Here is a 112,416-nt window from a genome sequence, read left to right as displayed (position 1 = left end):
GGTCGACCATATCGCCGACCGCAGCGCGGTAATCGTCCCACTTGTCGCGGTTACGCCAGTCGTCTTCAGTGATCTTGAAACGCTTGAAGGGGATCTCTTCGCGCTCCTGGAAGCGCTCCATCTGAGTCTGTTTGTCGATGGTCAGCCAGAACTTGACCACGATCACCCCGGCATCGGCGAGCTGCTCTTCGAAGTCGTTGATCTCGCTGTAGGCACGCAACCAGTCCGCCTCGCTGCAAAAACCCTCGATGCGCTCCACCAGCACCCGGCCATACCAGGAACGATCGAACACAGTGAATTTTCCCCGCGCCGGAATATGCCGCCAGAACCGCCAGAGATACGGCTGCGCCCGTTCTTCTTCGGTAGGCGCGGCGATTGGCACGATGTTGTACTGACGTGGGTCGAGTGCCGCGGCCACCCGACGGATCGCCCCGCCCTTGCCTGCCGCGTCGTTGCCCTCGAACACCGCGATCAACGCGTGACGACGCATGCGTTTGTCGCGCATCAACCCGGAAAGCCGTGCCTGCTCGGTAATCAGTTGCTCTTCGTAATCGTCCTTGTCCAGGTTCAGGGTCAGGTCCAGGCTGTCGAGCAGATTCACCTGATCGACGCTGGGAGACAAGGGCGCGGCACTGACTTTGTGCGGGTGAATCCTGGGCCTCTTGAGCGCGCTCTGGAGGCCTTCGAGCAGAATCCTGCCGACCGCCAGGCTGCGATAACGCGCATCCAGGCCAGCAATCACGTGCCACGGCGCATAGTCGCGGCTGGTACGGCGCAGCACCCGTTCGCCGTACTTCACAAACTTGTCGTAGGTCTCGGATTGCTGCCAGTCCAGCGGGCTGATGCGCCAGCTGTGCAGCGGATCGTCGTTCAGCGCCTTGAGCCGCGCTTTCATTTGTTTCTTGGAGAGGTGAAACCAGAACTTGAAGATCAGCGCGCCTTCGTCGCACAACATCTTCTCCAGCCGTTCGGCGCCGTTGATGGCTTGATCGAGTCGCGGATCCTTGAACACGCCATGAACCCGTCCTTGCAGCATCTGGCTGTACCAGTTACCGAAGAAAATCCCCATGCGCCCCTTGGCCGGGAACATCCGCCAGTAGCGCCAGGCAGGCGGTCGCGCCAGCTCTTCGTCGGTCTGCTGGTCGAACGTGCGAACCTCGATCGAGCGCGGGTCCATCCATTCGTTGAGCAACTTGACCGTCTCGCCCTTGCCGGCCCCTTCGATGCCGTTAATCAAAATGATCACTGGAAAACGGTGTTGCTGCCGAAGTTCGAACTGCGCTTCGAGCAAGGCCTCACGCAGGGCCGGCACCTCGGCTTCATAGGTTTCTTTGTCAATGACATGACCGATTTCGGCGGATTCGAACATGGAGACGCTCCTTCCAGGATTGAGCAAGACTAGCAGGTGTGCGGTGACGCAAAAATGGTCAAAAGATCGCAGCCTTCGGCAGCTCCTACATAAGATCGACGTACACCTGCAGGAGCTGTCGAAGGCTGCGATCTTTTGCGGTAACCACCCTTTTGAGCAGGCGGGCTAGAATGGCGGTCTTGCCGTTGCCGAGCCTGCCATGAAACCTGTATTGCCCCACGCCCAGCTCGACTGGGACGACCAAGGTCGCCCGCGTTCGCGGGTGTTCGATGATGTGTACTTTTCCGACCAGTCGGGCCTTGAAGAAACCCGCTACGTGTTTCTGGAGCAAAACGATTTGCGCGACCGCTTCGCCGCATTGCCGGCGGGTGGGCGACTGGTGATTGGCGAAACAGGCTTCGGCACCGGACTGAATTTTCTCTGTGCCTGGCAGTTGTTCGAACAGCACGCAGTGGCCGGTGCGCGGCTGCATTTTGTCAGTGTCGAAAAGTACCCGCTGAGCACCGCCGATCTGCGACGGGCCCTGGCGTTGTGGCCGGATCTCAAGCCGTTCGCCGATCAATTGCTGGCGCAATACGTGGCGATTCATCAAGGTTTCCAGCGCCTGGTGCTGGGCAATGGCCGCGTCACCCTGACCCTGCTGATTGGCGATGCACTGGAGCAGTTGCCGCAACTGGACGCGCAGATCGACGCCTGGTTTCTCGACGGTTTCGCCCCGGCGAAAAACCCCGACATGTGGACCGCCGAACTGTTTGCCGAACTGGCCCGTCTGGCGGCACCCGGCTCGACCATCAGCACGTTTACCAGCACCGGCTGGGTACGCCGCCTGTTGAACGCGGCGGGCTTCAAGATGAAACGCACGCCAGGCATCGGCCACAAATGGGAGATCCTGCGGGGCACCTTTCTTGGCTGGCCTGAAGAGACCGCACCACCTGCCGCGACTAAACCCTGGTTCGCTCGCCCAACCCCGCCGACCGGTGAACGCCGCGCCCTGGTGATCGGCGCCGGGCTGGCCGGTTGCGCCAGCGCCGCCAGTCTCGCCGCGCGGGGTTGGCAAGTAAGTTTGCTGGAGCGTCACGAAGCACTGGCGCAGGAARCCTCGGGCAACCCTCAGGGTGTGCTGTACCTCAAGCTTTCGGCCCACGGCACCGCGCTGTCGCAATTGATCGTCAGCGGTTTTGGCTACACTCGGCGCCTGCTGGAACAGCTACAGCGCGGCGTCGACTGGGACGATTGCGGGGTCTTGCAACTGGCCTTCAATACCAAGGAAGCCGAGCGTCAGGCGCAATTGGCCGCGGCCTTTCCACCAGACCTGGTACACCTGCTCGATCAACCGCAAGCACAAGCCCGGGCCGGCATCGAACTGGAGCACGGCGGCTTGTTCTTCCCTGAAGGCGGCTGGGTTCATCCGCCTGCGTTGTGCCAGTGGCAGGCGTCTTCAACGAACATCCAGTGGCTGCCCCATCGCGAGGTACTGGAACTGCGCAAGGTCGATGATCAATGGCAGGCCTGGGATGGCGAAGCACTTCTAGCCAGTGCCTCCGTGGTGATTCTGGCCGGTGCCGCCGAGATCAAGCGTTTTCCCCAGAGCGCCGAGCTGCCGCTCAAACGCATTCGCGGCCAGATCACCCGACTGGCGCAAACCCCTGAAAGCCAGAGCCTGGCGACCGTCGTCTGCGCCGAAGGCTATGTGGCGCCCGCACGTCTGGGTGAACACACCCTCGGCGCCAGCTTCGATTTCAAGAGTGACGATCTGGCCCCGACCGTCGCTGAGCACCTTGGCAACCTGGCGTTGCTCGAAGAAATCTCCACCGACCTGGTCACCCGCCTGCATGTTCAAGACCTGGACCCGCAGCAGCTTGAAGGGCGCGCGGCGTTCCGCTGCACCAGTCCCGATTACCTGCCGATCGTCGGACCACTGGCCGATCAGGCCAGCTTCGCCAATGCCTATGCCGCGCTGAGCAAAGATGCCCGGCAAGTGCCCGATGTACCCTGCCCGTGGTTTAATGGGTTTTACGTCAACAGCGGTCATGGTTCTCGCGGTTTGATCACCGCGCCATTGTCCGGCGAACTGTTGGCGGCATGGCTTGAGAACGAGCCTTTGCCCTTGCCCAAAACCGTGGCCGAAGCCTGCCATCCCAACCGTTTTGCCTTGCGCCAGTTGATCCGCGGAAAAGTCTGACACACAGACTTATAACTTATCGGTCTAAAACTCCAGGGATTCAGCCAGGTCAGTTTCCGAGTACCCGCCGTTTTTGGCGGGTATCGATTGACCCTCCCCAACGGAAAAACCGGTAAGGACTTATGTGCGGATTAGCTGGAGAATTACGTTTCGACCATCAACCTGCGGACCTCGCAGCCATTGAACGAATCACCCATCACCTGGCCCCTCGCGGCCCTGATGCGTGGGGCTTCCACAGCCAAGGCCCGATTGCCCTGGGCCATCGGCGGCTGAAGATCATGGACCTGTCGGACGGCTCGGCGCAGCCGATGATCGATAACCAACTGGGCCTGTCCCTGGCCTTCAACGGCGCCATCTACAACTTCCCGGAACTGCGCACCGAGCTGGAAAGCCTCGGTTATGCCTTCTACTCCGGTGGCGACACCGAAGTGCTGCTCAAGGGCTATCACGCCTGGGGTGAAGCGCTGTTGCCCAAGCTCAACGGCATGTTCGCCTTCGCCATTTGGGAACGTGACGCCCAGCGTCTGTTCATCGCCCGCGACCGTCTCGGTGTGAAGCCGCTGTACCTGTCGCGCACCGGCCAGCGCCTGCGCTTTGCCTCGGCATTGCCGGCATTGCTCAAAGGTGGCGACATCAACCCGATCCTCGATCCGGTGGCGCTCAATCATTACTTGAATTTCCACGCGGTGGTCCCGGCCCCGCGCACCTTGCTGTCGGGCATCGAAAAACTGCCCCCGGCGAGCTGGATGCGCATCGAAGCCGATGGCACCACCGAGCAGAAAACCTGGTGGACCCTGCCCTACGGCCCCCATGCCGACGAACTGAATCTGACCCTCGAAGACTGGCGCGATCGCGTGCTCGAAAGCACCCGTGAAGCGGTGGCGATCCGTCAACGGGCGGCGGTGGATGTCGGTGTGTTACTTTCCGGTGGCGTCGATTCCAGTCTGTTGGTGGGGCTGTTGCGCGAAGTCGGGGTCGAAGATTTGTCGACCTTTTCCATCGGTTTCCAGGATGCCGGCGGCGAGCGCGGTGACGAATTTCAGTACTCGGACCTGATCGCCAAGCACTACGGCACCCGGCACCATCAACTGCGCATCGACGAAAAAGAAATCATCGAGCAACTGCCCGCGGCGTTCCGCGCCATGAGCGAGCCGATGGTGAGCCATGACTGCATCGCCTTCTACCTGCTGTCCCGGGAAGTGGCCAAGCATTGCAAAGTGGTGCAGAGCGGCCAGGGTGCGGACGAGTTGTTCGCCGGGTATCACTGGTATCCGCAGGTGAACGGCGCCAGCGATCCGTATGCGGCGTATCGCGAGGTGTTTTTCGACCGCAGCTATGCCGACTATGCCGCCACAGTGCAGCCGAAATGGCTGACAGCCAACGATGCCGCCGGTGATTTCGTCAAAGAACATTTCGCCCAACCCGGTGCCGACGCTGCCGTGGACAAAGCCCTGCGCCTGGACAGCACCGTGATGCTGGTGGACGACCCGGTCAAACGGGTCGACAACATGACCATGGCCTGGGGCCTGGAAGCGCGCACGCCGTTTCTCGACTATCGCCTGGTGGAATTGTCGGCGCGGGTGCCGGGCAAATTCAAACTGCCGGATGGCGGCAAGCAAGTCCTGAAAGAAGCGGCGCGACTGGTCATTCCAAGCGAAGTGATCGACCGAAAAAAGGGCTACTTCCCGGTGCCTGGCCTCAAGCATTTGCAGGGCGATACGCTGAATTGGGTGCGTGAACTGCTGCTCGACCCGAGCCAGGATCGCGGCTTGTTCAACCCCGCCATGCTCGACCGCCTGCTAACCGATCCGCAAGGCCAGTTGACCCCGTTGCGCGGCTCCAAGCTGTGGCAATTGGCGGCCCTGAACCTGTGGCTCAGTGAACAAGGAATCTGATCGATGAAACCCCACGCCACGGTTTACAGCCAACGCCTGTTGCGCGGTCAGGCACCCTCCTACGAACGCTTGCAGGCACGCCTGGCCGAAGACGGCAGTGCATTGAGCGCCGCGCCCATCGCCGTGCATTGCGGTTGGGGCCGGTTGCTGATCGGCCATACCTTTCCCGATGCGGAGAGCCTCGCCCAAGAGTTGCTCAATGAGCAGCCCGGTGAGCGGGACATTGCCTTGTACGTCGCAGCGCCCCAGCAAGTGCTGGGGCTGGAACCGGCGCAACTGTTCCTCGACCCGTCCGATACTTTGCGCCTGTGGTTCAGCGATTACCGTCAGGCCACCCGGGTGTTTCGCGGTTTTCGCATTCGTCGGGCGCAAAGCGAGGCGGACTGGCAGGCAATCAATCAGCTGTATCAGGCTCGCGGCATGCTACCGATCGATGCGAGCTTACTGACGCCCCATCACCGGGGCGGCCCGGTTTACTGGCTGGCCGAAGATGAGGACAGCGGCGCGATTATCGGCAGCGTCATGGGCCTCAATCACCACAAGGCATTCAACGATCCGGAAAACGGCAGCAGCCTGTGGTGCCTGGCGGTGGATCCGCAATGTTCCCGCCCGGGCGTCGGTGAAGTGCTGGTGCGGCACTTGATCGAACACTTCATGAGCCGTGGGCTGAGTTACCTGGACCTGTCGGTGCTGCACAACAACCGTCAGGCGAAGAGTCTTTACGCCAAACTCGGTTTTCGCAACTTGTCGACCTTTGCGATCAAGCGCAAGAACGGTATCAACCAGCCGTTGTTTCTCGGCCCCGGCCCCGAAGGCGAGTTCAATCCGTATGCGCGGATCATCGTCGAAGAGGCTCATCGGCGCGGTATTGAGGTGCAGGTGGATGACGCGCAAGCCGGTCTGTTTACCTTGATCCACGGCAGTCGTCGGGTGCGTTGCCGCGAATCCCTGAGCGATCTGACCAGCGCCATCAGCATGACCTTGTGCCAGGACAAAAGCCTGACTCACAAGGTGCTGAAAAACGCCGGCCTCAAGCTGCCCGCACAACAACTGGCGGGAAGCGCGGACGACAATCTGGCGTTTCTCGACGAGCACGAACGGGTGGTGGTCAAACCGCTGGACGGTGAACAGGGTCAAGGGGTGGCGGTGGATTTGCGCAGCATTGAGGAGGTCCAGCAAGCCATCGAAAACGCCCGTGCATTCGACAGTCGAGTGCTGCTGGAAAGTTTTCACGACGGCCTCGATTTGCGGATTCTGGTGATCGGCTTCGAGGTGGTCGCGGCTGCCATTCGCCGGCCGGCGGAAGTGGTGGGCGATGGTCAGCATTCCGTTGGTGCGCTGATCGAGGCCCAGAGCCGTCGCCGTCAGGCGGCGACCAGCGGTGAAAGCAAAATCCCGCGGGATCAGGAGACCCAACGCACCTTGCAGGCGGCCGGTTATGACTACGCCAGCATTCTGCCGGCCGGCGAGCACTTGTTCGTACGGCGCACGGCGAATCTTCATACCGGCGGCATCCTCGAAGACGTCACGGCGATTCTGCATCCAGCCTTGGTGGACGCGGCGGTGCGCGCGGCGCGAGCACTGGATATTCCGATGGTCGGGCTCGACCTGATGGTGCCGGCCGCCGACCAGCCGCAGTACGTGTTTATCGAAGCCAATGAACGCGCCGGCCTGGCCAACCATGAACCGCAGCCGACGGCCGAGCGGTTTGTGGATTTGTTGTTTGCGCATAGTCAGCCGGCAGTCTCTTAGTGATGTACTGCCCGGCCCCATGATCGTTCCCACGCTCTGCGTGGGAATGCAGCCAGGGACGCTCTGCGTCCCAAACGATTGCTGCGCGTCCGAGGAGTCATTCCCACGCAGAGCGTGGGAACGATCAGCTCTCACCCCATCAGGAGTTTCCATGACCAGCAAAATTCCCGAACCGGATCTCGATTACCTGCAAAAAGTCCTGCTGGAAATGCTCGCCATTCCCAGCCCCACCGGGTTCACCGACACCATCGTGCGGTACGTGGCCGAGCGCCTCGAAGAGCTGGGCATTCCCTTTGAAATGACCCGTCGCGGCACCATCCGCGCGACTCTCAAGGGCAAGAAGAACAGTCCGGACCGAGCAGTCTCCGCTCACCTGGATACCATTGGCGCGGCGGTTCGCGCGATCAAGGACAACGGACGCCTGACCCTGGCGCCCGTCGGCTGCTGGTCCAGCCGTTTTGCCGAGGGCAGCCGCGTCAGCCTGTTCACCGACAACGGCGTGATCCGCGGCAGCGTGTTGCCGCTGATGGCTTCCGGGCACGCGTTCAACACCGCCGTGGATGAAATGCCGATCAGCTGGGATCACATCGAATTGCGCCTGGACGCCTATTGCGCCACCCGCGCCGATTGCGATTCGCTGGGGATCAGCGTCGGCGATTTCGTCGCCTTCGACCCGTTGCCGGAGTTCACCGAAAGCGGCCATATCAGCGCCCGTCACCTCGACGACAAGGCCGGCGTTGCCGCACTGCTGGCGGCACTGAAAGCGATCGTCGACAGCGGCGAAGAATTGATGATCGACTGCCATCCGCTGTTCACCATCACCGAGGAAACCGGCAGCGGTGCGGCGGCTGCCCTGCCCTGGGATGTCAGCGAATTCGTCGGCATCGACATCGCGCCGGTCGCGCCCGGCCAGCACTCCAGCGAACACGCGGTGAGCGTAGCGATGCAGGATTCCGGCGGGCCTTATGACTATCATCTGTCGCGGCACCTGCTGCGCCTGGCCGCTGACAACGAACTGCCGGCGCGTCGGGACCTGTTCCGCTATTACTTCAGCGATGCTCACTCGGCCGTCACCGCCGGCCACGACATTCGCACCGCGCTGCTGGCCTTCGGTTGCGACGCCACCCACGGCTACGAACGCACCCACATCGACAGCCTCGCCGCCCTCAGCCGCCTGCTCGGCGCCTACATCCTCAGCCCACCGGTATTCGCCAGCGATGCACAACCGGCCACAGGATCACTGGAGCGGTTCAGTCACCAAATCGAGCACGAGACGCAGATGGAAAGCGATACCCGGGTACCATCGGTGGATAGTCTGCTGGGGCAGCGCACAGAAAGCTGAGGCGAACACTGGTGATGTGTTCATATCCGCCGTAGCATCGCGCCAATGTTTAACCGAGGTGCCTTATGCTGATCCCCCACGACCAACTTGAAGTCGACACCCTGACCCGCCTGATCGAGGATTTCGTGACCCGTGACGGCACGGACAACGGCGATGACACGCCGCTGGAAACCCGTGTGTTGCGTGTGCGTCAGGCATTGACCAAGGGCCAGGCGCTGATCGTCTTCGATCCGGAAAGCGAGCAATGCCAGTTGATGCTCAAGCACGACGTGCCCAAGCACCTGTTCGACTGAAGCCCTTAACGAGCCTTGGCTTTTGCCTGTTTGATCTGGATGCGCTCGTAGACTTCGGCGCGGTGTACGTTGACCTGCTGTGGCGCTTCAACACCGAAGCGCACACTGCTTCCGTTGACGGCGAGCACCCGCACGGAAATGTTGTCACCAATGGATATCAATTCGCCCACAACGCGACTGAGTACAAGCATGGCATTCATCCTTCAGGGTTACCGGTCCCTGAAGATGCCCGGCGCAGAGCGGGTCTTCAATGCAACGACCGCAAAACAGTCCCGCCCTACAATGCAAGCTGCATCGCCCTGACGGACGTGTCTGACAAACCGCTTGAATGAAGGACCGATCCGTCAGGAAGCGGTAAGGCGCGGACCAAACAGAATGACACTCGCCCCAAGCACACACAGCGCCACGCCGATCCAGTCCGAGCCCAGTGGTCGAATCCGCTCGACCACCGCCAGCCAACCAACCGACGCAATAATGTAGATGCCACCGTAGGCGGCATAGGCGCGACCGGCGTAGCTCGCTTCGACACGGGTCAGCAGTAGCGCGAACAACGTCAGGCTGAGCAAGGCCGGGATGACCCACCACACGCTTTTACCCTGGCGCAGCCACATCCAGAAAGCGAAGCAGCCGGCGATTTCGAACAGCGCGGCGAGGAAAAACCACAGGTAATTGAGCATGCAGACGTCTCGTTGGGATGGCCGGTTGGCGGCCACCCTAACGACGGTGTTGCGCACAGGCAAGTTCAGCCTGCGTTTTGTTTGGCCTTGGCGCGCATTTTGTCGGCCATCACCGTCATTTCGTTGTAGAGCAATTGCGGGTCTTTCTGTTTGATCGCCCAGGCCACACGGCCCTGCTCGTGAGGCAGGATCAAGAATTCGCCGGCGGCGACCTGCTGATAGATGTAGTCGGCAATGTCAGCAGCGGTGATCGGTGAGCTTTCCAGCAATTTGCCGACCTGGGCTTTCATGGCCGGGGTCGGGCCACGGAAGGAGTCCAGCAGATTGGTCTGGAAGAACGACGGGCAAACTACATGCACGCTGACTTCCTCATGGGCCAGTTCAATCAGCAAACTTTCGGACAACGCCACCACACCCGCCTTGGCCACGTTGTAGTTGCTCATGGCCGGGCCTTGCATCAGCGCCGCCATCGAGGCGATGTTGATGATTTTGCCTTTGCTTTTCTCCAGCAGCGGCAGGAAGGCCTTGCAGCCCTTGACCACGCCCATCAGGTTGATCGCGATTTGCCAATCCCAGTCCTCCAGCGACAGTTCACTGAAGAACCCGCCCGAGGCCACACCGGCATTGTTGACGATGACATCGATACCGCCGAACTTCTCTTCACAGGCTTGGGCGAACGCCGTCAGCTGGCTGTAGTCGCGTACATCGCAACGCTGGATGAAGCCGTCACCGCCGGCTTCGCGCACCAGCTTGAGGGTTTCCTGCAGGCCGGGCTCACTGACATCCGACAAGGCCAGCTGCCAGCCTTCACGCGCCCAGCGCAGCGCGATTTCGCGACCCAGGCCTGAGCCCGCGCCAGTGATCATCATGCGATTTTGCATAGCAAACAGCCTTGTTGTTCCGGGGAAGATGCACCGAGTGTAGCGAAGGATAATGCGCGACCCACGCTCCATCAGAGTGCTGAATGGCCAGCGATGAATCACGGCGCGGTGCGGTTGTTTCAACTTCGAGACAGAGCAAAAGAAATAAACATACTTTCCAAAAACATTAAAAAAACTTGGAATTTTTCTTCATAGCCATGAGTCGGATTTTTTAAGCAGCTAAGATTAATACAAGTCCAGCTGATGGCTAAAACGCCAGGTCAAACCCACAACGCTTCCAACAAGGAAATAGACATGGGCACAATTCTTATCGTTATTCTTATCCTGTTGCTGATAGGCGGCCTGCCGGTCTTCCCGCACTCCAGAAGTTGGGGTTACGGCCCGTCCGGCATCATCGGCGTGGTGTTGGTGGTGCTGTTGATCCTATTGCTGCTTGGCAAGATATAGAGATTCTACCGGCAAAAAAAAAGAGGCCCTGCGAAGGGCCTCTTTTCCATGTCCGGAGAACTTAGTCCGGCTTGCCGTCAACCACACCGGCGGTGTTGTCCAACAGGCTCTTGGTAGCCGTCTGGATGAACGACTCGAGTTTCTGCTTGAGCGCCGCTTCGTCAGCCGATGCCGGGATCACTTCACCTTTCGGGTTAGCGCCCAGTTCGTATTGATACAACTTCGGCGGCATCTCTTTAGGCAGTACCAGCACGCGGTCCGCGGTGAGCAAGGCGACCGTCTGATCGCTGCCCGACGGCTTGATCATGCCGAAACCCTTGTCACCTTCCGGCAGGTTCAGCAAGTCGCGCCCCCAGCATTGATGAACCACGTCGCCACCCACGCGGCCCATGATGGTCGGCACGATGTCGATCTGGGTGCCCACTGTGTGGTCGACCTGACCGAATTTTTCCTGTATGCCCGGCCCGATCATCAGCATCGGCACGTTGAAGCGGCCCAGGTCCATTTCGGTGATCTGTTGTTCATTACCAAAACCGTGGTCGCCGACGATCACGAACAGGGTTTCCTTGAAGTACGGCTCTTTGCGGGCCTTTTCAAAGAACTGACCCAATGCCCAGTCGGAGTAGCGCATGGCGGTCAAGTGTTCGTTGAGGCTGCCACGATCGGTCACGCGCTCCACCGGCAATGGCGTCGGCAACGCGTATGGCGTGTGGTTGGACAGGGTTTGCAGCAAGGCATAGAACGGTTTCTTGTCCTTGCCGTCGCGGGCTTTCAATTCTTCCAGGCCACGGTTGAACATGTCTTGGTCAGACACGCCCCAGGTCGGATCGGAGAACACCGGGTTGACAAAGTCATTGCGCCCGATGAAGTTGGTCATGCCCTGATTGCTGAAGAAGCCCGACTGGTTGTCCCAGGCGAAGTCGCCGTTATAAACATACACATCGTCGTAGCCACGACTGCTGAGCAACTGCGGCAGGCCAGACAGTTTGTGGCTGCCTTCCGGCGTCTGCATCAGGTATTCGAAACCCGGCAGGTTCGGGAAGCAGGCCATGGTGGCGAACATACCCTGGTGGGTATGGGTGCCGTTGGAGAAGAAACGGTCGAACAACAGGCCTTCTTTCGACAGTTTGTCGAAGTACGGCGTGATCTCGCCCGGACGTCCCAGAGCGCCCACCGAGTGACCGGCGAAGCTTTCCATCAGGATCACCACGACGTTCTTGATCGGCAGTGTCTTGTCGGTGGCGGGGGTGTAATTGCGGCGCACCGCGGCGGTCTCCGGGTTCACCAGTTTGTCGCTCGGAGTCAGCAACATATCGCGCACAGTCTGCTGGGCCAGAGGTTGTTCCAGTGTGGCTTTCCAGATGTTGTCGCGCTCTTCGGACATCCGGCTCTTGGCCGCGGCGATCAGCGACAGCGTGCCGTTGAGGCCCAACTGGTTGGCGAAGTTCGAGTCGGTGGTGTAGACGTCACCCCAACGCAGCGGCGGGCCCTGGCGCAGGGTGCCACGCGCCGCGACCACGCAGACCATCAGGCAGACCACGAACACCACGCCGCGCGCATACCACGGAGCGACCTGGCGCGTGCCGATGCTGCCACCGCTGAACGGCCCGCGAGGACGAGTGGCGCGGTCGGCGCCCTTGAACGCGAGGGTCAGAATCAACGTGCCCACACCCCAGGCCAACAGGTAGCGAACTACCGGAAAACCGTACCAGAGCATGCTCATCACGGTTTTCGGGTCTTCTTTCACGTACTGGAAGACCAGGCCGTTGAGGCGCTGGTGGAACTCGCGGTAAAAGTCCATCTCCATCAGGCCGAGGAACAGCGCGATACTCGAGGCAATGGTCAACCAGAGCCGGAAGAACCCGCGGGCCGCCATGGCCCGGGCGCTGAACAGGGCCAGCAGCAGCGGAACGCTGAGGTAAACCACCAGGCGCAAGTCGAAACGCAGGCCATTGGCGAACGCTTCCAGGAAGGTCGAAGCCGGTGTGTCGAGGATCATCGAGCGGTTGTAGACCAGCAGCGCGACGCGCAGCAGGCTGAACATGACCATCATGATCAGGGCGCACAACAGCGTGTAGGCCAGATGCGATTTGACGGTCGGTTGCAGCAGGCGACTAGTAGCTCGCTGCTGATTCAGGGCGTCCGGGTTTGCCATGTCGTTTTAGGACCCATTGGAAGTTGAAGTTACAAAAATACAGTGGCGCCTTGCCCTCTGTTGGCCATCCTCGGCCCCGGGGCGTGCGCGGTGCGCAAATGTTGCACGATCAACCGCGGCATTGCCATTGATTACTGTCCGGCAGCCCAACTGTCGCTTGTAGCGCTCTGGGACAAGAGGCGTTGCGCAAAGTTGCGGGGTTGATTCGTTGAGGCGAATTGTCTTGGAGAGATTGTGAAAATTTCGTTCAACGCATATCCGGAAACAAAATAACTCCCCTCCCTTGGTAAAAATGAAACGCCCCGATTTGATCGGGGCGTTGTTGAACAGGCCGTATGAACAGAATACGCGGTTACTTCTCGGCGCGTTCTTTCAGGGCTTTGAGAGTATTGAACGGCGCATCGACCACGAACTTGTTGGCCAACCACGACGGCACGCTGCCGCCTGGATCGGTGTGGACCTGATACGTCACTTCGACTTGATCGCCTTTGGGCACGAACTTCCAGAAACCCTTGATCTGGGCAACCCGTACAAAACCTTTTTCTTCCGGAAGGTACTTCGGCTGCCCTTCCAGCTCGCGGGTCAGGCTGCCATCGGCGCCGTCAACGGTGGTGACATGCAATATCGAATCGCGAGGAGTCACCGGCCACGGTGTATTGAACTGAGTGTAGGTCCAGCTCTGGTTGCCTTCATGCTTGAGCAGCTTCTGGACCTTGCACTCGTGAATCCAAGCGCAGGCTCCCGGAACGTCTTCCTGCAGTGCACGCAGTTTGGCCATGGTGGTCTTCATGATGGTTACACCACGGTAAGCCTTGTATTGGGAACCGGCCACCTCACTCAAGGACACCTTGATGCCGTCTTCGTCCTTGGCGGTTTTCCAGTCTTCGGCCTGGGCCGTGGAGGCCAGCAAAACCGTCAAACCACACAGCACAGCGATACGATGCAGCGAACCCATAGTCTTATTCCTTATTGTTGAAGTTCCGTTCGTTGAACACATCACGCGGCCGTCATTTGCTCCCACCAGCCCAGCAATTTGATCGCTTCGTCGCGGCTGCTTCCGCAAACCTCGACATCGGCCTCAAATGCCGAACACACCGCGGGACGTTCCGGCTTGCCGAAAATGCTGCACAGGTTATCGGCGGACAGTTGTACGCATCGTTCTCCGGCGGCTTTGCCATTGGGCATGCCGGGAATCGGCGAACTGATGGAAGGGGCAATGCAACAGGCGCCACAGCCTTCACGGCATCTCATGACGACAAGCTCCTCGCGACGAGCAATGTGTTAAAGGGACGTGGCACAGAGTAACGGCTAAAACAGTTGTTTTAAATTACCCGGGCCCGGGTTTTTACGCTCAAACGAACGTGACTGACCAGTCTCCGACAAAGCGTCTGTTTCGCGGGTCACGAACAGGGGGAAATTTACTGCTTGAACTCGAATTCCAGCGCCGCGCCTTCAACTTCCCGGCGCTCTTCATTGCGCAACTGCAGCTTCATTTCGTTACTGATCAGGCGACCGTTGAGCTGAAACGGACTGCTCTTGCCACCGAACATTTGTGGCAACACCGCATCGTGTCGGGGCAACGGGACCGTGCCGACCGGTTTCAATTCTTCGACCTTGTCCTTGGGCAAACTCAAGTCGAGAGTGGCCGGAGGGAGTTGGGTTTTCACCACTTCACTGGCCGGTTTCGACTTGGAAGCAATGGGGGAGCGTTTTTTTACCGGTGCAGCCTTCTTTTTGACCGGAGTGGCTTTTTTGACCGGCGCTGTTTTATCAGTGGTTGTGCTGGCTGTCGGTTTTTCCTGAACGGAAGCCGCCATGACACCTTCCGCGTGACAAGTCATCAACAGGCAGATCAATAACCAGGCAGCAGGAAAAATCGGCTTCATGGACCCAACGGCGCGAACGGCAGAAGGTTATATGCTCGCCTGTTGGAGGCGACAAGACAAGCGGGCAGTTCATAACTGCCCGGCAGGTTAAAAACCGCTCGTCGTCTCTTGGCAAAGTTGCGTTGCCAGCAACCCCAGCGTCATCAATGCACGCTCGGCCTCGCGGTTCCAGGGGATGCCACAGTTCAGGCGAATGCAGTGATTGAACTGTTCGGTGTTACTGAAAATCAGCCCCGGCGCAATGCTGATGCCCTGCTGCAGCGCACGCACATGCAACTCTTGCGTATTGACCCGCCCCGGCAGACTGACCCACAGAATGAAACCGCCGGTAGGTCGGGTCATCTGTGTACCTTCCGGGAAGTATTGCTGCACTGCCAGTTGGAAAGCGCTGAGGTTCTTGCGGTACTCCTGACGGATGTAACGCAAATGCCGGTCGTACCCGCCGTTCTCCAGATAGGCCGCAATGCCCATTTGCGTGACACTGCAGGCCGAATGCGTGCTGAACGTCTGCAAGCGCTGAATTTCCTGCTGGTACTTGCCGGCAATCATCCAGCCGATCCGCACGCCGGGCGACAGGGTTTTGGAGAAGCTGGAGCAATAAATCACCCGATCCAGCCGGTCATAGGCCTTGAGCGATTTGGTGCGGCCCTGCTCGAACATCAGCTCGCCGTATATATCGTCTTCGACAACCTGAATATCGAAATCCGAAGCCAGACGCAGCAGTTGTTTCTGCCGCTCTTCGGGCATGGTGCCGCCCAAGGGATTGCTCAGGCGCGTGGTCAGCACCAGGGCCTTGATCGACCACTGGTTGGCCGCCAATTGCAAGGCTTCGAGGCTCATGCCGGTGGCCGGATCGCTGGGGATCTCGATGACTTTCAGCCCCAGCAGGTCGGCCAGTTGCAGCAAACCGTAATAGGTCGGCGACTCGGCGGCGATCAGATCGCCCGGCCGGGTCAATACGCGCAGAGACATCTGCAACGCATCGACGCAGCCGTGGGTGATTACCACTTCCGACGGATCAACCACCACGCCGGCGTCGCGCATGCGGATCGCCACTTGCCGACGCAACGGCTCGAAACCAGGGCTGAACATATAGCTGAACGCCCGCGGACTATGGAAACGGGTGACTTTGGCCAGTTGCTGATGCAGTGCCCGCACCGGCAGATAATCGACGCTCGGTACGGCTGCGCCCAACGGGAACACGCCTTCGCGGCGGGATTCGACCAGGACTTGCTGAATGATGCTGCTGCGGGTGACCAGGCCTGGACGCTCGACCCGGGCGATGTCCGGGGTCGGTGCCGTCAGGGCGGGTGTCTGGTGCACGTAGTAACCGGATTGCGGCCGGGCACGGATCAGCCCTTGATCTTCAAGGTTCGCGTAGGCCTGCAACACCGTCGCATGGCTGACGTTGAGCTGCGAGCTCATCTTGCGCACTGAAGGCACGCGCTCTCCCGGCTGATAGACGCCGCGGCGGATGTCTTCGGCCAGTTGCTGAGCAATACGTTGATAGAGCAAGAGATTGGTCATGACGCAGCACTCGATTTCACGGGCATTTTATTCTTGTGTGAAACAATACCGGAACAGTTTAGAAGTGTACTGGGACAGTTAATACAATAGTCGACCATACAGTGCGGTGTCAGCAAAAACTGTACTGTTTAACGACGCATTTGACGGGCGCAAAAAAACCCGGCGCTGCTGAGCAGGCCGGGCTTTTCCAGTAACGCAGCCCTTAACGAGCCGCGCCGAGCTGGCCTTTTTCGTCGGAGAACACAATTTCCACCCGACGGTTCTGTGCACGACCGCGCTCGGAAGCGTTGGCGTCCACCGGGTACTCATCGCCGTACCCTTCAACCTGGATGCGTTTGTCGTCGATGCCCAGGTCCGTCAATACGTCAGCTACCGATTGCGCCCGGTCGCGGGACAGCTTGAGGTTTTCCTGTTTGCCGCCAGTGCTGTCGGTGTAGCCCTCGATCCGCACCACACGCTTGGGGTTGAGCTGCAGGAACTGGACGATCTTCAACACCACGCGGTTCGCCGAGCTCTTCAGCTCCGCCTCACCGGTATCGAACAGTACATCACCCAGGGTCATCACCAGACCACGGTCAGTCTGGGTGGTCGCCAGCGCCACGATCTGCTCTTCGAGCCACTTGCCCTGTTGCTGCACGCTAAGCAACTTGGACTCACGCAGCGCCAATTGCAGGCGCTGACGCTCGAGTTCGAGCTTCGCTGCGCGCTCTTCGTTGAGCACTTGATTGGTGTGTTCCCGGGCAATTTCACTGTAGCGCTGGCTCAGGTAGGCGTAATGCGCCACGTCCGAACCGCTGCCCCAGTAGCTGGACAGTCGATCGGCGCGGGCCAGGGACTCGCCGGCACGGATCACGTCCTTGGGCGCGATACGCAACACGTTGGAGTCTTCCTTGACCTTCTGGAAGTCGGCACCGGCCTGCTGCAACGCAGCTTCGCTGTGTTGACCGGCGCAGCCATAAAGGCTTGCGCAGCCGACCAGGATCAAGCCGCCGAGTGCTTTGGTCTTCAGGTTCATTGGGCATCTCCCAGTTGCTTGCGCAGGCGGGTGATGCGGGTATTGAGCACGTTCAACTGCTCCTCGCTCTTGTGGGTCAGGACCCGGGCTTCGGCCAGGCGCGCGTCCAGCTCGGCCTGCTCGGCCCGCATGCGCGCATTCTTGAAGGACTGGTCGGCCATGTTGCCCTTGGCACGGTTGAACTTGTCCTGGGCCAGTTTCAGCTCCGGCACTTCCTCGGCGGTAGCGCCCACGGCCTTGGCTTGTTCGAGGGCCTGTTCGGTCAGGCGTATTTGTTCATTCGGCGCCGGATCGGCTGCACAACCCGCCAGAGCCAGAACGGCCAGGGCAGCGAAAAGAGGTCGAATACTCACTAAAAATCCCTACTGTTTTGGGGTACTGACAGGTTGTGGCTGCGGTTGTGAGCCTTGCGCTTTCCAACGCTCGATATTGCGCAGCAACGCAGCTTCCGTCAGTCCGGACGCGGGCAATTCTGTCATCTTTTTGGCCAGCTGTCCGCGCAACCAAGGATCGTTACAGGCGGAGTTATGGGAAACCGCGAGGTACAGGCCGGGTTTGTCGATGGGTTGTGGGTGGGCCATCAAGTCATTGGCCATCCCCAGCGTCTGCACCATGGCCATGCCCGAGTAGCGACCGGCGAGGACAAACTCCACCTCGCCCAGCAGTAATTTCTGAAAGGCCTGAGTCAGATTGGGTGTGCGCACGAGGGTCAATTGCTGCTCGGCGAAAGTTCCGAATGAAGGGCTCACTCGAGCCTTTTCCGACAACGCGCCGGGATGACCGTGAAGGTCCTGCGCCTCGTTGTAGACCAGTAGTGAATCGTTGCGGGTCCAGACCAGGTAATCGTTTTCCAGCAGCGGTGGATGGATGTAATCCAGATTTTCCAGCTCAGTGACCGTCAACGGCGCATCGGCCAGCATGTCCATGCGCCCGCTGCGCACTTCGTCCAGGGCCTGGGAACGTTTGCCGGCATAAAGCAGCTCAACCTTGATGCCCAACTCCCCCGCCACTTGCTGCAACAAATCAGCACTGGCGCCGATCAGATGCTTGGGGTTTTGCGGGTCTTGCCACAGGTACGGAGGTGCGTCGGGGCTGCCGGTCACGATCAAGCGTTCGCATTTGCCCGCAGCGCTGGACAGCCCCGGTATCAGCGCCAGACTTAAACACAGCCCTGGCAAAAAAGAGCAGCCAAACCAGTGGCGCAGATCCATGGCAACACTCTCCCCACTCAAATCCGGAACAAAAAAAAAGCCCGACCAAAAGGCCGGGCTCTTTATAAGTCAAGCCGCCGGATTAGACCAGCTTCTCGAACTCAGGGATGGCTTCGAACAGGTCTGCCACCAGGCCGTAATCGGCCACCTGGAAGATCGGCGCTTCTTCGTCCTTGTTGATCGCCACGATTACTTTGGAGTCTTTCATGCCGGCCAGGTGCTGGATCGCGCCGGAGATACCAACGGCGATGTACAGCTGTGGCGCAACGATCTTGCCGGTCTGACCGACTTGCATATCGTTGGGTACGAAACCTGCGTCAACCGCAGCACGCGAAGCACCGACGGCAGCGCCCAGCTTGTCGGCCAGGGCGTACAGGTGTTTGAAGTTGTCGCCGTTCTGCATGCCACGACCACCGGAAACGACGATCTTGGCAGCGGTCAGTTCCGGACGATCGGACTTGGCCAGTTCTTCGTTGACGAAGCTGGAAGTGCCGGCGTTGTGAACAGCGGCAACAGCTTCAACGGCGGCCGAACCACCTTCGGCCGCCGCCGGGTCGAAACCGGTAGCCCGCACGGTGATCACTTTGACCGCCGCGTTGGACTGCACAGTGGCGATGGCGTTACCGGCGTAGATCGGGCGCTTGAAAGTATCGGCGCTTTCTACCGAGATGATCTCGGAGATCTGGTCAACGTCCAGCTGAGCGGCGACGCGCGGCAGGATGTTTTTGCCGTTGGAAGTGGCGGCAGCCAGGATGTGGCTGTAGCCCTTGCCCAACTCGGCTACCAGTGGGGCAACGTTCTCCGGCAGCTGATGCGCGTACGCGGCATTGTCAGCGTTCAGGACTTTGCTCACGCCAGCGATTTTCGCAGCGGCTTCAGCCACCGCCCCGGCGCCCTGGCCTGCAACCAGAACGTGGATGTCGCCACCGATCTTGGCGGCAGCAGCAACGGTGTTCAGCGTGGCCGGGGCCAGCACTTTGTTGTCGTGTTCGGCGATTACCAAGATAGTCATGATTAGATTACCTTCGCTTCGTTTTTCAGTTTCTCGACCAGTTCAGCCACCGACTTGACCTTGATACCCGCGCTGCGTGCAGCTGGCGCTTCGACTTTCAGGGTCTTGTTGGTGGAGGCGGTGGAAACGCCCAAAGCGTCCGGAGTCAGCACTTCGAGAGGCTTCTTCTTGGCTTTCATGATGTTTGGCAGGGACGCGTAGCGCGGCTCGTTCAAACGCAGGTCGGTGGTGACGATGGCCGGCAGTTTCAGGGAAACCGTCTGCGCACCGCCGTCGATTTCGCGGGTCACGGCAACTGTATCGCCGGACACTTCGACTTTCGACGCGAACGTGCCCTGACCGTAGCCGCTCAATGCTGCGAGCATTTGGCCAGTCTGGTTGTTATCGCTGTCGATGGCTTGTTTGCCGAGGATCACCAGCTGTGGCTGCTCCTTGTCGACAACAGCCTTGAGCAGCTTGGCCACGGCCAGGGAAGTCAGATCTTCAGCGGATTCGACGAGGATGGCGCGGTCGGCACCCAGAGCCAGCGCGGTGCGCAGTTGTTCTTGGGCGGTGGATGGGCCGATGGAGACGACGACGATTTCAGTCGCCACGCCTTTCTCTTTCAGACGTACGGCTTCTTCCACGGCGATTTCGCAGAACGGGTTCATCGACATCTTGACGTTGGCGAGGTCGACGCCGGAATTGTCCGCCTTGACGCGAACCTTGACGTTGTAATCCACAACGCGTTTGACAGCTACAAGAACCTTCATGGATTCCTCGTTACTCTCCGGTGAAAAGAAAGTCGCCTAGGCGAACCTGGCGGTTGATGCTCATCGGCGCAAGGGCACCTCTAAAAACGCTGGCAGGTGTATCGGGTGAACCTTGCTCACGAGGCTGATGACCGTTCGTCAGTGGTGACCGACAAGTCATTCATTACCGTGGCGTGTAAACTGCACGCGATACCTGCGCGGCGCTTCACCTTGTACTGCCATCGCCCTGTCTTTAGAGGTGCTCTTGAAACCTACATTCAGCCTACGGCGAGCGCAAAACCGCCCGTATCTTGACCGGAACACCTATTCCGGTCAATACGGCAAAATGGCCAGTCATAAGCCGCGTGACTTTGATTTATCTGGCTTTGAGCCGATTCAAACAAACGTTTGTATTGGACGCTAAGAGTGGTGTAGATATAATGCGCCACCCAGAGAGAAAGGTGGTTCATCGATTGTCCTCTGTGCCGCACTGTGGGGAATTCATGAATGCGACACCCAACCTCCAATTAGAAAAAAAACTGTTGAGCCTTGAGTAGGAGATAGCCTGTGGAACGCGAATACATGGAATTCGACGTGGTCATCGTCGGTGCCGGCCCCGCTGGCCTGTCCGCCGCCTGCCGTTTGAAGCAGAAGGCCGCCGAAGCCGGTAAGGAAATCAGCGTCTGCGTGGTCGAAAAAGGCTCCGAAGTCGGCGCTCATATCCTGTCCGGTGCCGTGTTCGAACCACGGGCCCTGAACGAACTGTTCCCGGACTGGAAAGAACTCGGCGCGCCGCTGAACACGCCAGTCACCCGCGATGACATCTTCGTTCTGAAAAACGCTGACAGCGCGCAGAAGATTCCAGACTTCTTTGTGCCCAAGACCATGCACAACGAAGGCAACTACATCATCTCCCTGGGCAACCTGTGCCGCTGGCTGGCCCAGCAGGCCGAGAACCTGGGCGTGGAAATCTACCCGGGCTTCGCCGCCCAGGAAGCGCTGTTCGACGAGAACGGCGTAGTCCGCGGGATCATCACCGGCGATTTGGGCGTTGACCGCGAAGGCAAACCGAAGGAAGGCCTGTACACCCCAGGCATGGAACTGCGTGCCAAGTACACGCTGTTCGCCGAAGGTTGCCGCGGCCACATCGGCAAGCAGCTGCTCAAGCGTTTCAACCTCGACAGCGAAGCCGACGCCCAGCATTACGGCATCGGCCTGAAAGAAATCTGGGAAATCGACCCGGCCAAGCACCAGCCAGGCCTGGTGGTCCACACCGCGGGCTGGCCGCTGGACATCATGGGCACCGAGAACACCGGGGGCTCGTTCCTCTATCACCTGGAAAACAACCAGGTGGTGGTCGGTCTGATCGTCGATCTTTCCTACAGCAACACCTTCCTGTCGCCGTTCGATGAGTTCCAGCGCCTCAAGCATCACCCGGTGCTCAAGCAATACCTGGAAGGCGGCAAGCGCGTCAGCTACGGCGCTCGCGCCATCTGCAAAGGCGGCCTGAACTCGCTGCCGAAAATGGTCTTCAAGGGCGGCGCGCTGATCGGTTGCGACCTCGGCACCCTGAACTTCGCCAAGATCAAGGGCAGCCACACGGCGATGAAGTCCGGCATGCTCGCCGCTGACGCCGTGGCCGACGCGCTGTTTGCCGATCTGGACGGCACGCAAGAGCTGACCACTTATGTCGAAGCGTTCAAGAAGAGCTGGCTCTACGACGAACTGTTCGCCAGCCGCAACTTCGGCCCGGCGATGCACAAGTTCGGCCCGATCCTCGGCGCTGGCTTCAACTGGATCGACCAGAACATCTTCGGCGGCAAACTGCCGTTCACCCTGCGCGACACCAAGCCGGATTACGCGTGCCTGAAACTGGCGGCCGACTGCAAGAAGATCGACTACCCGAAACCGGACGGCAAGATCAGCTTCGACAAACTCAGCTCGGTGTTCATCTCCGGTACCAACCACGAAGAAGAGCAGCCGTGCCACTTGAAGCTGGCCGACGCGAGCATCCCGATCAGCAAGAACCTGCCGCTGTACGATGAACCTGCCCAGCGTTACTGCCCGGCCGGCGTGTACGAAGTGGTCACCCAGGAAGACGGCGAGAAGCGCTTCCAGATCAACGCCCAGAACTGCGTTCACTGCAAGACCTGCGACATCAAGGATCCTGCACAGAACATCACCTGGGTGGCGCCGGAAGGCTCTGGCGGCCCGACTTACCCGAACATGTAAGTCGACCGTCTGAACAACAAGGCTCCCTGAACGGGGGCCTTTTTGTTGCCCGCAATTCAAGCGTCACCACAAGAACCTGTGGATCAGGCTGCGCGCTCATCCCCCGGATTACGCTCGAAGTAGCGCTTGTACTCTCGGCTGAACTGCGACGTACTCTGATACCCCACCCGATGCGCCACCTGGGCCACGCCCAATCCTTCGCCCTGCAGCAAGCGCTGGGCCTTGAGCAAACGCAAACGCTTCAAATACTGCACTGGCGACAACAAGGTGCAGCGTTTGAAATGCTCGTGAAACGTCGATGCGCTCATGTTCGCGCAACTGGCCAGGGCTTCGACGTTCAGCGGCTCGGTGTAATGCGCATGCAGATGGCTCAGGGAGGCCGCGATCCGGGCGAACTGCCCCTGTTGCTCCACCAGCGCCCGCAATACATCGGCTTGCGGCCCACGCAAGGCGACGAACAACAACTCACGCAATCGCGCCTGTCCCATAACCTGGCTTTCCAGCGGGTCGTGCAGGCAGCGCAACAGCCGCTCAACACAACCACGCATCGCATCATCGAGCACCGCCGACGTCATGGACTCTGGCGTCTGCGCCGCGATACAGCGCCCCGACGCCAGCCCCATGGCCAGCACCAACTCACCGAGCAACACCCGGTCAATGGCGATGGAAATGCCCAGCATCGGGCCATCGGGCGCGGAAAACGTCTCGCACTCGAACGGCACCGGCAACGCCTGAATCAAATAATGCCCGGCGCCGTACTCCAGAGTACGCGACCCCAGATACGCCAACTTGCTGCCCTGGGCGATGATGACCAGGCTTGGCTCGTAGATTTGCGGGCCACGGGCCAAATCACAACTGGCCCGCAAAATCTGCACGCCCGGCAACGTGGTAGGCGTGAAACCATCGCGGGTGGTCAGCGGCTGGATCAGCGAAACCAGCGTGGCATTGGCATCGAGATGACGGGTCAACAACATGGAGAGCTCTTCACAAAAAAGTCGCGAAAAAAGGGATGAAAACATCATCGCAGGTCTGAACGCCAATGCGGCCAATCAACGGCGCATACCGGAGGATTAGGCATGACACCCGGAGGAATCGCCATGGCCGGTCACCCGTGCGGCGCCCAGAATGGCTCGCCTCACCTGTCACTGCTTTGCGAGGTTCACCATGTACACCGCCATCGGATACGCCGCTCAGTCGTCCACCACTCCCCTCGCCCCGATGAAATTCGAACGCCGCAGCCCACGGGCCGACGATGTGGCGATCGAGATTCTCTACTGCGGCGTCTGCCATTCCGACATCCACCAGGCGCGCAACGAGTGGGGCATTGCTGTTTACCCGTTGATGCCCGGCCATGAGATCGTCGGCAAAGTGACCGCCGTCGGTGCGAACGTTACCCAACACAAAGTCGGCGATCTGGTCGGTGTCGGCTGCATGGTCGACTCGTGCCGCCATTGCGAAGCCTGCCAGGCGGATCTGGAGCAATACTGCCTCGAAGGTCCGACCATGACCTACGCCACCCCGGACCGGGTTGATGGCAGCAACACCATGGGTGGTTACTCCGACAGCATCGTGGTCAGCGAACACTTTGTCGTGCGCATCCCGGAGAAACTCGACCCGGCCAGCGCCGCGCCGATTCTGTGTGCCGGCATCACCACCTACTCACCGCTCAAACACTATGGCGTCAAGGCCGGTGACAAGGTCGGGATTCTCGGCATGGGTGGCCTCGGTCACATGGGCATCAAGTTCGCCAAGGCGATGGGCGCAGAAGTGACCTTGTTCACCCGCTCGGCGAGCAAGGCTGAAGAAGGTCGTCGCCAAGGCGCGGACCACGTGATCGTGTCCACCGATGCCGAACAGATGAAGGCCGCCGCCGGACAATTCGATTTCCTGCTGGACACCATTCCGGTGCAGCACGACCTCAATCCCTACCTCGATACCCTGCGTTTCGACGGCGTACACATTCTGGTGGGCTTGATCGAGCCGATCGATCCGCCGGTGCATGCTGCCAAACTGGTATTGGGTCGTCGCGTGCTGGCCGGCTCCCTGATCGGCGGCATCGCCGAAACCCAGGAAGTGCTGGATTTCTGCGCCGAGCACGGCATCACCTGCGACATCGAAATGCTCGACATCCGTCAGATCAACGAGGCTTACACCCGCATGATCGCCGGTGACGTGAAGTACCGCTTCGTGATCGACATGGCGACGCTGAAGGTCTAAATCTTCGCGGCTTACACCTTCAAACCAAGCTCCGCCGAAAGCCGGGCTGTGACCCCTTTGATCAGGGGAATCAGCTCGGCCATTTTTTCCAGCGGCATGTACGGCACGGTGCTGGCGATGCTGATGCCGGCGACAATGCGCTTGCTGGCATCGCGAATCGGTGCCGCCACGCAGCGGATCGACGGTTCGTTGTCTTCCAGGTCGAAAGCGTAGCCACCAGCCACGTACTCGATCATGCGCTGCTGAAACTGTTCCCAGGATTGCTCCGGGTGCTGCGGCCAGAACTGATTTTTCCCACCCACCGGCAAGCTGATTTCATACAGCCGTTGCCATTCTTCCTGCGAGTCATCAAGCATCAGCGCCTTACCAATCCCGGTACGCGCCAACGGCATGCGATGGCCGACCCGCGAACGCATTTCCGGGCCGTTGCGCCCCGGATTCTTGAGCAGGTACAGCACCTCGTCGCCTTCACGAATCGCCAGGTGAATGGTGTCGCCGGTCAACGCCGACAACTCATCCAGATACGGCCCGGCCAGCGTCACCAACGGCAGCTCTTCACGTGCCTGGAAACCCAGTTCGATCAGTTTCGGCCCCAGCAGATAACCGACTTGCGGTACCACCCGCAGATAACGCTCATCCACCAGGCAGCTGGCCAGGCGATGGGTGGTGCTGCGCGTCGTGCCGATCAGCCGGGCGATTTCCTTGAGATCGCGGGCGCCACTGGCCACCGCCTGCACCACACCCAGGCCACGAAGCAGTGTCTGGGTGCCGGTCGGCGCGGTGTCCTTGGCGATTTTTGGGGCGTCTTCCTGCATATCCAGCCTTTACCGTTGAGCGAGGGAACGGGCGGCATTATGGTCGCCCGACGGCTGCGACTACAACTTGATACGCTCGACCTTGCCCACCAGCAATACGTAGGACAGCGCGCCCAGCAACGCGAGAACCGAGATATAGGTGATCGCCGGGGCAAACGAATCACCGGAAGCAAGGAAACCGATGACGATCGGCGTGGTAATCGCCGCCAGGTTGCCGATGAAATTGAACACCCCACCGGTCAGTCCGAGCAAGCGGGCCGGGGCCAGGGTCGACACCAGCGACCAGGTGATCGAGGCCAGACCGTTACCGAAGAAGGCCAGCGCGAGGAAGGCGATCACCAGCGGCGTCGACTCGACGAAATTGGCGCCGATGATCGAGGTGGAAATCAGCAAACCACCGATGATCGGTAACTTGCGCGCGAAGCCCACCGTGCAGCCGCGACGGATCAAAAAGTCCGAGAAGAACCCCGAACACAGCACGCCGACAAACGCTGCGAGAAACGGCAGCGACGCCAGCAAGCCAGACTTGATGAAGTCCATGCCGCGATATTTCACCAGATAGGTCGGGAACCACGTCAGGAAAAACCACAAGGTCGAGTTGAGGCAGAACTGGCCGAGGTAAATGCCCCACAACTTGCGTTTGCTCAAGACGATCCCGAGGTCGATCCAGCTGAACTTCACCTTGGCCTTTGCGGCTTCGGCCTGGATATCCACCAGAGCGCCGCCCTCGCGGATCAGCTCGATTTCCGCGTCATTGGCGCCCTTGAAATCCCGTGGTTCGCGATACACCGCGTACCAGATCACTGCCCAAAGGATGCCCACCACACCGGTGCTGACGAACACCATGTGCCAGCCATATTGGTGTTGCAGCCAGGCAAGCACCGGCGTCAGGAACGCCAGGCCGACGAACTGCCCGGAGGTGTAGAAACCGATGGCGGTGGCGCGTTCGCGCTCGGGGAACCAGGTTGTCACTACGCGGCTGTTGATCGGGTACGCCGGCGCTTCCAGGGCACCGACCGCCATGCGCAGCACGAACAATGCAATAAAACTGGCGGCGAAGCCGAGCATCACCGTGGCCAGCGACCACAGCAGCAATGCGACGCTATAGAGAATGCGCGGTGGCACCCGGTCCACCAGCCAGCCGCCGGGGATCTGCATGGCGGCGTAGGTCCAGCCGAAGGCGGAAAAAATCAGCCCGACATGAATCGGATCGATGCCCAGATCGCTGGTCAGCGCCGGGGCGGCAATCGACAGGTTGCTGCGGTCCAGGTAGTTGATCACCACCGTGATGAACAACAGGACCATGATGAAAAAACGCTTGCGACTGGGCGTCACCAACGACGCCTGCCCGGTGAGGGTTTGCGGTTGCATGGGGGTGCCTCTTCTTATGTTTATTGAGGTCATGGTGGTTGATCGTTCCTACGCTCTGCGTGGGAACGATCACCGCGTGAGGATCACCACTCGGCAAAGCTGCCATCGGCATGGCGCCAGATCGGGTTGCGCCAGCGGTGGCCGACGGCGGCGCGTTCGATCACGTACTCCTCGTTGATCTCGATCCCCAGGCCCGGCCCATTGGGGATCTTCACGAAGCCTTTGTCGTAGTCGAACACCCGCGGATCTTTCACATAATCGAGCAAGTCGTTGCTTTCGTTGTAATGGATGCCCAGGCTCTGTTCCTGAATGAACGCGTTGTAGCAAACCGCGTCCAGTTGCAGGCACGCCGCCAAGGCAATCGGGCCCAGCGGGCAATGCAGCGCCAGCGCCACGTCGTAGGCTTCGGCCATGTTGGCGATCTTGCGGGTTTCGGTGATACCGCCCGCGTGGGACGCATCGGGCTGGATGATGTCGACATAGCCTTCGCTGAGCACACGCTTGAAATCCCAGCGCGAGAACAACCGCTCGCCAAGGGCAATCGGAGTGCTGGTCAGCGGCGCCAGTTCTTTCAGCGCTTCGTAGTTTTCACTGAGCACCGGCTCTTCGATGAACATCAGTTTGTACGGGTCAAGTTCCTTCATCAGCACCTTGGCCATCGGCTTGTGTACCCGACCATGGAAATCCACGCCGATGCCGACATTCGGACCGACCGCATCGCGCACAGCGGCAACGTTGGCCAGCGCCAGGTCGACTTTCTCGAAGGAGTCGAGGAACTGCAGCTCTTCGGTGCCGTTCATTTTCACCGCGGTGAAACCACGGCTGACGGCTTCTTTCGCAGCACGCGCGGTGTCCGCCGGACGATCACCACCGATCCACGAATAAACCCGGATCTTGTCCCGAACCTGGCCACCCAGCAAATCGCTGACCGACACACCCAGCGCCTTGCCCTTGATGTCCCACAACGCCTGGTCGATACCGGCCAGGGCGCTCATGTGGATCGCCCCGCCCCGGTAGAAACCGCCACGGTAGAGCACGGTCCAGATGTCTTCGATATTGCGGGGGTCTTTACCGATCAGGTAGTCGGACAATTCCTCGACCGCAGCAGCGACGGTGTGTGCGCGGCCTTCAACCACGGGCTCGCCCCAACCGGTCACGCCCTCGTCGGTTTCGACCTTGAGGAAGCACCAGCGCGGCGGAACGATGAAAGTGGTGAGTTTGGTGATTTTCATCTCTATTGTCTCTCTTGTAGATGCAGCGCTCACAGCGCCAGAAAGTCTTAACGCAGAGCGTTCCATGCAGCGACATACGCCTTGGCGCGCACCGCCACTTCGTCAGCCGTCATGCCCGGTTTGAACAACCCGGAGCCGAGACCGAAACCTTTGACGCCGGCCTCGACAAACACCTGCATGTTGTCCGGCGTAATCCCGCCCACCGGCACCAGCACCGTCCCTGCCGGCAACACCGCCAGCCAGGCTTTCACTACGGCTGGGCCCATCTGCTCGGCCGGGAACATCTTCAGCACATCCGCCCCTTCGGCCAGCGCGGCAAAGGCTTCGGTCGGCGTCGCCACGCCCGGCGACAGCAACAGCCCTGCTGCCTTCGCCGCGCGCAACACCTTGGCATCGCTGTGGGGCATGACGATCACCTGGCCGCCCGCCGCTTTCACTTGCTCGACCTGTTCTGGCGTCAACACCGTGCCCGCGCCGATCAGGCAATCGGCGGGTAATGTGTTGCGCAGGATGCGGATACTTTCGTACGGCTCAGGGGAATTAAGCGGCACTTCGATGACGCGAAATCCGGCCGAGTACAAGACTTCGCCGACGGCTGCCGCCTCTTGCGGACGCAGGCCACGCAAGATCGCGATCAGACCGTTTTGTGCCAATGCTTGCTTGAGCATGTCAGACCTCCAGTCAGGTTTAACGGGATAGGTTTGCAGTGATAAGTCCGGCGGCGACCGCCAACTGCCACAAGCCGCGTTCGGTGGCCTGCTCGGCCAGGGTTACCCGGGTAAAACCGCAGGCGTCGAGCGCCCGGCTGTAGCGAGTGCAGAGTTGGGCATTGCCGATAAGGATGATCGAGGGCAGGTGCACGCTATTGCGTCGACGCCGCTGAACATTGGCCAGGGCCGACAGTTCATGGCCGATCAACAGGCCGGACAGATAGTCCGGCTGAGCGGTAGCGCTCAGCTCGCCGGTCAGCCCCAGGCTGCGGGCACTGAACAACGTCGACAGCGGCCCGATCTCGCCATCCGCCGACAGCGCCACTTGCACGCCACGGTCAAAAGCATCGCCATCAAAAGCCCCGCCGCGCTGCTGAGTGCGCCCCAGAATGCTGTGTTCGCTGAGCACGGCGAAGACTTCGCCGGTCATGAAGGTATCGAAATGCACGATGCAGCCGTCGGCCACTTGCACCCATTTCGAATGACTGCCCGGCAGGCCGATCAACAGATCGCTACCCGCCTCGCCCGGCAGATTCTGCAATACGCCGAGAACCTGGGTTTCCTCGCCACGCATGACGTTGGGCAAGTGCGAACGCTGAATAACACCCGGCACGATGTGCACATCGACACCGCGAAGACTGCGAACGGTTTGTAGGGAAGTTCCGAGATTGGCGACGTTCGCCGGCGTGTCGCAGTAAGCCGCTTCGCGCCAGCCCTGAGCACTGCCGACCATGCCACAGGCAATCACTGGCACATCGGGCTGCGCGTCGAGCCAGTCACCGCAAGCCTCATCGAAGGCCAGTTCAAAACCGTCGGCGCATGCCTGACCGGCGATGGTTCGCGGCGTCTTGGGCAGTTGCATGATCCCGGACGACAGCGCCCGCTGTTCCAGCACCTGGCCACCGAAGCCGAGTTTGTAAGCACGTAATGAGGTTGTCCCCCAATCGAGCGCGATCAATTGCGCCAGCATCGCTTCACCTGTTTTGTTTTTTGGCAGTGAGTGAGCTGGACTATAAACCTGCACGCAGGAAAATCTCAATATATAAATATCATTCCCATATTGTGGGATTTACAAATATAGCTAGATTTTCTTCGCCAAAGCTCTGCAACGCGGCCTCACCCACCGCGTGGGTGAGACCGCCGAGATTGCTGATTTCAGTCAGGGGTATACGTACTGAAAATCGGCCTTCGTTGGAGGGAAGACCGGGATTTTCAAGAGTTTGATGAGCGGTACCTGGGAAGCAACGGAGTGACAAGGCCGCTTGCCCTTTTAAAACAGCGAGCCTTATTGGGAGGGAGTTTTCTACTTTTACTTTTTAGTGGCAGCCTTCAACAACTCTCCGACCGGTACATACATGAGGTTTGAGAAATACGTCTTGTATGTGGTGGTATGAACTCTAAACACACAAGAAATATAATCACGCCCTCTCAACAACGGGACTAATGCTTCACCCTGCAAATACTTCTCCCCTCCCTTACCACTTTCAGACTCACTGAAAATAACGTCAGCCTTATAGATTTCTTGTGGACTGTCCACAACCCTTTCTACAAAGCCAAAACCGGAACGTCTAATGCGATGCGCTTGAGAGAAATCCATGTCATCTTCCAACGAACATACAAGCCCTTCACCAATTCGTGACTTGAACAATCCGAGAATCGCCACATCAGACGTAAAATAAACTTGATAGATACCTGTATCTCGAAGCTGTTCAACTTTTGAATAATGGAGCGTAGCGATAGGTTTTCCATGATTTAAAGAACAGGCCGAGCACATTAAAATTACAAAAAAAAGACAGAGCTTACGCATACAGATATCACTCCCTGAAATAGCTTAAAATCGACTCATTGAATATCTGACGAGCCGACTTTCCGGTTGGCAATACTTGCATAAACATCAGGTTGGCATCCGCATGATTGATATCGACCCTGCCCATGACATTCGGACCTTGCGTGACTTCCCATTGCTCACCAAAGTCTGCCACCAGATCCGAAAAATTCCAGTTGACAGCAGCTGCTCGAATATTCACCCAGTATTCGGCTTTCGGCTTTGGCTCTCGCCTGTAAATGTTTGATATACCGTAAACAACTTTACCCTCACCGACAGGATCTAAAGTCATCAACATCTTTACTTTAAACCCCCTATCGGTCAAAACACTGGATAGATGAGCACCATTCCATCCACCGAGACTATGGCCCACAATGTAAACCGCTGTTGAGCAATTAGGTATTCGACTGATTACATTCCTCTCTAAGTCTTCATCACTAATAAATGCATTATAGCTGAGAGCCCACGAAGGACAGCGATTAAATATATTCAACTTTTTTGCATCTGCAATAGCTATATCACGAACATAACCAATGTTATTATTCGGCCCAGTAAGATAATAACTTTCTTGATCCCCCGCGCCACCGATAAAAAATATAACCAAATCTCGCAACCCAACAGAAATTTGTTTGACAGACTGATCTGTCTTGCACGTAAGCGTATGAGTTTTTACCTCTCTTTTTGCCAAGGGTGTTTCTACCGTGGCGTTTTCACCGGCCATCCTTGGTCACTCCACAAACAATTTAATGGTTTCAGCCAAATGCGAACTGACGGTATGGGTAAACCCAGATGCATCCGTGATGCCATGCTCTTCGCTGCCGTCCCCACGCTGAATGGTGTAGGGGTGATAGGGAACCGGCTTTCCAGTCGCCTCATTGACCACTTGCAACCTGTCCGTGAAGTGCACCGGCATCGGCAGCAATCCACTAAATGCAGCGCCTCCTCCACTTTGCCCAATAATCACAGTTCCGGAGCCACCAACCACCACGTTGCCGTGACCACCAGTACTATCGAGCGTTGCAGCGTTGAGGCCATTGATAAATACCGTGCTGGAGACGGCGCCGGTGATCGGGCTGCCGCAGGCGGATTTATCGGTCATGCGTGCAGCGCCGAGGCCGTCGAAGAACACATCCGGGGAACCGGACACGATCGGGTTGGTGCCATGGCCCGGCAACGGGCACGCGGTCGGGTCGGTGACGCGCGCAGCGGGTTTTCCACTCAAGTCAAAGCTCCTTGCTTCTGAGATTCCGGGTGAGGCTGATAGACATCAATTTCGGCCGCGGCGAAGCGCCAGCGGTTATCGACCGGGTCGAATAGCGCGTGACAATCGTCATGGCTGGGAGATGAAACGTTGTGAAGGGTTTGCCAGGCCTCGGCGACTTGCCATTCCAGATCCGCATCCGAGACGCTGTCGAAGTCGTTGAGCCAGGCGTTGTAGTCGCGCAAGCCGATCCGGTCATAGGATGTTTGCAGCAGGCTGGTCATCTGCGGGCCGAAGTCGATGTAATGCTCTGCGGTCCATTGACCGATGTCGGAATAGACGTACCAGCCCACGGGAAGCAATGTGCCATCATTCAATAACGATTGATCCGCCAGGACAACGAAGCCACAGCAGACGTGTAGCGTCAGCCAGCCCTGATGATCCTGGATCAACTGATTTGGATCGAACGTGCGAAGCGGGACAACGCGATACTCCTCAAGACCGCGACTACGCGTCATCAACTCGGCATCCAGACGCGAGACGAACGCCCGGATCGCCTTACCGCCCGTGCGGTTGAGAGTGCAAAGGATGTCCACCGGCTGGCGATGGCGGTCGTCCGTGGAGCCAAGGTTTTTCACCAGGCCATACAAACGCATCGTCGCCCGAAGTCCGCTCATCGCCAGTCACTCATTGACGTAGCAAAGGCGCCACGGGCGTGGAGAAAGAGTGCCAAGGGCATTGCAAGTGTCGTCCGTGAGCGCGCAAAAGGCGCACAGAATGCCGGACTAGAGCGGTGTAGACAACCGATGCGTATCAGATCGCCATCAATCGATCAGCCGCCCTCGGCAAAATCCCTTAACACCGCCCCATCCATCCGATACCGCACCCACTCTTCCTGCGGTTGTGCGCCGAGGGATTTGTAGAATTCAATCGCCGGTTTGTTCCAGTCCAGCACGCTCCATTCGAAACGGCCGCAGTCATTGGCACAGGCGATTTTCGCCAGGTGGCGCAGCAAGGTTTTACCGGCACCGCCGCCACGTTGTTCGGGAGTGATGTAGAGGTCTTCGAGGTACAGGCAGTTGCTGCCCAGCCAGGTGGAATAGCTGAAAAAGAACACCGCAAAGCCGATCGGCGAGCCATCGCGCAGGCAGATCAGGCCATGGGCGGTGGCGCCTTCGCTGAACAGGCTGCGCTCGATGTCGGCGACGCTGGCGATGACTTCGTGGCGGGCACGTTCGAAGTCGGCCAGTTCAGTGATGAACGCGAGGATTTGCGGAGCATCGCTGGGGGTTGCCGGGCGGATTTCGATCGTCATGGACGTGCCTTGTCAAAAGTTGAAAACGCCATACTAAGTCCGCGCGCGGCGCTCGTCACATTTGAAAGCAATGTGGCGAGGGAGCTTGCTCCCGTCGGCCGGTCCGCGTTCGGGCAAAGCAGTCGCAAAAACTGGCGACGCGGGTCTAATTGAAATACCGTGCCTTCTGGGGTCGGGGCTGCTGCGCAGCCCAACGGGAGCAGGCTCCCTCGCCACAAAAGCGTTTTCATACTTAGGACATTTATGAGCACCGCTGCTTTCGCACCTCTGCAGAATCTGGCTTCTGAACTGCTACCCCACGCGCTGGAACCTGGCGAGGACGGCGCCCACGATCTGTCGCACTTGCAACGGGTATGGCACAACGTGCGCACGCTTCATGCTGAAGAAAGCGGTGATCTTGAGGTGCTGCTGGCCGCCGTGCTGTTGCACGATTGCGTGGCGGTGGAGAAGAACTCGCCGCTGCGTTCCCAGGCGTCACGGCTGGCGGCGCAGAAAGCGTCGACAGTGCTGACAGCCATGGATTGGCCCGACGCAAAAATCACCGCGGTCGTCCATGCCATTGAGGCCCATAGCTTCAGCGCCAACATCACACCTACGACCCTCGAAGCCCGAATCATCCAGGACGCCGACCGCCTCGACTCCCTTGGCATGCTCGGCGTGGCGCGTACCTTCTACATTGCCGGGCGCATGGGCAGCGCGCTGTACGACCCTGTAGACCCGGAGGCAAACGAGCGGGACTACGACGACAAACGCTTTTGCCTCGATCATTTCCAGACCAAGCTGCTGCACCTGGCGGATGGCTTCCAAACGACCACCGGCCAGCGTCTGGCACAGGTTCGCCATCAACGCTTGAAGGGATTCATGGAACTGTTCAAGGAAGAAATCGGCGTCGGCTGAGGAGCCTGGGCCACACCGCTCGTCGTTCATCAGGCACCAATCCCGGTCGGGGACGGACCAATATCGAGTGAGGGCTCGCCGATGCGAGCGAGGAGCAACACTCGTCCACCCCAACCAAGAGGTCACCATGAACGTCGATAAAAACCTGGAAAAAGAAGTCCTGACCCGCCTGCTGCATGCCCACCCAAGCGGTTTGGGCAAGGAGGTCCTGGACAATTACCGGGGGGAGAAAGTCGTGGCCAGCACCCTTGCCACTCTGCAGGAGCGTGGGCTGATCCAGCACGGTCATGTGATCTGCAACGAAGCCGGCGAGCACTCGCTGAACCTGCCGATCAAACTCAGCGCCGCTGGGGTTGAAGCAGCACGAAAACTGGATAACTAACCGCGTAGGAGCTGCCGCAGGCTGCGATCTTTTGCCTGTGAATGTTTGAAGATCAAAAGATCGCAGGCTTCGCCAGCTCCTATGGATACATCCTGAAGCAGGAGAAACCCCATGCCTCGTGGAAGCAAAGACAAGTACACCGCCGAGCAGAAACGCAAGGCCGAACACATCGAAGAAAGCTACGAGCACAAAGGCGTATCGAAAGATGAAGCCGAAGCTCGCGCCTGGGCGACGGTGAACAAGCAGTCAGGTGGCGGTGAGCGCGCCGGCGGCTCGGGACGCAAGAAACCGGCCGCTGCCAAGTCTGCCGATCGCAAGGAATCAGCCCGCCGTGCCGTCGCCACCCGTGAGGGCAAACCGCGCAACAGCAAGGCTTCGCGCGATACCCAGACGGTGGACAGCCTGATGAAAGAAGCCCGGGCGAAGAAGATTCCGGGGCGTTCGAGCATGCGCAAGCAAGAGTTGATCGAGGCGTTGCGCAAGGCGGGTTGAAAGTCAGGATTAAGGGTGAATTTTGAGGGCCGATGGCGGCTGATCAGGCGCTAAAAGTCTCGCGGATCAACGCATCCACCTCCGCCGCCCCCGGCGAAGTCGCCGGCCCCCAACGAGTGACCGCCAACGCCGCTGCCGCATTCGCCCGCCGTGCCGCTTCAGCCGCCGACAAACCCTGCGCCAACCCGGCCACAAACACCCCGGCATGGGCATCCCCCGCACCGTTGCTGTCGACGGCCGTGACCTTGAATCCCGGCACCTGCTGACGGTCGCCATGCTGGCTGAGCCAGCAGCCCTGCGGCCCATCGCGAACCACCATCAGGGCGTCCGTCGGCAACTGATCCGCCAAAATATTCAACGCCTCGGCAATGTCCGACGCCCCGGTAAACCGCAGCGCCTCGACCCGGTTGCTGGTCCACAGATCGATGCGCGGCAGCAAGGCCTTCATCAGCGGTGCGTCCGGCGAATCCACCAACGGTCCCGGATCGAATACCACTTTGATCCCGTCCGGTAACTCCAGCACCCAATCCACCAGCACCTGAGCCTTGCCGTCATGCAGCAGGCTGTAGCCGCTGACATAGACAAAGTCGCCCGCCTCGGCCGGCACACTCGCCAGGTCTTCGGCGGTCAATTCGCCTTCGGCACCGACATAGGAAATGAACGTGCGTTCGGCCGAGGCTTCAGTCAGTGCGACACACAACCCGGTGTCGCGCTCAGCACTGTGAGCGATGCCGATCCGAATGCCTTCTGCCGTCATCGCCTCCCGGGCCAGATCACCAAAACGGCCGTTGCCATGGCGCCCGAGGTAGACCACCGACAAGCCGTTCCGTCGGGCCGCGGCCATCACATTGAAACCGCCACCCGCCTCGAAACGGGCGGATTGCGCCAGAACGTCACCGCCCGAATGAGGCAATTTATCCACGGCCATGACCAGATCGATGATGACCTGGCCGGTGTGTAGCATTTTAGGCATGAGCGGGCTCGATCAATGCGGTACGGCGGTCCTTGGCACCGCCGAGCCCCCAGTAAATTCCGCCAGCCACCACGAACGTCACGATCCAGCCCAGACCGTTGTGGCCCAGCCAGGAGTCGGACAGAAAGCCCCGGAACCAGACATCTTGTTCAGTGGTGCCAATGGTGGTGAAGCTGAAACCCAACACAATCGCTACCGCCCACGCACCGAATGCACGCCACTCGACGCCGCCGCGATACCAGTAGGCGCTGCTCGGGCTGACATCCAGCAGGTCCTTGGGGCTGTAGTAATGACGATGGATCAGGTCGACCACGAAGATCCCGACCCACGCCGTGATCGGCACCGCCAGCAAGGAAATGAAGGTGATGAACGGACCGTAGAAGCTCTCAGCGATCAGCATGAAGTAGATCGAGCCGGCGGAGATCGCAACAATATCGACCACCACCGCATACACGCGCTTGACCTTCAGGCCGAGGGTCAAGGTGGTCAAACCGGCGGAGTACACCGACAGGTTGTTCGACAGCAGCAACCCGCCGAACGCGGTGATCAGGTACGGCACCGCCATCCAGGTCGGCAGCATGTCGCGGATCGCGACAATCGGGTCAGTGGCCGAGGCCAGATCGTTGTTACCCACCGACAGCAGACCGCCGAGGGTGATCAGCAGCACCAGCGGAATCCCCGCACCGAACGCCGCCGACGCCACCAGGCGCACGGCTTTGACGCTGCGGTGCTGGTAGCGCGACATGTCCGCGCCGGCGTTGGCCCAGCCGATCCCGGTGCCGGCGGCCATGGTGCCGATGCCGATGATCATCGCGCTCAAGGGCGCTGGCGTGGCGTTGAATACGGCGCTCCAATCGATGGTCGCGCAGAGGAAACCGCCGACCAGGATGTTCAGCGCACCGAACACGTAGGTCGCCCATTTCTGGATCACCAGCAATGTGGCGTGGCCGAGACCGGACACCGACAACGTCAGCAGCACGAACATCGCGATGAACACCAGGGTCAGCAGCGGCGCGCTTTTGGCTTCCACCGGCGAGCCGAACACTATCGAGCACAGCGACAGCAGGACGAACGCTGCGGTGGTGGTGTTGACCGTTTCCCAGCCCAGCCGCGACATCAGCGAAACCAGCGTCGGGCCGATATTGCCGCGCACGCCGAAGATCGCCCGCGACAGCGTCAGGCTCGGTGCGCGGCCACGACGACCGGCAATGGAGATGATCCCGACCACCGCGAAAGAACCGGCGGCACCGAGGATCGCGACGATGATCGCTTGCCAGATCGCCAGGCCGCGAAAGGCCACCAGCGTGGCGCCCAACGGCAAGCCGAGGATGGAAATGTTGGCCGCAAACCACACCCAGAACAGTTGCAGCGGATGACCGTTGCACTCCCCTTCCGGCACCGGTTCGATACCACGGGTTTCCAGTTGTCCGGCGCTTTGCCCGGTGTTCGATGAACTCATGAAAATGCTCCTTGCAATTGTTGTGGTGTGGGCAATTTCGGAGGACAAAACAACAGCCGGCCGTCCTGCCCGTGTTTGTGCGTTCCATTGCGGGTGAAAAATCCAAGCATGCGGCGTGTTCATCGCGGGCAAGCCCAGTCAACGTAAAGCCAACAGTCCTTTTACCAACGGTTCCAGCTCCAACGAGTTAACCGCTTTAACCTGCTCGATCATCGCCACCGGCCAACTCTCCAGCCCCAGACAGGCCCCGAGCATGGCGCCGAGCATCGCCGCGATGGTGTCGGTGTCACCGCCCAGGCTCGCGGCCATGCACAGCGCTTCGAAGGCCGACATCTCACCGATGGCCACTTGCTGGGCCAGCGCAAACGACACCACCACCGATTCCTGTGAGGCCACCGAAGTGCCGATCACGTCGTACAGCAAATCCGCCAGCAACGCCTTGTCGCTGTCGATACCGATGCTACGTGCCCAACTGATGCGCGAGGCGATGCGCCCGCCGGCGACCCAGTGGCCGTGACTTTCTGCCTGCTGCGCGAATTGCTGGCCGAGGTTCAACGCCTCGCCCAGGTCCATGCCGTTGATCCCGGCGGAAACCACTGCCGCCACCGCCGCCGCACTGGCAATCCCCAGCGTGGTGTTGTGGGTCACCTGACAGGCTTGCACCACAGCGCGGATGAAACGCTCGGGATCGGCGACATCGGCCGCAATCCCCACCGGAGTGATGCGCATCGCCGCGCCATTGGTGGTGCCGTAGCGCCCGGCCTCTTCCAGCGAGTGGCCGGCGAGGATCATTTCGATCGCGCGTTTGGTCGAAGGGCCGAGCAAGTCTTGCGAGCCCTTGGCCCGCATCCCGGCTTCCCATTCGATCAATCGTTGGGCCAGTACCGCCGGTTCGATCCGGCCCTCGCCTTCGATCAACAACCGAGCGACCAGAATCGCCTGCTCGGTATCGTCGGTGATCGAACCTTTGGGCAGGTTCGCGGCAATCGGTTGATCGGGGCCGGCGTCTTGCAGATCGGTGATTTCAACGAAGCGCGCCTTGATTTCGGCGCGGCTCAGGGATTGGGTCGGCATGCCCAGCGCATCGCCCAGGGCCAGTCCATAGAACGCGCCGAGGGCACGGTTGAGCGCGGTCATTTTGGAGCTCCAAACTGTAAATGCAGACGAAAGTGCACCGGATCGAGCAGGCTTTCGACCTGCTCCATAAAACGGTTCTGACGGTCATAGGTGGTGCGCAGGGCCTTGAGGAACACCGTGCCGACCGGACGCCCGAGCAGTTCGGCGTCTTCGGCGTTCAAGGGTTCGGCACCGATCCATTGATCGCCGTGCTCACCGACATAGCCGTAGGCAGCCAACGTGATGGTCAGGGAGTTATCAATCAGTCCCACTCGCGGCAGGCCTTCCAGGCCTCCGGTCGCGGGCATCAACGCGCGTTCCAGAGACACCAGCGTGCCGTCGGTGGCGCGCCGGCGACGGTCGAGGGTAATGAATTGATCGGTGCCGAACCGCGACAGCAGGTCAGGTCGAGTCACCGCCTCCAGCCGCAGCACTTCGGTATTGATCAACGCCCCACTGTCCGCCAGCGCCTGGGCCCAGCCGCTGCTCTGATCGAGCACTACGCCGTCGTAAGTAACGATGGAACCGACTCCGCTTTGCGTGGCGATGTAGTGACGCCGTTTCAGTTCGGCCAGGGCTTCACGCAGCGTGCCGCGGCTGACCTTGAATTCTTGAGCCAACTGATGTTCACCCGGCAATAGCAAGCCGTCCTCCATGAGGCCGCTTTCGATGCGCCGGACAAGCTCATCGATAATCCGTTGTTTCTTGTCAAATCGTACCTGTCTAACCATGTACAAAGTGATAACCGAAAGGGATTAGGGCGAGCAAGGGATATTTTGTGGCTGGATTGTGTGACAGACAGACCGCTTTCGCGGGCAAGCCTCGCTCAGGGGGATCTGCACGGTACTGTAGGAGCGAGGCTTGCCCGCGAAGGCGTCGGCACATCCAGTATCCATGTGCCGGACATCCCGCTCCCCCGGGGAAAATCAGCGTTGTTTCAGTCGGTCGATCACAACTGCCAGCAACAGGATCGAACCGCGAATCACGTACTGATAGAAGGTATCGATGTTCTTCAGGTTCATCGCATTCTCGATGATCGCCAGAATCAGCACCCCGGCGATCACATGCCGAATCATCCCGATCCCACCACTCAGCGACACCCCGCCCAGCACGCAAGCCGAGATCACTGTCAGCTCGAAACCCTGGCCAATCATCGGCTGACCCGAGGTCATGCGCGACGCCAGAATCACCCCGGCCAATGCACCAATCACCCCGTGCACGGCGAAGATGATGATCTTGGTTCGGTCAACGTTTACCCCAGCCAGCAACGCCGCTTCCTGGTTGCCACCGATGGCCATGGTGTTGCGCCCGTAGGTGGTGTAATTCAACAGCCAGCCGAAAAACAGGAAGCAAACGATGGTGATCAGAATCGGCACCGGCACACCGAACAACTGGCCGTTACCGAAGACGAAAAACGACTCCTGGGACACGCCCACCGCTTTGCCGTTGGCAAAAATGTAAGCCAGCCCGCGAACGATCTGCATCGTCGCCAGTGTGGTAATCAATGCATTGACCCGCAGCTTGGCGATCACGATCCCGTTGATCAGCCCGACAATCAGCCCCATCACCAGCGCCGCACTGACGCCGAGGAACACGCTGTTGGTGTCGCGCATCACCACCGCCGCGACCACGCCGGCGCAGGCAATCACCGAGCCCACCGACAAGTCGAAGTGCCCCGACGCCAGGCAATACAACATGGTGCAGGCGGCAATCCCGGTGGTGGAAATCGCCAGGCCCAGACCGCGCATGTTCAGCGGCGACAGGAAGTTGTCGATCAGCAAGGTGCAGAGCACGAAGATCCCGACCGCCGCCAGCAGCATTACCCAATCATCGAGAAAGCGTCGCAGGTCCAGCGGTTTGCGCGGGGTTGGCAGAGCGTTGTTTTGGATGGTCATAGTCACCTCTCAGTTCGCCACGTCGGCAGCGCGTTGGCGTGGCAAAGCCAGTTGCAGCAGGTTGGATTCATTGGCGTGTTCGCGGGTCAGTTCGCCGCGCATCGTGCCTTCGCAGAGCACCAGGATGCGGTCGGAAATACCCATGACTTCCATCAGGTCGCTGGACACCACAATCACCGCAATACCGCTGGCGGCCAGGTTATGAATGATCTGGTAGATCTCGGCTTTGGCGCCGATGTCGATGCCGCGGGTGGGCTCATCGAGCAGCAGGATTTTCATCGGCATCGACAGCCAGCGCCCTAGAATCGCCTTCTGCTGATTGCCGCCGGACAGGTACATGATTTTCTGCGCCGCGTTGGGTGTCTTCACCTTCAGCGCCTTGATCTGCTTGTCAGCGTTGCCCTTTTCCCACAGCCCGCGCAACAGGCAACCGAAGGTGGAATGAGCACCACGAGCACTGATGTTGATGTTCTCGGCGACGCTGGCCAGCGGCAGGATGCCCTCCTTCTTGCGGTCCTCGGGGCACAGCAGAATCCCCGCCGCAATGGCATCACGCGGTGAACGCAGTTTCAGTTCATGTCCACGCAATTCCAGGCGCCCCGCCGTGTTGCGGGTAAGCCCGCTGAGCATGCGGAACAACTCAGTACGACCCGCGCCAACCAAGCCGAACAGACCCAGAATTTCGCCCTTGTGCACCTCGAAACTCACCGGTTCACGCAAACCCGGCCCCAGCAAACCGTCAACCTTGAGCGCCACCGCGCCACGCGGGCGGCTGCGATAATCGTAGATGTCCTGAATGTCGCGACCGACCATGCACGTCACCAACTGGTCATGGGTCAGCGCGCTCATGTCCTCGAAGGTGCGCACGAAGCGACCGTCCTTGAACACCGTTACCGCGTTGCAGATACGGAAGACCTCTTCCATGCGATGGGAGACGTAGAGCACCACTTTGCCTTCGTCGCGCAGGCGCCCGATGATCGCCATCAAGCGGTCGATCTCCCGCGCCGACAGGCTGCTGGTGGGTTCGTCGAACGCAATCACATGCGCGCCACGGGACAGCGCCTTGGCGATTTCCACCAGTTGCCGCTGACCGAGGGACAAGCGTCCGACTTTCTCTTGCGGATCGATTTCATCGGCCAGGCCTTTGAGGCAGCCCAGTGCCTGTTGGCGCAAAACGCTGCGATTGATCAGGCCGAAACTTGCCGGCAGATGCCCAAGAAACAGGTTCTCGGCCACGGTCATTTCCGGCACCAGGTGCAGCTCCTGATGGATCACCGCGACCCCGCTGCCAATGCTGTCGGCAGTGGATTTGAAGACCCTCGTCTGCTCGCCGATCCGCAGGTCGCCGCTGCTCGGCGTATAAGCACCGCCGAGGATCTTCAGCAGCGTGGATTTACCGGCGCCGTTCTCGCCCATCAAGGCGTGAACCTGTCCCGGATGCGCGACGAAGCTGATGCCGTCCAGCGCCTTCACCCCGGGAAAGGTTTTGCCGATCCCGTTGAAGCGCAGGCTGCCGCCAATGCGCTGTTCATCTGTTTGTACGTGTGCGTGCATAACCCACCTCATCACACCGATCAGGCGGCCCCGTCGCCGGGGCCGCCAATGAAATCAACCGACCCTCAATTCCACAGGCCGATCTTTTCCAGTTCCTGCTTGAAGTTGTCGCGCGTGATCAGCGTCACGTCGTCCATGGCGGTGTATTTCGGCGGTTCTTTGCCGGTGGTGACCCACTCGTGCATCATGCTGGCGGTGTTGTAGCCCTCGATGTGCGGGCTCGGCAGCATCGAGCCGAAGAAGCCGCTGTTGGCTTTCTTCAATTCGCCGATGGCATCGGTGCCGTTGATGCCGATACCGATTACGTTGGCGGCGGCAAAACCGGCGCTTTCGGTGGCGCGCACGCCGCCCAGCACGGTGTTGTCGTTCATCCCGCCGATGATCAGGTTTTTCGCCGCACCCGGCAGTTTCACCAATGCCGAGTTGGTGGCGTCCATGCTGCCCGGTACGTCGAGGGTTTTCAGGGCCGAGAACAGAATGTGGTCTTTCGGCATCCCGGCGTCTTCCAGGGCTTTAACCGAACCGTCGGTGCGTTTCTTGCCGGTGTCGAGTTCGTTGAAGGTGTTGATCACCGCATAGGTTTGTTTCCAGTCCCAGCCGCGTTTCTTCGCTTCGGCAGCCATGGCGGCGCCCTGCTTCTGGCCAACTTCGAAGGCCGCCATGCCGAGGTACGGCACGTCCTCCATGAACTTGCCGCCGGCATCGACGAAACGGTCATCGACAGCGATCACTTTCAAACCGTTGAGCTTGGCCTTGGCCATGATCGCCGGGCCCAGGGAGACGTCCGGCGGGCAGATCACGAAGCCCTTGGCGCCGTTCGCCGCCAGGCTGTCGATGGCCGAAAGGGTTTTCTCGCCATCAGGCACAGCGATCTTGATGACGGTGAAGCCCTTGTCCTTGGCGGCCTTTTCAGCGAAGGCCCACTCGGTCTGGAACCAGGGCTCTTCAGCTTGCTTGACCAGAAAACCGATCTTCACTTCCTCGGCCGCCAGCAACGTACTGCTCAGGCTGACCGCGGTGACCGCCAAAGCGGCACAGCACAGGGAACGGATCCCACGACGACGTTTCATAAGCTGACTCCTTGTTATTTTTTTTGAGCGTTAGTTGAAAGCCAATACAGCGGTCGAAGCATGTAGCCAATAGTCATATCGTATGATGATTGTGTTTCAGGCGTAGTTTTGCGCCTGAAACACAAGTCATTCAGTCGTGGTACATGACCGAACGACCACCATCGATGGTGATGCACGAAGCGTTGATGAATGGCGCCTCATCGCTGGCCAGGAACACGGCAGTCATCGCCACTTCGATGGGCTGACCGATGCGGCGCGGTGGATGCAAGTCGAAGGCCCGTTGACGTTCGGCATGAGGGTCGGCAAAGCCGTTCCAGTAATCGACGTTCAGTTGGGTTTCGATATAGCCCGGCGCGATGGCGTTGACGCGAATGCCCTTGGGTGCGTATTCGATGCCCAAGGCGCGGGTCAGCCCGAGCAGGCCATGCTTGGCCACCGGGTACGGGAAGCAGCCGGGAATGATGTGAGTGGAATGGGTCGAGGCGATGTTGATGATGCTGCCGATGCCCTGCTCGATCATCTGCGGCAGCACGGCCTTGCAGCCATACCAGGCGCCGTCCAGGTCGATGGCGAAGCAACGATGCCAGTCGTCCTCGGTCATTTGCAGCGGATCACGGAACACGTTGACCCCGGCGCAGTTGACCAGCACGTCGATGCGGCCGTGAAGCTCAATGGCCAACTTGGCCATGGCGTGCAGGTCTTGCTGGCGCGATACGTCGGCCTTGATCGCCACCACATCCGCGCCTTGTTCACGCCAATGCGCCGCGACTTTTTCGACTTTCTCGGCCTGGATATCGCTGATGACCAGCTTGGCTTGCTGGGACGCAAAGGTCGCGACAATCGCTTCGCCGATCCCCTGAGCGGCGCCGGTCAACAGCACGACCTTGTTTTTCAGGCGCTCACCCTTCGGCGGTTCGGGCACCGGTGGCAAGGAAAGGGGTTCAGCCATGGATCAACACTCCTGTTCGAAGACACGACGAAAACCGGACATCTGTCGATGTCCGGTCAAAAGGCTTTTTGGAATAGGCAGGCAGGCGTGCAAACGCCCGGGCGCCGGGGCGGCCTGAAGCACTGTCACCCCAAGGGAGGACGGTGGAATATCGCTGCATCACTTCACCTGTTTTGTTTTTTTAAGTGTGAGTGCGTGTAACTGATGGGGCCGACTATAAACCCGGCCACCAACAAATCTCAATATATAATTTTACATCCCATATTTTGGGATTTATCCCGCAAATCTCTGACAGGGCTTTCCGGGCACATCGACTCGAACCGCCAGCAAAGCACCATCCAACGGGTGGTTGAGCGGGCTCGCCGCACTGGTGATGTACAAGGTTTTGAAGTCCTCGCCACCAAACACGCAACTGGTGGGGCGACTGACAGGCAGTTCGATTACCCGATCGACATGACCGTCCGGGGTCAGCCTGAGCAAGCAACTGCCGTCCCAGCGGGCGTTCCAGATATAGCCCTCGGCATCCATCGCCGAGCCGTCGGGGCCACCCCGTTCGTGGGGGCCAAACCAGACGTAGGCGGTGTCGAGGTTGCCGTCGGTATGGATGAAATGTTGGTACAACGTGCCGTCGAGGCTGTCGGCGAAATACAGGGTCGTGCCGTCGTCGCTCCACAGCAACGTGTTAGGAATGCCCAGCCCTCGCAGCAACGGCGTGACCCGTGCATCGCGGTCGATGCGAAACAGGCCACCGGAGCGGCGCACGATAGGCAAATCTTCGCCCTGCTCACCAATGTTGTTTTGCATGGTACCCAACCAGAGCCGGCCCTGGGCATCACAGCGGGCTTCGTTGGCGCGGTTACCGGGTTGCGGATCTGCCACACAGAGCAAGGTCAGCCGAGGTTCCAGGCCGGGAGAGTTCAGGTCCAGCCGATAAACCCCACTGCTCAATGTCACCAGGGCATCGCCGCTTTCGCAGGGAATGAACGCGGACACGTGTTCCGGCATCTGCCAGATTTCCACATTCGCGCCGATCAGTCGAAGCGCTTGTTTGCCGGCGATGTCTACCCAGTACAGCGCTTGGGTCGGTGCATCCCAGAACGGGCCTTCACCGAGTCGCGCACGGTGTTCGGTAACCGCAGTCCACGTCATGAAACCTCCTTTTTATTGCTTTTATGTGGGAGCGAACCTGGTCAGCTTGCCTTCTTGTCGGCCATGACTTGGGGGTAAAACCGTTTGATCGCCAGGTCGGCGTTATCGATCAGGGTCATGCAGGCCCACACACCCCGCGCGGCATCCCGAGCAGCGATGGCGTCGGCCATGTCTTTGTGAATCGGCAAGGTTCGGCGCAGTTCGTCCGGGTCGGCGGCAGACACTTCGAACGACACCGCCAGCAGCGCGCCGAGGGCCGGGACCATTTGTTCGATGAATTGATTGTGGCTGGCGGCGAGGATGCACTCGTGGAAGAACTGGTCGGCGCGGTTGTAATCGATGCCGCTGTCTACGGCTCGTTCCAGCGCGTTATAGGCCTGAAGCACCGCTTGCACTTGTTCCACCGTCGCGCGCTCGCAGGCCCAGCGCACCGCCATCGGTTCGATGGTGCGGCGCAGGTCGAGCAGGTCATCGACGAAGTTCTCCGGCAAACCGCTGCGCGACAACCAGCCGACGACTTGCGGATCGAAGAGGTTCCAGCGGCGTACCGGCAACACCCGCGTGCCGACCTTCGGCCCGACTTCGAGCATGCCTTTGGCGACCAGGGTTTTGATCGCTTCACGGATGACCGTACGGCTGACCCCGAGCTGCTCACCCAAGTCAGCTTCAACCTTGATGGTTTGACCGGGCTTCACCTGGCCAGCGGCAATCCAGCACCCCAGCCAATCAACCGTCGACGCGTGAAAACTGCTGGACATGGGTACCTCACCGCCCGGTGAAAAAAAATGAAACGACACGAAAGCCGTTCGCGATGGATGCCCACGCTAATCATCATATGATTGGGTGTCAATTGGATTTTTCTGGAGTCCTTGCCAACACAGGCATGACTGTTCGTCCGATTACTCCCCCCGGCGCTTTGAACCCACCCACTTTGTAAACTACGGTTAGCCCGCAACAGATCAGGCTGTTTCACTAAAATCCGCTATCGCCAGGTACGAACATGGACATGGATGCGTCTACGAAATACCCCATTGTGTTGGTTCACGGTCTTTTCGGCTTCGACAGAATCGCCGGTTATCCGTACTTCTTCGAAATCGAGGAAGCCCTGGAACGCGCTGGCGCCCAGGTGTTTGCCGTGAATATTCCAACCGTCAACGGCAATGAGGAACGCGGTGAAAAACTGCTCGAACACGTCGACCGTATTTTGCGGGAAACGGGTGCCGCCAAAGTCAATCTGATCGGCCATAGCCAAGGTCCGCTGGCCGCACGCTACGTCGCAGCTCTGTACCCGGAAAAGGTTGCGTCGGTCACCTCGGTCAGTTGCCCTAACCACGGCTCCGAGATTGCCGACCAACTGCACAAGGCACTGACACCCGGAGAATTACCCGAAGCCTTGGTATTAGCCCTGTTAGGCGCAGTCGGCACCTTCATTTCGTTGATCAGTGGCCATCCGGAAAACCCCATCGACCCTCAAGCGGCGTTCGAATCGCTGACCAGCGCAGGCCTGGCCGCCTTCAATCGCAAGTACCCGCAAGGGCTGCCAAAGGTTTGGGGCGGGGAAGGCAACGAAGTCGAGAACGGCGTGTATTACTACTCCTGGAGCGGGATCGTGCAGAACTTTCAAAGCCTGCAACTCCTCGACCCGACCCATTTGAACTGTAAAGTGCTGTCGCAGCTATTTTATAAAGAGAAGCACGCCAATGATGGGCTGGTCGGCCGCTACAGCTCTCATTTGGGCAAAGTGATCCGCTCGGATTACCCCATGGACCACTTTGATGCAGTCAACCAGATGGCCGGGATCAACAGTTGGAACGTGAGCCCGGTGATGCTCTACCTAGAACATGCCGCCCGGCTCAAGAGCAAGGGTTTGTAAGCCCATAAAAAAGGCCCGTTGCAATAACGGGCCGTTTCGTTTCCAGCGCTCAGCCCGTTACGGCTCAAGTCCGATCGGGAAAAACTCGCCACCGCTCCAGACACCGAGCCAGTTCTGCCCGTCAATCTCACGGCTCACGGCCAGCTCTACCAATTGGTAGAACACATTGCGGTGAATCAGCGCTTCAAGGTTGCTGCGCACATGCACGTACGGGGCGGGTTCCTGAGTCACCGGGTCGATCACCACGCGCATTGGGTGCTCGACACCGGCGTCGGTGGTTTCATCGACGTTGGTGGTAAAGCGCAAGACCTGAGCCTCACCCTCGCCTTCGACTTCCACGGCTATCGCCACGAACGGTGCGTCGTCGACCTTGATGCCGACCTTTTCGACTGGAGTAATCAGAAAGTAATCATCGCCGTCGCGGCGAATGATGGTGGAGAACAGCTTGACCATCGGCTTGCGCCCGATCGGCGTGCCGAGGTAATACCAGGTGCCGTCGCGGGCGATGCGCATGTCGATGTCGCCACAGAAGTCGGGGTTCCACAAGTGGACCGGTGGCAAGCCTTTGGTTTTGGGGATTTGTCCCAACAGGTCATTGGCTTTTTGCGGGCCACTCATGGCGTTCTCCTTTGAATTACTGGTCGCTGATCCCCAGCAGGCTACGAGCATATTGCTCCAGCGGCGGGCCCAGCAGATCTTCTGGCTTGTTATCGTGGAACGTCAGTAAACCGCCACGACTCTTGATACGTGCAGTATCGATCAAATACTGGGTGCTGGTCTCGATCAACATGATCTGAATGACGCCACTGTCGATCCCGAGGCGATCCGAGCGTTCCTGATCGATCAATTCGTCCGTGTTGCCGATGCGGTCGTCGGCCTTGGCAAAACGTGTATAGAGCAGGTAGTGGGCACCGGCGGCACGGGCTTCGCCCATGGCGGTGTCGAGGCCTTCCGGCGCGCGGGCACGACGGACCATCGGGAAATATTCGATAAAGCCGTTGAAGGCTTCTTCGGCCACCACGTTAGGTCGCGGATAGGCAGTGCCGGGCGGCGCGAAGGCGCCCTGGGCGATGTAGATGAAGGAGTCCGGCTGAATGCGGATGTTATTCACGCGACGGCTGTCGCTGTGGTCCAGCAGCCCCGCGTCGCTCATGTGGTAGCGAGTTCCTTCGGCCATATCGCTGACATTCATGCAGCCACCAAGCGCCAAAACGGCCAGCAGCAAAACCAGGCTACGCATCCTACCCTCCAGAAGCCGGTGACGGAAAACCGGCGAATGGCCGAGGGATGCAGCTTCCGCGCCAGCTCAGGTCATGTGCATTTTCAGTCTGAAAATACAGACCTGTGGCGAGGGAGCTTGCTCCCGTTCGGCTGCGCAGCAGTCGTAAGTTCCAGGGAATGCGGGGCGTTTGATAATTTTAGGGCCGCTTCGCGCCCCAGCGGGAGCAAGCTCCCTCGCCACAGGGTCGGCTCAGCCGCCGATGATTTTCATGATGGTTGCGCCACCGGAGAACGCCACTTCCTGCTTGTCCCCCAGAGCCTTCACCAGCAGTCGCTGCAACGCCGGCAGTGCCTGGTGACGAGGTTTGTCGAGCAGATCGCCGACATAGTGGCGATTGCTCGATGACAGGCAACCATGCAGCCAGCCAGTGGACGACAAGCGCAACCGCGAGCAGGTGCGGCAGAACGGCACGCTTTCGTTGGCGATCACGCCGAAGTGGCCCTGCCCCGGAATCTCGTAGCGCACCGCCGTGGCATCGACCGGCGCGTCGGCCTGCAGGTATTCGTAGTGTTCGCCGATCAGGCTCAGCAATTGCTGAAGGCTGACGAACTGTTGCAGGAAGGCGTTGGAATCGCTGGCCAGGTGGCCCATGCGCATCAACTCGATGAAGCGCAGCTCGTAGCCGCGCTCCAGGCAGTAATCGAGCAGTGGCATCACCTGATCGAGGTTTTGCCCACGCAGCGGCACCATATTGACCTTGATCTTCATGCCGGCTGCCGCGGCCTGGGCCATGCCGTCGAGGACGGTCGCCAGATCGCCGCCGCGGGCAATGCTGCGGAAAGCCCCGGCGTCCAAGGTATCGAGGGAAACGTTGATGCGCCGAATGCCGGCATCCACCAGCAGTGGCAGCTTCTTCGCCAGCAACTGGCCATTGGTGGTCAGGCTGATGTCCTCCAGGCCCATCTGCCCGACGGCGGTCATGAAGGCTTCGAGTTTGGGGCTGACCAGTGGCTCGCCACCGGTAATGCGCAGGCGCTCGATGCCGGCTGCTTCGATCAGATAGGCCACGCCGCGTGCCATCGCCTCGGCCGACAACTCATCCTGCGCAGCCACCAGCCGTTTGCCGTTGGGCACGCAGTAGGTACAGGCGTAGTTGCAGGCGGAGGTCAGACTGATCCGCAAATTGCGAAAACGCCTGCCTTGACGGTCAACGATCATGGATCACTCCGGCGAAAGAAGATTCGAACGCGCAAAACTTGACTCACAAATCAAGTTTTAGCAAGCCCTATGCCTGAGTATATTCCTGCGGTACTGCGCCACGTAGCTAAATCATGGCTCATGGCGCAATTAGACAACTGGATGGCTCAGCTGCTCGGAGTGTCGGTATCGCGCTTGCGCTTGTTGCCCATGCGCACGCCGATGTCCATCAGGAACTGGAAGAAACCTTCCTGATCTTCCAGCACATTGCTCCAGAACGGCGAGTGATACAGCGCCACGGCGCCATGCACCAGCGCCCAGGCTGCGCAGTAATGGAAGTAAGGCGGCACGTCTTCGAGCTTGCCTTCGCTGATCCGGCCCTTGATCAGCAGGGTCAGGCGTTCGAAGTTCGAGGCGCGGATCTTGTGCAGTTCCTCGACCATCTCCGGTACCTGGTTGCCCTTGACCACCTTTTCTTCCAGGCGATCGAACAACCGATAGCGTTGCGGATCGCGCATGCGGAATTCGAAGTAGGCCCGGGACAGGGCTTCCTTGTCCTTATCGACATCGGCGGAATGCAACAGCTCGTTCAAATCACGCTCGTAGTCGAGCATCAGGCGCAGGTAGATCTCCGCCTTGGATTTGAAGTGCTTGTAGATCGTGCCTTTGCCGATACCTACGGCATCAGCAATCATCTCGACGGTGACACTGTCTTCACCTTGTTCGAGGAACAGCTTGAGCGCGGTATCGAGAATTTCTTGCTCGCGGCGACGAAACTCACGGACCTTACGAGGTTCTTTATGCATAAGAAAAGGTCTGTAGGGGTCAAAATTCGAAGCCGCGTATTATGCCTAACTTGCGCAAAAATGCACGGATCATCCGACCATATATGTGTTTCTTGATGAATTCACGCGACCTCGCCGGTCGATGAGAACTCAACCGAAGCGCACGTATTCCAAATTTGTTTAAAAACCCGACCAACCAAACTGGACTCGGCGCGATACTGATCAATACTTCAACTGTCGGCGAGGCATCTCCCCCAAGTGTCGCGCCGATGAAGGTACCAAAGGATTGCGTGCCTTTGTTTTACTCCTAATGGTCTTAACCCGGATTCACCCCCCAGAACCCGGGTTTTTTTTGCCTGCAATTTGAGGGCAAAGCCCGCCACAGGTTGCGACCTTTTCCAACGTTACGCCGATGCCCTGACGTGCGCCAACGGAAATAACCGCTTGAAATTCTCGGTAGTCTGCTCGGCAAATCGCTCGTAGGGCTCGCCTCGCAACATTGCCAGAAATTCCGCTACCTCACGCACGTACTGCGGCAGGTTCGGTTTGCCGCGATACGGGATCGGCGCCAGGTACGGCGAATCGGTTTCCACCAGCAAGCGGTCGGCCGGCACTTTGCTGGCCACATCGCGCAAGGCATCGGCATTGCGAAAAGTGACAATACCGGACAAGGAAATGTAATAACCCATATCCAGCGCGGCCTTGGCCATCTCCCAGTCTTCGGTGAAGCAATGCAGAACGCCTGCTTGAGGCAGCGCCGCCTCACGCAGCAGTTCAAGGGTGTCGGCCCGGGCGCCACGGGTGTGGATGATTACCGGCTTGCCGGTCTGTTGCGCCGCTTGCAGGTGCAGGCGGAACGACTCCTGCTGCAACTCTGCCGCTTCAGGTTCGTAGTGGTAATCCAGGCCGGTTTCCCCGATCGCCACCACCCGCGGATGATTGAGTTCGCGCAACAGCCAATCCAGCGCCGGAGCGGCACCCGGCTGCACGTCCAGCGGATGCACGCCGACCGAACAATCGACGTCGTCGTAACGTTCGGCCAACGCCTTGACGTCGGCGGCGTTATCGGCGCTGACGCCAATGCACAGAAAGTGCCCTACTCCCCTCTGACGAGCCGCGTCGAGCGCGGCATCCAGGGAGCCGTTGTGGGCGGTGAGATCGAGGCGATCAAGGTGGCAATGGGAATCTACAAGCATAAAAGGGCTGCAACTTACATCGTATGAGTGGGACGGTCGGACTTCAGGGCTCCGGCCAGATGGGTTTCGATTCGACTGCGCGCGGTGTCGTCGCCTTCGTTGAATTGCACGCCGACTCCTGCGGCGCGGTTGCCCTGGGCACCTTTGGGGGTAATCCAGGTGACCTTGCCGGCGACCGGGATCTTTTCCGGTTCGTCCATCAGGTGCAGCAGCATGAAGACCTCATCGCCCAACCTGTAGCTCTTGTTGGTCGGGATAAACAGGCCACCGTTCTTGATGAATGGCATGTAGGCCGCGTAGAGCACGGACCTGTCCTTGATGGTCAAGGACAAAATGCCATTGCGCGGGCCCGGACTGATGGGTTCGTTCATGCTGACCTCCATTTCTGATGATCAGAGTCTAGTCACCTCTGGGCAGGCAAGGATACCCATTGCACCAACAGCGCCTCCAGCAACAGCGCCGGATTGAGGTTGGCCTTGCTCATCACTTTCTGCCGCTGGGCGAGAATCCAGTCCTGAATATTCAGGACTTTATCCTGAGCGGCTTTCTGCGCCAGGTATTGAATCACCTTGCGCATGTCCGCCAGCCCCAGCCCCGCTTCATCCTGAGTCAACTGATAACGCAGGATCAGGCTCGACCAGTCGCAGAACCAGTCGAACAGCAGCAACATGGGAATGGTTTTCCATTCCTCGGCCAGTTGCGTCGGCGATTGCTGCTGCTTGAGCAACTTCTTCACACCCTCGACCACCAGCGCCCGCTGCTCGCGCACGCCCTGAGCCTGCAATTTGACCGCGGCCAATGGCGAACCGGCAGCAAGGGTCAACAGTTCAATGCGCTCGTCTTCCGAGCAGTCCGGCAACGTCTTGGCCAGCCACGCCAGGCTCATGGCTTCGCTCGGCAATGGACAGGCCTGCTGTACGCAACGGCTCTTGATAGTCGGCAGCAGACGGCTGGTCTGGTGGCTGACCAGCAGCAATACGGTGTCGCCGGACGGCTCTTCAAGGCTTTTGAGCAAGGCGTTGGCGGCGTTGATGTTCATCGACTCGACCGGCTCGATCAGCACCACCTTGCGACCGCCCATCTGCGAGGTCTGAACCACGAAGCTGACCAGGTCACGCACCTGATCGACCTTGATCGCCTTGTCTGCCTCTTCCGGTTCCAGGACGTAGTTGTCGGGATGACTACCGGCCTTGAGCAGCAGGCAGGATTTGCACTCACCGCAGGCGCCTTGGGCGGTCGGATGCTGGCACAACAAACTGGCCATCAACCGCTCGGCCAGCGCACGCTTGCCGATCCCGGCCGGGCCATGCAGCAAATAGGCATGGGCGTGCTGGGCACGACCGGCCAATTGCTGCCAGAGACTGTCCTGCCACGGATAAGCTTCAGCCACGGGTCAACTCCAGCAGACGTGGCAGCAAGGCATCCAGAAACTGCTGAACCTGCGCCAGCGGTTGAGCGGCATCCACCAGGACATAACGCGCAGGATCCGCTTTGGCGCGCTCGAGGAAGGCACTGCGCACGGCATCGAAGAACGTACGGCCTTCAAGCTCGAAGCGGTCCAGGCGACCGCGGGCGCTGGCGCGGGCCAGGCCCACTTCCACCGGCAGATCGAAGATCAGCGTCAAGTCCGGGCGCAGATCGCCCTGGACGAACGTTTCGAGGGTCGCGATGCGCTCCAGCGACAAACCGCGACCACCGCCCTGGTAGGCATAGGTCGAATCGGTAAAACGATCACACAGAACCACCGCGCCACGGGCCAGCGCCGGGCGGATCACCTCGGCCAGGTGCTGGGCTCGCGCGGCGAACACCAACAGCAGCTCGGTGTCAGGGTTCATGACCTCATCGACCGGCGCCAACAATACGTCGCGAATCCGCTCGGCCAAGGGCGTGCCGCCCGGCTCCCGGGTCAACACCACCTCGATCCCGGCGGCGCGCAGACGCTCGGCCAGGTATTCGCGATTGGTGCTCTTGCCGGCACCTTCCGGGCCTTCCAGGGTAATAAACAAGCCAGTCACAGGCAGTCCTTAATCAGAGTCATTGCGGGCTTTGCGGCGCCGGAGCATCCCGCTCGGGTGCTGGCGCAGGCTCTTGTGCAGAGTCTTGCGGCGCTACTTGTGGCACGTCTTCGGCCGCCGTATCAGGCGAAGCCGCCGGGGTCGGCGCCTGGGCACCTTCCGTCAGCGGCGTGGTAGTCGGTGCCGGGCTGGAGCGGTAATCGGCACGGCGATTGAGCTGGAACTCCCGCACCGCATTGTTATGGGCGTCCAGATCATCGGAGAACACGTGGCTGCCATCACCGCGCGCAACAAAATACAGGCTGTTGCCGTCCGCCGGATTCAACGCCGCATGGATCGCCTCGCGGCCGACCATCGCGATCGGAGTCGGCGGCAGGCCAGCGATCAGGTAAGTGTTATACGGCGTCGGCTCCTTGAGATGGGCGCGGGTCAACTTGCCGTTATAGCGATCGCCCAAGCCGTAGATCACCGTCGGATCGGTCTGCAGCAACATGCCCATCTCCATGCGCCGCACGAACACGCCGGCGATTTGCCTGCGCTCCTGCGGCACACCGGTTTCCTTTTCCACCAGCGAGGCCATGATCAGCGCCTGATAGGGTTCGGTGTAGGGCACGTCGGCAGCACGCTGACTCCATTCCATGGCGAGGACTTCGTCAAGGCGGTCGTAAGCTTTCTTGAGCAGATCGACGTCAGTCATGCCACGCACGAAACGGTACGTGTCGGGGAAGAAGCGCCCTTCCGGGAAAATCCCGCCGTGCCCGAGCTTGTCCATCACCTGACTGTCACTCAAACCATTGAGGGTCTGTTCGAGCTTTTCATCCTTGGCCAGGGCGGCGCGGACCTGATGGAAATTCCAGCCTTCGACCAGCGTCAGGCTGTACTGAACCATTTCCCCGCGCTTCCACAGGTCGATCAGCCCTTCGACTGTCATGCCGGGAACCATGCGGTATTCGCCGCTGTGCAGCGGTTGGCCCGCCAGGTTGAAGCGCCAGTACACACGCAGCCAGAAAGCGTCCTTGATGACGCCATCGGCTTCAAGTCGAATGAAAGTGCGGTTCGGCGTAGTGCCTTTGGGCACTTCCAAGAGTTTTTCCTGGGCGATGTTCAGCGGCTGTTCCAGCGCCGAATGGATTTTCCAGGCGCAAGCGCCCGCCAACAGCCCCGCCAGAACCAGTCCGGTTTCCAGCAGCAGCAATAATTTACGTCTCACGAATCAAGCATCCAGTAGCGCACGGGCAATGGTTTGGAGTTTACGGGTGAGCGGCCCAACCGGCCAGCTCAGTGCGGCATAGGCGCGCACCGGCCAAACGCCATAAACGCTGTTGCAGACAAAGACCTCATCAGCCCATTGCAGCTGTTCGAGGGTAATGTCGGTGATTTGTGTGGGGATCCCCAATGACTCGGCTTGAAACAATAATTCGGCACGCATTACGCCTGCCACGCCACAACGTTTGAGATCGGCGGTCACCAGCACGCCATCGCGCACCAGGAACAGATTACTGAACACACCTTCGATCACCCTCCCGACCTGATCCAGCATCAAGCCTTCGGCATGCTCGGTGTCCTGCCATTCGGAACGGGCGATAACCTGCTCCAGACGATTCAGGTGCTTGAGGCCGGCAAGCAATGGCTGCCTGGAAAGCCGTGTTGTACAAGGGAACAGGCGCACACCTTGCTTCGCATACACAGTCGGATAGGCAGCGGGAGGATTGCCTTGCAGAATGCGCCGGGCCTGGGCCGAAGGATCGGGGGCGTAACCGCGCAGGCTGTCGCCGCGGGTGAGAATGAGTTTGAGCACGCCCTCGCCCAGCGCGGCGGCATAGGCCAGCAGCTCCGCGCGGATCAGCTCATGATCGGCGGCAATCGCCAGGCGCGAACAGCCTTCGGCCAGACGCGACAAATGTCGATCCAGCAATAACGGCTGCCCGCCCTTGACGGCGATGGTCTCGAACAGGCCATCGCCGTAAGCCAGGCCGCGATCTTTCAGCGACAAAGCGTCAGCCGGTTGACCGTCGACCCAGCTGTCCATCAGTCAGCGAACCGGCGGAACACCAGCGAGCCATTGGTACCGCCAAATCCGAAGGAGTTGGACAGCACCACGTCGATATCCATGCCGCGCGCGGTGTGGGGAACGAAGTCAAGGTCGCAGCCTTCGTCCGGCTCATCGAGGTTGATGGTCGGCGGGGCTACCTGACTGTTGATTGCCAGTACGCTGAAAATCGCCTCGACCGCCCCTGCGGCACCCAGCAGGTGACCGGTCATGGACTTGGTCGAACTGACGGCCAGTTTGTAGGCGTGATCGCCGAACACCGATTTGATCGCACAGGCTTCGGCGAGATCGCCAGCCGAGGTTGAGGTGCCGTGGGCATTGATGTACTGCACCTGATCGCCATTGATCTTCGCATCGCGCAAGGCATTGGTGATGCAACGCGCAGCACCCGCGCCATCGGCCGGTGGCGAGGTCATGTGGTAGGCATCGCCACTGGTGCCGAAACCGATCAGCTCGGCGTAAATGGTCGCACCACGGGCCTTGGCGTGCTCCAGCTCTTCGAGAACCAGTGCGCCGGCACCGTCGGACAGCACGAAGCCATCACGACCCTTGTCCCATGGACGGCTGGCACGGGTCGGCTCGTCGTTGCGGGTCGACAGTGCGCGGGAGGCACCAAAGCCGCCCATGCCCAGACCACACGCGGCCATCTCGGCGCCACCGGCGATCATTACGTCGGCTTCGTCGTACATGATGTTACGTGCCGCCATGCCGATGCAGTGCGTACCGGTGGTACACGCCGTGGCGATGGCGTAGTTAGGTCCCTGTGCACCCAAGTGAATGGACAGGAAACCGGAAATCATATTGATGATCGAGCCAGGCACGAAAAACGGAGAAATCCGCCGTGGGCCGGAATCATGCAGTGTGCGGCTGGTGTCTTCGATATTGGTCAGACCGCCAATACCCGACCCCATGGCCACGCCGATACGCTCGCGATTGGCGTCGGTAACCTCAAGACCTGCGTTACGCACGGCTTGAAAACCTGCAGCCAGACCGTATTGAATGAACAGGTCGAGTTTGCGGGCTTCCTTGACCGACAAGTATTCCTCGACATTGAAGCCCTTTACCGAACCGCCAAAGCGGGTGGAATAGGCAGAAAGGTCGGTGTGTTCGATCAGACCAATGCCACTGCGGCCAGCCAGAATGCCCTGCCAGCTGCTCGGCACATCCGTGCCCAGTGGCGACAACATACCCATACCGGTGACTACGACGCGTCTACGCGACACAGCACTCTCCTTTTTTCAAATGACGACTTCGCACAAGGCCTAAAGAAAAAACCGCACGCCATGATGGCAGTGCGGTTTTTCCATGACAGCGAGCGACGACTAAAAACTATTACGCCTGATGGCTGGTAACGTAGTCGATTGCTGCTTGTACAGTAGTGATCTTCTCAGCTTCTTCGTCAGGGATTTCGGTCTCGAATTCCTCTTCCAGAGCCATCACCAGCTCAACGGTGTCAAGGGAGTCGGCACCCAGGTCTTCAACGAAGGAAGCGGTGTTGGTCACTTCTTCTTCTTTAACGCCCAGTTGCTCAGCAACGATTTTCTTGACGCGCTCTTCGATGGTGCTCATACCTTGTTTTCACTCCTAATGGACAAATTCAGGCAGCTGGCCAGTGGGTAAGTGTATAGAAAGACTTTTCAGTTTTTCAACTGAAAGCTTCACTCCTCAAACCCTGCGGCCCTCTGCCGATAAAATAGATTGCAGCTTTATAACGGATTTTAGACAGCTCGTATGACATTTTTTTGAAGCAATCCGTCACATTTAACTCATGTACATCCCGCCGTTCACCGGGATTGTAGCCCCAGTAACGTAAGCCGCACCGTCGGACGCAAGAAAAGCGACCACAGACGCGATCTCTTGAGCTTGCCCCAGACGACCCAGCGGAATTTGCGTCTGCAAGGCTTCACGCTGCGCCTCGGGCAGTTCGCGGGTCATATCGGTGTCGATGAACCCTGGGGCCACCGAGTTTACCGTAATCGAACGCGAACCGACTTCACGCGCCAGCGCACGGCTGAAACCTTCCAGACCAGCCTTCGCGGCTGCGTAGTTTACTTGGCCTGCGTTGCCCATGGCACCCACAACCGAGCCAATACTGATAATTCGTCCCCAACGGGCTTTGGTCATACCGCGCAAAACGCCCTTGGACAGGCGGAACAGACTGTTCAAGTTGGTGTCGACAACGTCATGCCATTCGTCATCTTTCATGCGCATCATCAGGTTATCGCGGGTGATACCGGCATTATTGACCAGGATCGCCGGCGCACCGAACTGCTCCTGAATGCTCGCCAGCACGGCCGCTACGGACTCGTCGCTGGTGACATTGAGTTCCAGACCAGTGCCCTGAATACCGTTTTCTTTCAGAGTGGCGGCGATACGCTCGGCACCCGATGCGGAGGTCGCAGTGCCGACAACGATGGCACCCTGACGACCCAGCTCCAGAGCGATAGCCTGGCCGATACCACGGCTGGCACCGGTGACCAGTGCAACTTTACCTTGCAGACTCATGCAAGCTTCTCCTTGATCAGACCAGCGCTGCACGGGCGGCAGCGAAAGCATCTGGGGTATTGAGGTTAGAGGTCGACACGCCTTCAGCGCAACGTTTGTTCAGACCGGCCAGGACCTTGCCCGGACCGCACTCGACCAGTTGGGTCGCACCCTTGGCAGCCAGTGCCTGGACCGATTCGACCCAGCGCACAGGCTTGTAAAGCTGCTCAAGCAGATCGCGCTTGAGGGTTTCCAGATCGGCTGGTACGTCGGCACTGACGTTCTGCACTACCGGAATCTGCGGCGCCTGCCAGTCGATCGCCGCGATCGACTCGGCGAATCGCTCGGCCGCCGGACGCATCAACTCGCAGTGGGACGGCACGCTGACCGGCAACGGCATGGCGCGCTTGGCACCACGCGCCTTGCAGCCTTCGATGGCGCGTTCGACCGCAGCCTTGGCGCCGGCAATCACTACCTGGCCCGGCGAGTTGAAGTTGACTGCGCTGACCACTTCACCTTGCGCCGCTTCGGCGCAGGCTGCCAGCACGTCAGCATCGTCCAGACCGAGGATAGCGGCCATGCCGCCCTGCCCGGCCGGAACGGCTTCCTGCATCAATTGACCGCGACGCTCTACCAGCTTCACCGCGGCGCCCAAGCTCAGGCTGCCCGCAGCCACCAGAGCGCTGTATTCACCCAGGCTGTGACCGGCAACGTAAGCCGGACGCGCGCCGCCTTCAGCCAGCCACAGACGCCACAAGGCGATCGAGGCGGTCAGAATGGCCGGTTGGGTTTTATCGGTTTGATTGAGTAGTTCTTCCGGCCCTTGCTGGGTCAGCGCCCACAGGTCGTAACCCAGAGCATCGGAAGCTTCTTTGAATGTTTCAAGGACCACCGGGTGTTGCGCGCCCAACTCGGCCAGCATGCCGAGGGACTGCGAACCCTGTCCTGGAAAGACGAATGCGAGGGAAGCAGACATGTAACAAGCCCCTAATGATCTTGTCGTCGGAGAATTGACGTCCCGCCAGGGGAACGCAAGAAACTGACAGTTGGATGACTCATTGAACTGAGCGGTCACATTTAAGCATTGTCTGACGAAAACGCCTAAGGCAACAAATCTTCCAGGCGCCCATGAAGACGTTCCGGCAAGTTTTCCTGGATCTCGATCAAGGCGCGCTGAATCGCACTCTGGAAGCCCTGAACCCCCGCCGAACCATGACTTTTCACGACAATTCCCTGCAAACCGAGGAAACTTGCGCCGTTATGGCGTGCCGGCGCCAACTCGGCCTGCAAGCGTTTCATCAGCGGCAGCGCCAGTGCGCCTACCAGTTTCGACGCGAAATTTTTCTTGAACTGGGCCTCGATGCGCCCGGCGATCATGGTCGCCAGGCCTTCGCTGGACTTGAGCAGGATATTGCCGACAAAGCCGTCACACACCACCACATCCGCCTCGCCACGGTACAAACCGTCGCCCTCGACAAACCCGATGTAGTTCAGGCCACGCGCATTTTGCAGCAGGGTCGCCGCCAGCTTGACTTGCTGATTGCCCTTGATGTCTTCAGTGCCGATATTCAGCAACGCGACCCGTGGACGCACGACGCCCAGGGCTTGCGCCGCCACAGACCCCATCACCGCAAACTGCAACAGATGCTCGGCACTGCAATCGACATTGGCGCCCAGATCGAGCAACTGACAGAAACCTTTCTCGGTCGGAATGGCGGCGACCATGGCTGGCCGGTCGATCCCCGGCAAGGTTTTGAGCACAAACCGCGACAACGCCATCAGCGCACCGGTATTGCCGGCACTGACGCACGCCTGGACCTTGCCATCACGCAACAACTCCAACGCCACGCGCATCGACGAATCAGGCTTGCCGCGCAGGGCCTGGGCAGGCTTTTCGTCCATGGTGATGACTTCGGACGCCGGCACAATCGACAGGCGCGAGCGATCCACAGCCGATTGGCCAGCGATCAATTCTTCAAGTAGGGAGGGTTGACCGACAAGGGTCAGGTGCAGCGAGGGCGTAGCTGACAGACAAGCAAGGCTGGCCTGAACAATGCTGCGGGGACCGAAGTCCCCGCCCATTGCGTCAATCGCGATGACTTGAGCGGACAAGGATTACTCGTCAGCGCCCTTGTCGATCACTTTACGGCCACGGTATACGCCTTCTGGCGATACGTGGTGACGCAGGTGAACTTCACCGGTGGTTTTTTCTACAGACAGGGTGCTAGCCTCGAGAGCATCGTGCGAACGACGCATGTCACGGGCAGAGCGGGATTTTTTGTTCTGCTGAACAGCCATAATTGATTAACTCCTAAACGTTTGGGTCACGCTTTAACTGCGCCAATACACTGAACGGGTTGGACCGCGTTACCTCGTCCTCGCTCGGTTCGGGCTCATCTGCTCCCGCCGGCTGCTGGCATTCTTCCGGATGATGAGCAGGCACAATGGGCAAGGCGAGCAGAAGCTCCTCCTCGATCAGTGACTGCAGATCCAATGGATCTTCGCCCAGTTCCAGCACGTCATAACCTTTCGGCAACGACTGGGTATTCGCACCCTCCTTCACCACAGCATAACTGCATTCGCTATGGATCGGCAGGGTGACCAGCTCAAGACAACGCTGGCAAACCATTTTGACTTCGGTGTCGATAAAGCTGTGGATTACCACAGACTTACGTTCATCTCGTTCAAAAACGAATTTAGCCTGCACCGTACCGACATTGTCGGAAAGCGGGTCGCAGAGTCTCTCCAAATCGGCCAGCAGCATTTCACCTTGAAGGGTGGTGCCACGGTCAGCCAATTTGCGCGGGTCAACGTGAGGTGGAATCGGGTCATTCAACATAGGCGCAGCATTATAGGGATGCCCCCAGCCATGTCAAAGGAAATTCAGCCCTGCCCGTCACTTGAGCCTGCGCTAGAATTCGCCCCTTGCCCTTTGGAGATGCGCATGCTGCCTTTATTACTCGCTTCAAGCTCGGTTTATCGCCGGGAATTGCTGGCTCGCCTGCAGTTGCCGTTTACTTGCCGCTCGCCGGATATCGACGAAAGCCATCGCCCGGACGAGTCAGCCATAGAACTGGTAAAGCGCCTCGCCGAAGAAAAAGCCCGGGCACTTGCAGCCAGCCATCCCGCCCACCTGATCATCGGCTCGGACCAGGTCGCGGTACTGGGTGAACGGATTATCGGCAAGCCTCACACCTTCGAAAAGGCCCGCGAACAACTACTGGCGTCCAGCGGTGCCAGCGTGACATTCCTCACCGGCCTGGCATTGCTCAACAGTCAGACCGGCCACTGCCAGGTCGACTGCGTGCCGTTTACCGTGCACATGCGCGCACTCGACGCAGCACGCATCGAACGCTACCTGCACGCCGAACAGCCCTACGACTGCGCTGGCAGCTTCAAGGCTGAAGGATTGGGTGTGAGCCTGTTTCAAAGCACCGAAGGCCCTGACGCCACCAGCCTGATCGGCCTGCCACTGATTCGCCTGGTGGACATGTTGCTGGCTGAAGGCGTGCAAATACCCTGAACCGACTGCGCGCGCACAAAAAACCGGCCACGCAGGCCGGCTTCTTATGCAGCCAACGATCAGCGCAACGCCGGCCCCTGGAAGCCCATCCACATCGCCAAATGCTCAGCCACGCTGGCACCGAGCTTTTTCGAGAAGCGATCAAACGGCGACTCCTCGATAGTGAAGTCCACCAGCTCTTTCTCGCCAATCACGTCACGAGCCACCGAACTGGCACTGCCCAGACCATCAATCAAGCCCAGCGGCAGCGCCTGCTCACCTGACCAGACCAGCCCGGAGAACAGCTCCGGATGATCTTTGTCCTTGAGACGATCGCCACGCCCCTTCTTGACGCTACTGATGAACTGCTGATGAGTGGTGTCGAGCACACCCTGCCAGAACTGAGTTTCTTCAGGCTTCTGCGGCTGGAACGGATCGAGGAATGATTTGTGCTCGCCAGAGGTGTAGGTACGACGCTCGACACCCAGTTTTTCCATGGTGCCGACAAAACCATAACCGGCCGCGGTCACACCAATGGAACCCACAAGGCTCGCCTTGTCGGCATAGATCTGATCTGCCGCACTGGCAATGTAATAGGCACCGGAAGCCCCCAGATCCGAGATCACCGCGTAAACCTTGATATCCGGATGCAGGCCGCGCAAACGACGGATCTCGTCGTAAACATAACCCGACTGCACCGGACTGCCGCCCGGACTGTTGATTCGCAGGATCACACCCTTGACCTTGGTATCCTCGAAGGCTTTACGCAGACTGCTGACGATATTATCTGCACTCGCCGGCTCTTTGTCGGCGATCATGCCGGTTATATCGATCAGCGCCGTGTAACCGGAACCACGAGTGGCGCTTTTTTCCATATCCATCAGCGGCGAGAACAAGAACAACGCAAGCAACAGATATGCAAAGGTCAGCAGCTTGAAGAAAATCCCCCAGCGACGGGACCGGCGATGCTCCTGCACACTGGCGAGCAGGGTCGTTTCCAGCAGCTTCCAGCTTTTCTCGTCACCGCTCTCTACACTCGCCTTGGCGGGCGCTTTCCATTCGTCGGTCATGACATTTACCCCTGCAAAAAACCGTTAAGCCGGCTGATTCAGCCAGGCGCGCAATTCTGAAAAACGATCAATGGACAGCCGTGGTTCGAACCGCTGCAACGCCTCAATCGATTGAGCGCCATAACTGACTGCCACCGAATCCATGCCGGCATTGCGCGCCATCTGCAGATCGAAGGACGAATCCCCGACCATCAGCGCTTGCTCCGGACGAACCTCACAATGGGCGAGGATCTGCTCGAGCATCAGCGGATGGGGCTTGCTGGCGGTTTCATCGGCTGCGCGAGTGACATCAAAATAATCTTCCCAGCCGTGAGCTTTCAGCACCCGGTCCAGCCCGCGCCGAGCCTTGCCAGTGGCGACCGCCAGGTGATAGCCGTCAGCACGAAACGCTTCCATCGACTCGAGCACGCCCTCGAACAACGGCGAAGGAACAGCCTCCGCCGCGATGTAGTGCTCCGCATAATAGTCACGGAAAGCCATCAGCTCGCCATCGCCGATCTCGGGATACAAGGTCCGAATCGCTTCCGGCAACCCGAGACCGATGATGCCTTTGACCGCAAAATCATCGCGCAACGGGAAGCCGGAGCGCCTGGACGCCACGTGCATCGCCTCGACAATCCGACCAATGGAGTCTGCGAGCGTACCGTCCCAATCGAAAATCAGCAGCTTGTAATCAGATGGGCGCACTCAATCGCTCCACGGTTTTGGCCCACATTTCGTCGACCGGCGCCTGCAACTTCAGCTCACCGCCATCAGGCAGCGGCACGGTCAGCATGTAGGCATGCAGGAATAGACGCTTGCCGCCCAGGTCACGAATTTCCTTGCTGAAATCTTCATCGCCGTACTTGGTGTCGCCGGCGATGCAATGCCCGGCATGCAAAGTATGGACGCGAATCTGGTGAGTGCGACCGGTGATCGGCTTGGCTTCGACCATGGTGGCAAAGTCACCGAAGCGGCGCAGCACCTTGAACACGGTCAGCGCCTCCTTGCCCTCTTCGTCGACTTCGACCATGCGCTCGCCGGAGCGCAGATTGCTCTTTTGCAACGGCGCACGGACTTGCTTGATCGAGGTCGCCCAGTTGCCGCGCACCAGCGCCATATAGCGCTTGTCGACGCCATCACCACGCAATGCGGCGTGCAAGTGACGCAACATGCTGCGCTTTTTGGCGATCATCAGCAGGCCGGACGTGTCCCGGTCGAGGCGGTGAACCAACTCGAGCTCTTTTGCATCAGGGCGTAACTGACGAAAGGCTTCGATGACGCCGTAATTCAAGCCGCTGCCGCCGTGAACCGCAATGCCAGCGGGCTTGTTGATCACGATCAGCGCCTTGTCTTCGTAGACAATCGAGGCCTCGAGCCGCTGCAGCAGCCCCTGCGCCAGCGGCACGGGCTCGTCGCGTTCGGGCACGCGAACCGGCGGCACGCGCACGATGTCGCCCGCCTGCAGCTTGTATTCGGGCTTGATCCGACCTTTGTTCACCCGCACTTCGCCTTTACGCAAAATGCGGTAAATCAAGGTCTTGGGCACGCCTTTGAGCCGAGCGAGAAGGAAGTTATCAATACGTTGGCCGGCATATTCCGGCGAGACCTCAAGCAGTTGTACGCCTGGGGTCGAAGGGGCAGTAGTCGTCATGGTGCGGATGATAACAATTTTTTATGGAATTGAAGCACTTAATCATTGCTGCTATAGTCGCGAACGCCGCCAAAAGTGGCCTGGACAGCGGACTAACGGTCAAAAACCGGCCCTGACCAACGCAATTCACGAGGACGAGAGGCCGTCCTACGGGGCTTTCGCTACGTAACGGCAGAGTTTGCAGTTGTAACAAGCGCAGGTGACATAAGGCCTGAATCATGCCGCAAAGCAGAGTTTTCACTCGCCTTCCGAGCAAATATTCACGGCCAGTTCACAAAGTGCAGTCAGCTGCAAACGACCCCGAGCGAACGCTTCGGAAACAACGCCTAAATTAGCCATGATGCGTGACCTCCCCTTTCGGAGCTCACGGTAAATGCCAACCCGCTGCGGATTCTGCGCGCGGCAGCACCCGAATTATCAGGGATACGTGTAGGGTGGAGATGCACAACCGCTGGACTGTGTAGCAATAGGCTTTATCAAGACGCTTCATCTCGTCCACAGCCGCCGGTTGATTCCTCCTCCTGACTGAGTGCTTAAGTAGCCACAGCAAGCAGGACGCGTACGTCGCGATACCGGCCCAATTGGTCGGACATCGCTGGACACGGGAATGGCCAACCACTCCCGACGCACCTGACACCGACCGTGAGAAGTCGTGTGTGCCGAACGCCGTTTCCGGCAGCCCGGAAACCGACGGTACTACATGAAAAGAATGCTGATTAACGCGACTCAACCTGAAGAGTTGCGTGTTGCACTGGTAGATGGCCAACGCCTCTACGACCTGGACATCGAATCCGGTGCACGCGAGCAGAAGAAGGCCAACATCTATAAAGGCCGGATTACTCGCATCGAACCAAGCCTTGAGGCTGCCTTTGTCGATTTCGGCTCTGAGCGCCACGGCTTCCTGCCCCTCAAAGAAATCTCCCGCGAATACTTCAAGAAAGCCCCCGAAGGCCGCGTCAACATCAAGGACGTCCTGAGCGAAGGCCAGGAAGTCATCGTTCAAGTCGAAAAAGAAGAACGTGGCAACAAGGGCGCCGCCCTGACCACCTTCATCAGCCTGGCCGGTCGTTACCTGGTCCTGATGCCGAACAACCCGCGTGCCGGCGGTATCTCCCGTCGCATCGAGGGTGAAGAGCGCAACGAACTGCGTGAAGCCCTCAACGGCCTGGTTGCCCCGGCCGACATGGGCCTGATCGTTCGCACTGCCGGCCTTGGCCGCAGCAGCGAAGAAATGCAGTGGGACCTCGACTACCTGCTGCAACTCTGGACCGCCATCAAAGAAGCCTCGCTGGACCGCGCCGCGCCGTTCCTGATCTACCAGGAAAGCAACGTGATCATCCGCGCCATCCGCGATTACCTGCGCCAGGACATCGGCGAAGTGCTGATCGACAGCGTTGAAGCCCAGGACGAAGCCCTGACCTTCATTCGCCAGGTGATGCCGCAGTACGCCAGCAAGATCAAGCTGTACGAAGACAGCGTTCCGCTGTTCAACCGCTTCCAGATCGAAAGCCAGATCGAAACCGCCTTCCAGCGCGTCGTCGAACTGCCTTCCGGCGGCTCCATCGTCATCGATCCGACCGAAGCCCTGGTGTCCATCGACATCAACTCGGCACGCGCCACCAAAGGCAGCGACATCGAAGAAACCGCTCTGCAGACCAACCTTGAAGCCGCCGAAGAAATCGCCCGTCAGTTGCGCTTGCGCGACATCGGCGGCCTGATCGTCATCGACTTCATCGACATGACCCCTGCCAAGAACCAGCGCGCCGTGGAAGAGAAAGTCCGCGAATGCCTGGAAGCCGACCGCGCCCGCGTGCAAGTCGGTCGCATCTCGCGCTTCGGCCTGCTGGAAATGTCCCGTCAGCGCCTGCGTCCATCGCTGGGCGAAAGCAGCGGCATCGTTTGCCCGCGTTGCAACGGCACCGGCATCATCCGTGACGTTGAATCGCTGTCGCTGGCGATCCTGCGCCTGATCGAAGAAGAAGCCCTGAAAGACCGCACCGCCGAAGTTCGCGCACAAGTGCCGATCCCGGTGGCGGCGTTCCTGCTCAACGAAAAACGCAACTCGATCACCAAGATCGAACTGCGCACCCGCGCCCGCATCGTCATTCTGCCGAACGATCACCTCGAAACGCCGCACTTCGAAGTTCAGCGTCTGCGCGATGACAGCCCGGAAGCCAGCATCAATCAGTCCAGCTACGAAATCGCTGCTGCCGCTGCCGAAGTCGAAGAAGTCCAGCCAGCCGCTGCGACCCGCACCCTGGTTCGCCAGGAAGCCGCGGTCAAGACTGCACCAGCCCGCGCCAACGCTCCGGTTCCGACCGAAGTCGTCGCCGCTCCAGTGGCTGCGCCAGTTGCCGCGCCTGAGCCAAGCCTGTTCAAGGGCCTGGTGAAGTCGCTGATCAGTCTGTTCGCGACCAAGGAAGAGCCTGCTGCTCCGGTTGTGGTTGAAAAACCAGCGACCACCGAGCGCCCTGCCCGCAACGAAGAGCGTCGCAACGGTCGTCAGCAGAGCCGCAACCGTAACGGTCGCCGCGATGAAGAGCGCAAGCCTCGTGAGGAACGTGCACCGCGTGAAGAGCGCGCACCACGTGAGCCACGCGAAGAGCGTCAACCACGCGAAGTTCGCGAAGAAACGCCGGTAGTCGCTCGCGAAGAACGCGCTCCACGTGCCCCTCGTGAAGAACGCGCACCGCGCGCACCGCGTGAAGATCGCAAGCCACGTGGCGAGCGTGAAGAACGTCCGGTTCGTGAACTGCGTGAGCCTCTGGATGCCGCTCCGGCCGCCGCTGCCACCGCTGAAGAGCGTCCGGCCCGTCAGCCACGCGAAGAACGCGCTCCACGCCCACCGCGTGAAGAACGTCAACCACGCACCGAGCAAGCCGCTGCCGCCGTTGCCGAAGAAGAGCTGCCAACCAACGAAGAGCAACTGCAGGAAGACGGTCAGGAAGTCGCCGAAGGTGATCGTCCACGCCGCCGTTCCCGTGGCCAGCGTCGTCGCAGCAACCGTCGTGAGCGTCAGCGCGATGCCAATGGCAATGTGATCGAAGGTTCGGAAGAATCCGAATCGGCTGAAAACGCCGAAGCGCCAAGCGCTGCCGATCTGGCCGCCGGCCTGGCGGTTACCGCTGCCGTTGCCAGCACCGTGATCAGCGCGCCTGCCGAAGCACAAGCCAACGAGCAAGCCGAACGTGCTACCGCCGCCACCCTGGAAACCGCTCCGGTTGAAGCACCAGTGGTTGAAGCGACCACGCCGGTAGCCGTCACCGCCGCTCCGGAAATCGAAGTGGCGCCGGTTCGTGAAACACAGCCTGAAGTACAGGCTGCCGCCGAACCAGTGGTTGCCGCAGAACCTGTCGTTGAAGCACCAGTGGCTGAACCGGCACGTGAAGTTCGCGAAGTTCGTGAAGAACAAACCACGTTCAACTGGGTTGCCGAGCCACCTGTAGCCGTCGAAGCTCCAGCGCCAGTCGCCGAGGCTCCGGTTGCTGAAGCCCCAGCGGCTGAAACCATGGCCTCCGAGCCAGTGGTTGCGGCTGCCGAGCCTGCTCCGCTGCTTGAAGCGCCGGTGGTTGCCGAAGCTGCACCTGTGGTCGAAGCCGCTCCTGTCAGCGCTCTGACCCCAAGTGGCCGCGCACCGAACGACCCGCGTGAAGTACGTCGTCGCAAGCGTGAAGCCGAGCGTCTGCAGAAGGAAGCCGAACTGGCTGCCGCTGCTGCTCCAGCCGCTGCCGAGCCAGCACCGGTTGTTGCTGAAGTCGTCGAGGCAGCCCCTGCCCCGGCCGCTGAAGTCCCTGCCGAGCCGGTTGAATCCGCGATCGACGAAGCACCGCGTTCCGTACAGGAAGCGGTAGAGCAACACGAGCAAGCCCTGGAAAAAGAGCACGAGCCTAAACCCCTCGCCTGATTCCATCGGCCACTAAAAAGCCCCGCCTGGTGATCCAGGCGGGGCTTTTTTATGTCCGTTGCAATGCAGGATAACCGCGACGGCGGTGTATCAGGCGAAGACCAACCCCTCTGGGGTATCCACATCCCACAACACCCCGGGATCCTCCACCGCCACCTCGACCACCCTCGCCTGCGCAAACAGTGACTTGGCGCCCTGATCGCCGGTCAACGCCATCAATCCCGGACCGAAGCTTCGCCCGAACCCCACCGGGTGCCCGTATTGCCCCTCATGCACCGGCACGCTGACGGCGTCATCGGCAATAGCCGCGACGACCTGTTCAATACTCGCCGGCAGGATAAACGGCATATCCCCCAGCATGATCAGCCAGCCATCGAGGTGCGAACACGCCGCCACACCCGCCGCAATGCTGTCGCCCAGGCCGGTCGACTCGATCCGCACAATCTCGCAACCATAGGCCTGCGCCATGCGAATCACTTGCGGGCGGTCCGCCGTGGTCACCAGCACGCGCTTCTCAAGCGCGGCCGGCAGATTCACCAGCACCTGCTCGATCATTGAGTGCACGGTGATGCCATCACGGGCGGTGCAGTCCACCAGCAACTTGTCCTTATCGTCTCCCGCTACCTGTCGAAACCGGCTGCCCTGCCCCGCGGCCAGAACGATAACGCCAATGGAGTCACTCATACGCCCTCCTGCAACGGCCTCTTCTGCTTGAGCTCGATGCCGTTCTTGATCGCCACAATCTCGGCCAGCAGCGACAAGGCGATTTCCGCCGGAGTATGGCTGCCGATGTGCAAACCGATCGGGCCGTGCAAACGCTCGATGGCCTGTTGGGACAAGCCTAGCTGAGCCAGGTTATCCCGACGTTTCTGGCTGTTGACTCGCGAGCCCAGCGCACCGACATAAAACGCCCTGGAATCCAGGGCCGTGAGCAGCGCCATGTCATCCAGGCGCGGATCATGGGTTAGTGCGACGATGGCGGTGCGTTCGTCGCTCTGGATGGTCAGCACCGCTTCGTCGGGCATGCCCGGAACGAAGCGACCGTGTTGCTCTTCCCAACCGTAGACGAACTCGGTGCGCGGATCGCAGATCAGCACTTCGAAATCCAGCAGCCGCGCCATCTCGGCAACATACCGCGATAGCTGCCCCGCGCCGATCAACAACAATCGCCAACGCGGGCCGTAAATGGCGCGCAGTATGTTGCCATCAAAACTCAGCACATCGTGCTTGTTCGCCGGCTGCAAAACCACTTCACCGGTCGCAATATCCAGCGAGCGCGCAACAATTTCATGCGCCTCGCAGCGCGCCAGCAACTGGGCGACCCACGCCGGATCGCCGACGCGCTCCTCGGTCAGGCGCAACGTGCCGCCGCAGGGCAAACCAAACCGCGCGGCCTCCTCACGAGTGACGCCATAAGTAATCAACTGCACCGGCGGCCCATCGGCCGGGATACGGCCATCGTGCAGCCGGGCAATCAGGTCATCCTCGACACACCCACCGGACACCGAGCCAATCACTACGCCATCGCCACGCAAGGCCAGCATGGCGCCAGGTGCCCGGGGCGCAGTGCCCCAGGTCTGGACCACGCTGTACAACATCACCCGCTGACCGGCGCGGCGCCATTCCAGCACGCTGCGCAGGACGTTCAGATCGACGCTGTCCATCAGGCGTCAGCCTTCTGCCAGCCTTGCAGCTGATAGCGCACCGGCAAGCTGCGGATGCGCTTGCCGGTGGCGGCGAAGATCGCGTTGCACAGCGCTGGCGCAATCGGCGGCACGCCCGGCTCACCGACCCCGCCCAACGGTACATTGCCCGGTGGCGTGACCAGGTGCACGGCGACTTCCTTCGGTGCCAGGGACATGCGCGCCACCTCGTACATATGGAAGTTGTCCTGCTGAACCTTGCCGTCCTTGAAACTGATTTCCCCCAGTACTGCATTGCCCAGGCCCATGACACAGGCGCCTTCGAACTGCGAGCGAATCCGCTCGGGGTTGATCTGCGGGCCGCAGTCCACGGCGATGTCGGCCTTGTGCACGATCAGCGTGCCATCGTCTTTGACTTCGACTTCGATCACGGCTGCCACATAAGTGACAAAGCTGTAATGCACCGCCAGGCCCAGGCCACGACCCTTGGGCAATTCACGCCCCCAACCGGCGGCTTTGGCGGCGGTTTCCAGCACCGTGCGCATCCGCGCGGTATCGATAGGATAGCGCTCAGGGGATTCGCCGTAGTTCCACTCTTCACTCAAGGTGCTCGGATCGATCTGACGGTCCGGGCCGAGCAGCTTGATCTGGTACTTGAGCGGATCCTGGCCGGCCTTATGGGCCAGTTCATCGACAAAGCTCTGAATCGCAAAGCCGTGGGGAATGTTCGACACCGAGCGATACCAGCCGACCCGCGTGTGAACCGTCGCTTCAGGGTTTTCCAGGCGCACGTTGGGGATCGCGTACGCCATGTTGGTAAAGCCCATGCCCAGTTCGAAAGCCGCCTCATGGTTCATGCCCGGCGCGAACAACGCGGTAATGCTCGGCGCCACCGTGCGGTGCAGCCAGCCGGACGGCAGGCCGTCCTTGTTCAGGCTCGCCTTCAGGTATTCGGCGGACACGGTATGGAAATATGAGTTGTGGATGTCGTCTTCACGGGTCCACTGCACCCGCACCGCTTTGCCCGGAAACTCCTTGGCCAGGATCGCCGCTTCAATGACGAAGTCCGGCTTGGACTTGCGACCGAAACCGCCGCCGAGCAAGGTGACGTTGAATGTGACGTTATCGAATGGAATGCCCAAGCGCTCGCCGATCCGTTCGCGAGTGACTTGCGGCGCCTGGCTTGGCGCCCAGGCCTCGCACACACCGTCCTTGAAACGGGCGATGGCGACCATCGGCTCCATCGGCGATTGCGTCAGGTGCGGCAGATAGTAGGAGGCTTCGAGGGTGCTGTCGGCAGCGCTCATGGCCTGGTCGATGCTGCCGGTATTGCGCACCACTTTGCCGGGCCTGAGCGACGCGGCTTCGAGTTCCTTGCGGTAGGCGATCGAGTCGTAACTGGCGTTGGGGCCGTCATCCCACTCGATCTTCAGCGCTTCGCGGCCCTTGATCGCCGCCCAGGTGTTGCTGGCCACCACGGCCACACCGCCAAGCGGCTGGAACTCGGACGGCAATGGACGGCTTTCGATTGGCAGGACTTTGATCACCCCCGGCACTTTCATCGCAGCGGCGGCATCGAAGGATTTGACCTTGCCGCCGTAGACCGCCGGACGCGCGATGGTGGCGAAGAGCATGCCATCGAAATGCACATCGGCGCCGTAGACCGCGCGACCGTTGACGATGTCCGCACCGTCGATGGCCTTGGTGCCTTCCTTGCCAATGTAGCGAAACTCCGACGGTTGCTTGAGCCGCAGGCTGTCGCGGGCCGGCACCGTAAGCGCGCTGGCTGCTGCGGCCAACGCGCCGTAGCCCAGTTCACGGCCGCTCGGTTTATGGATGACCTTGTGCAGTTGCGCATGGCATTCGCCGATCGGCACTTTCCATTGCTCGGCAGCGGCTTGCTCAAGCATGGTCCGCGCAGCAGCACCGCAACGGCGCATCGGCTCGTACCAGTGACGCATGCTGCGCGAACCGTCGGTGTCCTGATTGCCGAAGCGAACTTCGTCACCCGGCGCCTGCTGCACTTTGACCTGTGCCCAGTCGGCGTCCAGTTCATCGGCCACCACCATGGTCAGGCTGGTGCGCACGCCCTGGCCCATTTCCGAACGGTTGCAAATCACCGTCACGCTGCCATCGGCGGCGATGCTGATGTAAACCTTCGGGTCATCGATCCAGCCGTTGGGCATGCCATCGGCGCCGAACTTCTTGTCTTTCTCCGCGGCCAGCGCATCCTGCCAGCCCCAACTGGCCGCCAGCACCAACGCGCTGGTGGCACCCACGCCTTTGAGGAAACCACGGCGGCTGAGATTACTCAGCGCAAAATCATTCGGTAGCTGGCTCATGCCTTGGCCTCCTTCAGGTGAGTGGATGCCTGGCGGATGGCGGTCTTGATCCGGTTGTAGGTGCCGCAACGGCAGATGTTGCCGACCATTGCCTCCTCAATCTGCTCGTCGCTGGGGTTCGGGTTGGTTTTCAGCAGCGCGGTGGCCGACATGATCTGTCCGCCCTGGCAGTAACCGCACTGAGCCACGGCGCTGTCGAGCCAGGCTTGCTGGACGATCTTGCCCACCGGGTCGGCATGCAGGTCGTCGATGGTGCTGACGTTCTGGCCGACCACCGAGCCGATCGGCGTGATGCAACTGCGCGCGGGCGCGCCGTCAATATGAATGGTGCAAGCGCCACACAAGCCCATGCCGCAGCCGAATTTGGTGCCGTTGTAGCCAACAACGTCACGGATCGCCCAGAGCAGCGGCATGTCCTCGGTGACATCGAGTTGATGGTCTTTTCCATTGAGTTTCAGGGTAATCATGGGCACGCCCGCCATTTTTTTCTCATTAAAGAGGTCGAGGTTATGGGGTCGAGCAATCTGCCGCTTGGGGTTCGCGGTTCACTACACGCAGATCGACTCAGGCTAATCGGCTCTCTTATGTAGACGCGACGTCTGCACCGGGCCTTTGATGGAGCAAATGCTTGCATCGTTAGCTGGCTAAGTTAACTGAGCATTAACAAAAAAGCCCTGCACATTTGAAAATGTGCAGGGCTTTTTGATCAGCCTGAAAGCGTAGCCTCAATATTGGTTGGGTTCCATTTCCAGGTCGACCTTGAAACGCTCTGCAATGTCTTTCTGAATGCGCTGCGCCAGATTCAGCAATTGCAGGCCCGTGGCGGCGCCGTAGTTGACCAGCACCAGCGCCTGTAATTTATGCACACCGGCATCGCCGTCGCGAAAGCCTTTCCAGCCGGCGCGTTCGATCAGCCAGCCCGCCGCCAGCTTCATTTGCCCATCGGGCTGCACATACGCCACCAGATCCGGGTATTCACCCTTGAGTTGTGCCACAAGTGCGGCTGGCACCAACGGATTCTTGAAGAAGCTGCCGGCATTGCCGAGTACGGCCGGGTCCGGGAGTTTTTCGCTGCGGATGCTGCAAATGGCCTTGCTGACATCGGTCGGCGTCGGGTGATCAATACCCTGCTCGGTCAGGCGCTGACGCACCGGGCCGTATTCCAGGTGCAGATGCGCGATGCGCGAGAGGGTGAAACGCACCCGCAGGATCAACCAGCGCCCAGGTTCCTGTTTGAACAGGCTGTCGCGGTAGGCAAAGTTGCACTCGGCCAGCGTGAACTCCCGCAGCTCGCCGGTCTGGCGATCAAGGGCCGTCAGGCCGGCGAATACGTCCTTTATCTCGACACCGTAAGCGCCGATGTTCTGCATCGGTGCCGCGCCGACGGTGCCGGGGATCAGGCTGAGGTTTTCCAGCCCCGACCACCCTTGCGCCAGGGTGTGTTGCACAAACGGATGCCACGGCTCGCCCGCCTCGGCTTCGATCACCACCTGGTTGCCGTCATCGCTCAACAGGCGAATCCCCCGTGTGGCCATGCGCAGCACCAGTGCCGGCACATCGGCGGTCAGCAGCAAATTGCTGCCGCCACCGATCACCAGCACCGGCACTTCGTGTGCCAGCGCGTAGGCCAGGGCTTCGCGCACGTCGGCATCGCTATGGGCTTCGGCAAACAGCCGCGCCTGAACGTCCACGCCAAAGCTGTTGTACGGTTTGAGCGAAACCCGGGGTTGAACCTGCAAACTCATAGCCGTCCCTTCAATTCGATCACCAGCAGATCGCTGGCGCGCTCGATCAAGTCCARTACCTGTTCGAAGCCTTGGTCGCCGTCGTAATAAGGATCCGGCACTTCATCGACTTCCGACTGGTAGCGACGCAGGAACAAATCCAGCTCGGCCTTGCCCTTGGCCGGTTGCATGGCCTTGAGGTGGCGCAGGTTGCTGTTGTCCATCGCCAGGATCAGGTCGTAGGAGGCGAAATCGGCGCGGGTCACTTGCTGAGCGCGCTGGGCGGACAGGTCATAACCGCGCAGTTTCGCCGCAGCCTGACTGCGCTTGTCCGGGGCCTTGCCGACGTGCCAGTCGCCGGTGCCGGCGGAAGCCACCTCGACTTGGTCGGCCAGCCCAGCCTCACGCAGCTTGTGCCGCAATACGCCCTCAGCCGTGGGGGAACGGCAGATGTTGCCCAGGCAGACGAACAGGACCCGCATCAGGCCTCCAGCAGGCGACGAACGCGCTCGAGATCTTCAACGGTGTCGACACCGGTGGGCGGTGCGATCAGCGCATCGGCGACGTGAATCCGCACGCCGTGCCAGAGGGCACGCAGCTGCTCCAGAGACTCGGTGTTTTCCAGCCAGCACGGGCCCCAGGTGACGAAGTCCTGAAGGAAACCGGCACGGTAAGCATAAATGCCGATGTGGCGGCGATACGGCACGCCTTCCGGCAATTGCTCGCGGCTTTTGGCAAACGCGTCCCGAGCCCACGGCAAGGTGGCACGGCTGAAGGTCAGCGCCAGGCCATTGAGGTCGCTGACCACTTTGACCACATTGGGGTTGAACAGGGTTTCGACGTCTTCGATCGGCTCGGCCAGGGTGGCCATGCGTGCTTCGGTGTGAGCGGCCAGGTTGGTGGCGACCTGATCGATCACGCTTGGCGGGATCAACGGCTCGTCGCCCTGAACATTGACCACGATCGCGTCCGGGGCCAGGCCCAGTTTCGCCGCAACTTCGGCCAGGCGGTCAGTGCCGGAGTTGTGATCTTCGCGAGTCAGCACCACTTCGGCGCCAAAGCCCTTGCAGACCTCGACGATGCGCGCATCGTCGGTGGCAACCACCACACGCTGGGCGCTGCTTTTGCTCGCCTGTTCCCAGACATGCTGGATCATCGGCTTGCCGGCGATCAGCAGCAGCGGCTTGCCCGGCAAGCGGGTGGAGGCGTAACGCGATGGAATGACAACGGTAAAGGCTGTAGTCATTTATCCAGACGCTCATCGGTGGTCAGGGTGCGCGCTTCACTTTCGAGCATCACCGGGATGCCGTCGCGAATCGGGTACGCGAGGCCGGCGCCCTTGCTGATCAGCTCGGTTTTATCGGCGCTGAGCTTGAGCGGGCCTTTGCAGACCGGGCAAGCGAGGATGTCGAGCAATTTGGTGTCCATGTACATTCCCTGGATAGAAACGGAGTTAAGGCAAAAGACGAGCCGGCAACAGGCGCATCAGCTGCGTATCGAACCAGGCCACGAAGGCCGGCGATGGCGCAGCATCGACCGCCAGGTACCACCAATCGGCGGCGGCGAAGGCACGGCACTTCACCGCGTCCTTTTCTGTCATCACCACTGGCAATGACGGTGTGAAATTCAAGGCCTGCACGCTGTACTCGGCGTGGTCGGCAAATGCATGGGGCACTGGCCGCCAGTGTAGCGTTTCGAGGGTCGTGAAGAAACGCCGGGGATTGCCGATCCCGGCCACGGCATGCAAAGCCTGGCCAGCGGGAAAGTGGTCCAGAGGCCGCCGTTCGCCGCTGTGCAGGTTGACCAGCTCGGTGGGTTGCAACTGGAAGGCAAAACCGTCTTCGCGATCATTGGCAGCGCCGTTGTACAGCACCGCATCGACGCTTTGCAGGCGCTCGACCGGTTCGCGCAATGGTCCGGCGGGCAGACAACGGCGGTTGCCCAAGCCGCGAGCGGCGTCGATCAGCACCAGTTCCAGGTCACGAGCCAGCCGGTAATGCTGCATACCGTCGTCGGAGAGGATCAGGTCCAGCGGCTCACTCGCCAGCAAGGCTTTGACCGCACGGCTGCGGTCCGGGTCGATCATCAGCGGCACGCCGGTGCGCTGGACGATCAACAGCGGCTCATCGCCCGCCACGTCCGCGCCTTGATCCGCCGCGACCCGCCACGGCAATTGCGGCGGTTTGGCGCCGTAACCACGGCTGACCACACCGACCCGCAAACCGCTGCGCTGGCAGTGCCGGATCATCCACAGAATCAGTGGCGTCTTGCCGGTGCCGCCCACCGTGATATTGCCGACCACGATCAGCGGCACCGGCGACTGATAGATCTCGCCCTCGCCCGCCAAAAAGCGCTCGCGCTTGCCAGTGACCACGCGTCGATACAGCCATTCAAGAGGCTGCAACAGCTTCAACGCCGGATGACCTTCGTACCACGCGGCGAGCAATCGATCGGACATGGCCATCAGGACGCTGGCGCCGCCTCGACAGTGGTCATGCGCAAATGGCTGAAACCGAGCTTGCCGGCAGCGTCCATGGCAGTAATGACGGACTGATGAGGCGTCTTGCCATCGGCGCTGATGGACAGCGGCAGATTGGTGTCGCCATTGGATTCTTTCTGCAGCGCTTCCATCAGGCTGGTCAGGTCGTTCTTCGGCAACAACTGGTTGTTGACCGAATATGCCCCGTCGGCGCTGATGGCGATGTCCAGTTGCTTGAGCTGCTGGTCTTCGGCCGGGGAGCCACTGACCGCTTCCGGCAGGTCGACGCGCAACTGGGTTTCACGGGTGAACGTGGTGGTCACGACGAAAAACAACAGCAGGATAAACACCACGTCGATCAACGACGCGAGGTTGATGTCTACCGTTTCCCGCGGTTTACGACGGAATTTCACGCTTTACCCTCGGCCAGGTCCACGTCGCGATCACCCTGTACAACCTCGACCAGTTTGATCGCCTCTTGCTCCATGCCCACCACCAGCTCATCGATCCGACGTTGCAGGAAGCGGTGGAAGAACACGGCCGGAATGCCGACCATCAGGCCTGCGGCGGTGGTGATCAGTGCCTTGGAAATACCCCCGGCCAGCACCGCTGCGTTGGTGCCCATGCCCGTGCCCATGAACGCACTGAAAATATCGATCATGCCCAGCACCGTACCCAGCAGCCCCAGCAACGGAGCCATGGCGGCGATGGTGCCCAGGGCGTTGATGTAACGTTCGAGCTCATGAATCACCCGCGCGGCGGCCTCTTCGATGCACTCTTTCATGATCTCGCGACCATGCTTGGAGTTCGCCAGACCGGCAGCCAGGATCTCGCCCAGCGGAGAGTTGGCGCGCAATTCCTTGAGTTTTTCTTTATTGAGTTGCTTGTCCTTGATCCAGACCCAGACCTGCCCGAGCAAGTGCTCCGGGGTCACGCGGCTGGCGCGCAGGGTCCAGAGACGCTCGGCGACGATCGCCATGGCCGCGATGGAACTCAGAATGATCGGCAGCATCATCCAGCCGCCGGATTTGACCAATTCCCACACAGTGACAGTCCCCTCGAAAAAGTGCGCCACTCTAACATAGGGGGTGGGCGCACCGAAGACCGCGATGTCGCATCCGGTCGGGCTTTAGTGATGCGGGTTACTGGCGCAATGCTGGCGGATCGCGCCAGAAACGCCGTTCCTGAAGCATCGTCCAAGGTGGTTTGAAGCGCCCCAGTTGTAGACGAATGGCACCCTGCTCGGCGCTGTCGTAGATCGCCATGCCACGCTTTTGATAGCGCGCCACGACTGTGGGATGGGGATGGCCGAAAGAATTACCGTTGCCACGGGAAATCAGCACCGCTTTGGGCTGCAGAGCGCTGAGCAACGCCATCGAAGATGAACTGCGACTGCCGTGGTGCGGGGCCTGCAACCAGTCCGTCGGCACCACCAATGGACCGTCGAGCAGCACCCGCTCGGCCGCGGTATCGATATCGCCGGTCAGCAGCAACCGCTCGCCGTTGGCTTCGATCTGCAGCACGCAGGATTTCTGATTGCTGTCGCTGGCCGATGACCACTGCCAGAGCTGGAACCGCACGCCGTCCCAAGCCCACTGTTGACCGCTCTCGCAGCCCTCGGCGTGCAACTCGTCTGCGAGGGCCATTGGATCGCCGCTCAGCACCCGCGTCACCGGCAATCCCCTGGCAATTGTTCGCGCCCCACCAGCATGGTCGGCGTCGGCGTGGCTGATCAGCATCAGATCAAGTCCATTCACCCCCAGTTTGCGCAATGTTGGCAACACCACCCGCTCACCCAGGTCGATATCGCCGAACCGTGGCCCGGCGTCATACAGCAGCGTGTGATGGCGGGTGCGCACCAGAATGGCCAACCCCTGGCCGACATCCAGTTGCCAGATTTCGGCGACGCCTTCAGGCAGCGAGTGCCGGGGCGCAAAAACCAGCAACAGCAACATCGGCCAGCCCAACGGGCGCAACGGCACGCCCGGTGGCAGTAACAGCAGAAATGCGCCCAACGTGCCGAATGCCCAAACCCACAACGGAACCGCCACCGGCACCCACGCGGGCAATTGCCCGGCCATCAACGCCAGCCCCTTGAACAAAAGGTCGATCAGACCGCCAGCCAACCACAGCAGCCCCTCGCCCACATAAGGAACGGGCAACAACAGCGTTCCGAGCAAGGCCGGCGGCAAGACCAGCAGACTGATCCAGGGCACCGCCAGAAGATTGGCCAGCGGCCCGCTGAGACTGATCGGCAACCCCAGCACCAACAGCAGCGGGCACAGACCGATCGCGATCAGCCATTGGGCACGGGTCCAGGTTTGCCACCAACGCCACGGGCCCAATCGCCCGCCAAAGGTGAAAATCAGCACCGCTACTGCCGCAAAGGACAACCAGAAACCCGGTTGCAGGCTCGCCAGCGGATCCAGCAGCAAAACACCGTCAAGCGCCAGCAACAGCGGCCACCAGGCGCCGAGATGACGAAACCGTAGCCGCCACAACAACAGCAGACCAATCATCAGGCAGGCCCGACGCACCGGCACCTCGAAACCGGCCAGCAGCCCATAACCGAGCGCTGCCGCGAACGCCAGCCCACATGCCCATGGCAGCCACGGCAAGCGCCTGGGCCATAAGCCATAGCGCGCCAGCCCGGCGATCAGCAGATACACCAGCCCCGCCAGCAAACCAATGTGCTGCCCGGAAATCACCAACAGATGCACGGTGCCGGTGTCTTGCAGCACCTGCCAGTCTTCACGGCTCAGCCCGGCGCCGTCCCCCAGCACCAACGCCGTCAGCGCCCCCGTTCGCCCCTGCGCATCCACGGCCTGCAAACGCTGACGAATGCCGTCGCGCCAGGCCCACTGTGCTTCCCCCAGTCGCTGACCGTCCTTGACGGTCCCGGTGGCGCCAATACGTTGGGCCAGCAACCAGGCGTCGTAATCAAAACCATGGGGGTTGAGCAACCCGGCAGGACGCTTCAATTTGACTGCCAGCCGCCACCGCTCGCCACTGTTGACGGGCGGCCCGCCATACCAGGCCAGACGCAGGTGCCGAGGCAGTTGGGTGCGACGCGACTGACTGTCGGTCAGTTCGAAACGCACCACACCCTCGGCCTGTTGCGGCAAGCCGGTAACCCGACCTTCGACCCAGCGAGTCTCGCCATCGAGCTTCAGCGCCAGACGATCATCCAGCGCCCACTGCGCATTCGCACACGCCCAACTGAAGCCGAACAACCAAAATGCCAGTGGAAAGGTTCGAAACGGCAGCAACATCAAACCCACTACCGGCAACAACAGCCACAACCCTGCCGGCGGCAGTGCCGGCAAAAAACGCAGGGCCAGCAGACCCAACGCCAGCGCCATCATCCCTGTGCGCATAAGCCCGTCCTTGAGAGTCCCCTCCCTAGGCTTAGCCGTCGCGCCGCACAGGCGTCGTTAACAATTGTCACAAAGTCTGAATGGGCGGTTCGTAGAATCCAGACATACTTGCCGCCTTAACCGACCGAGAAGCCTTATGCCCCGGCGCTTATTCAAACGTTACATGCCAGACCCGACCAGCATCAGGGAACACAAATCCTTACGCTTTCTTGGCACCCTGTTGCATGACCCGAACCTCTGGCACCTCAATCGTCACTCCGTCGCGCGGGCCATGGCCGTCGGCCTGTTCGCGGCGTTCCTGCCCATCCCGTTGCAAATGCTGTTGGCTGCCATCCTCGCCATCGTAGTGCGCGGCAACATGCCGATAGCGGTCAGCCTGGTCTGGCTGACCAACCCGATCACCATGCCGGCGGTGTTCTTCTGCACCTACCAGACCGGCGCCTGGCTGATGGACGTCCCTGCCAGGAGCTTGCCGGACGAGTTGACCTGGGCATGGATCAGCGGCGAGCTCTCGACTTTGTGGCAACCGTTTTTACTGGGCTCGGTGGTAACAGGGCTGGTGCTTGGGGTGTTGGCTTATTGTCTGGTGATGATGTATTGGCGCTGGTGGGTGAGTCGGCAGTGGGCACGGCGTAAGCGCAGCCGGATGCAGGAATGAAAAACGGCCTCCACTTGGGAGGCCGTTTCTTTTTGCGGTGCTTGCCCGCGAAGGCCGCGACACGGTCTTGATCAGGTACGCATCCCGCGCCCACTCACCAGCAGCCGCGCACAACCGATGTACAGCACAACAGTCGCTACCAGCATGAAAGCGATCGCCACGCTGATCTTGATGTCCGACACGCCGAGGATGCCGTAACGGAAGGCGTTGACCATGTGCAGCACCGGGTTGGCCAGCGATACGGTCTGCCAGAACGGTGGCAACAGGCTGATCGAGTAGAACACCCCGCCCAGGTACGTCAGCGGTGTCAGCACGAAGGTCGGGATGATCGAGATGTCATCGAAATTGCGCGCAAATACCGCGTTGATGAAGCCCAGCAGCGAGAAGATCGTCGCCGTCAGCAGCACCACCAGAACGGTTACGCCCAGGTGATGCACCTGTAGCGTGGTGAAAAACAGCGACAGCAGCGTCACGATGAGCCCGACCATCAACCCGCGCAGCACGCCGCCCAGGGTGTAGCCAATCAGAATGGTATGCGGCGACACCGGCGACACCATCAATTCCTCGATGGAGCGCTGGAACTTGCTGCCAAAGAAACTCGACACCACGTTGCCGTAGGAGTTGGTGATCACCGACATCATGATCAGCCCCGGCACGATGTACTCCATGTACGTGAAGCCACCCATGCCGCCGATCTGCCGACCGATCAGATTGCCGAAGATCACAAAGTACAGAACCATGGTGATGGCCGGCGGCAGCAGAGTCTGCGGCCAGATCCGGGTGAAGCGCTTGACCTCACGGTAAACGATGGTATTGAGGGCGACGAGGTTGGGTTGCAGCTCGGAACTCATACCGCCACCTTCGACAGATTTTTCTCCACCAGGGACACGAACAACTCCTCGAGGCGATTGGTTTTGTTACGCAGGCTCAACACTTCGATGTTCTGCTGCGCCAATTGGGTGAACAGCGCGGTAATGCCCATGGCCTTGTCGACCTGGACTTCCAGGGTATGACTGTCGATCAGTTTGGCCGGGTAGCCGAGCAACTGCGGCGCCACTTGCAAGGTGTTCTTCAGGTCCAGCAGGAACGTCTCGACATGCAGTTGGCTGAGCAACTGCTTCATGCTGGTGTTCTCGACAATGGTGCCGTGGTCGATGATGCCGATGTTGCGGCACAACTGCTCAGCCTCTTCCAGGTAGTGGGTGGTGAGGATGATGGTGATGCCTTTCTTGTTCAGTTCAGTGAGGAAGGTCCACATCGAGCGACGCAATTCGATGTCCACCCCCGCCGTCGGTTCGTCGAGGATCAGCAGGCGTGGCTCGTGGACCAGCGCCCGGGCGATCATCAGTCGGCGCTTCATGCCGCCAGATAAGGAGCGTGACGGCACATCGCGCTTGTCCCACAAACCCAGTTGGGTCAGGTACTGCTCGGCGCGTTCCTTGGCGATTTTCGCCGGAATGCCGTAGTAACCGGCCTGGGTCACGACGATGTCGAAGGTCTTTTCGAACTGGTTGAAGTTGAATTCCTGGGGTACCACACCAATGCAGCGCTTGAGCGCCGCAGGATTTTTGTCCAGGTCGTGACCGAAGATATTCACCGTGCCGCTGGTCTTGTTCACCAGGGTCGAGAGAATGCCGATGGTCGTGGATTTGCCGGCGCCGTTAGGGCCGAGCAAGGCGAAAAAGTCACCTTCGGCGACGTCCAGATCGATACCACTCAAGGCCTGGAAACCGTTGCCGTAGGTTTTGGTTAGCTGCCGGATGGACAGAGCGGAACTCATATCGGATTTACGCACCAAGAAGGGAAGAAAGGAATAAATAAGGGCGGGCGGCGAGCAATGCAACCACGGCGCACGAGCGCAATGGTGCGTGTCGCCGCCACACAAGTACAGTCACGCGTGTCGATAGTGAGTATTAAGTCAACGCGGTCATGACGGCTTTGCGATAGGCCGGACGCTGTTTCAACCGTGCGTACCAGGCTTCTAGATGTGGCAGCGGCGCGCGCTCGATCGGCATCTCGAACCAGGCATAAATGAAGCTGCCCAAGGGAATGTCGCCCATGCCGATCTCATCGCCCGACAGGTAGGGTTTAGCCGCCAGCGCTTGATCGGCCATCGCCAGCAGATCGTCGCACTCCTTGATCGCAGCCTTGATGGCCGGCCAGTCCTGCTGCTCTGGCGGGGTGCGCAACACGCCCCAGAACACCGTGCGAAACGGCGCGGCAAAACTTGAGGTGGTCCAGTCCATCCACTTTTCGGCCGAGGCACGGGCTTGCAGGTCCGTCGGATACCAGGCAGTGCCGCTGGCATGGCGAGCCATCAGGTAACGCACGATGGCGTTGGATTCCCACAGCACGAAGCCGTCGTCTTCGATCACCGGCACGCGACCGTTGGGATTCATCGCCCGGTACTCAGGCGTGTCGACCACGCCAAAGGCACCGCCGGCATCGATGGCTTCATAGGCCAGGCCCAGCTCTTCGGCGGCCCACAACGGTTTTCTGACATTCGACGAATTTTTCCGACCCCAGATCTTCAGCATGACCGCCTCCTTGTTGGATAAATGCGCAGGCAGCATACGCCGGATCAGGCGCGACTCAAATCGCTCTGCATGTCACCCAGTTGCAGCGGCAGCCACTCGCCGAACAAATGCGGATAGCATTTTTCCAGGTGCTCGAAAAAGAACGCTTCAGGCACATCGGTGAACTGGCCGTGATCAACCAGGTACTCCATCAACTGCTCGCCGTCACGGTTGAAGGGATGGAACACGCTGTCGTTGATCCCGTCGAATTCCAGCGGCGCGACATTGAACAGTTCGCAGAGTTGTTGATTGAAGGCCGGCGTGGCTTTGACCCAACGCTCGTTCAAATAAAGCTCGGTGTAGCCGTGCATGGCGAACACATCGCTCTTGAGCAGTTCGAGCAGGCGCGGCGTCGACAGGTGATTGCGCACATCCGCCAGACCGATACGCGCCGGGATCCCGCAATGCCGAGCGCAACCTGCCAGCAGCGTGGCTTTGGGCACGCAATAACTCTCCCCGGCCGCCAGCGCATAGCTGCCGCGCAAGGTCTGCGGATCACGGCTGAAGGTGTAGGGGTTATAGCGCACGGCCTCGCGCACGGCGTAATAGAGATTGATCGCCTGCTCCTGCGGATCGCGCCCGGCGCCACGATGTTTTTCGGCGAACGCCACCACCGAGGGATGGTCACTGTCGATGAAGCGGCCGGGGCTCAGATACGCGTGCATGGGAGCTATCTCCTGGAGGAAGCCACGAGTCTAGCGACACCTTCAGCACAGAGATAACGACGTTTCGGCCAAATATCAGCGCTTGCCCGCCCAGTTGACGAGCCCTCCATCGAAATAACTGACGAAGTCCGGCCGTTTCTTCCTACAAGCTCAACCCGATCGCTCCGACCCCCCACTTTTATGGATGCCGTCTAAGCTCTGAGAGTGGTTTTGCCCCTGGCTTCAGGAGAATTAATTATGTTGCTGTTGTGGATACTGGTTCTGGTGGTCGGGATTGCCTGGCTGGCACATCGCCGCACCGCGCCTCTGCCCGCGTTGGGCATCATCGCTGTTTATCTGCTGGCGATGGGCATCTTCAGACATGCGAGCCATGCACCCGTCTGGCTGCTGCTGATTTTCTGGGTCTTGCTCGCGGCCGTGGCCGCCCCGCTGTTGCTGCCGGACCTGCGCCGAAAACTGTTCACGGCGCCCATATTCAACTGGTTTCAAAAAAACCTGCCGCCGATGTCGCAAACCGAGCGTGAAGCCATTGAAGCCGGCACTGTCTGGTGGGATGGCGAGCTGTTCAGCGGTCGTCCGGACTGGAACAAGCTGCTGGCCTATCCAAAAGCGCAGTTGAGCGAAGAGGAACAGGCGTTCATCGATGGCCCGACCGAAGAGCTCTGCGCGATGGTCACCGATTGGCAGATCAGCCAGTTGATGGACCTGCCGCCCCAAGCCTGGGATCACATCAAGCAGCATGGCTTTTTTGCCCTGATCATCCCCAAGGAATACGGCGGTAAAGGTTTCTCGGCTTATGCCCATTCCCAGATCGCGATGAAACTGGGAACCCGCAGTGGCGACCTCGCTTCCACCGTCATGGTGCCCAACTCCCTCGGCCCGGCGGAACTGCTGCTGCATTACGGCACCGACGAACAACGCAATCATTACCTGCCACGGCTGGCCCGCGGCGACGATATCCCCTGCTTTGCCCTGACAGGCCCAATGGCGGGTTCCAACGTCGGGGGCATGACCGACACCGGGGTGATTTGCAAAGGTGAATGGGAAGGCCAGGAAACCCTCGGCCTGCGCCTGAACTGGGAAAAACGCTACATCACCCTCGGTCCGGTGGCGACCTTGATCGGCCTGGCCTTCAAGGCCTATGACCCGGATCATCTACTGGGTGACAAAGTCGACCTGGGGATCAGTCTCGCATTGATTCCAACCCAGACCCCCGGTGTGGAAATCGGCCGCCGTCACTTGCCGCTGGGCGCCGCCTTCATGAACGGCCCGAACGCAGGCAAGGATGTGTTCGTACCGCTGGAATTCATCATCGGCGGTCAGGCGATGCTCGGCGAAGGCTGGATGATGCTGATGAACTGCCTGTCGGTCGGGCGTTCCATTTCACTGCCTGCCATCGGTACCGCCGCGGGCAAGTTCAGCAGCCTGGTGACGGGCCAATATGCGCAGGTACGCGAGCAATTCAACGCACCGCTGTCAGCCTTCGAAGGGATTCAGGAAGCGCTGGCGCGGATCGGCGGCAGTACCTGGCTGATGGACAGCGCGCGGATGCTCACCGCCAACGCAGTCGACCTCGGCGAAAAACCGTCGGTGCCCTCGGCCATCATCAAATACCACCTCTCCGAACGCGGTCGCGAGTGCATCAGTCACGCCATGGATGTTCACGGCGGCAAGGCCATCATCATGGGCCCGAACAACTATCTCGCACGTAGCTGGCAAGGTGCGCCCATTTCCGTCACGGTCGAAGGTGCGAACATCCTGACACGCAACCTGATGATCTTCGGCCAGGGCGCCATTCGCTGCCATCCGTTCGTGCTCAAGGAAATGGCCCTTGTCCACCGCGAAGACAAACAACAGGCGTTGATCGAATTCGACGACCTGCTGCTCAAACACATTGGTTTTGCCGTGAGCAACGCCGCCAGCACCCTGGTGTTGAACCTTGGCTTCGGGCATTTCGAACACAGGCCCGGGGACAAGCTCAGCCAAGGCTACGTGCGCGCTCTCAACCGCCAGGCCGCGGCTTTTGCCATGCTTGCAGACCAGTGCATGATGCTGCTGGGCGGCGAACTGAAACGCCGCGAACGCTTGTCCGCACGTCTGGGCGATGTGCTCAGCTACCTGTATCTGGCCTCCGCGGCGCTCAAGCGATATCACGATCTCGATTCGCCGGAGCATATGCGTCCGTTGTTCGCCTGGGCCATGGAAGAAAGCCTCGGCCAGTCCGAACGTGCGCTGGACGAACTGCTGACCAACTTCCCGAACAAGGTACTCGGCTGCCTGCTGCGGGTACTGGTGTTCCCGTTCGGTCGCCGACACAGAGGCCCGTCGGACAGGCTGGCGGCCAAAGTCGCCGCAGTCCTCGGCCGCGCCAAGGGCGATCCGACCCTTGAGGAGTTATTGGCGGGCTGTTATCGCCCGCAATCGACAGAGGATCCGGTCGGCGCCCTGCAGCACGCCTGCGACTTGCTGAACGCCGCCAAACCGCTACAGAAAAAACTCAACACGGCGCTGCGAAGTCGCCAGGTCAAACCCACTGTCGGGGAGTCGGTCATCGATGCCGCACTGGAGGCTGGAGTCTTGCAACCGGCTGAAGCCGAGGCCTTGCGCGAGGTGGAAGTGGCGCAACGCAGGGTGATCGACGTCGATGATTTCGACAAACAGGTGCTGGTGCTGGGCAAGGGCAAGGTCCGCTGATCCAGAGGAGCATGTGTCTCCACCAACGTGGGGCTCTTTACCATGTGGCTCTTTACTCTGTGAAAAAGGGGCGCAGGAGCTTTATACTCTCGCGCCCGTTTTGCTCTTGAGGACTTATCTCGTGTCCAATGTCGTTGCCGATCATCTCGTCTTGCTCGACCACCTGCGCAGCATCCTGGTCGCCGTAGGTGAGGCCGAACAGGTTCCCGAAGAAAGCCATGCCTTGTTCCTGGAGCGCTTCGACGAACTGCTGGCATCCCTGCCGATCGAACCGATCGAAAGCCAATACCTGGGCCAGGACATCCTGACTCAAGTGATTTCCCGCTATCCGCAAATTGCCCACCTGATCCCGCGGGATCTGCTGTGGTTCTTCGCCGGCGACTGCCTGCACTACTTGTCCGATGAAGAGATCGACATGTATCAGGCGCTGGAAGAGCGTCGCTACGAAGCCGAACAGAACGATGAGCCGTTCGACTGGAATCAGGAAAAGCAGCTGTTGGCGATGTCGAACCAGGACAGCAAGCACTGATCTCCAATCAGTAACGCAAAAGGCCCGCATGGTTAATCATGCGGGCCTTTTTTTGGCCGGGAAGTCAAAGCAACCCATCACTCTCCGGCAACTCATACGCTGCGACGCCCTTGCCCATCGCGCTTGGCTTGCCCGGCTTGCTCAAGGTCGGCTCCTTCTCCAGGCATTCCACCAGATAGTCGATGAATACCCGTAACTTGGGCGGCAGATAGCGGGTGGGCGAATGCAGCAGCCAGGCGCCTCCGTGGTAGGACGCCAGAAAGGTCCAGTCCGGTAATACCTGCACAATCAGCCCCTGTTCCAGCGCATAACGGGCGGTGAAGTACGGCAGGCTACCGATCCCGATGTGTTGCAATACCGCGCCCAATCGCACGCCCGTGTGATTGGCGGCGTAACGCCCGCGCACGCCGACGGTCACGGCTTTACTGCCTTTCTTGAACTTCCAGCGCGCATCGCTCGGGGTTTCGCCCAGATAAATGCAGCTGTGATTGAGCAAGTCGTGGGGATGAGTCGGTGTGCCGTGCTCGGCCAGGTACTGCGGCGTGGCGCAGAGCAAATGGTCGATAGTCAGCAATTGGCGCCCCACCAGCCCCGCAGGGGGCCGATCGGTAATACGGATGGCCAGGTCGACGTTGTCATCGATCAAATCCACCTGGCGGTCCTCGAGCAACAACTCCACATCCACTTTGGGATAACGCCGCAGAAACTCCGGCATATGCGGATGAATCACAAATCGCCCGACGGCCTTGGGCACGCTGACGCGCACCAGCCCTTCCGCTTCCTGGGTGAACTGACCGCTGATTTCCATCACCGACTTCGCCGCGCTGACCATCTCCCGGCAGCGCTTGAACACCTCTTCGCCTCCGTCGCTCAGGCGTAGCTTGCGCGTGGTTCGTTGCAACAAACGCGTGGCAAGCGCCTTCTCCAGCCGCGAAATGCTGCGACTCACCGCCGAGGGTGAAGACCCCAACTGACGCGCCGCTTCGGAGAAACTGCCGGTTTCGACAACCTTGACGAAAATCGCCATTTCACCGAGCAGCGGCAGGGGAAGATTTATGCTCACAGCACAACAGTCCTTTGATGGTTGAACGGATTATCACGCAATTCCACGGTTCATATAATAAAAATAGAAACTTTAATAAGGGCATGGAATATGACGCTTCGCCTCTTTTTCCATAGTGATGACCTCAGGGCCAATGTGGAAGTCCTGGATTGCACGCCCTATGAGAACGAGTTCGCCGTGGTGCTGCGCGCCACTCTGTTTCACCCTCAGGGCGGCGGGCAACCCTGTGACACCGGCTGGATCGGCGAAAGCCAGGTGCTGCGCGTGGTGCAGGAAACGGCGCGGATCATCCATTTCGTCGACCACCCGGTAAAACTCGGCATGATCCAGATTCGGGTCGACGAGCAACGCCGCCAGTTCAATACGCGCATGCATTCGGCGGGGCACCTGATCGGTCACTTCGTACAGGCCCTGGGCTGGATGCCAATCAAGGCTCATCACTGGCCGGATGAAGGACGTGTGCAATTCAAACCGGGCGATGGCGCGCAGGAGGTTGATGCCCAGACGATTCAGCACGGCATCAAGCAATGGATCGCCCATGATCTGCCGCGCTTGACGTCGTTGCGCGAAGGCGCCCGTGAAATCGGTTTCGGTGAGCTGCCCGCCTACGGCTGCGGCGGCACCCATGTACGTAGCCTGAAGGATTTGGGCAAGGTCACGATCGCTTCCCTTTCGCAGAAAAAGGGAACGCTGTCAGTCCACTACCACGTGGATTGAGCTTTTGGGCGATGTCGACCCCGTCATCGCCTGACGCCGGAGGAGCCTGCGTTCGCGGGCTCTGTTGACTATCTGATAGATGGACCTAAGACATGATGCTTGACGTCGAGCGTCTCGATGAGACGTGCATAAAAAAACTGGCCAACGAAGAAGTCCTCGCCATCCGCGTCAGAGGCTTGTTGCCTCGGCCACTGGCGATCCAGATCGGCGACAAGATCCTCGCCCCCGGCTTCGAAGGCTACATCAACGCACCGAGCATCGGTCGCATCGGCATGGCGTTTTACGAAGCGGAGAACCAGCCACTGCTGATCGAAGACTATTTCGAGCGCGCCACCAGCAACATTGCCGAGTTGCGCAGCCGTTGTGCGCCCTACTCCTCGCCTGTCGACACCCTGCGCTGCATGCTCGATGAGTCCTGGCCGGCGGGGGCGCACCTGGAAAACCTCTATGGCCGCAAGATGTATGTCGGGCTGTCGCGCGTGGTCAAACCCGGGGTGTGCTTCCTCGCCCATCACGACATTTTCGCCAAGGACGCCCCGGACAGTTTCCAGGCCAGAAGCCTGGAAGCGCAGTTCGCCTGCAACGTTTACCTGAACATGCCGACCGAGGGCGGCGCGTTGCAGATGTGGGACCACGACATTTCCCCGGACCAGTTCGACGAGATGCGTGGCGACAGTTACGGCATCGATCCGGCCTTGCTCGGCCCTCCAACCCTGGAGATTCGCCCTGAGCCGGGTGATTTCATCATGTTCAATTCACGCCGCATGCACTCGGTGACGCCGGGTGTGGACGATCCGCGATTGAGCCTGTCTTTCTTTGTCGGCTACCGCGGCAATGCTTCCCCCCTGACTTTCTGGAGTTGAGATGTTTTCGAATTACCTGGGCGAGTTTCTGGCGCTGGCAACCATCCATTTTCTGGCCGTGGTAGCTCCCGGGCCGGACTTCGCCGTGACCATCCGCCAAAGCGTGCGTTTCGGGCGTTTAGTGGGCATCTGCACGGCGCTGGGCATCGGCGCGGGCATTTCCGTGCATGTGCTGTACACCTTGCTCGGCGTCGGCGCGTTGATGCACACCACGCCTTGGCTACTGACGGTGGCCAAGGTGATCGGGGGAGCCTACATTTTGTACCTCGGTGTGAGCCTGTTGCGCAGCAAACCCAAAGCGACGATTGAAGGCGACAACGGCGCGGCAGCGTCAACTGAGCAGCAGACCTTGTTCAAGGCCTTCAGCACGGGGTTTCTGACCAACGCCACCAATCCCAAGGCTACATTGTTCTTTCTGGCGATCTTCACCACCATCATCAGCGCCTCGACACCGTTGCAGATACAGGCGCTGTACGGCCTGTGGATGTGCTTCGTGAATGCCTTGTGGTTCGTGATCGTGGCCCTGTTCTTTTCCAGCGCCCGGGTGCGACTGCTGTTCATGCGCATGGGGCACTGGTTCGAAAGAACCATGGGGGTGATCCTCATTCTGTTCGCCGGACGCCTGATTCTGTCCATGTAAGCCCCGCCGCCTTAGTTGCCTCGTCGAACCGCATTTTTTGCGGCTCCAACGCCAGCAACATGGCTATCTCCGCACTCTGCCCTGAAAGTTTTGTTTTAAATCGTGGCGCTTTGCTTTGTTTGAACTACCTTCAAACAAGAAGAAGTCATAACGGTTTGAATTTTGACGTTAGGTTCAGAGATCAGATAGCGAATTGGCAAAAGGAGTTACCTCACTATGATCCTGACAGGCGTTTACCGGCGCAGAGCTGTGATTGCCGGTTGCTTTTTAGGGGAGTCAGGTTGGCGGGAAGTGCCGCCTATAACCGCGATGGTTGTCGAGCCTGAGCCTGCCGCTCGGGTCGGCAGCCCAGGTATCTGGATCACTAAAAGCCGTTTTAGAAGGTCGCTCGCTGTTCATTCGGATCAGCGTATTGCACCTGCTTGCGTGTAGCACCAAGGAATATTGCCGGGGGCATTGGTCATTAGTGGTGAGTGCTCTGGCGAGGTTGAGGGTCGACTCAGGCCCCCTGTAGTGATCCGAGGCAACTTGGTTTGCCTTGTAGATGGCCTATTCAGCGAGGATGCACTTAATGAGCTATCGTACCGTGCCCGCTTTCAAGCGAATTATCCATGGCCTGTTCTGGATGGGCCTCAGCGTGGACGCGGCTCAGGCCGCGGCGGCCAATTGTTCGCAGATGGACAGTATGCCGACAACGTTCGAGGTCGGTCAGGGGCTTCAGAGTGAACTGCACACACCGGTTCCGGTGACGCAATTGGCCGTGGGTGACCCGAAAATTGCCGATGTGCAACCCAGCGGCAACAATCCCAGCGCCTTCATACTCACCGGTCTGACACCGGGAGCCACCAGCCTGATGGTCTGGACCTCCTGTTCGAAAACGCCGCGCCAAAGCATGGTGTTCGTCAAGGGCAAGGCTACCTCGGCGCTGACCAGTGCGTCGACCGGACCTTACGAAGACCCGCTGCTGCCAAGCCAGGTGCAAACCGATATTCGCTTCGTTGAAGTCAGCCGGACCAAACTCAAGGAAGCCTCAGCGTCTATTTTCGGCACCCGTGGCAACTTCCTGTTCGGCTCGCCGAGAACCTTGCCCACCATCGGCGGCATTGTCACACCGTCGATACCGGTGGACAACGGCATGTTCAACCTCAATTTTGCTACCGGTAATACCCTGGTAGCGATCAACGCGCTGGAAGGCAGCGGTTTCGCCTATACCCTGGCGCGGCCAAGCCTGGTGGCGCTCAGCGGGCAGAGTGCGAGCTTCCTGGCCGGTGGTGAAGTGCCGATTCCGGTGCCCAGTGCCGGCAGCGATAACATCTCCATCGAGTACAAGGAGTTCGGTATCCGCCTGACCCTGACGCCAACCATCATCGAGAAAAACCGTATTGCACTGAAGGTGGCACCAGAAGTCAGTGAACTGGACTTCACCAACGCCGTGAGCATCGCCGGCACGATAGTTCCGGCGCTGACCGTGCGCCGTACCGACACCAGCATCTCCCTGGCCGACGGCGAAAGCTTCGTCATCAGCGGCCTGATCAGCACTCGCAACAATTCACAAGTGAACAAATTCCCGGGACTGGGCGATATCCCGATTCTGGGCGCGTTCTTCCGCGACAACAGCATCAACCGTGAAGAGCGCGAACTGCTGATGATCGTCACCCCGCATCTGGTCCAGCCCCTGGCTGCCAATGCACAACTGCCGTCATTGCCTGGCGAACAGCTGCGTAATTACGACCCGAACTTCTACCGCATGTTCTTCCTTGAAAATGGTGATTTCGACAGTAAGACCGGGCTCTCGCAATGAACCGGAGCCAGACGCTGAACCGGGCTTTCGCCCTCACTCGTAACGGTGACCTTGAGCACTTGGCGGGCCAGCTGTATTGCCATTGGCCAGGCGTTCAACGTGTTGTAGCCAGAGGACACTCGATGAAAGCAGTCATTGCAATAACGGCGACATTGATGCTCGCAGGTTGTGCCACCAACGGTATTGTTTCGCGACCGGGCAGTTGCGCCAAACCCGCTTCGGAGCAAGAGTTGGCCCTGAACCTGGCCGACAACATGGCCAACGAAGGCCGTTTGTATGCCAGCCTGGCGAACCTGGAAGGTTTGCCCGATGACCTGGTCCAGGTTCGTCTGCGCAAGGCCCGGGTGCTGCGCTTGATGGGGCGTAAAGATGCGGAGCCGTTGTATCAAAGCCTGCTCGGCACCTGTCTGGCCGCAGAAGGGGAACATGGCCTGGGCCAGTTGGCCGCGGCCAAAAATGATAACGCCAGCGCTATCACTCACCTCGAGCGTGCGGTGAAGATGGCCCCCACCGATGACAAGATGCGCAACGACCTGGGGGTCGTCTACCTCAATCAGCGACGGATCCCTGAAGCACGCTTCGAGTTCATGACGGCCATGGAGCTCAAGCAGGCGGATTCACTGGCGGCACTCAACATGGTGACGCTGCTGATCTATCAGGATAACTGGAAGGCGGCTGCCGAACTCGCGAACCGCGCCAGCTTGAGTCCCCAACAAGTCGCAGAGGCTCAAACCCGAGCGGAAAAACTCAAGGCCTCTGCCAAAAAAGCGGTGGCTTCCGAGGGGAATCGCAAGGCTGAGGTAGCCGATGCCTCACCCAGTGCTGCGATCAAGTAGAACGTACGAGGAGTCGAGATGAATACCAAAAGGCTGTTGATTGTGTGCATGGCTTGCCTGTCCACCAGTGCCTGGGCCATTGAGCCGGGTCCCTCCTCGGCGCCGCAAAAGGGCACCGAACAGTGGATGCAGCTACAGATTCGTGGTGTGGTTGCCTCCCCTTTTCGGCAAACCGCATCGGCCACTGAACGTGACCTGTCCTTCCAGCGCTGGCTGAACAGCTTCACCTACCCGATCCCGATGTTCTTTGAGCAAAAAGCTGGGGGGGAAATGGCCACCAGCAAATGAGGCACGTCAATGGATGATCAACCTCTGGCATAGCCCAGAGTAGCCTGGCTAAAAAGCCAGGCTTAATTATGTCTGCAGGAAAGTATTGGCATCTACACAGTTTTCAGTTCTGACCGAATCCCTCTGTAGGAGCGCAATGCTGTTCACTTAAGCAACTTCGGCCGCGACGCATTCTTTGTAACAGATCGCATTACGGCTTAAGTGAACAGCATTGCTGTTGGAACGAGGGGTGTGTAGATCTTGAGAGGGGAAGTACAAGTAAGGCGCGGGTGGCAAGGCCATCGTGCTCGACAGCCTCCGCCCGTTTACTTCACCCGAATGCTTTCATTACCCCGATCAGGGCAGGGCCGATGGCGACCAGAAAGAAACTTGGCCATAGGCAGAAAATCAGCGGAAATATTAGCTTGGTACCGATTTTAGCCCCCGCCTCTTCGGCGGCCTGCGTACGCCGATCACGGAATTCATCGGCATAAATACGCAGGGTGTCGGCCACGCTGGTACCAAAACGAATACTCTGCGCCAACAGGCTGACCAACCCTTGCACGTCATCCAGACCAGTACGCACGGCCAGTTGTTTGAGCGCCTCGGTACTGGTGATGCCCGCGCGGATTTGCGCATTGACCAGGGCCAGCTCTTCAGCCAACTCAACCTGACTGACCGACATCTCTTCAGCCACCCGTTCAATGGTCGTGGGCAGGGCCAGGCCCGACTCCACACAGACCACCATCAGATCCAGCGCATCCGGAAACGCGGCACGCAGCCGACCTTGACGCGCCTGCTTGCGCTTGCTGACATACAGTGCCGGCAGTAGCCATCCGATACCGGCCGCCATGACTACCATCAGCAGCCCCATGCTCAGCGAAACCCTGGGAATCATCGGCAATAGCAACAACGCAAGGCCGACCATCAATAGCGGCAATATCAAACGCACCGCCCAGTACATCTGCACCGCCGAAGAGGAGCGATACCCTGCATGCGTCAACAGAGTCTGGGTAACTGACGTCTGGGCCGACTCAGCCGAGGCAAAGCGCTGGCCGACCCGCTCCAGCAACAGTTGCAGATTACTCGGCGCTTCCTGCCCTGCCGTATTGCCCAAATGGCCACGCTTGATCAGCGCCAGACGGCGCTGCACCGGGTCCTGAAGACCCAGCATCAGCAATATCAGAGCGACGACCGCAAGCACCGTACTCAAACCGATCGCACTAAGGAACAACAGGCGCGCCACCTCCTCATTCCCCGTGACCCGACTGAACAACCCGAGTAAAAAATCCATGACCTGTACCTCCCGGTAGCGAATACCGCTTAAACCTGAATCCGGATGATTTTTCGTATCCAGAAAATCCCGACCAGCATGGCGCAGAAAGCCCCGATGATCAGCTTGTGTCCTATGGGATCATTGAGCAGCACGGGCATGTAGGTGGGGCTTGTGACAACGATCGCGATGGCTAGCACGAAGGGAATGGCCACCAGTATCCAGGCCGACATCCGCCCTTCCGCCGACAGGGTCTTGACCTTGCGCTGAAAGCGAAAGCGTCCACGGATCAGGCGACTCAGACGCTCCAGCACCTCGGTCAGATTACCGCCGGTCTCGCGGTGAATAAGGATCGAAGTCACCAGCATCATCACCGTCATGCTCGGCATCCTCTCCAGCAGGCCGAGCATGGCCCGGCGCACATCGTTGCCATAGTTGATATCGGCGAAGGTCAGGCCGAACTCATGAGCGACCGGCCCCTTGTGCTCCTCGGCGACCAGGCGCAGGGTTTCGTTGAACGGGTGCCCGGCGCGCAAGGCCCGGCACATGGCATCCAGCGCATCCGGCAGGCCTTCCTCAAACGCGTTGAAACGTTTGCTCCGGTCACGAGAAACTTTCAACAGCGGTAACCAGAACGCCCCGAAGCCCGCCAACAGCGCCATCCACCAGACTGTCGAGACCATCCAGATCGAGATGACCGTACAAGCGCCCAGGAACAACCCGAGCAATATCACCCGGTAAGCACGATAGTCATGGCCGGCCTGCTCGATCATCGATGTCAGGTTCGCCATAAAGGGCAATTGTTCAAGCATGGCCTCCAGTGGCGACAGACGCGTCAGGTATTTCTGCCGCAGCACCGTCTGCATGTTGGGCAAATTGTTGGCTTTTTCCAGCACATGCAAACGGCCGCGGATGCGCTTGCGCATCTTGCCGGCCTCGCCGAACACCGGCACCACCACGCCCTGGGACAAGAGGAACACGGCAATAAACACCATGCCGAGGAACATCAGAATGAATTCACTAGGGATATGGCTCATGACTGCCGTGCCTCCATCCATTCAGGCCTGAACATCGTCAGCGGCAACTCGATGCCGCGCTTGGCCAGCACATCACGGAAGGTCGGGATCATGCCGCTGGGGCGATAGTCGCCGAGCACCTCGCCGTTTTCGCCCATGCCTTGACGCGCAAAGGAGAAAATTTCGGTCATGGTGATGATCTCGCCCTCCATGCCGTTGATCTCCTGCACGCTGACCAGCCGGCGCTTGCCATCCTCCTGACGTTCCAGCTGGATCACCACATCAATCGCCGATGCGATCTGCTGCCGCATGGCCTTGATCGGGAAGGTCGCCCCGGTCATCGACACCATGTTCTCGATACGCCCCAATGCATCGCGTGCGGTGTTGGCGTGGATGGTGGTCAACGAGCCGTCGTGGCCGGTATTCATCGCCGTCAGCATGTCCAGCGCCTCGGCGCCACGCACTTCGCCAATCACAATGCGGTCGGGGCGCATCCGCAAACTGTTACGCACCAATTCCCGCTGGCTCACCTCGCCACGCCCCTCGATGTTCGAAGGCCGGGTTTCCAGGCGCACAACATGGGGCTGCTGCAGTTGCAGCTCGGCCGAGTCTTCAATGGTGACGATCCGTTCGTTGTGCGGGATGAAACTGGACAGCACATTGAGCATGGTGGTCTTGCCGCTGCCGGTACCGCCGGAAATCAGCACGTTCAAGCGCCCGCGGACAATTGCCTTGAGCAGCAGCGCAATGGCCGGGGTCAACGTCCCCACCTGAATCAGGCTGTCGGTATTGAGCAGGTCCACCGCAAAGCGGCGAATCGACACGCTCGGGCCGTCGATGGCCAGCGGCGGAATGATCGCGTTGACCCGTGAACCGTCCTTGAGCCGGGCGTCCACCAAGGGCGAGGACTCGTCGATACGCCGCCCCAGGCTGGACACGATGCGGTCGATGATGTTGAGCAAATGCTGATCATCGCGAAAACGCACATCGGTCCGTTGCAGTTTGCCGAAGCGCTCGACATAGACCGAGGCATGGCCATTGACCAGAATGTCGGACACGCTGTGATCGGCCAGCAACGGTTCCAGGGGCCCCAGGCCGAGCACCTCGTCGGTGATCTGCTTGATAATCAGCTGGCGGCTGGTGGTACTCACCGGAGCCGAATGCTCGTCGAGCAGGCGCTGGCAAATATCACGAATCTGCCGCGCGGCCTCGGCATGTTCAAGGGAATCCAGCAAGGACAGGTCCATGACCTTGAGCAATTGCTGGTAGATTTTTTCCCGCCACTCGGCTTCCACCGGGGTGACCTGGCTTCTGGTTTCGTAAAGAACGTCCGGTGTTGCACGCTCCCACGCCATTATTTCCTCCGGATCCAGCAGGTCGTCGCCCAACTGGGCAGATGACGATGAGGCGGGTTTACCGGTCTGTTTGCGCAAGCGGTTACGAAAGTCGCTGATCATGGGTCATCCCCCGAAAAAACGGTTGAAGGCGCGTTTGAGTAAGCCTTTGTTCCCGGCCACCTGTTGACCGACCAGGTCCTCGGTCATGTCGCGCAGGGCGGTAGTGATCGCTGCCCTCGGCGCATGCAGCCCCAACGGCACGCCAGTGTTCTGACTCTGGCTGACCAGGTTGAAGTCGTTGGGTAATTTCGACAGATTGGTGCAGCGCAGTGCCTCGCCGATATCTTTGAGGCTGATCGCTGCTGCCTTGTCAAAGCGGTTGACCACTATCTGCAATTGATCGCCGCGCACGCCCAGGTCGTCGCGAAGAATCCGCACCAGGGAGCTGGCATCGCGCAGATGACTGACGCTCTGTTGCACCACCACGTACACCCGATCCACCTGTTCCAGCACGGAGCCGGTGAGGTGGTCGATTTGCCGCGGCAGGTCGATCACCACCCAGTCATAGCTGGCGCGGGCCAGCTGCAACAGGGTGTCGAGTTGCTCGGGTTGGGCATCCTGCGGCAGGCACAGCTCACCGGCCCGACCACCCAGCACATGCAAGGTCGGGCTGAAGTGGCTGCAAAAACCGCGTAGCGCGACGCTGTCCATGCCATCGATCTGATGCAACACCTCGAGATGGCTGTGCGTCTGCGCCACATCCAGGTAATGCGTCACGCTGCCGAATTGCAGGTCCATGTCCAGCAGCAGGGTACTGCCACCCTTGACGCTGAGCTGTTGAGCCAGGTTGCAGGCCAGCAAGGTTCCGCCGGAGCCACCCTTGGCGCTCATCACGGCGATCAATTTGCCTTCTGTCCCGCTGCCGGTGCGAACCTCCATGACCAGGCGATTCAAGGCGGCAACCAGTTCTGTCTCGGCGATAGGCTCCGGCAGCACGTCCCGGGCGCCGGCCTGCATCGCCAGGCGCATGCCTTCCTGTTCAGTCAGCAGACCGCACACCAACATCGGCGGACGCTCATGGGCCGGACGCTGCAACAGCGCCGCCAGCTCCTCACGCCACAGATGGCTGACGCGCAACAGCAACAGATCGGGCATACGGTCCAAGCCGTAGAGTGGGTCGACATGCCCATTGCTCACCAGGCGAGTGCTCACCTCCAGGCAAGGCATACGCTGGCAGACGCTCTGCAAATCGCGCAAAGAGTTGGCATCACGGCTGCTGATCAGCAACCGGAGCCCGGTCTTGCCGGTCGAGCTGGAAAGCGGGGTGTCCTTGGTATTCAGCATGGTGTGATCTCCCCGGAATCGGAATGACGCCCGAGGCTTTCGCGTGGCAAGGTTGCCCTGAATGCAGGCAGAGTAATGGGCACGCCGAACCCGGGAATAAACAGATTGAAAACGAAGCCTTGCAGACTCAACTGGACATAGCGGATGGCACGAAAACCAGTGGCGCTGACCAGGTCGCCGGGATTGGCCACCACAGCACCGTTAACGTCCAGATAGGTCAGCGTCAGGTTGCTGGTGGCCAGACTCGTGATCAGCTGGCTCGTACCGGCGTCGGTCGCGGCGTTGAAGATCGCCCGCCGCAACACCACTGGATCGCTGATGTTGCACACTGCCGCCAGGCGTGCACCACGCCGCGCGGCTTCATCCAGCGCATTGACCGTGAAGTACAGCCGGCCCATTTCCAGCACGCCGAACAACAGCGTAAACACCAGCATGCCGATGACGGCGAATTCCACGATATACAGGCCGCGCATGTGTTTGCGATTCATCACAGTGCCCTCATGACAGTGGTGGCGACCAGCGGAATGCTCAGCGCAATCGGACTGCCAAAAAATCCCGGAATCGAGCCGGCACAATTGCCGCTGCCAATCACCGGGCAGAAGTTGTAGGTGATGGTGACTCGCACGTGGTCGGTACCCACCGCGGCGACCGCGACGTTTGCGGTCGTCAATCCTGACACCACCGCGGTCCCGGTATTTGCAGGCACACCATAGACCGCCACGTTTTTCGTCTGGGTCACCAGCGTATTGCTCAGAGAGACAGCGCCGAGTGTCGAGTTCCACGCCTGGCTGGCGACAAAACGGTCGGCATCACGGCTGGCCTGCAGCAGAACGTTGTACTGATAAAACATTCGGCCGAATTCGCCGAGGCTCAGCAACAACAGCAGCAGTATCGGCAAGACAAGGGTGAATTCCACCAGTGCCACGCCTTGCTGGGCCTGTGGTCGTTTGAATGCGTGAAGTCTCATGACGCCTCCTACGAGTCCGTGCTCGGAGTGCCGCTGCCATTGATATAGGTTTTGTAGAGCTGGATGATCTGTGGGCCGGAATCGTTTGCCGGTGTAGGGCTGGGCACGTTGTCGCCTTCGCACTCTTTCACAAACTGGCCGAAGATCTGCGAGTCCGTGCCGCCGCCACTCATTGGCTGCACCACGTAATAGCAGCCAAAACCCAGGACGGGGATCGAGGTAGAACCGCCCTGTTTGCCGGTGCAGTTGCCAACCACTATTTTCAGCATCCGGCGCTCGAACACCCCACCGCTCTGACAGCCGCTGCCGGACCCTGCCACACACGCGGCAGTGCTCGTACGCCAGTCGTTGTAGTCAAATATCGCGTCACTGCCCGCAGTGAGATTGCCGCTGCTCGAGACGACGGTCTGCCCCTTGTATTTCATTTGTGGCGGGTTGACCGAGTCGTCGTAAGTGATCGCGGGGTTGCTCGACGTGGTCACCAGGTCTGGCGGATAGTCCGAGGCGCTGACCGGGCCGTTGTAGATCCCGAAGCGCGTATTCAAACCTTGAGAGGTAGGGCCGACCTTGTTACCAGGAGCAGTCTGGACGTTTTGCCCCACGTTGCGACAAACCTCGCCACCTCCTGCCAGGTCATCCCTGACCGTACTGCCGCCCGAGCCAAAATCGAGCAATTGAAAGTTGCCTGGGCCTATAGGGGACGAATTACCGGCAGCCGTCTTCAATACCTGCAAATCACCAAACTTGAATCCCCAGAACATGCCAGCGGCCGGGTCGTATTTAGTCGGGTCACCACAGACCATCAAAGGTGCGAGATCACAAGGGCTGGTAGGGCTAGGTCCAGCAGTGGCGATCGCCGCCACCGCTTTGCTGCCCACGGCACCGAATGCCTGTACGACGCCCCAGAAAAATCCTGTCAGGCTATAGTTCGGTACCGATACCCGAACATATTTGGCATTTGCCGGCCCAGGATAAGAGAACGGGCCATAGACGCTGCTGGAAAGTTCCACCACCGCAAAGGTGCCTGGGTTGCCGGCGACAGCCGTTGCCAATTCGTTGTTGCCCGTGGCATTGGCATTTTGCGTCAACGTATTGAGCGCGGCAGTGCGCGTCGTGCTGGCCATGTTGGCAGCACCTTCCACCTGACTCAGGGTTTTGGCGCCACTCAGGGCGGCGGCATCCACCGCATTCTGTAGGCGCGTTTTGTTCAGCATCAAGTGTCCGCCATCCAGGGCCAACGCCGCCATCATGGCAATCGCCGCCAACGCGAACACCATCAATACGCTCACCGCTCCTTCCTGGCGCCTTGGCGTCGCAGTGAACGGCCGCTGAATACGAAGATTCATCATCAAGCCCTCTTTGCCGATACTGATCCGGATCGGCTCCGCCAATACCTTGGTGCCCAAGCACCCCTACCGCCCTGTCAACGAACTTTCACAACGCTGGTCTGGATCCCGCGGATGATGGTGAGAGCTCCGCCACCGTCGCCACGTGGCACCACGCGTTTTTGCACCGGGGCGGCGGCCACAACCATGGGGGCCGGTGCAACTGGCGCGGCGGTCACGATTTTTTTCTCGGAGTTCAGCGGGTTGCGCAGGGTCAGTTGCAGTTTCCCTTCCGTTTGCGCCGTGACCAGGGTTTCAGCCTCGGCGGTCGTCATCTCCAGCGTCACTGCGCGCACCACCACCGGTTGGGTCTTGTCGGTACCTGCCGTCTGATCCACCGCCAGCACTCGCAAGTTCTCGAGGATGGTCCTGGACACCGCGCTGTTACTGCCGGCACTTGTGGTTTTGGTCGCCAGTACATCGACCCGATTACCTGGCAGGAGGAATCCGCCCACACCGACCACATCATCCACGCGTACCGATATGGCACGTTTGTCTGTGGCAATCAGAGAGGCCAGGGTACTGCCGCCCAAGTGCTCACTCAGACGTGCGCCACGCATGACGTCGCCACGCAAGATGTCGAACGTTGCGATCTTGCCCACGGCCTTGTCGCTGGAATCGAGAGCATCGTCCGGGATCGTGTCCATGGGCATGCGCACGGTCGTGACCTGTTGGGCCTCGACCATCTGCCCGAAGGGAATCTCTACCGTGGCGACCACCACGCTTCGAAGATGGTCATCCGGGGTGGCATTGAGCCGGGCGCTCAGCCAGGAGTCGGCCATCCATGCAGCACCAAGGCCCATGACCAGGGAAACGCCTATCAGGGGAAGAGTACGAGAGCTCATGTCAGTATCTCCGTATCAAAGAAAGTCGAGCTGGACGAAATAGTTGTGCCAGGCCCATTCCAACTCTTGTGGCGACAAGGCCCCGGTACCACCCATATAACGCTGACGGTCGAGGGCCATGTTCAGGAGATCGCGGGGATGGCAAGGCACCAGGGGCATGCCTTCACTTGCATAAAGCCTTTGCAGTACATAACGCAGCAGCAGCGGGTCAAAAGAAATGCCCAGACGCTCGCATTCCTGACGCCAGATCTTTTCGTACTCCTCAGGCTTCAGGTAACCGAACTGCAGCTTGTAGCCAATCCGGCGCAGGAAGGCCTCATCGGCCAGCTCCAGGGGATTGAGGTTGGTGGAGAACACCAGAATCAGATCGAACGGCAGCTCGCAATGCCGACCGCCGCCCAGGTTGAGGAAGTCGCGTTTCTCTTCCATCGGGACGATCCAGCGATTCAACAGCTCGGCGGGGGCCATGCGCTGGCGTCCCATGTCATCGATGATGAACAGACCATTGCTGGCCTTGAGCTGCAAGGCGGCCTGGTACTGACGGGAGAAAGGGTCATAGCGAACGTCCAGCTGTTCCATGCTCAACTCACCGCCCGTAATAACGATCGGGCGTTTGCAGCACAGCAGTCGACGATCGATCCCTTCGTTGAGCATCAGATTGTTCGGTTGACTGTTGTCATCCAGACGCTGATGCACCTGCGGGTCATAGATCTCGATCACCGACTCATTGATCACGATGGCATGCGGCACCCAGATGGCCTCGGCGAACAGACGAATCAGCCGACTGCTGACATAGGTCTTGCCGGTACCTGCGGGGCCATAAATCATGATTGCGCGCCCGGAGTTCAGGGCCACACCCAGTTGATCGAGCATGCCCTCGGTGAGCACTACGCCGGTAAGGGCCTTGTGCATATCGCTCGAGCCGATGCGACCATGGTGAATGGTCTGGATTTTGATCAGGGAACGGTAGGTGCTCACCGGGAAAGGCGCCGCACCGATATAGCCGCTACGCGACAGGGCATCGCGGGCGGCACTGCGACCGCGTTCGGTCAGGCTATAACGCAGCATCTGCCCAGCCGTTTGGCCCATCTGGCCAAGCACTTCGATACGGCCATCCTTGCGCAGGAACGCCAGGACCTCTTCAAGTACAGCACCGGTCAGCGCCAGGCGCTCCACCAGCCGCGGCATGTCCAGCACGCCGGCGTCGTACAAATGCTTGCATACCAACTCACCGAGAAAACTGTCTGTCAGACCCGTCTCGCGGATTGTGCACGGCTGAGGAGCCAGTCGTTGCACCGCTTCCCGATCGCTGGAGTAGGCATCACTATCGACAATGACGTGCATGACTAACCTCCCAATCCACCGGCAACCAGTTGCCAGTAGACGCTGTTCAAAGTGCCTATCAAGATTGCAATCGAATAAGGAAAAGGCTTGCCGGCTACTTCATCCGAAGTTGGCGCCAGATAGGCCTGCGCCCTCAGCATCAGCCAATAGCGCCCGAAGGTCTGACGCAATTGACCGCGCACCAGGACTATCAGAAAACCGCACACGCCACCGGCTATCAGGCTGAATAAGGCAGCCCACAATGCAAAATGAAACGGTAGAAAACTGCCGACCATGGTCATTAACTTGACATCGCCGGCGGCCATGCCACCCGATGCATACATGGGCAAAAACAGCCCAAAACAGATCAGGATGCCCAGTAGACTGTCACCCAATCCACTGATGCCACCTGAATAAGTCTGACCGGCTAATCCCAGGGCAAGGCCCAACAGGACCAGCGCGTTGGGGATACGGTGGCGAAACAGATCGCTCACCACCGCCACGCCCAATAGTCCTAGCAGTAAAACAGTCGACACCAGCAATTCCATGGACACGGCGCGTCTCCCCTACCAGAACTATCGTTAGCAGGCAGCACCTTTGACCGCAGCGCACAGCGCTGTGATTCTGGTGTTCACCTCACCGCCCAAAAGAACGAACATTGCGGCAACAGCTACGGTAATTAACCCCCCGGCCACCGCGTACTCCACAATGGTCAGGCCATCTTCATCTTTGGCGAACTTACTTATCGAAGTTCCGATTGTTTGCAGATTCATTTTGTGTACCTCACTTCAGCGGTCATATGACTCAGAAAGTACATTGGCGGGGGACAGCGCGAAGTCCATTGAGTTGCCCGATTGCTCTATCATCGAAACAGTAACAACCGGTTGTTCCATGGACATCGCCACGTCCCCCCACCGTGAGTGGCCCTATCAGCAGGCAGCACCTTTAACTGCGGCGCACAGCGCTGTGATCCTGGTGTTCACGGCACCGCCCAAAAGAGTGAACATTGCGGCCACAGCTACCGTAATCAGTCCGCCGGCTACCGCGTATTCCACAATGGTCAGGCCATCTTCATCTTTGGCGAACTTCACTACCGAAGCCTTGATTGCTTGAATGATCATTTTGCCCACCTCACTCGAATGTTGTTTTTTCCGGAAGGCAGTACGTTCTGCACTGCCTGATGCAACCCTAGTCAGGAGCAAGGCATGGGCGTTAGGAAGATTTTGCACATCACTAGGACTTTTTTGCGGGCGCTGCCAAGTGCAGTCATTGGCCAGTGCAGAAGTAGCAGGAGGGGTAAAACAAGGGATGGCTCGCGAATACCGCTGACTTCGATTTACAAGCGACGAGCGGCTGACACCTGGTGCGTCGACTACACGCCAACAGACAGTTGCCCAGGACTGACTTCCAGGCAACGCATAGAGCGGATAGACCTAAAGCTCATCTTTTTTATCAGTATTTAATCTGCAAAGTGATAGCACGTTAGCAATACTACTCAGCGAAGAGGGGCCCGTAGAACCGCAGAGTAGAGACATGACGTCCAACATGACCAGAAGGCCATCGCTGCTATGGTTCGATCTGACTCACGATCGTTCCACGAAGGAACTCATCGCGCAGTTCGAGGACACTTGCGACTGCAAACTGGCGAAAAATTCCGGGCTGCCCAGCGGGGAACAGGCAGACATGATCTGCATCCATTTCGATCGCCCCGACACTCCCGGCTTGAGGTTGTTGCTGGAGATCAAACGCACCACCCCTACCATCCCGATTACCATGTTCACCGTGCAGCACTCAGAAGAACTGGCCGTCTGGGCGATGCGCTCCAGTGTCTGGGAATACATGGTGCTCCCGCTCACCAACGCCGAGAGGAAGCGCTACCTGACGGCACTGATGCAGCTCTGCGAATTGCGCCGCAATGCCGGTCAGGACAAGACATTGCTGATCGACCACTCGCCCACTCTGCCAGATAGCATCCGCCTGACCTCCGGGCACCAAAAACACCAGGCGCTGAGCCATATCATGCTGTACATCGACCAGCACTTTCGGGACAGCATCGATCAGAGGGAGTTGGCCAAGCGCTGCGGCATGACGACTTTTCGTTTCAGCCGTCTGTTCAAGGAAGCCAATGGCGTCGGTTTCACCGATTACATCCTGGACAAGCGCATGAGTTTCGCCAAACAACTGCTGGACAACAGCCAGATGCCGATTACCAGCATCGGCTATGAGGCCGGCTTCAAGGATCCTTCCTACTTCGCCCGCGCCTTCAAGCAGTTCGTCAACTGCACGCCCAGCGAATACCGTTTGGCCAGCCAACTTAGAGCGGTAGCAGCGCAACCGCCACTGGAAGATACAACCATTGAAGCACTCGAAAGCCTGGTGCAGAGCCTTGGAAGTTGAGGCAGGTTTTTTTACGCGCAAAAAAAACGCCGCTCAAATGAGCGGCGTTTTTTGAATTTGGAGCGGGAAACGAGACTCGAACTCGCGACCCCGACCTTGGCAAGGTCGTGCTCTACCAACTGAGCTATTCCCGCATTGGCGTCCCCTAGGGGACTCGAACCCCTGTTACCGCCGTGAAAGGGCGGTGTCCTAGGCCACTAGACGAAGGGGACACACGTACAACATTCACTCCCTACCGCGTTTCGCTGTGTGCTTTACGCTGTAAGTGGCGCGCATTCTATGGATGGATTGAGGGGTCGTCAACCCCCAGATATAAATTTATTTAAATCAATGACTTCGCCCTGCTTTTGGCAGCGATTCAGGCTTTTGTGTCACCTGACCTTTGGCGCCTATATTCTGGCATCCACCAAGACGCTATAGTCCATGCCGAGATGATGGCAATGTGCGCCTCGCACGCTATTTACTTATAGAAGCGGCATTGCGGCCGATATAAGAAGAGCTATAGCCGATTCACTCGTCGAGCGGCCCTATGCGCCCATATGCCAAGCCACTACACTCGACTCGCACGCGAACCCTATAAAGAGGTCTTACCGGTGACACCACTCATGATCACCCTGCTAGTCGTAGCCGGGATCGCACTATTGATCGCCATTGGCTACATGAACCATGTGGTGGAAAACAATAAGCTGGAAAAAGCCCGCACCAAGGTTGAACTCAACGACCGCCTGCGTCGCTGCGGCGAAATCACCGAGACCTTTCCCGGTCAGTTCATGACACCCGCGCTCAAGTTGCTATTGACCCGTCTGGAACTGAACGTCTGCCAGCGCCTGCTCAACCTGGAAAAAACCAGCCCCACGCTCAAGCCACGGATTACCGAGCTCAGTGCCTTGGTTGGCCAAGGCGAATCGATCCCGGTCAACAACCCGCCGGCACCGATCCAGACCGAAGCCAAGGCCAAAGACGTGCGCTTCCTGCTCGAAGCCCTGCATGGCCAGATCACCCGTGCCGCACAGGACGGCTACCTGCCGACCAACGAAGCCAAGCACTGGATCCGCGAGGTCCGCCACATCCTGGTCCTGCTGCACATCGAGTTCTTCAACAACCTCGGCCAGCATGCCCTGCAACAAAACCAGCCAGGCCAGGCCCGACTGGCCTTCGAACGCGGCGTGCAATACCTGCGTAAACAGCCGGAGCCCCAGGTCTACAGCGAACAACTCGAGTACCTGGAGAAACTCCTGGCTCGCGCCAACGATCAGGTCATGGACAAGATCGCCCCGGTTGAAGGCGAAGTGAACCAACTGACTGAAGGGCTCAAAGACGTCGAGGCTGATGCCGACTGGAAGAAGAAAGTGATCTACGACTGATCATGCAAATGCTGAAAAGCCACCGGGTCAGGTGGCTTTTTTTTGCGTTGGGATTGATGGCCGCCGAATCAATGGATCATCCGGACGCAGCCCGAGCCTTCAGCAGCTGCTACAGCTTGAAATGCCCCACCATCCCCCTCAACTCACTTCCCAACTGCGCCAGCTCGATACTCGACGCCGCATTGCCCTGCATCGCCAACGAAGACTGATCCGCACTGGCGCGAATGCTCGTGACGCTGCGATTGATCTCCTCGGCCACCGAGCTCTGCTCCTCCGCAGCCGCCGCAATCTGCTGGTTCATCTGCTGAATCAGCGACACCGCCGCCGCAATACTCCCCAACGCACTTTCGGTCTGCAACGCATCGCTTACCGCCAGTTTCACCAACTCGCCACTGCTCTGAATCTGCTGCACCGACGACTGCGCTGCCGAGCGCAAGGCACTGACCAGACGTTCGATTTCCTCGGTCGATTGCTGGGTTCGCCTGGCCAGCGCCCGAACCTCATCGGCCACCACCGCAAAGCCCCTGCCCTGCTCACCGGCCCGCGCCGCCTCGATGGCCGCATTGAGCGCCAACAGGTTGGTCTGCTCGGCAACGCTTTTGATCACGCTGAGCACCGTGCCGATGTTCTGGATTTCTGCACTGAGACTTTCGATGCTGGAGCTGGCCGAGGTGGCCGAGTCCGCCAGTAGCTCGATCCGCGCCATGCTCTGGCGCACCACCTGCTGACCGCTTTCGACCTTGCCGTCGGCCGTCTGCGCCGCCTGGGCGGCCTCCTCCGCATTACGTGCGACGTCATGCACCGTGGCGGTCATCTGGTTCATCGCGGTGGCGACCTGCTCGGTTTCTTCTTTCTGGCTGCTGACTTCAAGGTTGGTCTGCTCGGTCACCGCCGACAGCGATTGCGCAGAGCTTGCCAGCTGTTCGATACCAGCCTGTAAACCACTGACGATGCTGCTGAGCCCCGCGCCCATTTGCTGCATGGCTTGCATCAACTGGCCGATCTCGTCACGGCGGGTCACCTCAATCGTCGCGCTCAAATCCCCCGCGGCGATCTGCTGGGCGACACGGATCACACTGCGCAACGGTGCGACGATCAATCGGGTAATCACCCACGCGGCAATCAGCCCGACCAGCAAGGCCAGCGCCGAGGAACCGATGATCAACAGCGAGTTCTTTTTCAGCTCTGCCTGCATCGACCGGTCTTCGGCAGCGTAAGCCTGATCCACCCGCTCTACCACTTGCGCGGCGCGCTGGTGGAGTTGCTCGGAGACAGTCTTTTCCTGCGCCAACAGGCCGGTGTACTCGGCGAGTTTTTCAGTGAAACTGCCGATATGACCGGACACTTCATTGAGGACCGTCTGGTAACCCTCATCCTTTACCGTGGCTTTCAACTGCTCGGCCTGGGCCAGCGCCTGGTCGGCTTGCTCGATCTTGCCTTGCCCGGCACTGTCGTCGCCCTTGCGGCTCTGATCCAGGCGTACGTGCGCTTCGTTCATGGCCTGCAACATCAGTCGCGAGACCTGGCTGACCTGATTCGCCTGCTCGATGAATTGCGCGCCGTCCTTGCCCTCGGATTCCTTCAAGGCATAGGCGCCATCATCGCTAAGCCCGGCCTGCAGCACATCCAGGTTATTGGCCACGCTGGACACCGACCAACTGGCCATTTCCAGTGCCAGGTCCTTGGCCTGACTCAGCGAGACGAACTCGTCAAAGGCCTTGCGATAAGCCCCCAGAGACTGTTCGACGTCATTCATGACCGGCACGTTGGCCGCGGACTGTGCCTTGAGCTCGGTCGCCAGCGCGATCAGCGCGTCCACCCCCGCATGCAAGGCATCCACGATTTTCGGGTCGCCGCGCAAGGCGTACTCCTGCTCAAGCAGACGCACCTTGAGCAAACCGCTGTTGAGCGACGACATCTGCTTGAGCCCGTCGAAGCGATGACTGATGGTTTGCAGGGACCATACGCCAATGGCCGCCACCAGGGCTGTCAACAGCAGCACCAGTACAAACCCGACACCCAGTTTTTTCGCCATACCGAGGTTGGCAAAACGTCCTTGCACGGCCGAAATCATTGCGCTTAGTCCCCTGCCATTGTCTGTGGATGCAGATTCGCAACGGGCTTGTGCCAACACAAGTCTCTGGCGTCTGAATAATGGCCAAAAGCTACGCCAGCGTCGTTTTCAGAACGCTTGAGGTCGATCCCGGGCCGTAGCCTGAAAAAATGCCCGAGCACGAGGATCACAGGCATAGGCAACGTTGATGCGCTGCCAGTCATGAGCCTGGCCGGTGGGGCTGAATGCCGTTGCGCAAGACAGCAGGATGCCGAAGCGTCGCGCCTGAACCTGCACCTGAACGGCGTCGGACTTGCGCGATCGTGCCCAGATGAACAGGCCACCTGCGGGTTTGCCGAAAACCTCCCAGTCCGCGTCTTCAAGCACCTGCAAGGCCGCGTCCCTGTCGGTGCTTAAACGCTGGCGCTGGCGCTGCACCAATTTGCGATAGGCGCCACTGGCCAATAGACAAGCCAACACTGACTCGCAAAACCGCGAAGCGCCCATGCTGCTGATCATCTTGACCTTGGCCAGTCGCGAAATGACGTCGGCACCCGCCACGACAAAACCGACCCGCAACGAACTGCTGAGGGTTTTGGAGTAGCTGCCGACGTAGATCACGTTGTCATCGATACCCAGTGCCGCAAGACGCGTACCGGGACCGCGGTGCAAATCCGCATAGACGTCGTCTTCGATCACCAGCACGCCATGCTTTCTGGCCAGCTGCAGAACCTGCCGAGCCACGCCCAAGGTCAAACTGCTGCCGGTGGGGTTGTGATAAAAACTGTTGATGAACAAGCCACGGGGCTTGTACTTCAGCAACAGTGACTGAAGTGCTTCAGTGTCGGGTCCGTGAGGTGTTCGTGGGACTTCGATCATGCTGACCCCATGCAGCCTGAGCAGATCGAACAGCATCGAATAACCGGGGTTCTCCACCACCACGCAATCGCCCGGTTTGAACAACGTGCGCACGATCAGGTCGAGCCCATGACTGGCACCTGCCGTGGTGAGGATTCGACTTTCATCCACCGCGATATCCAGCTGTTTCAGCCGCTTGAGGATCTGTTGGCGCAGGGCAAGCAGGCCCAGCGGTGTGCTGTAGTTGAACAAACCGGCCATGTCGGTGCGGCTGACCTGGCGTATGGCATAGCTCAGGTCGTCAGTCTCGCGCCAGCTTTCGGGTAATCCGCCGCAACCCAGCTTCAGTTCACCCGCGACGCCACTCTGCTGCTCAACCCCCTCGAACCAGGAAAAATCCCGTTGCCCGTGAGCGGCAAGCGCCGTTGCCGCGACAAAGAAACCCGCCCCGCTACGCGTGGCCAGTACCCCTTGAGCGACTAACCGTTCACAGGCCTCGACAACACTGGATTGGCTGAGCAGATTGATCCGCGCGATTTGCCGCACGGAAGGCAAACGCGTCCCCGGCGACACCTCGCCACGATGGAGCCAGTCGGCCATCGCGTCGACGATTTGCTGCACGACCGGCACCAATGCCTGTCGATCGATTCTCAACTCCATGAGCAAGCAAACTCCTGTCTGTTTTGCGGAAAACAGTTAATCACAGGAGGGCTCGACAAGATGTGCGACAAAACCGCCAAAACCGTCGGTTCTAACCATTTGAAACACAATGCCCGATGTTTTCAGGGAACCGATGGCAGTGTGCGCAATACTGAGAAACCTGTGGCGAGCGAGCTTGCTCCGGGCGGCGTTCCGACGCTGGGCTGCGTAGCGGCCCCAATAATCTGGCAACCATTGCCAATTTTTGTGAGTGCTGCGCACTCAAGCGGGAGCAAGCTCCCTCGCCACAAAAGCAGGTATATCCGAATGCCTGATTAAAACGCCGTAACCCCACCATCCACCGCCAGCGAATGACCGGTGGTGAACGCCGCGCCGTCGCTGCACAGGTACAGCACCGCGCTGGCAATCTCCTCGACCTTGCCGATACGTCCGACAGGGTGCATGGCATTGGCGAACTCGCCCTTCTTCGGGTCCGTTTCATAGGCACGACGGAACATGTCGGTGTCGATCACCGCAGGGCACACGGCATTCACGCGAATCTTTTTCTTGGCGTATTCGATGGCCGCTGACTTGGTCAGGCCGATCACCGCATGTTTCGAGGCGGCGTAGATGCTCATCTTCGGCGCAGCCCCCAGGCCGGCGACCGAAGCGGTATTGACGATCGCGCCGCCACCCTGGGCTAGCAGCAATGGCAACTGATACTTCATGCACAACCAGACACCTTTGACGTTGACGCCCATGATCGCGTCGAACTCATCGAGCGTGCCCTCGGCCAGTTTGCCTTTCTCGATTTCGATGCCGGCATTGTTGAAGGCATAGTCGAGACGGCCGTAGGTATTCACGACCTCGTCCATCAGATTTTTTACATCGCTTTCCACAGTGACATTGCAGCGCACGAAGGTCGCTTCACCGCCGGCGGCGCGAATCAGCGCCACAGTGCCTTCACCACCGGCCACGTCCAGATCGGCCACCACCACTTTCAACCCTTCGGCGGCGAACGCCAAAGCGGTGGCGCGGCCAATCCCATTGGCCGCGCCCGTCACAACGGCGACCTGGCCGGAAAACGTCATGCTCATTGTTATGTCCTCGAAGAGAAGAATGTGGGGAGTCACGTGTTTTCAGTTAGCCACAGCGCCCTGTGACACGGCAGCACTATCAGAAGGCCGGTTGGGCGCCCATGAGTGGCAGTGATGGAACTGCCGCCCTGACTATCACTGCACTGGATCGATGTGCATTCGCCGTGTCAGCCAACCTTGCAGCATCGTCCATGAAGGTCTATCAACAAGACTTCATTCACCTTGAGTGCCTGCCATGACTACCCAGACCAATCGCCAATTCCTGCTCGCCAAACGTCCCGTGGGGCCAGCTACCCGCGAGACGTTCACCTATCAAGAAGTACCGGTCGGCGAGCCTGCGGCAGGTCAGATCCTGGTCAAGAACGAATACCTGTCCCTGGACCCGGCCATGCGTGGCTGGATGAACGAGGGCAAGTCCTACATCCCGCCGGTCGGCATTGGCGAAGTCATGCGCGCATTGGGCGTAGGCAAAGTCATCGCCTCGAACAATCCGGGCTTTGCCGTGGGGGACTACGTCAACGGTGCCTTGGGTGTACAGGATTACTTCCTTGGCGAGCCACGAGGTTTCTACAAGGTCGATCCGAAACTGGCGCCGCTGCCGCGTTATTTATCCGCGCTGGGCATGACCGGAATGACCGCCTACTTCGCCCTGCTCGATGTCGGCGCGCCGAAAGCCGGTGACACCGTGGTGTTGTCGGGTGCGGCCGGCGCGGTGGGCAGCATTGCCGGGCAAATCGCCAAGATCAAAGGTTGCCGGGTGGTCGGCATCGCCGGCGGCGCGGACAAGTGCAAGTTCCTGATCGATGAGCTGGGTTTTGACGGTGCCATCGACTACAAGAAGGAAGACGTCACCGCCGGCCTCAAGCGTGAGTGTCCGAAAGGCGTCGACGTGTATTTCGATAACGTCGGCGGCGATATTCTCGACGCCGTGCTGAGCCGCCTGAACACGAAGGCACGGGTGGTGATTTGCGGTGCCATCAGCCAGTACAACAACAAGGAAGCGGTCAAAGGCCCGGCCAATTACCTGGCGTTGCTGGTCAACCGCGCGCGGATGGAAGGCTTCGTGGTGATGGATTACGCCGCGCAGTTCGCCGCTGCCGGGCAGGAAATGGCCGGCTGGATGGCCAAGGGGCAGCTCAAGAGCAAGGAAGACATCGTCGAGGGACTGGAAACATTCCCGGAGACGCTGATGAAGTTGTTCAGCGGCGAGAATTTCGGGAAGTTGGTGTTGAAGGTTTGAAGCGGTAGATCAAAAGATCGCAGGCCGCGCCAGCTCCTTGTATGTTGGCCGAACACCCGGCGAGAGCAGCTAAGCTCCTCGGTGTTGTCTCAAAGATGTGTTTCTGGGGGAGGCCGACCGCTCCTGAAGGCAGGACTTGCTCCTGACCTTGTCTGTAGAGAGGCTCCCCCGCCTCATTGCCCACCACGAAGAGTATCGAGAAGCCGACAAGTCGGACTTCGCATTACAAGGTTGCAGGTTGCAG

113 protein-coding genes, 2 tRNA genes and 1 pseudogene (1 of these 116 only partly in view) are annotated in these 112,416 nt (G+C 59.7%); 26 read left to right on the top strand and 90 right to left on the bottom strand.

Translation table 11 applies throughout. The features are described 5' to 3' along the window. On the bottom strand, positions 1-1,369 hold the 5' portion of the coding sequence (gene pap / locus AC1D2Q_RS14115) for a polyphosphate:AMP phosphotransferase (RefSeq protein ID WP_477813557.1). It extends 155 nt beyond the left edge of the window; only the first 1,369 of its 1,524 coding nucleotides appear in the window; it begins with the start codon at positions 1,367-1,369; its stop codon lies beyond the left edge, outside the window. Between the two features lie 199 nt (positions 1,370-1,568). Here pap and mnmC point away from each other — a divergent pair, with 199 nt between their 5' ends. The 5 genes from mnmC to AC1D2Q_RS14090 all read left to right on the top strand — a co-directional run bounded on the left by mnmC (position 1,569) and on the right by AC1D2Q_RS14090 (position 8,833). Next, a complete protein-coding gene (gene mnmC / locus AC1D2Q_RS14110) occupies positions 1,569-3,551 on the top strand; it encodes a bifunctional tRNA (5-methylaminomethyl-2-thiouridine)(34)-methyltransferase MnmC2/FAD-dependent 5-carboxymethylaminomethyl-2-thiouridine(34) oxidoreductase MnmC1 (RefSeq protein ID WP_477813556.1) in 1,983 nt (660 codons plus the stop codon). Between the two features lie 122 nt (positions 3,552-3,673). After that, a complete protein-coding gene (locus tag AC1D2Q_RS14105) occupies positions 3,674-5,446 on the top strand; it encodes an N-acetylglutaminylglutamine amidotransferase (RefSeq protein WP_477813555.1) in 1,773 nt (590 codons plus the stop codon). Positions 5,447-5,449: 3 nt separating this feature from the next. Further along, complete coding sequence (ngg, locus tag AC1D2Q_RS14100) at positions 5,450-7,198, top strand: N-acetylglutaminylglutamine synthetase (protein WP_477813554.1); 1,749 nt, start codon at positions 5,450-5,452, stop codon at positions 7,196-7,198. A gap of 151 nt (positions 7,199-7,349) precedes the next feature. Beyond that, positions 7,350-8,540, top strand: a complete 1,191-nt coding sequence (locus AC1D2Q_RS14095; RefSeq protein ID WP_018929876.1) for an osmoprotectant NAGGN system M42 family peptidase — start codon at positions 7,350-7,352, stop codon at positions 8,538-8,540. A 65-nt stretch (positions 8,541-8,605) separates the two neighbouring features. Next, complete coding sequence (locus tag AC1D2Q_RS14090; protein WP_003199186.1) at positions 8,606-8,833, top strand: YheU family protein; 228 nt, start codon at positions 8,606-8,608, stop codon at positions 8,831-8,833. A gap of 5 nt (positions 8,834-8,838) precedes the next feature. On the opposite strand, the gene csrA is transcribed toward AC1D2Q_RS14090, so the two are convergent. The 3 genes from csrA to AC1D2Q_RS14075 all read right to left on the bottom strand — a co-directional run bounded on the left by csrA (position 8,839) and on the right by AC1D2Q_RS14075 (position 10,391). Further along, positions 8,839-9,024 carry a carbon storage regulator CsrA gene (csrA, locus tag AC1D2Q_RS14085; RefSeq protein ID WP_064616631.1) on the bottom strand — a complete coding sequence of 62 codons (186 nt, stop codon included), beginning with the start codon at positions 9,022-9,024 and terminating at the stop codon, positions 8,839-8,841. A gap of 153 nt (positions 9,025-9,177) precedes the next feature. Beyond that, on the bottom strand, positions 9,178-9,510 hold the full coding sequence (locus tag AC1D2Q_RS14080; protein ID WP_019650473.1) for a YnfA family protein: 333 nt from the start codon (positions 9,508-9,510) through the stop codon (positions 9,178-9,180). 65 nt (positions 9,511-9,575) lie between these two features. Further along, the gene (locus AC1D2Q_RS14075) at positions 9,576-10,391 is read right to left on the bottom strand and encodes an SDR family oxidoreductase (RefSeq protein ID WP_477813553.1); all 816 of its coding nucleotides are present in this window, start codon (positions 10,389-10,391) and stop codon (positions 9,576-9,578) included. 288 nt (positions 10,392-10,679) lie between these two features. Between AC1D2Q_RS14075 and AC1D2Q_RS14070 the strand changes: the two genes are divergently transcribed. After that, positions 10,680-10,838: a DUF3309 family protein gene (locus AC1D2Q_RS14070; protein ID WP_172901242.1), complete on the top strand. Its 159-nt coding sequence runs from the start codon at positions 10,680-10,682 to the stop codon at positions 10,836-10,838. Between the two features lie 61 nt (positions 10,839-10,899). Here AC1D2Q_RS14070 and AC1D2Q_RS14065 read toward each other — a convergent pair whose 3' ends face one another. The 10 genes from AC1D2Q_RS14065 to AC1D2Q_RS14020 form a co-directional block, all read right to left on the bottom strand. After that, positions 10,900-12,993 (bottom strand): LTA synthase family protein, encoded by a 2,094-nt coding sequence (locus tag AC1D2Q_RS14065; protein ID WP_477813552.1) that lies wholly within the window; start codon positions 12,991-12,993, stop codon positions 10,900-10,902. 352 nt (positions 12,994-13,345) lie between these two features. Beyond that, on the bottom strand, positions 13,346-13,948 hold the full coding sequence (locus AC1D2Q_RS14060) for an START domain-containing protein (RefSeq protein WP_477813551.1): 603 nt from the start codon (positions 13,946-13,948) through the stop codon (positions 13,346-13,348). Positions 13,949-13,989: 41 nt separating this feature from the next. Next, entirely contained in the window at positions 13,990-14,244 is a 255-nt protein-coding gene (locus AC1D2Q_RS14055; RefSeq protein WP_007942053.1) for a YkgJ family cysteine cluster protein, read from the bottom strand. Between the two features lie 167 nt (positions 14,245-14,411). Continuing rightward, positions 14,412-14,879, bottom strand: a complete 468-nt coding sequence (locus AC1D2Q_RS14050) for a translation initiation factor 2 (RefSeq protein ID WP_477813550.1) — start codon at positions 14,877-14,879, stop codon at positions 14,412-14,414. Positions 14,880-14,966: 87 nt separating this feature from the next. Then, entirely contained in the window at positions 14,967-16,406 is a 1,440-nt protein-coding gene (locus tag AC1D2Q_RS14045; RefSeq protein WP_305425768.1) for an aminotransferase-like domain-containing protein, read from the bottom strand. Between the two features lie 202 nt (positions 16,407-16,608). Continuing rightward, the gene (locus AC1D2Q_RS14040) at positions 16,609-17,421 is read right to left on the bottom strand and encodes an OmpA family protein (protein ID WP_477813549.1); all 813 of its coding nucleotides are present in this window, start codon (positions 17,419-17,421) and stop codon (positions 16,609-16,611) included. Continuing rightward, entirely contained in the window at positions 17,418-17,774 is a 357-nt protein-coding gene (locus AC1D2Q_RS14035; RefSeq protein ID WP_018929885.1) for a DUF4398 domain-containing protein, read from the bottom strand. The genes AC1D2Q_RS14040 and AC1D2Q_RS14035 overlap by 4 nt, the downstream gene beginning before the upstream one ends. Positions 17,775-17,783: 9 nt before the next feature. After that, complete coding sequence (locus AC1D2Q_RS14030) at positions 17,784-18,632, bottom strand: substrate-binding periplasmic protein (protein WP_477813548.1); 849 nt, start codon at positions 18,630-18,632, stop codon at positions 17,784-17,786. 82 nt (positions 18,633-18,714) lie between these two features. Next, on the bottom strand, positions 18,715-19,644 hold the full coding sequence (locus tag AC1D2Q_RS14025) for an electron transfer flavoprotein subunit alpha/FixB family protein (protein WP_477813547.1): 930 nt from the start codon (positions 19,642-19,644) through the stop codon (positions 18,715-18,717). A gap of 2 nt (positions 19,645-19,646) precedes the next feature. Beyond that, positions 19,647-20,396, bottom strand: coding sequence for an electron transfer flavoprotein subunit beta/FixA family protein (locus AC1D2Q_RS14020; protein WP_007903904.1), 750 nt, complete (start codon positions 20,394-20,396; stop codon positions 19,647-19,649). A gap of 546 nt (positions 20,397-20,942) precedes the next feature. Here AC1D2Q_RS14020 and AC1D2Q_RS14015 point away from each other — a divergent pair. Beyond that, positions 20,943-22,607: an electron transfer flavoprotein-ubiquinone oxidoreductase gene (locus AC1D2Q_RS14015; RefSeq protein WP_477813546.1), complete on the top strand. Its 1,665-nt coding sequence runs from the start codon at positions 20,943-20,945 to the stop codon at positions 22,605-22,607. An 83-nt stretch (positions 22,608-22,690) separates the two neighbouring features. On the opposite strand, the gene AC1D2Q_RS14010 is transcribed toward AC1D2Q_RS14015, so the two are convergent. Next, positions 22,691-23,581 (bottom strand): AraC family transcriptional regulator, encoded by an 891-nt coding sequence (locus tag AC1D2Q_RS14010; protein WP_477813545.1) that lies wholly within the window; start codon positions 23,579-23,581, stop codon positions 22,691-22,693. A gap of 190 nt (positions 23,582-23,771) precedes the next feature. Between AC1D2Q_RS14010 and AC1D2Q_RS14005 the strand changes: the two genes are divergently transcribed. Further along, positions 23,772-24,824, top strand: a complete 1,053-nt coding sequence (locus AC1D2Q_RS14005) for an NAD(P)-dependent alcohol dehydrogenase (protein ID WP_477813544.1) — start codon at positions 23,772-23,774, stop codon at positions 24,822-24,824. A gap of 11 nt (positions 24,825-24,835) precedes the next feature. Here the strand turns inward: AC1D2Q_RS14005 and AC1D2Q_RS14000 are convergent, their stop codons facing one another. The 10 genes from AC1D2Q_RS14000 to AC1D2Q_RS13955 form a co-directional block, all read right to left on the bottom strand. Further along, positions 24,836-25,639, bottom strand: coding sequence for an IclR family transcriptional regulator (locus tag AC1D2Q_RS14000; RefSeq protein WP_477813543.1), 804 nt, complete (start codon positions 25,637-25,639; stop codon positions 24,836-24,838). Positions 25,640-25,699: 60 nt separating this feature from the next. Continuing rightward, a complete protein-coding gene (locus AC1D2Q_RS13995) occupies positions 25,700-27,010 on the bottom strand; it encodes an MFS transporter (RefSeq protein ID WP_477813542.1) in 1,311 nt (436 codons plus the stop codon). An 83-nt stretch (positions 27,011-27,093) separates the two neighbouring features. Continuing rightward, complete coding sequence (gene dgoD, locus AC1D2Q_RS13990; protein ID WP_007903915.1) at positions 27,094-28,242, bottom strand: galactonate dehydratase; 1,149 nt, start codon at positions 28,240-28,242, stop codon at positions 27,094-27,096. Positions 28,243-28,289: 47 nt separating this feature from the next. Beyond that, positions 28,290-28,910, bottom strand: a complete 621-nt coding sequence (locus tag AC1D2Q_RS13985) for a 2-dehydro-3-deoxy-6-phosphogalactonate aldolase (protein WP_477813541.1) — start codon at positions 28,908-28,910, stop codon at positions 28,290-28,292. Positions 28,911-28,929: 19 nt separating this feature from the next. After that, a complete protein-coding gene (locus tag AC1D2Q_RS13980; RefSeq protein WP_477813540.1) occupies positions 28,930-29,922 on the bottom strand; it encodes a 2-dehydro-3-deoxygalactonokinase in 993 nt (330 codons plus the stop codon). A 339-nt stretch (positions 29,923-30,261) separates the two neighbouring features. Further along, entirely contained in the window at positions 30,262-30,759 is a 498-nt protein-coding gene (locus AC1D2Q_RS13975; protein WP_477813539.1) for a hypothetical protein, read from the bottom strand. A gap of 7 nt (positions 30,760-30,766) precedes the next feature. Then, the gene (locus AC1D2Q_RS13970) at positions 30,767-31,498 is read right to left on the bottom strand and encodes an alpha/beta hydrolase (protein ID WP_477813538.1); all 732 of its coding nucleotides are present in this window, start codon (positions 31,496-31,498) and stop codon (positions 30,767-30,769) included. A 6-nt stretch (positions 31,499-31,504) separates the two neighbouring features. Further along, the gene (locus tag AC1D2Q_RS13965) at positions 31,505-31,999 is read right to left on the bottom strand and encodes a PAAR domain-containing protein (RefSeq protein ID WP_477813537.1); all 495 of its coding nucleotides are present in this window, start codon (positions 31,997-31,999) and stop codon (positions 31,505-31,507) included. Further along, positions 31,996-32,655: a hypothetical protein gene (locus tag AC1D2Q_RS13960; RefSeq protein ID WP_477813536.1), complete on the bottom strand. Its 660-nt coding sequence runs from the start codon at positions 32,653-32,655 to the stop codon at positions 31,996-31,998. The genes AC1D2Q_RS13965 and AC1D2Q_RS13960 overlap by 4 nt, the downstream gene beginning before the upstream one ends. Positions 32,656-32,810: 155 nt before the next feature. Then, the gene (locus tag AC1D2Q_RS13955; protein ID WP_477813535.1) at positions 32,811-33,293 is read right to left on the bottom strand and encodes an N-acetyltransferase family protein; all 483 of its coding nucleotides are present in this window, start codon (positions 33,291-33,293) and stop codon (positions 32,811-32,813) included. A gap of 243 nt (positions 33,294-33,536) precedes the next feature. On the opposite strand from AC1D2Q_RS13955, the gene AC1D2Q_RS13950 reads away from it, so the two are divergent. The 3 genes from AC1D2Q_RS13950 (at position 33,537) to AC1D2Q_RS13940 (ending at position 35,064) form a co-directional block, all read left to right on the top strand. After that, positions 33,537-34,190, top strand: a complete 654-nt coding sequence (locus AC1D2Q_RS13950; protein WP_019582749.1) for an HD domain-containing protein — start codon at positions 33,537-33,539, stop codon at positions 34,188-34,190. A 127-nt stretch (positions 34,191-34,317) separates the two neighbouring features. Further along, the gene (locus AC1D2Q_RS13945) at positions 34,318-34,572 is read left to right on the top strand and encodes a hypothetical protein (RefSeq protein WP_018926197.1); all 255 of its coding nucleotides are present in this window, start codon (positions 34,318-34,320) and stop codon (positions 34,570-34,572) included. A 111-nt stretch (positions 34,573-34,683) separates the two neighbouring features. Continuing rightward, positions 34,684-35,064: a Rho termination factor N-terminal domain-containing protein gene (locus AC1D2Q_RS13940; protein ID WP_477813534.1), complete on the top strand. Its 381-nt coding sequence runs from the start codon at positions 34,684-34,686 to the stop codon at positions 35,062-35,064. Between the two features lie 43 nt (positions 35,065-35,107). On the opposite strand, the gene AC1D2Q_RS13935 is transcribed toward AC1D2Q_RS13940, so the two are convergent. The 10 genes from AC1D2Q_RS13935 to AC1D2Q_RS13890 form a co-directional block, all read right to left on the bottom strand. After that, positions 35,108-36,037 carry a PfkB family carbohydrate kinase gene (locus AC1D2Q_RS13935; RefSeq protein ID WP_477813533.1) on the bottom strand — a complete coding sequence of 310 codons (930 nt, stop codon included), beginning with the start codon at positions 36,035-36,037 and terminating at the stop codon, positions 35,108-35,110. After that, complete coding sequence (locus tag AC1D2Q_RS13930; protein WP_477813532.1) at positions 36,030-37,496, bottom strand: purine-cytosine permease family protein; 1,467 nt, start codon at positions 37,494-37,496, stop codon at positions 36,030-36,032. Before AC1D2Q_RS13930 ends, AC1D2Q_RS13935 begins: the two co-directional genes overlap by 8 nt. Positions 37,497-37,634: 138 nt before the next feature. Then, the gene (locus tag AC1D2Q_RS13925) at positions 37,635-38,633 is read right to left on the bottom strand and encodes an ADP-ribosylglycohydrolase family protein (protein ID WP_477813531.1); all 999 of its coding nucleotides are present in this window, start codon (positions 38,631-38,633) and stop codon (positions 37,635-37,637) included. Next, complete coding sequence (locus tag AC1D2Q_RS13920) at positions 38,630-39,343, bottom strand: GntR family transcriptional regulator (RefSeq protein WP_026286427.1); 714 nt, start codon at positions 39,341-39,343, stop codon at positions 38,630-38,632. The genes AC1D2Q_RS13925 and AC1D2Q_RS13920 overlap by 4 nt, the downstream gene beginning before the upstream one ends. A 195-nt stretch (positions 39,344-39,538) precedes the next feature. After that, positions 39,539-40,507, bottom strand: coding sequence for an L-arabinose ABC transporter permease AraH (gene araH / locus AC1D2Q_RS13915; protein WP_018926203.1), 969 nt, complete (start codon positions 40,505-40,507; stop codon positions 39,539-39,541). A 9-nt stretch (positions 40,508-40,516) separates the two neighbouring features. Next, positions 40,517-42,061 carry an L-arabinose ABC transporter ATP-binding protein AraG gene (gene araG, locus AC1D2Q_RS13910; protein ID WP_477813530.1) on the bottom strand — a complete coding sequence of 515 codons (1,545 nt, stop codon included), beginning with the start codon at positions 42,059-42,061 and terminating at the stop codon, positions 40,517-40,519. A gap of 65 nt (positions 42,062-42,126) precedes the next feature. Continuing rightward, on the bottom strand, positions 42,127-43,131 hold the full coding sequence (locus AC1D2Q_RS13905) for a substrate-binding domain-containing protein (protein WP_007942021.1): 1,005 nt from the start codon (positions 43,129-43,131) through the stop codon (positions 42,127-42,129). 130 nt (positions 43,132-43,261) lie between these two features. Beyond that, a complete protein-coding gene (locus AC1D2Q_RS13900) occupies positions 43,262-44,080 on the bottom strand; it encodes an SDR family oxidoreductase (RefSeq protein WP_018926206.1) in 819 nt (272 codons plus the stop codon). A gap of 273 nt (positions 44,081-44,353) precedes the next feature. After that, a complete protein-coding gene (locus AC1D2Q_RS13895) occupies positions 44,354-45,229 on the bottom strand; it encodes an SMP-30/gluconolactonase/LRE family protein (RefSeq protein WP_477813529.1) in 876 nt (291 codons plus the stop codon). 41 nt (positions 45,230-45,270) lie between these two features. Continuing rightward, positions 45,271-45,987, bottom strand: coding sequence for a FadR/GntR family transcriptional regulator (locus tag AC1D2Q_RS13890; protein WP_018926208.1), 717 nt, complete (start codon positions 45,985-45,987; stop codon positions 45,271-45,273). Positions 45,988-46,229: 242 nt separating this feature from the next. Between AC1D2Q_RS13890 and AC1D2Q_RS13885 the strand changes: the two genes are divergently transcribed. Continuing rightward, a complete protein-coding gene (locus AC1D2Q_RS13885; RefSeq protein WP_019582740.1) occupies positions 46,230-47,102 on the top strand; it encodes an esterase/lipase family protein in 873 nt (290 codons plus the stop codon). Positions 47,103-47,159: 57 nt separating this feature from the next. Here AC1D2Q_RS13885 and AC1D2Q_RS13880 read toward each other — a convergent pair whose 3' ends face one another. From AC1D2Q_RS13880 to AC1D2Q_RS13800, 17 genes are all read right to left on the bottom strand, one after another. Then, positions 47,160-47,720, bottom strand: coding sequence for a DUF1285 domain-containing protein (locus AC1D2Q_RS13880; protein ID WP_477813528.1), 561 nt, complete (start codon positions 47,718-47,720; stop codon positions 47,160-47,162). A gap of 16 nt (positions 47,721-47,736) precedes the next feature. Continuing rightward, on the bottom strand, positions 47,737-48,342 hold the full coding sequence (locus AC1D2Q_RS13875; RefSeq protein ID WP_019582738.1) for a DUF4823 domain-containing protein: 606 nt from the start codon (positions 48,340-48,342) through the stop codon (positions 47,737-47,739). Between the two features lie 231 nt (positions 48,343-48,573). Then, positions 48,574-49,542 (bottom strand): GTP 3',8-cyclase MoaA, encoded by a 969-nt coding sequence (locus AC1D2Q_RS13870; RefSeq protein WP_477813527.1) that lies wholly within the window; start codon positions 49,540-49,542, stop codon positions 48,574-48,576. Positions 49,543-49,688: 146 nt separating this feature from the next. Further along, positions 49,689-50,327 carry a TetR/AcrR family transcriptional regulator gene (locus AC1D2Q_RS13865; RefSeq protein ID WP_007942012.1) on the bottom strand — a complete coding sequence of 213 codons (639 nt, stop codon included), beginning with the start codon at positions 50,325-50,327 and terminating at the stop codon, positions 49,689-49,691. 383 nt (positions 50,328-50,710) lie between these two features. Next, on the bottom strand, positions 50,711-51,502 hold the full coding sequence (locus AC1D2Q_RS13860; protein ID WP_138867002.1) for a TatD family hydrolase: 792 nt from the start codon (positions 51,500-51,502) through the stop codon (positions 50,711-50,713). A gap of 14 nt (positions 51,503-51,516) precedes the next feature. Further along, positions 51,517-51,873 carry a PilZ domain-containing protein gene (locus AC1D2Q_RS13855; RefSeq protein ID WP_477813526.1) on the bottom strand — a complete coding sequence of 119 codons (357 nt, stop codon included), beginning with the start codon at positions 51,871-51,873 and terminating at the stop codon, positions 51,517-51,519. Between the two features lie 32 nt (positions 51,874-51,905). Further along, entirely contained in the window at positions 51,906-52,892 is a 987-nt protein-coding gene (locus AC1D2Q_RS13850) for a DNA polymerase III subunit delta' (RefSeq protein WP_477813525.1), read from the bottom strand. After that, positions 52,885-53,517 (bottom strand): dTMP kinase, encoded by a 633-nt coding sequence (gene tmk / locus AC1D2Q_RS13845; protein ID WP_477813524.1) that lies wholly within the window; start codon positions 53,515-53,517, stop codon positions 52,885-52,887. Before tmk ends, AC1D2Q_RS13850 begins: the two co-directional genes overlap by 8 nt. 19 nt (positions 53,518-53,536) lie before the next feature. Then, the gene (gene mltG / locus AC1D2Q_RS13840; RefSeq protein WP_477813523.1) at positions 53,537-54,727 is read right to left on the bottom strand and encodes an endolytic transglycosylase MltG; all 1,191 of its coding nucleotides are present in this window, start codon (positions 54,725-54,727) and stop codon (positions 53,537-53,539) included. A 3-nt stretch (positions 54,728-54,730) separates the two neighbouring features. Continuing rightward, positions 54,731-55,546, bottom strand: coding sequence for an aminodeoxychorismate lyase (gene pabC, locus AC1D2Q_RS13835; RefSeq protein WP_477813522.1), 816 nt, complete (start codon positions 55,544-55,546; stop codon positions 54,731-54,733). Beyond that, positions 55,546-56,790: a beta-ketoacyl-ACP synthase II gene (gene fabF, locus AC1D2Q_RS13830; protein WP_007942005.1), complete on the bottom strand. Its 1,245-nt coding sequence runs from the start codon at positions 56,788-56,790 to the stop codon at positions 55,546-55,548. The genes pabC and fabF overlap by 1 nt, the downstream gene beginning before the upstream one ends. Positions 56,791-56,899: 109 nt before the next feature. Next, positions 56,900-57,136, bottom strand: coding sequence for an acyl carrier protein (gene acpP, locus AC1D2Q_RS13825; RefSeq protein ID WP_010165887.1), 237 nt, complete (start codon positions 57,134-57,136; stop codon positions 56,900-56,902). Positions 57,137-57,328: 192 nt separating this feature from the next. After that, positions 57,329-58,072, bottom strand: coding sequence for a 3-oxoacyl-ACP reductase FabG (fabG, locus tag AC1D2Q_RS13820; protein WP_007942004.1), 744 nt, complete (start codon positions 58,070-58,072; stop codon positions 57,329-57,331). Between the two features lie 16 nt (positions 58,073-58,088). Next, positions 58,089-59,027: an ACP S-malonyltransferase gene (fabD, locus tag AC1D2Q_RS13815; RefSeq protein ID WP_026286430.1), complete on the bottom strand. Its 939-nt coding sequence runs from the start codon at positions 59,025-59,027 to the stop codon at positions 58,089-58,091. A 125-nt stretch (positions 59,028-59,152) separates the two neighbouring features. Beyond that, positions 59,153-60,163 carry a phosphate acyltransferase PlsX gene (gene plsX, locus AC1D2Q_RS13810; protein ID WP_081625794.1) on the bottom strand — a complete coding sequence of 337 codons (1,011 nt, stop codon included), beginning with the start codon at positions 60,161-60,163 and terminating at the stop codon, positions 59,153-59,155. A gap of 3 nt (positions 60,164-60,166) precedes the next feature. Then, the gene (gene rpmF / locus AC1D2Q_RS13805; RefSeq protein WP_003179396.1) at positions 60,167-60,349 is read right to left on the bottom strand and encodes a 50S ribosomal protein L32; all 183 of its coding nucleotides are present in this window, start codon (positions 60,347-60,349) and stop codon (positions 60,167-60,169) included. A 13-nt stretch (positions 60,350-60,362) separates the two neighbouring features. Next, the gene (locus AC1D2Q_RS13800; RefSeq protein ID WP_007942001.1) at positions 60,363-60,890 is read right to left on the bottom strand and encodes a YceD family protein; all 528 of its coding nucleotides are present in this window, start codon (positions 60,888-60,890) and stop codon (positions 60,363-60,365) included. Between the two features lie 105 nt (positions 60,891-60,995). Between AC1D2Q_RS13800 and AC1D2Q_RS13795 the strand changes: the two genes are divergently transcribed. Next, complete coding sequence (locus AC1D2Q_RS13795) at positions 60,996-61,574, top strand: Maf family protein (protein WP_477813521.1); 579 nt, start codon at positions 60,996-60,998, stop codon at positions 61,572-61,574. Positions 61,575-61,633: 59 nt separating this feature from the next. On the opposite strand, the gene sppA is transcribed toward AC1D2Q_RS13795, so the two are convergent. From sppA to rluC, 3 genes are read right to left on the bottom strand one after another with little or no spacing between them, the layout of a single operon-like run. Then, positions 61,634-62,623, bottom strand: a complete 990-nt coding sequence (gene sppA / locus AC1D2Q_RS13790; RefSeq protein ID WP_477813520.1) for a signal peptide peptidase SppA — start codon at positions 62,621-62,623, stop codon at positions 61,634-61,636. A gap of 24 nt (positions 62,624-62,647) precedes the next feature. After that, complete coding sequence (locus AC1D2Q_RS13785; protein WP_477813519.1) at positions 62,648-63,310, bottom strand: HAD-IA family hydrolase; 663 nt, start codon at positions 63,308-63,310, stop codon at positions 62,648-62,650. Beyond that, positions 63,297-64,256 carry a 23S rRNA pseudouridine(955/2504/2580) synthase RluC gene (rluC, locus tag AC1D2Q_RS13780; protein WP_007941997.1) on the bottom strand — a complete coding sequence of 320 codons (960 nt, stop codon included), beginning with the start codon at positions 64,254-64,256 and terminating at the stop codon, positions 63,297-63,299. The genes AC1D2Q_RS13785 and rluC overlap by 14 nt, the downstream gene beginning before the upstream one ends. Positions 64,257-64,956: 700 nt before the next feature. Between rluC and rne the strand changes: the two genes are divergently transcribed. Further along, a complete protein-coding gene (gene rne / locus AC1D2Q_RS13775) occupies positions 64,957-68,160 on the top strand; it encodes a ribonuclease E (protein ID WP_477813518.1) in 3,204 nt (1,067 codons plus the stop codon). Between the two features lie 90 nt (positions 68,161-68,250). On the opposite strand, the gene AC1D2Q_RS13770 is transcribed toward rne, so the two are convergent. The 12 genes from AC1D2Q_RS13770 to AC1D2Q_RS13715 form a co-directional block, all read right to left on the bottom strand. Beyond that, the gene (locus tag AC1D2Q_RS13770) at positions 68,251-68,844 is read right to left on the bottom strand and encodes a nucleotidyltransferase family protein (protein ID WP_477813517.1); all 594 of its coding nucleotides are present in this window, start codon (positions 68,842-68,844) and stop codon (positions 68,251-68,253) included. Next, positions 68,841-69,824 carry an XdhC family protein gene (locus AC1D2Q_RS13765; protein WP_477813516.1) on the bottom strand — a complete coding sequence of 328 codons (984 nt, stop codon included), beginning with the start codon at positions 69,822-69,824 and terminating at the stop codon, positions 68,841-68,843. The genes AC1D2Q_RS13770 and AC1D2Q_RS13765 overlap by 4 nt, the downstream gene beginning before the upstream one ends. Further along, complete coding sequence (locus AC1D2Q_RS13760; protein ID WP_477813515.1) at positions 69,824-72,145, bottom strand: xanthine dehydrogenase family protein molybdopterin-binding subunit; 2,322 nt, start codon at positions 72,143-72,145, stop codon at positions 69,824-69,826. Before AC1D2Q_RS13760 ends, AC1D2Q_RS13765 begins: the two co-directional genes overlap by 1 nt. Continuing rightward, positions 72,142-72,612, bottom strand: coding sequence for a (2Fe-2S)-binding protein (locus AC1D2Q_RS13755; protein ID WP_477813680.1), 471 nt, complete (start codon positions 72,610-72,612; stop codon positions 72,142-72,144). Before AC1D2Q_RS13755 ends, AC1D2Q_RS13760 begins: the two co-directional genes overlap by 4 nt. A 258-nt stretch (positions 72,613-72,870) precedes the next feature. Then, positions 72,871-73,890 (bottom strand): UDP-N-acetylmuramate dehydrogenase, encoded by a 1,020-nt coding sequence (gene murB, locus AC1D2Q_RS13750; protein ID WP_477813514.1) that lies wholly within the window; start codon positions 73,888-73,890, stop codon positions 72,871-72,873. Then, the gene (locus AC1D2Q_RS13745) at positions 73,887-74,351 is read right to left on the bottom strand and encodes a low molecular weight protein-tyrosine-phosphatase (protein ID WP_477813513.1); all 465 of its coding nucleotides are present in this window, start codon (positions 74,349-74,351) and stop codon (positions 73,887-73,889) included. The genes murB and AC1D2Q_RS13745 overlap by 4 nt, the downstream gene beginning before the upstream one ends. After that, the gene (kdsB, locus tag AC1D2Q_RS13740) at positions 74,351-75,115 is read right to left on the bottom strand and encodes a 3-deoxy-manno-octulosonate cytidylyltransferase (protein ID WP_477813512.1); all 765 of its coding nucleotides are present in this window, start codon (positions 75,113-75,115) and stop codon (positions 74,351-74,353) included. The genes AC1D2Q_RS13745 and kdsB overlap by 1 nt, the downstream gene beginning before the upstream one ends. Continuing rightward, positions 75,112-75,297, bottom strand: a complete 186-nt coding sequence (locus tag AC1D2Q_RS13735) for a Trm112 family protein (RefSeq protein ID WP_003179363.1) — start codon at positions 75,295-75,297, stop codon at positions 75,112-75,114. The genes kdsB and AC1D2Q_RS13735 overlap by 4 nt, the downstream gene beginning before the upstream one ends. 25 nt (positions 75,298-75,322) lie before the next feature. Further along, positions 75,323-76,333, bottom strand: coding sequence for a tetraacyldisaccharide 4'-kinase (gene lpxK / locus AC1D2Q_RS13730; protein ID WP_477813511.1), 1,011 nt, complete (start codon positions 76,331-76,333; stop codon positions 75,323-75,325). Continuing rightward, positions 76,333-76,761, bottom strand: coding sequence for an ExbD/TolR family protein (locus AC1D2Q_RS13725; RefSeq protein WP_018926235.1), 429 nt, complete (start codon positions 76,759-76,761; stop codon positions 76,333-76,335). Before AC1D2Q_RS13725 ends, lpxK begins: the two co-directional genes overlap by 1 nt. Next, complete coding sequence (locus AC1D2Q_RS13720; RefSeq protein WP_162556235.1) at positions 76,758-77,393, bottom strand: MotA/TolQ/ExbB proton channel family protein; 636 nt, start codon at positions 77,391-77,393, stop codon at positions 76,758-76,760. Before AC1D2Q_RS13720 ends, AC1D2Q_RS13725 begins: the two co-directional genes overlap by 4 nt. Before the next feature lie 97 nt (positions 77,394-77,490). Next, positions 77,491-79,725, bottom strand: a complete 2,235-nt coding sequence (locus AC1D2Q_RS13715) for a DNA internalization-related competence protein ComEC/Rec2 (RefSeq protein WP_477813510.1) — start codon at positions 79,723-79,725, stop codon at positions 77,491-77,493. Between the two features lie 136 nt (positions 79,726-79,861). Between AC1D2Q_RS13715 and AC1D2Q_RS13710 the strand changes: the two genes are divergently transcribed. After that, a complete protein-coding gene (locus AC1D2Q_RS13710; RefSeq protein ID WP_477813509.1) occupies positions 79,862-80,383 on the top strand; it encodes a DUF2062 domain-containing protein in 522 nt (173 codons plus the stop codon). A 71-nt stretch (positions 80,384-80,454) separates the two neighbouring features. Here AC1D2Q_RS13710 and AC1D2Q_RS13705 read toward each other — a convergent pair whose 3' ends face one another. The 4 genes from AC1D2Q_RS13705 to AC1D2Q_RS13690 all read right to left on the bottom strand — a co-directional run bounded on the left by AC1D2Q_RS13705 (position 80,455) and on the right by AC1D2Q_RS13690 (position 83,624). After that, on the bottom strand, positions 80,455-81,234 hold the full coding sequence (locus tag AC1D2Q_RS13705; protein WP_018926238.1) for an ABC transporter permease: 780 nt from the start codon (positions 81,232-81,234) through the stop codon (positions 80,455-80,457). After that, on the bottom strand, positions 81,231-82,163 hold the full coding sequence (locus tag AC1D2Q_RS13700; RefSeq protein ID WP_477813508.1) for an ABC transporter ATP-binding protein: 933 nt from the start codon (positions 82,161-82,163) through the stop codon (positions 81,231-81,233). Before AC1D2Q_RS13700 ends, AC1D2Q_RS13705 begins: the two co-directional genes overlap by 4 nt. 133 nt (positions 82,164-82,296) lie before the next feature. After that, positions 82,297-82,920, bottom strand: coding sequence for a glutathione S-transferase family protein (locus AC1D2Q_RS13695; protein ID WP_477813507.1), 624 nt, complete (start codon positions 82,918-82,920; stop codon positions 82,297-82,299). 44 nt (positions 82,921-82,964) lie between these two features. Next, positions 82,965-83,624, bottom strand: a complete 660-nt coding sequence (locus AC1D2Q_RS13690; protein WP_477813506.1) for a transglutaminase-like domain-containing protein — start codon at positions 83,622-83,624, stop codon at positions 82,965-82,967. A 237-nt stretch (positions 83,625-83,861) separates the two neighbouring features. Between AC1D2Q_RS13690 and AC1D2Q_RS13685 the strand changes: the two genes are divergently transcribed. Beyond that, positions 83,862-86,318, top strand: a complete 2,457-nt coding sequence (locus tag AC1D2Q_RS13685) for an acyl-CoA dehydrogenase (protein ID WP_477813505.1) — start codon at positions 83,862-83,864, stop codon at positions 86,316-86,318. A 121-nt stretch (positions 86,319-86,439) separates the two neighbouring features. After that, complete coding sequence (locus AC1D2Q_RS13680; protein ID WP_305409863.1) at positions 86,440-86,847, top strand: PA2817 family protein; 408 nt, start codon at positions 86,440-86,442, stop codon at positions 86,845-86,847. Positions 86,848-86,911: 64 nt separating this feature from the next. On the opposite strand, the gene AC1D2Q_RS13675 is transcribed toward AC1D2Q_RS13680, so the two are convergent. After that, positions 86,912-87,910, bottom strand: coding sequence for a LysR family transcriptional regulator (locus tag AC1D2Q_RS13675; protein WP_477813504.1), 999 nt, complete (start codon positions 87,908-87,910; stop codon positions 86,912-86,914). Between the two features lie 90 nt (positions 87,911-88,000). Here AC1D2Q_RS13675 and AC1D2Q_RS13670 point away from each other — a divergent pair, with 90 nt between their 5' ends. The 6 genes from AC1D2Q_RS13670 to AC1D2Q_RS13645 all read left to right on the top strand — a co-directional run bounded on the left by AC1D2Q_RS13670 (position 88,001) and on the right by AC1D2Q_RS13645 (position 93,055). Continuing rightward, positions 88,001-88,627 (top strand): alanyl-tRNA editing protein, encoded by a 627-nt coding sequence (locus AC1D2Q_RS13670; RefSeq protein ID WP_477813503.1) that lies wholly within the window; start codon positions 88,001-88,003, stop codon positions 88,625-88,627. A gap of 92 nt (positions 88,628-88,719) precedes the next feature. After that, entirely contained in the window at positions 88,720-89,490 is a 771-nt protein-coding gene (locus AC1D2Q_RS13665) for a 2OG-Fe(II) oxygenase (protein WP_192379515.1), read from the top strand. Between the two features lies 1 nt (position 89,491). After that, positions 89,492-90,130, top strand: a complete 639-nt coding sequence (locus tag AC1D2Q_RS13660) for a LysE family translocator (protein ID WP_477813502.1) — start codon at positions 89,492-89,494, stop codon at positions 90,128-90,130. 571 nt (positions 90,131-90,701) lie between these two features. Then, the gene (locus AC1D2Q_RS13655; RefSeq protein ID WP_477813501.1) at positions 90,702-91,931 is read left to right on the top strand and encodes a type II and III secretion system protein family protein; all 1,230 of its coding nucleotides are present in this window, start codon (positions 90,702-90,704) and stop codon (positions 91,929-91,931) included. A gap of 122 nt (positions 91,932-92,053) precedes the next feature. Next, on the top strand, positions 92,054-92,767 hold the full coding sequence (locus AC1D2Q_RS13650) for a tetratricopeptide repeat protein (protein ID WP_477813500.1): 714 nt from the start codon (positions 92,054-92,056) through the stop codon (positions 92,765-92,767). A gap of 18 nt (positions 92,768-92,785) precedes the next feature. After that, on the top strand, positions 92,786-93,055 hold the full coding sequence (locus AC1D2Q_RS13645) for a DUF3613 domain-containing protein (RefSeq protein WP_477813499.1): 270 nt from the start codon (positions 92,786-92,788) through the stop codon (positions 93,053-93,055). 310 nt (positions 93,056-93,365) lie between these two features. Here the strand turns inward: AC1D2Q_RS13645 and AC1D2Q_RS13640 are convergent, their stop codons facing one another. From AC1D2Q_RS13640 to AC1D2Q_RS13585, 12 genes are all read right to left on the bottom strand, one after another. After that, positions 93,366-94,328 (bottom strand): type II secretion system F family protein, encoded by a 963-nt coding sequence (locus tag AC1D2Q_RS13640; protein WP_230139502.1) that lies wholly within the window; start codon positions 94,326-94,328, stop codon positions 93,366-93,368. A gap of 29 nt (positions 94,329-94,357) precedes the next feature. Then, the gene (locus AC1D2Q_RS13635) at positions 94,358-95,344 is read right to left on the bottom strand and encodes a type II secretion system F family protein (protein WP_477813498.1); all 987 of its coding nucleotides are present in this window, start codon (positions 95,342-95,344) and stop codon (positions 94,358-94,360) included. Beyond that, entirely contained in the window at positions 95,341-96,780 is a 1,440-nt protein-coding gene (locus AC1D2Q_RS13630; protein WP_477813497.1) for a CpaF family protein, read from the bottom strand. Before AC1D2Q_RS13630 ends, AC1D2Q_RS13635 begins: the two co-directional genes overlap by 4 nt. A 3-nt stretch (positions 96,781-96,783) precedes the next feature. Then, positions 96,784-98,004: an AAA family ATPase gene (locus AC1D2Q_RS13625; RefSeq protein ID WP_428636320.1), complete on the bottom strand. Its 1,221-nt coding sequence runs from the start codon at positions 98,002-98,004 to the stop codon at positions 96,784-96,786. Beyond that, positions 97,998-98,492, bottom strand: a complete 495-nt coding sequence (locus AC1D2Q_RS13620; protein WP_477813496.1) for a TadE family protein — start codon at positions 98,490-98,492, stop codon at positions 97,998-98,000. The genes AC1D2Q_RS13625 and AC1D2Q_RS13620 overlap by 7 nt, the downstream gene beginning before the upstream one ends. Next, positions 98,492-98,971, bottom strand: coding sequence for a TadE/TadG family type IV pilus assembly protein (locus AC1D2Q_RS13615; protein ID WP_477813495.1), 480 nt, complete (start codon positions 98,969-98,971; stop codon positions 98,492-98,494). Before AC1D2Q_RS13615 ends, AC1D2Q_RS13620 begins: the two co-directional genes overlap by 1 nt. An 8-nt stretch (positions 98,972-98,979) precedes the next feature. Next, positions 98,980-100,320, bottom strand: coding sequence for a TadE/TadG family type IV pilus assembly protein (locus AC1D2Q_RS13610; RefSeq protein ID WP_477813494.1), 1,341 nt, complete (start codon positions 100,318-100,320; stop codon positions 98,980-98,982). A 74-nt stretch (positions 100,321-100,394) separates the two neighbouring features. Next, on the bottom strand, positions 100,395-101,201 hold the full coding sequence (gene cpaB, locus AC1D2Q_RS13605) for a Flp pilus assembly protein CpaB (RefSeq protein ID WP_230139508.1): 807 nt from the start codon (positions 101,199-101,201) through the stop codon (positions 100,395-100,397). Between the two features lie 15 nt (positions 101,202-101,216). Continuing rightward, the gene (locus tag AC1D2Q_RS13600; RefSeq protein ID WP_477813493.1) at positions 101,217-102,545 is read right to left on the bottom strand and encodes a P-loop NTPase family protein; all 1,329 of its coding nucleotides are present in this window, start codon (positions 102,543-102,545) and stop codon (positions 101,217-101,219) included. Between the two features lie 2 nt (positions 102,546-102,547). Next, positions 102,548-103,078 carry an A24 family peptidase gene (locus tag AC1D2Q_RS13595; RefSeq protein WP_305478714.1) on the bottom strand — a complete coding sequence of 177 codons (531 nt, stop codon included), beginning with the start codon at positions 103,076-103,078 and terminating at the stop codon, positions 102,548-102,550. Between the two features lie 27 nt (positions 103,079-103,105). Then, a complete protein-coding gene (locus AC1D2Q_RS13590) occupies positions 103,106-103,297 on the bottom strand; it encodes a Flp family type IVb pilin (RefSeq protein WP_305478715.1) in 192 nt (63 codons plus the stop codon). Between the two features lie 156 nt (positions 103,298-103,453). Then, positions 103,454-103,645 (bottom strand): Flp family type IVb pilin, encoded by a 192-nt coding sequence (locus AC1D2Q_RS13585; protein WP_305478716.1) that lies wholly within the window; start codon positions 103,643-103,645, stop codon positions 103,454-103,456. A gap of 412 nt (positions 103,646-104,057) precedes the next feature. Between AC1D2Q_RS13585 and AC1D2Q_RS13580 the strand changes: the two genes are divergently transcribed. Further along, the gene (locus AC1D2Q_RS13580; protein WP_477813492.1) at positions 104,058-104,921 is read left to right on the top strand and encodes a helix-turn-helix transcriptional regulator; all 864 of its coding nucleotides are present in this window, start codon (positions 104,058-104,060) and stop codon (positions 104,919-104,921) included. A 58-nt stretch (positions 104,922-104,979) separates the two neighbouring features. Here AC1D2Q_RS13580 and AC1D2Q_RS13575 read toward each other — a convergent pair. Both AC1D2Q_RS13575 and AC1D2Q_RS13570 read right to left on the bottom strand, forming a co-directional pair. Then, positions 104,980-105,055: transfer RNA gene (locus tag AC1D2Q_RS13575), tRNA-Gly, on the bottom strand. 2 nt (positions 105,056-105,057) lie between these two features. Further along, positions 105,058-105,133, bottom strand: a tRNA-Glu gene (locus AC1D2Q_RS13570). A gap of 393 nt (positions 105,134-105,526) precedes the next feature. Between AC1D2Q_RS13570 and AC1D2Q_RS13565 the strand changes: the two genes are divergently transcribed. Further along, positions 105,527-106,285, top strand: coding sequence for a hypothetical protein (locus tag AC1D2Q_RS13565; protein WP_477813491.1), 759 nt, complete (start codon positions 105,527-105,529; stop codon positions 106,283-106,285). A gap of 109 nt (positions 106,286-106,394) precedes the next feature. On the opposite strand, the gene AC1D2Q_RS13560 is transcribed toward AC1D2Q_RS13565, so the two are convergent. The 4 genes and pseudogenes from AC1D2Q_RS13560 to AC1D2Q_RS13545 form a co-directional block, all read right to left on the bottom strand. Continuing rightward, positions 106,395-107,099 (bottom strand): methyl-accepting chemotaxis protein, encoded by a 705-nt coding sequence (locus AC1D2Q_RS13560; protein ID WP_477813679.1) that lies wholly within the window; start codon positions 107,097-107,099, stop codon positions 106,395-106,397. Between the two features lie 204 nt (positions 107,100-107,303). Then, positions 107,304-108,203: pseudogene (locus AC1D2Q_RS13555) on the bottom strand (HAMP domain-containing protein); the annotation flags it as partial. 264 nt (positions 108,204-108,467) lie between these two features. After that, entirely contained in the window at positions 108,468-109,856 is a 1,389-nt protein-coding gene (locus AC1D2Q_RS13550; protein WP_477813490.1) for an aminotransferase-like domain-containing protein, read from the bottom strand. A gap of 314 nt (positions 109,857-110,170) precedes the next feature. Beyond that, a complete protein-coding gene (locus AC1D2Q_RS13545; RefSeq protein ID WP_477813489.1) occupies positions 110,171-110,932 on the bottom strand; it encodes an SDR family oxidoreductase in 762 nt (253 codons plus the stop codon). Between the two features lie 235 nt (positions 110,933-111,167). Here AC1D2Q_RS13545 and AC1D2Q_RS13540 point away from each other — a divergent pair, with 235 nt between their 5' ends. Continuing rightward, entirely contained in the window at positions 111,168-112,172 is a 1,005-nt protein-coding gene (locus tag AC1D2Q_RS13540; protein ID WP_477813488.1) for an NADP-dependent oxidoreductase, read from the top strand. The last annotated feature ends 244 nt before the right edge of the window (positions 112,173-112,416 follow it).

Source organism: Pseudomonas sp. P1_A1, from assembly GCF_056406935.1.
This window is presented reverse-complemented; position numbering and strand designations above follow the sequence as displayed.

Coding starts and splice junctions, on each gene's coding strand:
- AC1D2Q_RS14105 (WP_477813555.1), top strand. CDS start 3,674: ATGTGCGGATTAGCTGGAGAATTACGTTTCGACCATCAACCTGCGGAC.
- ngg (WP_477813554.1), top strand. CDS start 5,450: ATGAAACCCCACGCCACGGTTTACAGCCAACGCCTGTTGCGCGGTCAG.
- AC1D2Q_RS14095 (WP_018929876.1), top strand. CDS start 7,350: ATGACCAGCAAAATTCCCGAACCGGATCTCGATTACCTGCAAAAAGTC.
- AC1D2Q_RS14090 (WP_003199186.1), top strand. CDS start 8,606: ATGCTGATCCCCCACGACCAACTTGAAGTCGACACCCTGACCCGCCTG.
- csrA (WP_064616631.1), bottom strand. CDS start 9,024: ATGCTTGTACTCAGTCGCGTTGTGGGCGAATTGATATCCATTGGTGAC.
- AC1D2Q_RS14080 (WP_019650473.1), bottom strand. CDS start 9,510: ATGCTCAATTACCTGTGGTTTTTCCTCGCCGCGCTGTTCGAAATCGCC.
- AC1D2Q_RS14075 (WP_477813553.1), bottom strand. CDS start 10,391: ATGCAAAATCGCATGATGATCACTGGCGCGGGCTCAGGCCTGGGTCGC.
- AC1D2Q_RS14065 (WP_477813552.1), bottom strand. CDS start 12,993: ATGGCAAACCCGGACGCCCTGAATCAGCAGCGAGCTACTAGTCGCCTG.
- AC1D2Q_RS14060 (WP_477813551.1), bottom strand. CDS start 13,948: ATGGGTTCGCTGCATCGTATCGCTGTGCTGTGTGGTTTGACGGTTTTG.
- AC1D2Q_RS14055 (WP_007942053.1), bottom strand. CDS start 14,244: ATGAGATGCCGTGAAGGCTGTGGCGCCTGTTGCATTGCCCCTTCCATC.
- AC1D2Q_RS14050 (WP_477813550.1), bottom strand. CDS start 14,879: ATGAAGCCGATTTTTCCTGCTGCCTGGTTATTGATCTGCCTGTTGATG.
- AC1D2Q_RS14045 (WP_305425768.1), bottom strand. CDS start 16,406: ATGACCAATCTCTTGCTCTATCAACGTATTGCTCAGCAACTGGCCGAA.
- AC1D2Q_RS14040 (WP_477813549.1), bottom strand. CDS start 17,421: ATGAACCTGAAGACCAAAGCACTCGGCGGCTTGATCCTGGTCGGCTGC.
- AC1D2Q_RS14030 (WP_477813548.1), bottom strand. CDS start 18,632: ATGGATCTGCGCCACTGGTTTGGCTGCTCTTTTTTGCCAGGGCTGTGT.
- AC1D2Q_RS14025 (WP_477813547.1), bottom strand. CDS start 19,644: ATGACTATCTTGGTAATCGCCGAACACGACAACAAAGTGCTGGCCCCG.
- AC1D2Q_RS14020 (WP_007903904.1), bottom strand. CDS start 20,396: ATGAAGGTTCTTGTAGCTGTCAAACGCGTTGTGGATTACAACGTCAAG.
- AC1D2Q_RS14010 (WP_477813545.1), bottom strand. CDS start 23,581: ATGTTGTTGACCCGTCATCTCGATGCCAATGCCACGCTGGTTTCGCTG.
- AC1D2Q_RS14005 (WP_477813544.1), top strand. CDS start 23,772: ATGTACACCGCCATCGGATACGCCGCTCAGTCGTCCACCACTCCCCTC.
- AC1D2Q_RS14000 (WP_477813543.1), bottom strand. CDS start 25,639: ATGCAGGAAGACGCCCCAAAAATCGCCAAGGACACCGCGCCGACCGGC.
- AC1D2Q_RS13995 (WP_477813542.1), bottom strand. CDS start 27,010: ATGCAACCGCAAACCCTCACCGGGCAGGCGTCGTTGGTGACGCCCAGT.
- dgoD (WP_007903915.1), bottom strand. CDS start 28,242: ATGAAAATCACCAAACTCACCACTTTCATCGTTCCGCCGCGCTGGTGC.
- AC1D2Q_RS13985 (WP_477813541.1), bottom strand. CDS start 28,910: ATGCTCAAGCAAGCATTGGCACAAAACGGTCTGATCGCGATCTTGCGT.
- AC1D2Q_RS13980 (WP_477813540.1), bottom strand. CDS start 29,922: ATGCTGGCGCAATTGATCGCGCTCGATTGGGGGACAACCTCATTACGT.
- AC1D2Q_RS13975 (WP_477813539.1), bottom strand. CDS start 30,759: ATGCGTAAGCTCTGTCTTTTTTTTGTAATTTTAATGTGCTCGGCCTGT.
- AC1D2Q_RS13970 (WP_477813538.1), bottom strand. CDS start 31,498: ATGGCCGGTGAAAACGCCACGGTAGAAACACCCTTGGCAAAAAGAGAG.
- AC1D2Q_RS13960 (WP_477813536.1), bottom strand. CDS start 32,655: ATGAGCGGACTTCGGGCGACGATGCGTTTGTATGGCCTGGTGAAAAAC.
- AC1D2Q_RS13955 (WP_477813535.1), bottom strand. CDS start 33,293: ATGACGATCGAAATCCGCCCGGCAACCCCCAGCGATGCTCCGCAAATC.
- AC1D2Q_RS13950 (WP_019582749.1), top strand. CDS start 33,537: ATGAGCACCGCTGCTTTCGCACCTCTGCAGAATCTGGCTTCTGAACTG.
- AC1D2Q_RS13945 (WP_018926197.1), top strand. CDS start 34,318: ATGAACGTCGATAAAAACCTGGAAAAAGAAGTCCTGACCCGCCTGCTG.
- AC1D2Q_RS13940 (WP_477813534.1), top strand. CDS start 34,684: ATGCCTCGTGGAAGCAAAGACAAGTACACCGCCGAGCAGAAACGCAAG.
- AC1D2Q_RS13935 (WP_477813533.1), bottom strand. CDS start 36,037: ATGCCTAAAATGCTACACACCGGCCAGGTCATCATCGATCTGGTCATG.
- AC1D2Q_RS13930 (WP_477813532.1), bottom strand. CDS start 37,496: ATGAGTTCATCGAACACCGGGCAAAGCGCCGGACAACTGGAAACCCGT.
- AC1D2Q_RS13925 (WP_477813531.1), bottom strand. CDS start 38,633: ATGACCGCGCTCAACCGTGCCCTCGGCGCGTTCTATGGACTGGCCCTG.
- AC1D2Q_RS13920 (WP_026286427.1), bottom strand. CDS start 39,343: ATGGTTAGACAGGTACGATTTGACAAGAAACAACGGATTATCGATGAG.
- araH (WP_018926203.1), bottom strand. CDS start 40,507: ATGACCATCCAAAACAACGCTCTGCCAACCCCGCGCAAACCGCTGGAC.
- araG (WP_477813530.1), bottom strand. CDS start 42,061: ATGCACGCACACGTACAAACAGATGAACAGCGCATTGGCGGCAGCCTG.
- AC1D2Q_RS13905 (WP_007942021.1), bottom strand. CDS start 43,131: ATGAAACGTCGTCGTGGGATCCGTTCCCTGTGCTGTGCCGCTTTGGCG.
- AC1D2Q_RS13900 (WP_018926206.1), bottom strand. CDS start 44,080: ATGGCTGAACCCCTTTCCTTGCCACCGGTGCCCGAACCGCCGAAGGGT.
- AC1D2Q_RS13895 (WP_477813529.1), bottom strand. CDS start 45,229: ATGACGTGGACTGCGGTTACCGAACACCGTGCGCGACTCGGTGAAGGC.
- AC1D2Q_RS13890 (WP_018926208.1), bottom strand. CDS start 45,987: ATGTCCAGCAGTTTTCACGCGTCGACGGTTGATTGGCTGGGGTGCTGG.
- AC1D2Q_RS13885 (WP_019582740.1), top strand. CDS start 46,230: ATGGACATGGATGCGTCTACGAAATACCCCATTGTGTTGGTTCACGGT.
- AC1D2Q_RS13880 (WP_477813528.1), bottom strand. CDS start 47,720: ATGAGTGGCCCGCAAAAAGCCAATGACCTGTTGGGACAAATCCCCAAA.
- AC1D2Q_RS13875 (WP_019582738.1), bottom strand. CDS start 48,342: ATGCGTAGCCTGGTTTTGCTGCTGGCCGTTTTGGCGCTTGGTGGCTGC.
- AC1D2Q_RS13870 (WP_477813527.1), bottom strand. CDS start 49,542: ATGATCGTTGACCGTCAAGGCAGGCGTTTTCGCAATTTGCGGATCAGT.
- AC1D2Q_RS13865 (WP_007942012.1), bottom strand. CDS start 50,327: ATGCATAAAGAACCTCGTAAGGTCCGTGAGTTTCGTCGCCGCGAGCAA.
- AC1D2Q_RS13860 (WP_138867002.1), bottom strand. CDS start 51,502: ATGCTTGTAGATTCCCATTGCCACCTTGATCGCCTCGATCTCACCGCC.
- AC1D2Q_RS13855 (WP_477813526.1), bottom strand. CDS start 51,873: ATGAACGAACCCATCAGTCCGGGCCCGCGCAATGGCATTTTGTCCTTG.
- pabC (WP_477813522.1), bottom strand. CDS start 55,546: ATGGACAGCTGGGTCGACGGTCAACCGGCTGACGCTTTGTCGCTGAAA.
- acpP (WP_010165887.1), bottom strand. CDS start 57,136: ATGAGCACCATCGAAGAGCGCGTCAAGAAAATCGTTGCTGAGCAACTG.
- fabG (WP_007942004.1), bottom strand. CDS start 58,072: ATGAGTCTGCAAGGTAAAGTTGCACTGGTCACCGGTGCCAGCCGTGGT.
- fabD (WP_026286430.1), bottom strand. CDS start 59,027: ATGTCTGCTTCCCTCGCATTCGTCTTTCCAGGACAGGGTTCGCAGTCC.
- rpmF (WP_003179396.1), bottom strand. CDS start 60,349: ATGGCTGTTCAGCAGAACAAAAAATCCCGCTCTGCCCGTGACATGCGT.
- AC1D2Q_RS13800 (WP_007942001.1), bottom strand. CDS start 60,890: ATGTTGAATGACCCGATTCCACCTCACGTTGACCCGCGCAAATTGGCT.
- AC1D2Q_RS13795 (WP_477813521.1), top strand. CDS start 60,996: ATGCTGCCTTTATTACTCGCTTCAAGCTCGGTTTATCGCCGGGAATTG.
- sppA (WP_477813520.1), bottom strand. CDS start 62,623: ATGACCGACGAATGGAAAGCGCCCGCCAAGGCGAGTGTAGAGAGCGGT.
- rluC (WP_007941997.1), bottom strand. CDS start 64,256: ATGACGACTACTGCCCCTTCGACCCCAGGCGTACAACTGCTTGAGGTC.
- rne (WP_477813518.1), top strand. CDS start 64,957: ATGAAAAGAATGCTGATTAACGCGACTCAACCTGAAGAGTTGCGTGTT.
- AC1D2Q_RS13770 (WP_477813517.1), bottom strand. CDS start 68,844: ATGAGTGACTCCATTGGCGTTATCGTTCTGGCCGCGGGGCAGGGCAGC.
- AC1D2Q_RS13765 (WP_477813516.1), bottom strand. CDS start 69,824: ATGGACAGCGTCGATCTGAACGTCCTGCGCAGCGTGCTGGAATGGCGC.
- AC1D2Q_RS13760 (WP_477813515.1), bottom strand. CDS start 72,145: ATGAGCCAGCTACCGAATGATTTTGCGCTGAGTAATCTCAGCCGCCGT.
- AC1D2Q_RS13755 (WP_477813680.1), bottom strand. CDS start 72,612: ATGATTACCCTGAAACTCAATGGAAAAGACCATCAACTCGATGTCACC.
- murB (WP_477813514.1), bottom strand. CDS start 73,890: ATGAGTTTGCAGGTTCAACCCCGGGTTTCGCTCAAACCGTACAACAGC.
- kdsB (WP_477813512.1), bottom strand. CDS start 75,115: ATGACTACAGCCTTTACCGTTGTCATTCCATCGCGTTACGCCTCCACC.
- AC1D2Q_RS13735 (WP_003179363.1), bottom strand. CDS start 75,297: ATGGACACCAAATTGCTCGACATCCTCGCTTGCCCGGTCTGCAAAGGC.
- lpxK (WP_477813511.1), bottom strand. CDS start 76,333: ATGGCCATGTCCGATCGATTGCTCGCCGCGTGGTACGAAGGTCATCCG.
- AC1D2Q_RS13715 (WP_477813510.1), bottom strand. CDS start 79,725: ATGCGCACAGGGATGATGGCGCTGGCGTTGGGTCTGCTGGCCCTGCGT.
- AC1D2Q_RS13710 (WP_477813509.1), top strand. CDS start 79,862: ATGCCCCGGCGCTTATTCAAACGTTACATGCCAGACCCGACCAGCATC.
- AC1D2Q_RS13705 (WP_018926238.1), bottom strand. CDS start 81,234: ATGAGTTCCGAGCTGCAACCCAACCTCGTCGCCCTCAATACCATCGTT.
- AC1D2Q_RS13700 (WP_477813508.1), bottom strand. CDS start 82,163: ATGAGTTCCGCTCTGTCCATCCGGCAGCTAACCAAAACCTACGGCAAC.
- AC1D2Q_RS13695 (WP_477813507.1), bottom strand. CDS start 82,920: ATGCTGAAGATCTGGGGTCGGAAAAATTCGTCGAATGTCAGAAAACCG.
- AC1D2Q_RS13690 (WP_477813506.1), bottom strand. CDS start 83,624: ATGCACGCGTATCTGAGCCCCGGCCGCTTCATCGACAGTGACCATCCC.
- AC1D2Q_RS13685 (WP_477813505.1), top strand. CDS start 83,862: ATGTTGCTGTTGTGGATACTGGTTCTGGTGGTCGGGATTGCCTGGCTG.
- AC1D2Q_RS13670 (WP_477813503.1), top strand. CDS start 88,001: ATGACGCTTCGCCTCTTTTTCCATAGTGATGACCTCAGGGCCAATGTG.
- AC1D2Q_RS13665 (WP_192379515.1), top strand. CDS start 88,720: ATGATGCTTGACGTCGAGCGTCTCGATGAGACGTGCATAAAAAAACTG.
- AC1D2Q_RS13660 (WP_477813502.1), top strand. CDS start 89,492: ATGTTTTCGAATTACCTGGGCGAGTTTCTGGCGCTGGCAACCATCCAT.
- AC1D2Q_RS13655 (WP_477813501.1), top strand. CDS start 90,702: ATGAGCTATCGTACCGTGCCCGCTTTCAAGCGAATTATCCATGGCCTG.
- AC1D2Q_RS13650 (WP_477813500.1), top strand. CDS start 92,054: ATGAAAGCAGTCATTGCAATAACGGCGACATTGATGCTCGCAGGTTGT.
- AC1D2Q_RS13645 (WP_477813499.1), top strand. CDS start 92,786: ATGAATACCAAAAGGCTGTTGATTGTGTGCATGGCTTGCCTGTCCACC.
- AC1D2Q_RS13640 (WP_230139502.1), bottom strand. CDS start 94,328: ATGGATTTTTTACTCGGGTTGTTCAGTCGGGTCACGGGGAATGAGGAG.
- AC1D2Q_RS13635 (WP_477813498.1), bottom strand. CDS start 95,344: ATGAGCCATATCCCTAGTGAATTCATTCTGATGTTCCTCGGCATGGTG.
- AC1D2Q_RS13630 (WP_477813497.1), bottom strand. CDS start 96,780: ATGATCAGCGACTTTCGTAACCGCTTGCGCAAACAGACCGGTAAACCC.
- AC1D2Q_RS13625 (WP_428636320.1), bottom strand. CDS start 98,004: ATGCTGAATACCAAGGACACCCCGCTTTCCAGCTCGACCGGCAAGACC.
- AC1D2Q_RS13620 (WP_477813496.1), bottom strand. CDS start 98,492: ATGAATCGCAAACACATGCGCGGCCTGTATATCGTGGAATTCGCCGTC.
- AC1D2Q_RS13615 (WP_477813495.1), bottom strand. CDS start 98,971: ATGAGACTTCACGCATTCAAACGACCACAGGCCCAGCAAGGCGTGGCA.
- AC1D2Q_RS13610 (WP_477813494.1), bottom strand. CDS start 100,320: ATGATGAATCTTCGTATTCAGCGGCCGTTCACTGCGACGCCAAGGCGC.
- cpaB (WP_230139508.1), bottom strand. CDS start 101,201: ATGAGCTCTCGTACTCTTCCCCTGATAGGCGTTTCCCTGGTCATGGGC.
- AC1D2Q_RS13600 (WP_477813493.1), bottom strand. CDS start 102,545: ATGCACGTCATTGTCGATAGTGATGCCTACTCCAGCGATCGGGAAGCG.
- AC1D2Q_RS13590 (WP_305478715.1), bottom strand. CDS start 103,297: ATGAATCTGCAAACAATCGGAACTTCGATAAGTAAGTTCGCCAAAGAT.
- AC1D2Q_RS13585 (WP_305478716.1), bottom strand. CDS start 103,645: ATGATCATTCAAGCAATCAAGGCTTCGGTAGTGAAGTTCGCCAAAGAT.
- AC1D2Q_RS13580 (WP_477813492.1), top strand. CDS start 104,058: ATGACGTCCAACATGACCAGAAGGCCATCGCTGCTATGGTTCGATCTG.
- AC1D2Q_RS13565 (WP_477813491.1), top strand. CDS start 105,527: ATGATCACCCTGCTAGTCGTAGCCGGGATCGCACTATTGATCGCCATT.
- AC1D2Q_RS13560 (WP_477813679.1), bottom strand. CDS start 107,099: ATGACCGCCACGGTGCATGACGTCGCACGTAATGCGGAGGAGGCCGCC.
- AC1D2Q_RS13550 (WP_477813490.1), bottom strand. CDS start 109,856: ATGGAGTTGAGAATCGATCGACAGGCATTGGTGCCGGTCGTGCAGCAA.
- AC1D2Q_RS13545 (WP_477813489.1), bottom strand. CDS start 110,932: ATGAGCATGACGTTTTCCGGCCAGGTCGCCGTTGTGACGGGCGCGGCC.
- AC1D2Q_RS13540 (WP_477813488.1), top strand. CDS start 111,168: ATGACTACCCAGACCAATCGCCAATTCCTGCTCGCCAAACGTCCCGTG.